Annotated in this window: 103 protein-coding genes, 1 pseudogene and 1 riboswitch (1 of these 105 running past the window's edge); of the genes and pseudogenes, 62 read left to right on the top strand and 42 right to left on the bottom strand. The window is 50.6% G+C overall.

The window, feature by feature from the left end; translation table 11 throughout:
* On the top strand, nt 1-1,480 hold the 3' portion of the coding sequence (locus tag QMG16_RS00515; protein WP_281791727.1) for an ArnT family glycosyltransferase. 371 nt of this gene lie to the left of the window's left edge; 1,480 of the gene's 1,851 nt are visible here — the last part of the coding sequence; its start codon lies beyond the left edge, outside the window; it ends in the stop codon at nt 1,478-1,480.
* Between the two features lie 293 nt (nt 1,481-1,773).
* On the top strand, nt 1,774-2,283 hold the full coding sequence (yjgA, locus tag QMG16_RS00510) for a ribosome biogenesis factor YjgA (protein ID WP_281791726.1): 510 nt from the start codon (nt 1,774-1,776) through the stop codon (nt 2,281-2,283).
* A gap of 57 nt (nt 2,284-2,340) precedes the next feature.
* Here yjgA and QMG16_RS00505 read toward each other — a convergent pair whose 3' ends face one another.
* The 5 genes from QMG16_RS00505 to QMG16_RS00485 form a co-directional block, all read right to left on the bottom strand.
* Complete coding sequence (locus QMG16_RS00505) at nt 2,341-2,682, bottom strand: STAS domain-containing protein (RefSeq protein ID WP_281791725.1); 342 nt, start codon at nt 2,680-2,682, stop codon at nt 2,341-2,343.
* A gap of 36 nt (nt 2,683-2,718) precedes the next feature.
* Entirely contained in the window at nt 2,719-3,327 is a 609-nt protein-coding gene (locus QMG16_RS00500) for an MlaC/ttg2D family ABC transporter substrate-binding protein (RefSeq protein ID WP_281791724.1), read from the bottom strand.
* 88 nt (nt 3,328-3,415) lie between these two features.
* A complete protein-coding gene (mlaD, locus tag QMG16_RS00495) occupies nt 3,416-3,856 on the bottom strand; it encodes an outer membrane lipid asymmetry maintenance protein MlaD (RefSeq protein WP_281791723.1) in 441 nt (146 codons plus the stop codon).
* A gap of 82 nt (nt 3,857-3,938) precedes the next feature.
* Nucleotides 3,939-4,715, bottom strand: coding sequence for an MlaE family lipid ABC transporter permease subunit (locus QMG16_RS00490; protein WP_281791722.1), 777 nt, complete (start codon nt 4,713-4,715; stop codon nt 3,939-3,941).
* Complete coding sequence (locus QMG16_RS00485) at nt 4,712-5,497, bottom strand: ABC transporter ATP-binding protein (RefSeq protein ID WP_281791721.1); 786 nt, start codon at nt 5,495-5,497, stop codon at nt 4,712-4,714. Before QMG16_RS00485 ends, QMG16_RS00490 begins: the two co-directional genes overlap by 4 nt.
* 324 nt (nt 5,498-5,821) lie before the next feature.
* Here QMG16_RS00485 and QMG16_RS00480 point away from each other — a divergent pair, with 324 nt between their 5' ends.
* The 3 genes from QMG16_RS00480 to tmk all read left to right on the top strand — a co-directional run bounded on the left by QMG16_RS00480 (nt 5,822) and on the right by tmk (nt 8,247).
* The gene (locus QMG16_RS00480) at nt 5,822-6,829 is read left to right on the top strand and encodes an FAD-dependent thymidylate synthase (protein WP_281791720.1); all 1,008 of its coding nucleotides are present in this window, start codon (nt 5,822-5,824) and stop codon (nt 6,827-6,829) included.
* A gap of 114 nt (nt 6,830-6,943) precedes the next feature.
* The gene (locus QMG16_RS00475) at nt 6,944-7,531 is read left to right on the top strand and encodes a dUTP diphosphatase (protein ID WP_281791719.1); all 588 of its coding nucleotides are present in this window, start codon (nt 6,944-6,946) and stop codon (nt 7,529-7,531) included.
* A gap of 62 nt (nt 7,532-7,593) precedes the next feature.
* Complete coding sequence (tmk, locus tag QMG16_RS00470; protein ID WP_281791718.1) at nt 7,594-8,247, top strand: dTMP kinase; 654 nt, start codon at nt 7,594-7,596, stop codon at nt 8,245-8,247.
* A gap of 55 nt (nt 8,248-8,302) precedes the next feature.
* Here tmk and QMG16_RS00465 read toward each other — a convergent pair whose 3' ends face one another.
* Nucleotides 8,303-9,496, bottom strand: coding sequence for an HD domain-containing protein (locus tag QMG16_RS00465; protein WP_281791717.1), 1,194 nt, complete (start codon nt 9,494-9,496; stop codon nt 8,303-8,305).
* A 325-nt stretch (nt 9,497-9,821) separates the two neighbouring features.
* Here QMG16_RS00465 and QMG16_RS00460 point away from each other — a divergent pair, with 325 nt between their 5' ends.
* From QMG16_RS00460 to QMG16_RS00420, 9 genes are all read left to right on the top strand, one after another.
* Complete coding sequence (locus tag QMG16_RS00460) at nt 9,822-10,166, top strand: hypothetical protein (RefSeq protein WP_281791716.1); 345 nt, start codon at nt 9,822-9,824, stop codon at nt 10,164-10,166.
* Nucleotides 10,167-10,207: 41 nt separating this feature from the next.
* Nucleotides 10,208-10,726 carry a hypothetical protein gene (locus QMG16_RS00455; RefSeq protein ID WP_281791715.1) on the top strand — a complete coding sequence of 173 codons (519 nt, stop codon included), beginning with the start codon at nt 10,208-10,210 and terminating at the stop codon, nt 10,724-10,726.
* A gap of 489 nt (nt 10,727-11,215) precedes the next feature.
* The gene (gene iorA, locus QMG16_RS00450; protein WP_281791714.1) at nt 11,216-13,063 is read left to right on the top strand and encodes an indolepyruvate ferredoxin oxidoreductase subunit alpha; all 1,848 of its coding nucleotides are present in this window, start codon (nt 11,216-11,218) and stop codon (nt 13,061-13,063) included.
* A 72-nt stretch (nt 13,064-13,135) separates the two neighbouring features.
* Entirely contained in the window at nt 13,136-13,675 is a 540-nt protein-coding gene (locus QMG16_RS00445; RefSeq protein WP_281791713.1) for a 2-oxoacid:acceptor oxidoreductase family protein, read from the top strand.
* Nucleotides 13,676-13,717: 42 nt separating this feature from the next.
* A complete protein-coding gene (locus QMG16_RS00440) occupies nt 13,718-14,632 on the top strand; it encodes a branched-chain amino acid ABC transporter permease (RefSeq protein WP_281791712.1) in 915 nt (304 codons plus the stop codon).
* A gap of 73 nt (nt 14,633-14,705) precedes the next feature.
* Nucleotides 14,706-16,568, top strand: coding sequence for a branched-chain amino acid ABC transporter ATP-binding protein/permease (locus tag QMG16_RS00435; protein ID WP_281791711.1), 1,863 nt, complete (start codon nt 14,706-14,708; stop codon nt 16,566-16,568).
* Between the two features lie 78 nt (nt 16,569-16,646).
* Nucleotides 16,647-17,372 carry an ABC transporter ATP-binding protein gene (locus QMG16_RS00430; protein ID WP_281791710.1) on the top strand — a complete coding sequence of 242 codons (726 nt, stop codon included), beginning with the start codon at nt 16,647-16,649 and terminating at the stop codon, nt 17,370-17,372.
* Between the two features lie 6 nt (nt 17,373-17,378).
* Nucleotides 17,379-18,701 carry a phenylacetate--CoA ligase family protein gene (locus QMG16_RS00425; protein WP_281791709.1) on the top strand — a complete coding sequence of 441 codons (1,323 nt, stop codon included), beginning with the start codon at nt 17,379-17,381 and terminating at the stop codon, nt 18,699-18,701.
* Nucleotides 18,702-19,104: 403 nt separating this feature from the next.
* Nucleotides 19,105-20,100: a beta-ketoacyl-ACP synthase III gene (locus tag QMG16_RS00420; RefSeq protein WP_281791708.1), complete on the top strand. Its 996-nt coding sequence runs from the start codon at nt 19,105-19,107 to the stop codon at nt 20,098-20,100.
* A 145-nt stretch (nt 20,101-20,245) separates the two neighbouring features.
* Here QMG16_RS00420 and QMG16_RS00415 read toward each other — a convergent pair whose 3' ends face one another.
* A complete protein-coding gene (locus tag QMG16_RS00415; RefSeq protein ID WP_281791707.1) occupies nt 20,246-21,121 on the bottom strand; it encodes a glycosyltransferase family protein in 876 nt (291 codons plus the stop codon).
* 513 nt (nt 21,122-21,634) lie between these two features.
* On the opposite strand from QMG16_RS00415, the gene QMG16_RS00410 reads away from it, so the two are divergent.
* Together QMG16_RS00410 and QMG16_RS00405 are read left to right on the top strand one after the other, a co-directional pair.
* Nucleotides 21,635-21,823, top strand: coding sequence for a hypothetical protein (locus QMG16_RS00410; RefSeq protein WP_281791706.1), 189 nt, complete (start codon nt 21,635-21,637; stop codon nt 21,821-21,823).
* Nucleotides 21,824-22,038: 215 nt separating this feature from the next.
* Entirely contained in the window at nt 22,039-22,395 is a 357-nt protein-coding gene (locus QMG16_RS00405) for a hypothetical protein (RefSeq protein ID WP_281791705.1), read from the top strand.
* Between the two features lie 198 nt (nt 22,396-22,593).
* Here the strand turns inward: QMG16_RS00405 and QMG16_RS00400 are convergent, their stop codons facing one another.
* Nucleotides 22,594-23,115, bottom strand: a complete 522-nt coding sequence (locus QMG16_RS00400) for a hypothetical protein (RefSeq protein ID WP_281791704.1) — start codon at nt 23,113-23,115, stop codon at nt 22,594-22,596.
* A gap of 229 nt (nt 23,116-23,344) precedes the next feature.
* Between QMG16_RS00400 and QMG16_RS00395 the strand changes: the two genes are divergently transcribed.
* Nucleotides 23,345-23,536 carry a hypothetical protein gene (locus QMG16_RS00395; protein ID WP_281791703.1) on the top strand — a complete coding sequence of 64 codons (192 nt, stop codon included), beginning with the start codon at nt 23,345-23,347 and terminating at the stop codon, nt 23,534-23,536.
* An 85-nt stretch (nt 23,537-23,621) separates the two neighbouring features.
* Here the strand turns inward: QMG16_RS00395 and QMG16_RS00390 are convergent, their stop codons facing one another.
* The 3 genes from QMG16_RS00390 to QMG16_RS00380 all read right to left on the bottom strand — a co-directional run bounded on the left by QMG16_RS00390 (nt 23,622) and on the right by QMG16_RS00380 (nt 27,020).
* Nucleotides 23,622-24,587, bottom strand: coding sequence for a 2-dehydropantoate 2-reductase (locus QMG16_RS00390; RefSeq protein WP_281791702.1), 966 nt, complete (start codon nt 24,585-24,587; stop codon nt 23,622-23,624).
* A gap of 160 nt (nt 24,588-24,747) precedes the next feature.
* On the bottom strand, nt 24,748-26,361 hold the full coding sequence (locus QMG16_RS00385) for an ArnT family glycosyltransferase (RefSeq protein ID WP_281791701.1): 1,614 nt from the start codon (nt 26,359-26,361) through the stop codon (nt 24,748-24,750).
* Nucleotides 26,358-27,020 carry a phosphatase PAP2 family protein gene (locus QMG16_RS00380; RefSeq protein ID WP_281791700.1) on the bottom strand — a complete coding sequence of 221 codons (663 nt, stop codon included), beginning with the start codon at nt 27,018-27,020 and terminating at the stop codon, nt 26,358-26,360. The genes QMG16_RS00385 and QMG16_RS00380 overlap by 4 nt, the downstream gene beginning before the upstream one ends.
* A 180-nt stretch (nt 27,021-27,200) precedes the next feature.
* Between QMG16_RS00380 and QMG16_RS00375 the strand changes: the two genes are divergently transcribed.
* A complete protein-coding gene (locus tag QMG16_RS00375) occupies nt 27,201-28,868 on the top strand; it encodes an ArnT family glycosyltransferase (RefSeq protein ID WP_281791699.1) in 1,668 nt (555 codons plus the stop codon).
* 6 nt (nt 28,869-28,874) lie between these two features.
* On the opposite strand, the gene QMG16_RS00370 is transcribed toward QMG16_RS00375, so the two are convergent.
* Entirely contained in the window at nt 28,875-29,600 is a 726-nt protein-coding gene (locus tag QMG16_RS00370; RefSeq protein ID WP_281791698.1) for a glycosyltransferase family 2 protein, read from the bottom strand.
* A gap of 683 nt (nt 29,601-30,283) precedes the next feature.
* Here QMG16_RS00370 and QMG16_RS00365 point away from each other — a divergent pair.
* The 9 genes from QMG16_RS00365 to QMG16_RS00325 all read left to right on the top strand — a co-directional run bounded on the left by QMG16_RS00365 (nt 30,284) and on the right by QMG16_RS00325 (nt 40,978).
* Nucleotides 30,284-31,582 (top strand): phenylacetate--CoA ligase, encoded by a 1,299-nt coding sequence (locus QMG16_RS00365; protein WP_281791697.1) that lies wholly within the window; start codon nt 30,284-30,286, stop codon nt 31,580-31,582.
* Nucleotides 31,583-31,800: 218 nt separating this feature from the next.
* A complete protein-coding gene (locus QMG16_RS00360; RefSeq protein WP_373878697.1) occupies nt 31,801-32,952 on the top strand; it encodes an ABC transporter substrate-binding protein in 1,152 nt (383 codons plus the stop codon).
* On the top strand, nt 32,931-33,992 hold the full coding sequence (gene waaF / locus QMG16_RS00355; RefSeq protein WP_281791694.1) for a lipopolysaccharide heptosyltransferase II: 1,062 nt from the start codon (nt 32,931-32,933) through the stop codon (nt 33,990-33,992). Before QMG16_RS00360 ends, waaF begins: the two co-directional genes overlap by 22 nt.
* Nucleotides 33,993-34,070: 78 nt before the next feature.
* The gene (gene msbA, locus QMG16_RS00350) at nt 34,071-35,846 is read left to right on the top strand and encodes a lipid A export permease/ATP-binding protein MsbA (RefSeq protein WP_281791693.1); all 1,776 of its coding nucleotides are present in this window, start codon (nt 34,071-34,073) and stop codon (nt 35,844-35,846) included.
* A 110-nt stretch (nt 35,847-35,956) separates the two neighbouring features.
* Complete coding sequence (locus QMG16_RS00345; protein ID WP_281791692.1) at nt 35,957-36,862, top strand: lysophospholipid acyltransferase family protein; 906 nt, start codon at nt 35,957-35,959, stop codon at nt 36,860-36,862.
* A gap of 267 nt (nt 36,863-37,129) precedes the next feature.
* Nucleotides 37,130-38,206 carry a lipopolysaccharide heptosyltransferase I gene (waaC, locus tag QMG16_RS00340; RefSeq protein ID WP_281791691.1) on the top strand — a complete coding sequence of 359 codons (1,077 nt, stop codon included), beginning with the start codon at nt 37,130-37,132 and terminating at the stop codon, nt 38,204-38,206.
* A 50-nt stretch (nt 38,207-38,256) separates the two neighbouring features.
* The gene (locus QMG16_RS00335) at nt 38,257-39,453 is read left to right on the top strand and encodes an O-antigen ligase family protein (RefSeq protein ID WP_281791690.1); all 1,197 of its coding nucleotides are present in this window, start codon (nt 38,257-38,259) and stop codon (nt 39,451-39,453) included.
* Complete coding sequence (locus tag QMG16_RS00330; RefSeq protein ID WP_281791689.1) at nt 39,432-40,181, top strand: glycosyltransferase family 2 protein; 750 nt, start codon at nt 39,432-39,434, stop codon at nt 40,179-40,181. Before QMG16_RS00335 ends, QMG16_RS00330 begins: the two co-directional genes overlap by 22 nt.
* Nucleotides 40,178-40,978, top strand: a complete 801-nt coding sequence (locus QMG16_RS00325) for a glycosyltransferase family 2 protein (RefSeq protein WP_281791688.1) — start codon at nt 40,178-40,180, stop codon at nt 40,976-40,978. Before QMG16_RS00330 ends, QMG16_RS00325 begins: the two co-directional genes overlap by 4 nt.
* Nucleotides 40,979-41,017: 39 nt before the next feature.
* Here the strand turns inward: QMG16_RS00325 and QMG16_RS00320 are convergent, their stop codons facing one another.
* The 3 genes from QMG16_RS00320 to QMG16_RS00310 are packed head-to-tail and all read right to left on the bottom strand — an operon-like array spanning nt 41,018 to nt 44,544.
* Nucleotides 41,018-42,427, bottom strand: coding sequence for a sugar transferase (locus QMG16_RS00320; protein ID WP_281791687.1), 1,410 nt, complete (start codon nt 42,425-42,427; stop codon nt 41,018-41,020).
* Between the two features lie 25 nt (nt 42,428-42,452).
* Nucleotides 42,453-43,601: a glycosyltransferase gene (locus QMG16_RS00315; RefSeq protein WP_281791686.1), complete on the bottom strand. Its 1,149-nt coding sequence runs from the start codon at nt 43,599-43,601 to the stop codon at nt 42,453-42,455.
* Nucleotides 43,602-43,626: 25 nt separating this feature from the next.
* The gene (locus QMG16_RS00310; protein WP_281791685.1) at nt 43,627-44,544 is read right to left on the bottom strand and encodes a glycosyltransferase family 2 protein; all 918 of its coding nucleotides are present in this window, start codon (nt 44,542-44,544) and stop codon (nt 43,627-43,629) included.
* A 316-nt stretch (nt 44,545-44,860) separates the two neighbouring features.
* On the opposite strand from QMG16_RS00310, the gene QMG16_RS00305 reads away from it, so the two are divergent.
* Nucleotides 44,861-47,011, top strand: a complete 2,151-nt coding sequence (locus QMG16_RS00305) for a glycosyltransferase (protein WP_281791684.1) — start codon at nt 44,861-44,863, stop codon at nt 47,009-47,011.
* Nucleotides 47,012-47,097: 86 nt separating this feature from the next.
* Here QMG16_RS00305 and QMG16_RS00300 read toward each other — a convergent pair whose 3' ends face one another.
* From QMG16_RS00300 to QMG16_RS00290, 3 genes are all read right to left on the bottom strand, one after another.
* Complete coding sequence (locus QMG16_RS00300) at nt 47,098-47,889, bottom strand: ABC transporter ATP-binding protein (RefSeq protein WP_281791683.1); 792 nt, start codon at nt 47,887-47,889, stop codon at nt 47,098-47,100.
* Nucleotides 47,867-48,706, bottom strand: a complete 840-nt coding sequence (locus tag QMG16_RS00295; RefSeq protein WP_281791682.1) for an ABC transporter permease — start codon at nt 48,704-48,706, stop codon at nt 47,867-47,869. Before QMG16_RS00295 ends, QMG16_RS00300 begins: the two co-directional genes overlap by 23 nt.
* A 690-nt stretch (nt 48,707-49,396) precedes the next feature.
* Entirely contained in the window at nt 49,397-51,349 is a 1,953-nt protein-coding gene (locus QMG16_RS00290) for an acetoacetate--CoA ligase (RefSeq protein WP_281797015.1), read from the bottom strand.
* Between the two features lie 499 nt (nt 51,350-51,848).
* On the opposite strand from QMG16_RS00290, the gene panC reads away from it, so the two are divergent.
* From panC to mltA, 6 genes are all read left to right on the top strand, one after another.
* On the top strand, nt 51,849-52,700 hold the full coding sequence (panC, locus tag QMG16_RS00285; RefSeq protein WP_281791681.1) for a pantoate--beta-alanine ligase: 852 nt from the start codon (nt 51,849-51,851) through the stop codon (nt 52,698-52,700).
* Between the two features lie 43 nt (nt 52,701-52,743).
* On the top strand, nt 52,744-53,136 hold the full coding sequence (panD, locus tag QMG16_RS00280) for an aspartate 1-decarboxylase (protein WP_373878696.1): 393 nt from the start codon (nt 52,744-52,746) through the stop codon (nt 53,134-53,136).
* Entirely contained in the window at nt 53,121-53,831 is a 711-nt protein-coding gene (locus QMG16_RS00275; protein ID WP_281791679.1) for a DUF502 domain-containing protein, read from the top strand. The genes panD and QMG16_RS00275 overlap by 16 nt, the downstream gene beginning before the upstream one ends.
* Nucleotides 53,832-54,283: 452 nt before the next feature.
* Entirely contained in the window at nt 54,284-55,453 is a 1,170-nt protein-coding gene (metK, locus tag QMG16_RS00270; RefSeq protein ID WP_281791678.1) for a methionine adenosyltransferase, read from the top strand.
* A gap of 138 nt (nt 55,454-55,591) precedes the next feature.
* Nucleotides 55,592-56,848, top strand: coding sequence for an adenosylhomocysteinase (ahcY, locus tag QMG16_RS00265; protein WP_281791676.1), 1,257 nt, complete (start codon nt 55,592-55,594; stop codon nt 56,846-56,848).
* A 242-nt stretch (nt 56,849-57,090) separates the two neighbouring features.
* Entirely contained in the window at nt 57,091-58,284 is a 1,194-nt protein-coding gene (gene mltA, locus QMG16_RS00260; protein WP_281791675.1) for a murein transglycosylase A, read from the top strand.
* Between the two features lie 15 nt (nt 58,285-58,299).
* Here mltA and QMG16_RS00255 read toward each other — a convergent pair whose 3' ends face one another.
* Nucleotides 58,300-58,617, bottom strand: a complete 318-nt coding sequence (locus QMG16_RS00255) for a hypothetical protein (RefSeq protein WP_281791674.1) — start codon at nt 58,615-58,617, stop codon at nt 58,300-58,302.
* 471 nt (nt 58,618-59,088) lie between these two features.
* Here QMG16_RS00255 and QMG16_RS00250 point away from each other — a divergent pair, with 471 nt between their 5' ends.
* The 3 genes from QMG16_RS00250 to QMG16_RS00240 all read left to right on the top strand — a co-directional run bounded on the left by QMG16_RS00250 (nt 59,089) and on the right by QMG16_RS00240 (nt 64,311).
* Nucleotides 59,089-60,528: a DEAD/DEAH box helicase gene (locus tag QMG16_RS00250; RefSeq protein WP_281791673.1), complete on the top strand. Its 1,440-nt coding sequence runs from the start codon at nt 59,089-59,091 to the stop codon at nt 60,526-60,528.
* Between the two features lie 140 nt (nt 60,529-60,668).
* Nucleotides 60,669-61,430, top strand: a complete 762-nt coding sequence (locus tag QMG16_RS00245; RefSeq protein ID WP_281791672.1) for a hypothetical protein — start codon at nt 60,669-60,671, stop codon at nt 61,428-61,430.
* Between the two features lie 136 nt (nt 61,431-61,566).
* Complete coding sequence (locus QMG16_RS00240) at nt 61,567-64,311, top strand: M16 family metallopeptidase (RefSeq protein ID WP_281791671.1); 2,745 nt, start codon at nt 61,567-61,569, stop codon at nt 64,309-64,311.
* A gap of 272 nt (nt 64,312-64,583) precedes the next feature.
* Here the strand turns inward: QMG16_RS00240 and QMG16_RS00235 are convergent, their stop codons facing one another.
* Together QMG16_RS00235 and QMG16_RS00230 are read right to left on the bottom strand one after the other, a co-directional pair.
* The gene (locus tag QMG16_RS00235) at nt 64,584-65,570 is read right to left on the bottom strand and encodes a radical SAM protein (protein WP_281791670.1); all 987 of its coding nucleotides are present in this window, start codon (nt 65,568-65,570) and stop codon (nt 64,584-64,586) included.
* An 11-nt stretch (nt 65,571-65,581) separates the two neighbouring features.
* A complete protein-coding gene (locus QMG16_RS00230) occupies nt 65,582-66,025 on the bottom strand; it encodes a MerR family transcriptional regulator (RefSeq protein ID WP_281791669.1) in 444 nt (147 codons plus the stop codon).
* A 524-nt stretch (nt 66,026-66,549) separates the two neighbouring features.
* On the opposite strand from QMG16_RS00230, the gene ilvD reads away from it, so the two are divergent.
* The 4 genes from ilvD to QMG16_RS00210 all read left to right on the top strand — a co-directional run bounded on the left by ilvD (nt 66,550) and on the right by QMG16_RS00210 (nt 70,858).
* Nucleotides 66,550-68,220, top strand: coding sequence for a dihydroxy-acid dehydratase (gene ilvD / locus QMG16_RS00225; RefSeq protein ID WP_281791668.1), 1,671 nt, complete (start codon nt 66,550-66,552; stop codon nt 68,218-68,220).
* A gap of 415 nt (nt 68,221-68,635) precedes the next feature.
* Entirely contained in the window at nt 68,636-69,511 is an 876-nt protein-coding gene (locus QMG16_RS00220; RefSeq protein ID WP_281791667.1) for a class I SAM-dependent methyltransferase, read from the top strand.
* A gap of 62 nt (nt 69,512-69,573) precedes the next feature.
* On the top strand, nt 69,574-70,227 hold the full coding sequence (locus QMG16_RS00215) for an endonuclease III domain-containing protein (protein ID WP_281791666.1): 654 nt from the start codon (nt 69,574-69,576) through the stop codon (nt 70,225-70,227).
* Between the two features lie 157 nt (nt 70,228-70,384).
* Nucleotides 70,385-70,858 (top strand): universal stress protein, encoded by a 474-nt coding sequence (locus QMG16_RS00210; protein WP_281791665.1) that lies wholly within the window; start codon nt 70,385-70,387, stop codon nt 70,856-70,858.
* Nucleotides 70,859-71,763: 905 nt separating this feature from the next.
* On the opposite strand, the gene QMG16_RS00205 is transcribed toward QMG16_RS00210, so the two are convergent.
* The 6 genes from QMG16_RS00205 to trxB form a co-directional block, all read right to left on the bottom strand.
* Nucleotides 71,764-72,252, bottom strand: coding sequence for a Ros/MucR family transcriptional regulator (locus QMG16_RS00205; RefSeq protein ID WP_281791664.1), 489 nt, complete (start codon nt 72,250-72,252; stop codon nt 71,764-71,766).
* A gap of 318 nt (nt 72,253-72,570) precedes the next feature.
* The gene (locus tag QMG16_RS00200; protein WP_281791663.1) at nt 72,571-72,939 is read right to left on the bottom strand and encodes a DsrE family protein; all 369 of its coding nucleotides are present in this window, start codon (nt 72,937-72,939) and stop codon (nt 72,571-72,573) included.
* 20 nt (nt 72,940-72,959) lie between these two features.
* Nucleotides 72,960-73,298, bottom strand: coding sequence for a ferredoxin-thioredoxin reductase catalytic domain-containing protein (locus QMG16_RS00195; protein ID WP_373878695.1), 339 nt, complete (start codon nt 73,296-73,298; stop codon nt 72,960-72,962).
* The gene (locus QMG16_RS00190) at nt 73,298-73,552 is read right to left on the bottom strand and encodes a glutaredoxin family protein (protein ID WP_281791661.1); all 255 of its coding nucleotides are present in this window, start codon (nt 73,550-73,552) and stop codon (nt 73,298-73,300) included. The genes QMG16_RS00195 and QMG16_RS00190 overlap by 1 nt, the downstream gene beginning before the upstream one ends.
* 169 nt (nt 73,553-73,721) lie before the next feature.
* Nucleotides 73,722-74,531 carry a TIGR02757 family protein gene (locus QMG16_RS00185; protein WP_281791660.1) on the bottom strand — a complete coding sequence of 270 codons (810 nt, stop codon included), beginning with the start codon at nt 74,529-74,531 and terminating at the stop codon, nt 73,722-73,724.
* A 101-nt stretch (nt 74,532-74,632) separates the two neighbouring features.
* Nucleotides 74,633-75,610, bottom strand: a complete 978-nt coding sequence (trxB, locus tag QMG16_RS00180; RefSeq protein WP_281791659.1) for a thioredoxin-disulfide reductase — start codon at nt 75,608-75,610, stop codon at nt 74,633-74,635.
* 311 nt (nt 75,611-75,921) lie between these two features.
* Here trxB and QMG16_RS00175 point away from each other — a divergent pair, with 311 nt between their 5' ends.
* Nucleotides 75,922-77,250, top strand: coding sequence for a multiheme c-type cytochrome (locus QMG16_RS00175; RefSeq protein ID WP_281791658.1), 1,329 nt, complete (start codon nt 75,922-75,924; stop codon nt 77,248-77,250).
* Nucleotide 77,251: 1 nt separating this feature from the next.
* Nucleotides 77,252-78,427 carry a tetraacyldisaccharide 4'-kinase gene (gene lpxK / locus QMG16_RS00170; protein ID WP_281791657.1) on the top strand — a complete coding sequence of 392 codons (1,176 nt, stop codon included), beginning with the start codon at nt 77,252-77,254 and terminating at the stop codon, nt 78,425-78,427.
* Nucleotides 78,428-78,559: 132 nt separating this feature from the next.
* On the opposite strand, the gene QMG16_RS00165 is transcribed toward lpxK, so the two are convergent.
* The gene (locus QMG16_RS00165; RefSeq protein ID WP_281791656.1) at nt 78,560-78,973 is read right to left on the bottom strand and encodes a rhodanese-related (seleno)protein; all 414 of its coding nucleotides are present in this window, start codon (nt 78,971-78,973) and stop codon (nt 78,560-78,562) included.
* A 195-nt stretch (nt 78,974-79,168) separates the two neighbouring features.
* On the opposite strand from QMG16_RS00165, the gene rtcA reads away from it, so the two are divergent.
* Together rtcA and QMG16_RS00155 are read left to right on the top strand one after the other, a co-directional pair.
* Nucleotides 79,169-80,224, top strand: a complete 1,056-nt coding sequence (gene rtcA, locus QMG16_RS00160) for an RNA 3'-terminal phosphate cyclase (RefSeq protein ID WP_309298870.1) — start codon at nt 79,169-79,171, stop codon at nt 80,222-80,224.
* Nucleotides 80,221-81,198, top strand: coding sequence for a ribonuclease FAU-1 family protein (locus QMG16_RS00155; protein WP_281791654.1), 978 nt, complete (start codon nt 80,221-80,223; stop codon nt 81,196-81,198). The genes rtcA and QMG16_RS00155 overlap by 4 nt, the downstream gene beginning before the upstream one ends.
* Nucleotides 81,199-81,256: 58 nt before the next feature.
* Here QMG16_RS00155 and QMG16_RS00150 read toward each other — a convergent pair whose 3' ends face one another.
* Nucleotides 81,257-82,816 (bottom strand): lytic transglycosylase domain-containing protein, encoded by a 1,560-nt coding sequence (locus tag QMG16_RS00150; RefSeq protein ID WP_281797012.1) that lies wholly within the window; start codon nt 82,814-82,816, stop codon nt 81,257-81,259.
* A gap of 963 nt (nt 82,817-83,779) precedes the next feature.
* On the opposite strand from QMG16_RS00150, the gene QMG16_RS00145 reads away from it, so the two are divergent.
* Nucleotides 83,780-83,935 carry a hypothetical protein gene (locus QMG16_RS00145; protein ID WP_281791653.1) on the top strand — a complete coding sequence of 52 codons (156 nt, stop codon included), beginning with the start codon at nt 83,780-83,782 and terminating at the stop codon, nt 83,933-83,935.
* A gap of 217 nt (nt 83,936-84,152) precedes the next feature.
* On the opposite strand, the gene QMG16_RS00140 is transcribed toward QMG16_RS00145, so the two are convergent.
* On the bottom strand, nt 84,153-84,947 hold the full coding sequence (locus QMG16_RS00140; RefSeq protein ID WP_281791652.1) for a DUF169 domain-containing protein: 795 nt from the start codon (nt 84,945-84,947) through the stop codon (nt 84,153-84,155).
* Between the two features lie 579 nt (nt 84,948-85,526).
* On the opposite strand from QMG16_RS00140, the gene QMG16_RS00135 reads away from it, so the two are divergent.
* The 3 genes from QMG16_RS00135 to QMG16_RS00125 all read left to right on the top strand — a co-directional run bounded on the left by QMG16_RS00135 (nt 85,527) and on the right by QMG16_RS00125 (nt 87,694).
* Complete coding sequence (locus QMG16_RS00135; protein ID WP_281791651.1) at nt 85,527-85,832, top strand: hypothetical protein; 306 nt, start codon at nt 85,527-85,529, stop codon at nt 85,830-85,832.
* 132 nt (nt 85,833-85,964) lie between these two features.
* Nucleotides 85,965-87,083 (top strand): sulfite exporter TauE/SafE family protein, encoded by a 1,119-nt coding sequence (locus tag QMG16_RS00130; RefSeq protein ID WP_373878694.1) that lies wholly within the window; start codon nt 85,965-85,967, stop codon nt 87,081-87,083.
* 62 nt (nt 87,084-87,145) lie between these two features.
* Nucleotides 87,146-87,694, top strand: a complete 549-nt coding sequence (locus QMG16_RS00125; RefSeq protein WP_281791648.1) for a hypothetical protein — start codon at nt 87,146-87,148, stop codon at nt 87,692-87,694.
* A gap of 146 nt (nt 87,695-87,840) precedes the next feature.
* Here the strand turns inward: QMG16_RS00125 and tnpA are convergent, their stop codons facing one another.
* The 3 genes from tnpA to QMG16_RS19450 all read right to left on the bottom strand — a co-directional run bounded on the left by tnpA (nt 87,841) and on the right by QMG16_RS19450 (nt 89,338).
* Nucleotides 87,841-88,272, bottom strand: coding sequence for an IS200/IS605 family transposase (gene tnpA, locus QMG16_RS00120; protein WP_281791647.1), 432 nt, complete (start codon nt 88,270-88,272; stop codon nt 87,841-87,843).
* A 215-nt stretch (nt 88,273-88,487) separates the two neighbouring features.
* Nucleotides 88,488-89,078: a CBS domain-containing protein gene (locus QMG16_RS00115; RefSeq protein WP_281791646.1), complete on the bottom strand. Its 591-nt coding sequence runs from the start codon at nt 89,076-89,078 to the stop codon at nt 88,488-88,490.
* A 62-nt stretch (nt 89,079-89,140) separates the two neighbouring features.
* Nucleotides 89,141-89,338 carry a hypothetical protein gene (locus QMG16_RS19450; protein WP_373878643.1) on the bottom strand — a complete coding sequence of 66 codons (198 nt, stop codon included), beginning with the start codon at nt 89,336-89,338 and terminating at the stop codon, nt 89,141-89,143.
* Nucleotides 89,339-90,089: 751 nt separating this feature from the next.
* On the opposite strand from QMG16_RS19450, the gene QMG16_RS00110 reads away from it, so the two are divergent.
* From QMG16_RS00110 to cydB, 9 genes are all read left to right on the top strand, one after another.
* Nucleotides 90,090-91,391, top strand: coding sequence for a DUF401 family protein (locus QMG16_RS00110; RefSeq protein ID WP_281791645.1), 1,302 nt, complete (start codon nt 90,090-90,092; stop codon nt 91,389-91,391).
* A gap of 116 nt (nt 91,392-91,507) precedes the next feature.
* Nucleotides 91,508-92,323, top strand: a complete 816-nt coding sequence (locus QMG16_RS00105) for a DUF2760 domain-containing protein (RefSeq protein ID WP_281791644.1) — start codon at nt 91,508-91,510, stop codon at nt 92,321-92,323.
* 38 nt (nt 92,324-92,361) lie between these two features.
* Nucleotides 92,362-94,188 (top strand): Hsp70 family protein, encoded by a 1,827-nt coding sequence (locus QMG16_RS00100; protein ID WP_281791643.1) that lies wholly within the window; start codon nt 92,362-92,364, stop codon nt 94,186-94,188.
* A gap of 35 nt (nt 94,189-94,223) precedes the next feature.
* Complete coding sequence (locus QMG16_RS00095) at nt 94,224-97,148, top strand: Hsp70 family protein (protein ID WP_281791642.1); 2,925 nt, start codon at nt 94,224-94,226, stop codon at nt 97,146-97,148.
* A gap of 55 nt (nt 97,149-97,203) precedes the next feature.
* Complete coding sequence (locus tag QMG16_RS00090) at nt 97,204-98,568, top strand: sigma-54 interaction domain-containing protein (RefSeq protein ID WP_281791641.1); 1,365 nt, start codon at nt 97,204-97,206, stop codon at nt 98,566-98,568.
* Nucleotides 98,569-98,859: 291 nt separating this feature from the next.
* Nucleotides 98,860-99,096, top strand: a complete 237-nt coding sequence (locus QMG16_RS00085) for a hypothetical protein (RefSeq protein WP_281791640.1) — start codon at nt 98,860-98,862, stop codon at nt 99,094-99,096.
* Between the two features lie 61 nt (nt 99,097-99,157).
* Nucleotides 99,158-99,595, top strand: coding sequence for a flavodoxin domain-containing protein (locus QMG16_RS00080; RefSeq protein ID WP_281791639.1), 438 nt, complete (start codon nt 99,158-99,160; stop codon nt 99,593-99,595).
* 136 nt (nt 99,596-99,731) lie between these two features.
* Nucleotides 99,732-101,048 (top strand): cytochrome ubiquinol oxidase subunit I, encoded by a 1,317-nt coding sequence (locus QMG16_RS00075; RefSeq protein ID WP_281791638.1) that lies wholly within the window; start codon nt 99,732-99,734, stop codon nt 101,046-101,048.
* Between the two features lie 18 nt (nt 101,049-101,066).
* The gene (gene cydB, locus QMG16_RS00070; RefSeq protein ID WP_281791637.1) at nt 101,067-102,107 is read left to right on the top strand and encodes a cytochrome d ubiquinol oxidase subunit II; all 1,041 of its coding nucleotides are present in this window, start codon (nt 101,067-101,069) and stop codon (nt 102,105-102,107) included.
* A gap of 159 nt (nt 102,108-102,266) precedes the next feature.
* On the opposite strand, the gene QMG16_RS00065 is transcribed toward cydB, so the two are convergent.
* Nucleotides 102,267-104,252, bottom strand: coding sequence for a potassium transporter Kup (locus tag QMG16_RS00065; RefSeq protein ID WP_281791636.1), 1,986 nt, complete (start codon nt 104,250-104,252; stop codon nt 102,267-102,269).
* A 66-nt stretch (nt 104,253-104,318) separates the two neighbouring features.
* Nucleotides 104,319-104,455, bottom strand: a riboswitch (cyclic di-AMP (ydaO/yuaA leader).
* Between the two features lie 621 nt (nt 104,456-105,076).
* Here QMG16_RS00065 and QMG16_RS00060 point away from each other — a divergent pair.
* The 4 genes from QMG16_RS00060 (at nt 105,077) to QMG16_RS00045 (ending at nt 108,456) form a co-directional block, all read left to right on the top strand.
* Nucleotides 105,077-105,922: a phosphate ABC transporter substrate-binding protein gene (locus QMG16_RS00060; protein WP_281791635.1), complete on the top strand. Its 846-nt coding sequence runs from the start codon at nt 105,077-105,079 to the stop codon at nt 105,920-105,922.
* Between the two features lie 80 nt (nt 105,923-106,002).
* Complete coding sequence (locus QMG16_RS00055; protein WP_281791634.1) at nt 106,003-106,830, top strand: PstC family ABC transporter permease; 828 nt, start codon at nt 106,003-106,005, stop codon at nt 106,828-106,830.
* A complete protein-coding gene (locus tag QMG16_RS00050) occupies nt 106,823-107,701 on the top strand; it encodes a PstA family ABC transporter permease (RefSeq protein ID WP_281791633.1) in 879 nt (292 codons plus the stop codon). The genes QMG16_RS00055 and QMG16_RS00050 overlap by 8 nt, the downstream gene beginning before the upstream one ends.
* Nucleotides 107,686-108,456: a phosphate ABC transporter ATP-binding protein gene (locus tag QMG16_RS00045; protein WP_281791632.1), complete on the top strand. Its 771-nt coding sequence runs from the start codon at nt 107,686-107,688 to the stop codon at nt 108,454-108,456. Before QMG16_RS00050 ends, QMG16_RS00045 begins: the two co-directional genes overlap by 16 nt.
* Before the next feature lie 384 nt (nt 108,457-108,840).
* Here the strand turns inward: QMG16_RS00045 and QMG16_RS00040 are convergent, their stop codons facing one another.
* From QMG16_RS00040 to QMG16_RS00005, 8 genes and pseudogenes are all read right to left on the bottom strand, one after another.
* Entirely contained in the window at nt 108,841-109,890 is a 1,050-nt protein-coding gene (locus QMG16_RS00040) for a glycoside hydrolase family 25 domain-containing protein (RefSeq protein WP_281791631.1), read from the bottom strand.
* Between the two features lie 410 nt (nt 109,891-110,300).
* Complete coding sequence (locus tag QMG16_RS00035) at nt 110,301-111,023, bottom strand: hypothetical protein (RefSeq protein WP_281791630.1); 723 nt, start codon at nt 111,021-111,023, stop codon at nt 110,301-110,303.
* Nucleotides 111,024-111,205: 182 nt separating this feature from the next.
* Nucleotides 111,206-111,871 carry a DNA-primase RepB domain-containing protein gene (locus QMG16_RS00030; RefSeq protein WP_373878693.1) on the bottom strand — a complete coding sequence of 222 codons (666 nt, stop codon included), beginning with the start codon at nt 111,869-111,871 and terminating at the stop codon, nt 111,206-111,208.
* A 167-nt stretch (nt 111,872-112,038) separates the two neighbouring features.
* Nucleotides 112,039-112,464 carry a hypothetical protein gene (locus QMG16_RS00025; RefSeq protein WP_281791629.1) on the bottom strand — a complete coding sequence of 142 codons (426 nt, stop codon included), beginning with the start codon at nt 112,462-112,464 and terminating at the stop codon, nt 112,039-112,041.
* Nucleotides 112,434-112,757 carry a hypothetical protein gene (locus QMG16_RS00020; protein ID WP_281791628.1) on the bottom strand — a complete coding sequence of 108 codons (324 nt, stop codon included), beginning with the start codon at nt 112,755-112,757 and terminating at the stop codon, nt 112,434-112,436. The genes QMG16_RS00025 and QMG16_RS00020 overlap by 31 nt, the downstream gene beginning before the upstream one ends.
* Nucleotides 112,758-114,059, bottom strand: coding sequence for a DDE-type integrase/transposase/recombinase (locus QMG16_RS00015; protein ID WP_281791627.1), 1,302 nt, complete (start codon nt 114,057-114,059; stop codon nt 112,758-112,760).
* 112 nt (nt 114,060-114,171) lie between these two features.
* Entirely contained in the window at nt 114,172-114,615 is a 444-nt protein-coding gene (locus QMG16_RS00010) for a hypothetical protein (protein WP_281791626.1), read from the bottom strand.
* A gap of 170 nt (nt 114,616-114,785) precedes the next feature.
* A pseudogene (locus tag QMG16_RS00005) lies at nt 114,786-115,343 on the bottom strand (hypothetical protein); the annotation flags it as partial.

Raw genomic sequence — 115,343 nt, 5'->3', positions numbered from 1 at the left:
TTTGAGTGCCCTCATCTACGCCACGAGTCTGGGGCCTTATATTTTTGGGCGCATGGTGATGCCTGATCCCATCCTGATTTTCTGGATCGCGCTGGCTATCCTGAGTTACAGCAAAAGCTACATGCAGCCGGAAAACAAGGGACAAGGTCCATGGTTCTGGATACTGTACGCCGCCTTCGGGTTCGCTCTTCTTACAAAAGGAATTCTGGGCTTTGGACTCGCCGCGGCGATCATAGGGTTGCACATCATTCTGACCGGTCGCCTGAGAGACTTTTTTTCCCGGCGACTTTTGGGAGGAACCGCCGTGGCGGCAGTCATCGCCCTTCCCTGGCACATGGCGGTAGCACGGGCCAATCCCGATTTTCTGGGATATTATGTCATACGAGAACATTTGCTCCGCTTCACCGGGCATCGCTATCCATCGGATGAGTTTCTTCCCCTCTCCCTTTTCTTGTTTTTGACGCTTGTTTGGACTTTTCCCTGGACCGGCATGGTTCCTCAGGCATTGGTACGAGGAATCAAAAGACTGAAGGCGTCCGGCTTGCGCAATAGCGAAGATCTTCTTCCGCTCCTTTGGCTGACGGTTATCATCGGACTTTTTGCAGCCTCCCATTCCAGGTTGGAATATTACGCCCTGCCCTCTATTCCGGGATTTGCGCTGCTCATTGGAAAACTTTGGGATGAAGCCCTGGAAACCGGCAATAAGTCGTTCCTAAAGATTACTGCCGATGGCTCAAGACCTACGGCCGGAGGCGAGGAAGAAATTCCGGCGGGGCAGGAATCGCCTTCCCGGCGAGGCATTGTTATGGCCCTTGCCGTCATGACAGCTCTCATGGGCACAGCGGCGGCGGCGGCTTTGGTGATGCTGGGTCCCGCCAAGGATATGATCTCCCAGGTCATTGTGGATGCGTGGCCTACGGGCGGATGGACGGGAAGTCCGGAACAGATGGCGACGCTGGAAAGGATTCGCATTCCAACGATGGCATCCTTTGCAGGCGCAGCCGTTTTTAGCGCCGGCGCCCTTCTCGCTGCTCGAAAGGCACAATTCAAAGCGGCCTGTGGCCTTTTGGCCGTCATGATGGCGCCCTTTTTCATGCTGGTCCATTGGGGATTCCAGGTGGTGGAACCCTTTGAGTCCACCCGGCCCGTGGCCGAAATAGTCCTGCAGCACGCAGGACCTTCGGATCTCATCGTCTACCCCGAGCCCCATGAATACATGTGGGTGGGAGGCATCACCTTTTACACCGGGCGTCCCATCTATATTTTGAAAGATCCCCAGTTCGACGGGCTGGCCTCCCGCCGCCGCGAACCACCCGAACGGTTTCTGACCGAAAACGAACTCTTCAGACTCTGGAACTCCGACAAGCGCGTGATCGTCGTCGCCAACGCAGGAGGAAATCTCGGCAAAGAACTCTTGAATGGAAACCATGCAAGGCTATTGGGTCAAACGAGCGATCGAGCGATACTGAGCAACCGATGATGCATCCTCGAATAGAAGGCTCGCCCTCTTGCGCACTCATGATCGTCAGATTGAAACTTTGATGGCAGAATAGAACTGGAGCTGGTCTTTTTTTGCCCTCTATTTGAACTTCAGAGGCTGTCTGAAAATTCCTCTGCTTGGGAACCGAACCTGCTTCGATTCCCCCTTTGAGGGGGGCCAAGGGGGGTGTTTTTCTGTTTCGCGAAATCTTGCCCCCCTACCCCCCTCAAAGGGGGAATTTTCAGACATCCTCTCAGCTATCTCGTGGAGCATACACTTTGGACAGGAACCCAATGGAAGAAGAAAAGAAAAGCAAGTCACAGCTCAAAAGAGAGATGCTGGCATTACAAAAGCTCGGCGAGGAATTGGTCCGATTGAGTGAAGATCAGATCAGCAAACTCGATATCCCGTCTGCACTCATGGATGCATTACTCTTTGCCAAGACCATCAAGAAACATGAAGCGTGGCGCAGGCAAATGCAATATATCGGGACGCTCATGCGGGAGATTGATCCGGAACCTATCCATCGGGCCATTGAAAACGCTCTTCACGGACATAAGGCGGACATGCGGATCTTCAAACAGGCCGAGGAATGGAGAGACAAACTCCTGGCAGGAAACGACGCACTGTTGGAAGAGCTTTTCACGCGATTCCCCCATGTCGACTTCCAGCGAATGCGCCAACTCGTGCTCAACGCAAGAAAAGAGAAGGACGGCAATAAGCCGCCCAAGTCCTCGCGGGCTCTTTTCCGGTACCTCAGGGAACTCTTGAATTCAGAGGAATTTTATACTGCGAACGGTTAAGATCCTGACTCCCGCAGGATCATCAATAAGTCAGGATCTCATCCGTTTGGAGTATAATCAGTGAGCCAGACTCTTCAGGGCATCATCTTCCGTGAAATGAATATCGAAAAGCTCGTTGAGTCTGGCGAGCTTGAGAGTGTTCATCACTTTTTCCTGAACTCCCACGAGTATGAAACGGGCTCTTTCTTTCGTGCTCCATTGCATCCCTTCCACCAGGGTGGCTATCCCGGAAGAGTCCATATACGGCACACCACTCAGATCCACGATGACCCCTTTGGGGGACTTCTTGAAAGCATTCTGCAATGCCGTTCGCACATCAGGCGAGACAGACATATCGATCTCGCCTTCGACGCGGATGCACTGCAATCCGCCCAGATTTTTACTACTGATATTCAACACGGTTCCATGCTCCTTTAACTCACCCCCCTCGACTGCTCAGCCCTCTTCGATCTTTGTGAGCTTTTCATTGATCTTGCTCATCAATCCCTTGAACCCCTCCTTGCGCATCAATTCCCGGAACTGGGAACGGTAATTGGTAACCAGAGAGACTCCCTCGATGTTCACATCATAGACCATCCATTGACCGTTGACATTGTACAGAGAATAATCCAAAGGGATAGACTGCCCCTTGGAAAGGATAGTGGTGCTCACGAGATAGTAGCGTGAACCCTTTGGCTTTTCCTCATTGTAGCTCACTTTTTCGTCGGAATATTTTTCGACTTTTGAAATATACGAATTTTCGAGAAGATGAGAAAAGGCCTCTTGAAATTCCTTTTGCTCTGCAGGTGATAACTGCGGCCAATACTCGCTCATACTGCGCTTGGCCATCTCTCCGAAATCAAACCGTTCCTCCACTGCCTGGAATATCTTATCACGACGCTGCTGCTTCATCTGCGGAGCATTCAGCCGGGAATCCTGAAGGATACCGAGCACCTTGTCTATCGACTGCTTCAGTTGATCTACGGCTTCACCGGCCTCGGCGAAAGAAACAGAACCCAAAAACATAGTGAAACCCAGCAAAAAAAATATAAATTTTCTTAGCATAACCTTTCCCCTGCGAACCCTTTCAAATTTGATGTTCGCGATTTCATTGTTGCATCATTTGACATGCCATACCCGAAATTCCATTATATCACTTGCTTTCGAAGATATACTTGCTGATCAACTCTTCCAGACTGATGGCTGACTCCGTCTCCACCAGAACCCCTCCCGGTTCCAGCATTTCACTCGAACCGCCCGGGCTCAGCTTGATGAACATGTCTCCGATGATTCCCTTGGTGCGCACAGAAGCGATGGTATCATCACTGAGCTTGATATCTTTACGGATTCCCATTGTCACTTTAGCCATATATGAATCGAGAGAAATGTCCAGAACCTTCCCCACTTCAACGCCGGCAATTTCAACGGTGGAACCTTTCTTTAGCCCGGTAATGGAATTGAACTCGGCCGAAACGCGGTAATAAGGATTCCCGAACAAATCCACCTCTCCGAGACTCACGGAGAGATAGGCAATACACGCCACCCCCAGCAAGACAAAGATCCCGACGATAATTTCTGTTGACGTTTTATACATTACCTTTCTCCCTGATCCTATTTTTTCTCATGCCTGTCTCTTCCTCATCCCGAACTTCTCTCCAAAAGGCCATGGAGATTTTTCAAAGCAGAAAGGAAGTGAGAATATAGTCCAATATGAGGATTGCAACGGATGTGACTACGACGGCATTGGTCGTGGCCGAAGCAACTCCTTCCGTCGTGGCTTCGGCCGTATACCCTATGAAGGAACATACCCACGATATGACCAGCCCGAATGCGATGGACTTATAAAACCCGCCGGTAATGTCGGCAAGGTCCACGGCCTTGATCATCTCGCCAAAATACGATCCAGAATTGACACCCAGCAGATGCACTCCCACGAGGTATCCCCCGCCTATACCAATAACATCGAAAAAAGCTGTGAGAAGAGGCAGGGAAATCAAACCGGCGAAGAGCTTGGGAGAGACAACGAACTTGAGGGGATTGACCGCCATCATCTCCAGAGCGTTGATCTGCTCGGTGATTTTCATGATGCCGATCTCGGCGGTCATGGACGAACCCGCTCTTCCCGCAACCATGAGGGCAGTCAATACGGGACCAAGTTCGCGGATGATGGAGAGGGCAACAGCGGAACCGAGCAACCCTTCGGAACCGAACTTTCTGAGAGTGTAGTATCCCTGAAGGCCCAGAACCATGCCCGCGAACGCTCCTGTGATGAGAATGATCACCGAAGACCTGGCTCCGATGAAGAGGATCTGTTCAGTGATCCTCCTGATTTTGAAGGGACGCACAAATCCATATAAAAGGCATTCCAGGAGAAAGAGAACGCTCCGGCCCGCCAAGCGAACCGTATCCATCGTCCAACGACCTGCCACAGCAGGAATTTCTAATGCATTCATGAGATCAATATATCTTCGAAATAGTCCTTGTCTGTACGGTTGAAGGGAATCGGCCCTTCCGGTTCCCCACGAATGAACTGCAAAACCCTCGGATCATCACTGGCCTGTATTTCCTCTGGACTTCCTTCAACGATCTTCTTCCCATAAAAGAGAATAATAATATGATCTGCGATTTGAAAAGAAGAGGCGATATCGTGGGAAACTACGACGGAAGTCACGCCCTGGGCCTTGTTGAAGTCGACGATCAGCTTGTTGATGACACCCGCGGAAATGGGATCCAGCCCCGACGTGGGTTCATCGTAGAACACCACCCGCGGATCCATGATGAGGGCCCGCGCCAGCCCGATCCGCTTGGCCATTCCTCCGGAAAGCTGAGACGGCATCAATTCTTCCATGCCTCGCAATCCCACCAGTTCGAGCTTCATCTTGACCATGGTGCGAATCACGGAATCGGCCAAACGGGTGTGTTCTCTCAAAGGAAAGGCCACATTCTCAAAAACATTGAGGGAATTGAAAAGAGCGGCCCCCTGAAAGAGCATCCCCATCTTTTTCCTGATCTGGTACAGTTCTTTCCTGGATGCACCCGTCAGTTCCCTCTCTCCGAAAAAGATCCTTCCGGAATCCGGTCTTTCCAAACCCACCACCTGCTTGAGCAACGTGGATTTGCCCGATCCACTGCCGCCCAGTATGACAGTGATCCTGCCTTCCAAAAAGCGGCAAGAAATATGGTCTGAAGCATGGAGGTTCTTATACGTCTTAACGAGATTTTCTACTCTAATCATGATGAATTTTTACAACCTTCAACAAAAAAGAAAGGATCTTTCTCGCTCAGCGCTTATCCGAAAAATCTCTCATTCCGGCCCTCTTCCCAAAGGGCGAGAGATGTTTTCGCACAGGCTCTTATGGACAGAAAAGATCCCATCATACTCTTACACATTAATCGACAAAGTATACAGCAATTCGGCATCGATAAAAAGCGAGAAACCTTTCCGACTTCAAAATGTATAGCATGGTTCACGAAGAGGAACGACGACGATCGTTCTTTCATTTTTTACCCAAATCTTGTATCGTTCCGGCTCAATCTTTCAATGGAGGAGACCCCCACCATGGCCATAGAATTTGTAAAAACCCGTGTTTTCCCGCAAGGCATGGCTCCGGCCGACGAACGGCAAGCATTGGAACTCATTGAAATCTGTGGTCGAACGGCTTACAAATCGGAAGATAAGATCACTGAAGACTCGGCCCGATCTTTCGTCCTGATGTTGAAAAAGCATGGCCATCTCTCTGTCCTGGAACACAGCAACGCTGTTTTGGGAATAGAGGAAAATGTTTGCAGGAGCCCGGCTTCATCGATTCCCCCCATTGAAACGTTCAGGCGATCCCTTGTGGACCGTCTGGAAGTACGGAACGGCTACCACCGGTTTGCCTCCATCCCCTCTTCCACCGGCTTTGCCATGGGGGGCAACTATCGAAGCTGGATCGATACAGTGGGATACCTCCGGGATAGAGAACCCCGCTATGCGTGTTTTTTTCAAAAGCACTTGAATCGCTTTTATCCCAATCTTTTCGAAGCTCCGGAAACATCCTTCGAGGGTCCGGAATACCGTGTTTCCCTTCTTCGGGAAGAGGAACAGATGGGGATCCTCAAACAGGATCCCGATTCGGACCTCCCCGTCTTTGTATTCAAATTCATCTGCGACCGGGGAATCACTCATGAGGTGGTGAGGCACCGCGTCTTGTCCTTTACCCAGGAAAGCACGCGCTACGTCAACTATGGAAACAAGGGAATGACCGTCATTCTTCCAGAAGAACTGGAGCCTTTTTTTGATGCCCAAAAGGGTTCCTTCACGGCACGCAATCCCCTTGTGCAGATGTGGATCCAGCGGGCGGAAACCATCTTCAAGTGGTATCAGGAAGACCTCAAGCGCGGACTCAAACCGCAGACCGCAAGGGACATTCTTCCGAACCTTCTCAAGAGCGAGATTATGGTCAGCGGCAGATGGAGCGGATGGAAACATTTCATTGCCTTGAGAGATTCGAAACAGGCTCATCCCAGAATTCGGTTCATTGCACAGGAAGTCAGAAAATATTTTGAATCCATTGATTTGTTTTAAAAACCTTCCGGAAACCACCCTCATCCTTCAGGAAAGAAGATTGGAACGGTTTTGGTCCGCATACCCAGGAAATACAGATTTCCACAGGCAAGATGAAAGGTTTAAGGACTCGGAATGCAAGAGATCTTCGATCTTCAATGGCAGCTCGGTGTGCATATTTTGAAAAACATCGGGTTGGATTACGAAAACACCATCAGAGACGCCGAAAAGAAACCCGTCTGGATTGAAAATTACAGAAAAGCGCTCTCTGCGGAACTTGCAGAACTCATCAGGGAGGTCCAGGAATTCGGCATAGGATCCTCAAACGGCAAGATCGAAGTGGTCGATATGCTCCACTTTCTCGTGAGTCTCTCTCATATCGTCCAGGTGGAACCTTCCGAGGTTTCTCTTACCGGCCATGACCTGGACGAATCCGCTTTTCCGTCCTGCGCCATTCAAACTTTTCTGGCTCTGGACGATCTTCAGAACAGCCTGAAATGGAAGTGGTGGGCAAAAGGCGGCGGATTCAAGCCCGAAAAAGCGAGGAAGGCCGTCCTGGATCTCTGGAAATGTTTCGGAGATTTTTGCGCCCTTTTTCATATGGACTTGGAGACGGTCAAAAAGATCTATCTTGAAAAAAACAGAATCAATTTCCAGAGGCAGGAACAAGACTACAACGAAGACACCAAAACGGAAGCGGACAATCGGTCCATTCACGCATGAATTTTCAAAGCCGTTTCGAGATGCATTGCTGGCGGCTCCGTCTCGAAGGAATAGAATCTCAAATGAAAACAAAATCTTGTCCTCCTGCTCAATTTATCAGTTTTGAAGGTGTCGACGGGTGTGGAAAAAGCACTCTCATGGACAAGCTCAGCCAATGGCTTGAAGGCGTAGGAATCCCGCACATTCGAACGCGGGAACCGGGGGGTACCCCTTTAGGCGAAAAGATAAGGGACCTGCTCCTGGATCCGGCTCATGCCGAGATGAATGAAGAGACGGAGGTCCTCCTTTACACCGCCAGCCGGGCCCAGCTGGCCGCTCAGATCATTTCGCCGGCGCTGAAAGAGGGGAAATGGGTTCTTTCCGACCGCTACATCGACGCCACCCTCGCCTACCAGGGATACGGAAGAGGTATGGACTTGCAAGCCCTCCGCCGGATACAGGACTGGGCCACCAAAGGCCTCTGGCCGCATCGAACGGTTTTGCTGGATTGCAGTATACAAGTGGCCTTTCAGAGGATGCAGGGACGGGAAGGAGAACCGGACCGCATGGAACAGGAGAAGGAATCCTTCCATCAAAAGGTCAGGGAAGGTTACCTGGAGCTGGCCAAAGGCGAACCACAACGCTTCATCGTGCTCAATGCCGCAAACCCGTTGGATCAAGTCCTGGAAGAATTTCGAAAAAAATTCTGGGAACCCCTCTCCCGAAAAATGCAATAGTAGCGGCTATACGCCTCCATGAATGTACGATGCCGGAAAGTGCCGAACAAGGCACTCAATTGAAGTCATCAAAAATCTGCCCGAAGTTGATCCCCCCGATTACGGCCCCCTTATAGATTTCATACATATATCTTTTACCTTCGACCAACGGCTGGGATTTTATGCCATGATTGATGGAGAGCGCCGCTTCGATAAAAGCAGCCAGTTTGTCGCACCCCTTGATGATGACACCATCCACCGGGGAGAATCGATCCTCATTGTACTTTGAAGCCAGCTCCTCGCTGGTCAATCCCTTGCAAATGATCCCCTTTTCTATGATTTTGTTTTGAAACTCTTCTTCCAAAAAATACTTGATGTCATGACATATGGAAGACGGGAGCAGGGGGAGAATGCGTTCTTCCAGATGGAGCCGTTCGTAGGTTTTTATGATTTCGTCGAGACCTTCCACAGAACTCTTCACGGGAGAGACGATGTCGCGAGTCAACACTTCCGGCAGATCGTGCAGGAGTCCCACGAAGTAGTTGTTGTAGATCCTCTTGTCGCAAGCGTCGACCTCCACGGAACAGAAGTAAGACATCATGGCCACGATGAGCATATGCCCGAGGACGGATGTCTTGGGGACTCGCGGCGATTGAGCCCACCGTTGCTGGAACCGCAACTGTCCACACAGGTCGATGAATCCAAAGGATTTTTTGCGCAAAGAAATTTTCTGCACACCGATCAAATCGTAATGGTCTTCAATCTGATTTTCTATTTCTTCCTTCGTTCGATCGATTCCGTAGACAAAGGGGGCGGTATTGTAAATGATCTGAAACTCCCAATTGGTCGCAAGATAGTGAGCGGCTCGCAGCAGTCTTTTTTCCAGCCTCGAATAGTTTTGGTCAAACAGGTAGCTTTCGAACTTCCGGCTGAAATCTCCCTTGACGGACAGAACATCATCCTGCAATTTTTTGAGTACCAGCTCGTTCAGTTCGTTTCCCTTCTCGCTCATCAGTTTATGGAAAACAGGAGGCTTGATATCCGTTAAAATGACCCGCTGCAGAAATTCAAAAATCCCTCCCTCGATGAGCTTCCTCCAGTCCACCACCGTCTTCCGCTCATCTTCTTCCATCTTTCCAATCACATAGGCGATGATCATTTTGTGAGCCTGCTTGTCCAGTTCCGTGAATTCAACCGGCCTTACATGATCGTTCCATCTTTGAATGCTCGCTGCTTCAAAAAACCTGTCCAGCAAACCTTTCCTGATCATTGTACACCCCCATGAGAATCAAGCTTTAGATGTACAGAACATCGGGCATATTTTCAGCATGAAAATTCTTGTTACTCGCCTCATTACCGAGAATATTCGAATGCCTTCCGTCAATACTTGAAAGACTAACCGATCGCGGTTAAAGTAATAAAGTTTTCCATTGCCGGATATGCCCGCAACTCTCCGATTTTGTAAGAATGCACGTCTCACTCCGAGTGTATGTCTCTTTCTCTTTTCCTTGTCGCCATTTTCATTCCGAAGTATATGGGCAAAATGCGGTATTGATCCAACATCCAAGAATTTTTGGCATTCGAAAGGAAATACCATGGAATTGATAGAATCCACATCCTTTTTGGAAGAATCTAAAGACGACATGTTTTATGTAGGGTTCATGAAAACGGGAGAAATATGGTTCCCGTTATGTTTTGTGAGCAATCCGCAACAAAACGAAAAATTCGATACCCTTTTCGTCTCCCGTACTTATCCGCTCATGGCCGAGACAGTGGAAGATTATGCTAAAAAAGTACCTCAGATGGAAAAAACTTTTGTGCAGTATTTAATGACGGAAGAGATCCGGAACCTGCTGGATCGTTACGGACTGAGAAACATCATGATCCTCGAACCCGAAAGCGACTCCGACGGTTGCGGTTGTGGTTGTGGTTGCAAGTAGTTACGTTCAGTCTTAGCTTTCCGTAACAAAGGAGGACAACCATGGCACGCATCATATATTGTCACCCGAGTCAGACCAAATACGAATATCACGTCTTCACCGACCTGGATTTTTGGGATGCGCGGTGCCTGGTGAATGATCTCGCCGTGGTGAAGCGCAACTTCGGAAACCAGCCCGATGGAGACGAGTTCCCCACGCAGGTGGTGGGTAACGGTCTCAGTCGCCGCACCATCCACGAAATTGAAAAAAGAATCAAGAAAGCCATTATTTCTCCTCCACGCCACGTCATCGTTCGATCCATGGTCATGGACAGGTTTTATGAATTTGACCCGCTCGAATACTATCCCAGACATTGGTCCAAAGACCAAATGATCCGGTTTACCCATTTGCGCCTCCCGAACCACCAGAGCACTTTGAATAACATGTACCAGCAGGTACGGCTATCCTGGGTCAATGAAAAGATACACGTGGAGAGAATTCAAAGAGAAAGAAAATACAATCCCATCATTCGGTCACAAAGAGAAGCACAGAAACTTTTTCGTGTACCGAGCTGCTTTTAGAAAGTTGACGGATCCTGATATTTCGCCATTCGCCAAAGAGACCCGAAGGGCACAGGGAAGAATTTGGAATTTTTCTAGAATTTCTCTTCGATCCCTGTGCCTCCAGGGTTCCACGGACTCCACATTTACGCGCGATGCAAGCCGGCACGAACCAGGCAAAGAGCCCATCCCCTGAATTCATCCCTTTCCTCCTTGACCCAGCCCGAGAGCTTTGTTAGAAAATCAGCCCATCCGGCGCAACGGCTTAGAGCCTATCTGGAAACTTATCCCTGGCGCTGCCCCCCCTTAGTCCCCCCTCGAGGGGGGACTAAGGGGGGGCAATGACACTGCGAGTTTTTGGATAGGCTCCTTAGAGTCCACAAGAAACAGAATGCGTGTGGAACCCTGCGAGGGGTCCACATATCCAGCCGGGAAAGATGTCGTGCATTACTATCCAAAAACTTCCAATGATTCTGAACAGAGACGATCCATCTGGGTGAGGAGAATAAGTTGACAGCACGAAAGATCCTTCTTGGAAACGAGGCAATTGCAGTGGGTCTTGCGGAATCTGCCTGCACGATGGCAACATCCTATCCGGGCACACCCGCTTCGGAAGTTCTGAGCACCCTGGTTCAGCTGAAAAAAGCAGAAAATTTGCAGCTTCACCTGGAATGGTCCATCAACGAAAAAGTGGCTTTCGAAGTGGCATTGGCCAATAGTTTTGCGGGGCGGCGTTCGGTGGCCATCATGAAACAGGTGGGGCTCAACGTGGCTGCGGACCCTCTCATGAGCGCGGCTTACACGGGAGTCAAAGGCGGCTTCGTGCTCGTAGTGGCCGACGACCCGGGTCCCCACAGTTCCCAGACCGAGCAGGACAGCCGATTCCTGGCCATGATGGCCAAAGTTCCCGTGTTGGATCCCTCCTCGCCCGCGGAAGCCCGGGACATGTTGCCACAGGCGTTTTCCCTGTCGGAGCAATATGAAATTCCTGTGATGTTCCGGCCCACCACCCGAGTGTGCCACGCACGGCAGGACATGGAGTTGCGTCCCTTCCCCACGGGAGACCCCCCCCCCCAGTTCGAGAAGAATCCCACTCGATGGGCGGCCACTCCAAAATTCCGGCTCATTTTGCACGGGCAGTTGAATGAAAAACTGTCCAACATCTCCAGGGAACCTTCCCTGGCTCCAAAGTTTCTCAACGAAATCGCGCTTGCTACCGCTGAGAAGCCCCGCATCTGCATTGTGGCTTCAGGAGTGGTCCTCGCACATGCAAAAGAAATCATGATGGATCTTGGACTTTGGACCAAAATCCCCATCTACCAGGTTCCCATGCCCTACCCCCTCCCGCGGTCATTCAGGGATGAAATCCTTTCACAGTATGACAGAATCCTGGTCCTGGAAGAGACAGACCCCGTGATCGAACTACAGCTCCAAAACCGGGAAAAAGTCTTCGGTCGCATCACGGGCACCGTTCCTTCCGCCGGTGAACTGCTCCCGGAAGCGGTGGAAGAGATCGTGCGCACCTTTGCTCATTTGCCTCCGGCTCCCCGCATCGAACCCCCAAATTTTCCCGGAAGACGCCCCACACTTTGTGCCGGATGTCCTCACCGGGCCACTTTTTTTGCCATCAAAAAGGCATTTCCCAAAGGAATTTACCCTGGAGACATCGGGTGCTACACCTTGGGAGTAAACCTGGGAGCGGTGGACACGGTACTCTGCATGGGAGCATCCATAAGCCAGGCTGCAGGTTTTTATCATGCATACCGGACTCTTCCACCTGAAGGAGCCCCCGCCGTTTGCGCCACCATAGGAGATTCCACCTTTTTTCATGCGGGTATTCCCGCCCTCATCAATGCGGTAGTGCAGGGGGCCCGGTTCACTCTGGTCATTCTGGACAACAGCACGACAGCCATGACGGGACATCAGCCCACTCCGGCGTCGGGACATACCCTCGATGGAACCCCGGTGCCCCAGCTTTCCATTCCTGAAATCGTGAAGGCATGCGGCGTGCGTTTTGTGGAGGTGGAAGACCCGTACCGACTGGATGCACTCATCGATTTGCTGAAAAAGGCAGGGGGGTACACACGGTCAGAAAAGGGAGGAGTCGCCGTTGTGGTAGCTAAGCATCCCTGTCTCATGGACCGTGCGCAGAGCGCAAGTCGGATCCGCCGGGAAGTCACCGTCAATGAGAAATGCAAGGGGTGCGGCCTCTGCATCAAACAGTTCGAATGTCCTGCTCTGGTATCTCAGGGAGAAAAGGAACCTATCCGCATTGACAGTTCCCTTTGTTCAGGATGTGGAGTTTGTGTGCACGTCTGTCCACACGGGGCTCTGACCGTGGTCCCAAAGAACGAGTGAAAAAAGCGCGATACCAAACCAGAAATCAGCAGCGAAAACTGCAGTGGAAATTCAGGCAGTGAGGGGCAATCCATGAACGAGGTAAAAATGCAGCAAATCATCGTAAGCGGTGTCGGAGGTCAGGGCGTCCTTTTTATCACCAAACTCCTTGCAGAGACCGCTCTGCAACTGGGTTATTCCGTACTCATTTCAGAAACCCATGGGATGGCTCAGCGAGGAGGAAACGTCATCAGCCATCTCAAGATTTCAGGCCAGGCCTCCGGAAAAGGAATCACCAGCCCGTTGATCCGGCCCGGAAAAGCGGACATTCTCCTGGCGCTGCACCCAGACGCGGTGCGAGCTCACAGTTTCTACCTCAAGCGTTACGGCACGACCATTTCCAATGTGCCTCAGCCGGAAGAAAAACACTCGTTGAACGCCTCCCGGATCGCCGAAGATCTTGGCTCCCCTATTTCGGCAAATCTGGTGCTCCTCGGCTTCGCCGTGGGGACGGGCACTCTCTTCTGTCAGCCGGAACAGATTGAAAAGACGCTCCAAAAATTGGGTGGTAAACGGCTTGAACAGTCCCTCAAGGCATTCCAGGCCGGAGCGAGGGAAGCTCAAAAGATCTGAATCCACCACAAGCACAGCGTTCCCATGAAAGAAACTTCTTTCATGGGTTTATATCTTTGGGAGCATTCATTCTTCATGTTCTGGTACCTGGTTCCGCAATTCTTCGTTTCGGGCGTCACCACGGGAAGCATTTACGCTTTGATCGCCCTCGGATACTGCCTGATTCAGAATGCGACGGGGCTGGTGAACTTCGCGCAGGGGGATTTCGTCATGCTCGGAGCCATGATGATGGTTTCCCTCTATCATGTGGCACACCTGCCCATGCCTCTGGCTTTTCTTATTTCCGTCGCTGCGGTGGGTGTAATCGGCGTTGCACTGGAACAGGGTCCCATCCGTCATTCCAGGAATCGCGATATCCTGACTCTCGTCATGATCACGGTGGGCGCATCCATTTCCTTTCGGGGAGCCGGTATGATGATCTGGGGAAAAAACGCTCACATTTTTCCCTCACTGGGGGGAGAAAACCCGATTCTTTTCATGAACGCGGCCATCATGCCCCAGACTCTGTGGATTCTTGGAATTTCCCTCGTCGTGCTGAGCCTCCTGTATCTTTTTTTTCATCGCACTCTTCTGGGAAAAGCCGTGCGGGCCGCAGCCGACAACCCCTATGGAGCGCTGCTCCTCGGGATTTCCGTGCGCAGACTGGTTGCTTTCGCATTCGCCCTGGCCGGTTCATTGGGGGCTCTGGCGGGGATTCTGGTCACCCCTATCACCAGCATGAGCTACGATGCCGGTCTGATGCTCGGACTTAAGGGTTTTGCGGCAGCCATTCTCGGAGGATATGGAAGCACCGTCGGCGCTGTCGTGGGGGGGCTTTTGCTGGGCATTCTGGAGTCCTTCGGAGCGGGCCTCATTTCCTCAGCCTACAAGGATGCCATCGCTTTCCTCATCCTTCTGGCGATTCTCTTTGTGAAACCGGCCGGGCTTTTTGGAAGTGCCCGAGTGAAGAGGCTTTGATCCTATGGAGGAGAACAAAAAGGCCGACAAACTTTTCGATAAATTCATGACGCAGTTGTTTGGAAAATAGGGAATGAGCCGTTTGATCTTTATTCCCAAAGACTGGCGGGCACTCCTGCTCATGGCCCTTTCCTTCGGAGCACTCCCCTTCGGGCTCAGCAACGATTATTTTCTGCTCGTCCTGAATGTCATGGCTCTCAACGCCCTGGTGGTCCTCGGCCTCAATCTCCTCATCGGCTCCACTGGACAGGTTTCCCTGGGGCATGCCGCTTTCTACGGCCTGGGAGCCTATCTTTCGGCCATTGCAAGCACAACCTGGCAATGGCCGATGGTGGCGTCTCTCGCCTTTTGCATTCTTTTCGTGGGTCTCACCAGCCTTCTCGTGGCGCTGCCCACGCTCAGGCTGGAGGGACATTATCTGGTCATGGCCACCCTGGGGTTCAACATCATCGTCACCATCCTGTGTAACCAGATGGAACCTTTGACGGGAGGACCTTCGGGATTTCCAGGCATTCCCAAGCTCCATCTGGGATCATTCGTTTTGAGTACAGACCGGCAGTTCTATTTTTTCATCTGGGGAATTCTGATTGCGGCGCTGGCCCTCACGCTCAATCTCAACGACTCACGCATCGGACGCGCACTCAAGGCCATTCATGAAAAGGACCTCACCGCTCAAGCTCTCGGTATTCCGACCTTCAGATACAAGGTGGTCACCTTTGTGCTGAGCGCCGTTTATGCGGGATTTGCAGGCTTCTGTTACGCTCATTACGTCACTTTCATCAGTCCCAAGACCTTCGATATCTTTTATTCCGTCCAACTGGTGACCATGGTTGTAGTGGGCGGCATGGGAAGCCTCTGGGGCGGGCTGGCCGGCGCCGCACTCCTCACTTTTCTGCCGGAACTTCTCCGTCATTTTGAAGACTTCTATATCCTCGCCTATGGCTTGATTCTTATGGGAGTACTGGTCTTCTGTCCCCAAGGCCTCTTGCCCCTTCTCATCAGTTTCGGACGGAGGAAAAAACGGGAGGCATCAATTGACAATACATCCAAAGGGGAAAAGAACAAAAGAGAAGTGTTCCCGGAAGTCCTCTCCGACATAGAATCGGTGGGCAATCCATCAATATCGCTGCAGGAGACAAACTCTACCCTTTCAAATTCACCTGGAAGGCCGCCCGTTCTAAACCTTCGGGACATTTCACTGGGATTTGGAGGATTGCAGGCGCTCCAGTCTGTAGGCATGGAGGTGGACCGTGGAGAAATCGTTGCACTGATCGGCCCCAATGGAGCCGGGAAGACGACCCTCCTCAATGTTATTTCCGGCCTTCTCAAGCCCCAGGAAGGAGAGATCCTCCTGGAAGAGAAAAGCATCCTGGGGCTGGCCCCCTTTCAAATCGCAGCCCGTGGGGTTGGACGCACCTTTCAGGCGGTGCAGGTCTATCATCAATTCAGCGTACTGGAAAATATGCTCGTAGGATATCACGTACAAGGAGCTTCCGGCTTCTTTTCCACCTATTTGCACACTGCCGGGGAGAGGCGTGAGGAAAGTCGCCTGCGCGAGAACGCTCTGAGCCTGCTCGATGATTTTCGAATGGCTGATAAGGCCGATTGGCCGGTACAGCAACTGAGCCTTCTGGAACAAAAGCTGCTCGAAATGGCCCGTGCCCTTGCCCTTCAGCCTCGCATCCTTCTCATGGATGAACCGGTCGGTGGCCTGAATCCCAGGGAAAGCGAATTGCTAGTGCGATACATCACCCTTCTGCGAAAGCAGGGAATGGGGATCATCCTGGTGGAACACGACATGAACGTGGTGATGCGGATTGCCGATCGGGTGGTGGTTCTGCAGCACGGATGCCGTATTGCCACGGGAACTCCCAGGGAAGTACAGCAGAACCCGCAGGTGATCGCCGCTTATCTGGGCGTGAAGAAAAACGATTGATAATTGCACTCCCACATGATGATCAAAAGTTTTCATTTTATTCGTGTGGGGAGCATAAGCGGAGGGGTGAGAAATAGGGTGTTACAAGTAAAGGGGCTATCGACACGGCACGGTTCCTTACAGGTTTTGCGCCGGGTTACATTTCACGTGGCCAGGGGAGAAATCGTATCGCTCATCGGCGCCAATGGGGCGGGCAAGAGCACATTGCTGCGCACCATCAGCGGAGTCCACAAACCTTCTGAAGGTGAAATCCTTTTCATGGACACTCCCATCCAGCAGATGGCGCCGGAGCGCATCGTCCGCCTCGGCCTTGTGCACGTTCCTGAAGCACGGCAACTCTTCCCGAATCTTACCGTATTGGAAAATCTCGAACTCGGCGGATATCTCTACGGTCGAAAACACGTGGAATCGGCCCTCAGTGATATGTTCGAAATGTTTCCCATTCTCTCCAACCGTCAACGGCAAAAAGCGGGAACATTGAGCGGAGGCGAACAGCAGATGCTCTCCATCGCGCGGGCCTTGATGGCCAAACCCAGACTTCTGGTCCTGGACGAACCATCCATGGGACTGGCCCCGCTCATCGTCGAAGAAATCTACAGAACCGTCCAAACCCTTCAACAACAGGGAACAACAATCCTTCTGGTGGAACAGAATGCCATGGGAGCCCTCGCCATTGCGGAACGCGCTTACGTGCTGGAGACAGGACGCATCGTTCTTTCGGGTAAAGCCGCAGAACTGATGGAACACGATGACGTTCAGCGGGCATATCTCGGCAAAGACTACCAACACAAATGGGAAAAATAGGGGATAATGATGGTCCGGAATACCCTCCATTCTTTATCGCGGGACGCCATTCGCCATCTGCAGATGGAAAGGCTGCAAATGACCCTCAACCGGGCATACTTCAATGTGGATTTCTACCGGCAGCGCATGGATTCACTGGGCCTTCTTCCCGAAGATGTGGCTACCTTCAAAGACTTGCAACAATTTCCCTTCACCACGCGTCATGATCTGACGGAGCATTACCCCTACGGTCTTTTCGCAGAACCCATGAGGAGCATTGTCCGGCTGAAGATCACCACGCCGCCCCTGCGTGATGAAGGAAAACCCATCATAATCGGCTTCACCCGACACGATGTCGCCATGTGGCAGTCGCTCATGGTGCGCGTCTATGAACAGCTGGGAATCACGGACCGGGACATCCTGCAGGTGGCCTACAATTTCAGCCTCTTTCCGGGGGCCTTTACCTTCAATCACGCTGCAGAAGCTTTGGGAGCCACACTGGCGCCTTCCGCGACCATATCCGCCACCCTGCAATTGCAAATCATGCAGGACTTCCATTCAACCGTGCTCGCCACAACGGCGGCCTTTGCGCTCCACATTGTGGAGACCATGGAGCGGCAGGGAAAGGATGCCTCGGACCTGCATCTGCGCCTCGTCCTTCTCGGTCCGGAACCCCTCTCGGAGATCACCCGAAAACGTCTCGAATCGGTTTTGAAGGTTCCTGTGTACGGTCTTTACGGAGTGACGGAAATGGTGGAGCCGGGTGTGGCGGGGGAATGTGAGGCCAAGGAAGGATTACACTTGGCAGAAGATCAGTTCTTTGCGGAAGTCATTCATCCGGTCACAGAAGAACGGGTCGCACCGGGCCAGGAAGGGGAGCTCGTTCTCACGACACTCACCGCCGAAGCGTACCCCCTCATCCGGTACCGGACGGGCGACATCACGGTTCTGCGCGAAACCCCATGTTCCTGTGGACGCACCTGGACGCGTATCACCCCTATCCTGCGCAGAACGGACAATCGCATTTCCATTCGGGGCATCACTTTCTATCCCGATGATGTGGAAAAAATCCTGCGCAACGCCGACCCCAATTTGGAGGATTACCGCCTGGTCATTCACACCTGTTACGGCATCGGTCAGCAAATGGATATTCTTGTGGTGCGGCCTGTAGATCAGGATTTGACGGGAAGCAGCCGATCGCAGTACCTCGAACTCCTGAGAAGTCATATCCGCCGGGTTCTCGGCCTCGGAGCTCGAATTCAACTGGTCGAACCGGAACGCCTTCCCAAGGAAGGGCTTTACCACAAGACCGTTTTTCGGAGTGCTACCCCCTTTTGCTCTCTGGATTGACCCTTGGAAAGCCGCCATCACACTCATTCCTCCTCCCAGAGGATGGAACGCCTGGAGAAAATATTTTCAACAAAACACTTTCAGGCTCTTGACATACGAGCTGAAATTCGCGAAACATCCGAGCCGTCCGTAAAATACGGCAGGGCATCATTCCAATCCTGCAAGGAAGCTTCAAAAAGAATATGGTTCTTTCTGTGGGATAAGCAGGGCCTTTTTCCGGCTCACCGCAATGCCGGCGGGCTCCCTTCGGCTCCTCCCGGTGGGCAAGGCTTCGCTTTTGCCTGCTCTAAAGTGGAAGCCTTGTTTTCATACTGACATTTGCCAAGAACCTGGAAATTCGAGGATACAGGAGAATCACTCGGTCCCTGCATCCTTTCCCACAATTTAAACTGAGGAGAAATAAATGGTCAGAAGTGTGATTGCGGGCACGGGAAGTTACGTACCCCCCAAAGTGGTGACAAACCATGATCTTTCGAAGCTGATGGACACGAGCGACGAATGGATCAGGACGCGGAGCGGCATTGAAGAGCGGCATTTCGCCGAAGATGGCGTCAGTTGCTCCGATCTGGCATTGGAAGCTTCCAAAAATGCTCTGGCCGACGCTGGGATGTCCCCTTCGGAAATTGATTTTATCCTGTTTGCCACACTCTCTCCCGATCAGAACTTTCCAGGCGGAGGCTGTTACCTCCAGGCCAAGCTGGGCATCGGCCCCATCGGCGCCATGGACATCAGAAATCAATGCGCGGGTTTCCTCTACGCTCTGGCCACTGCCGATGCCTTCATTCGATCTGGAATCTACCGGAAGATCCTTGTCGTTGGGGCCGAAGTGCACTCCAGCATTCTCGATTTCACGGATCGAGGGCGAAACATGGCGGTCCTTTTCGGGGATGGAGCCGCGGCGGCAGTCGTCACCGCATCTGAAGACTCCAACCGCGGCATTCTCTACTCGGAACTCCACGCAGACGGAAACTACGCTTCATGCCTACAAATGAAAGTGTGGGATATTTCGCGAAAGCCGTATCTTTCGCCGGAAACCCTTACCAGCGCCGAGATTTGGCCCGAAATGGACGGGAAAACGGTTTTCAAGCATGCTGTGGTGCAGCTGACCGAGATCGCAGAGAACAGCATCAAGCGCAGTGGCGTGAAACGCGAGGATATCAAGTATGTTATTCCTCACCAGGCCAATCAGCGCATCAACATGATGGTGGCGGAACGGCTGGGATTTCCCCAGGAAAAATTTTTGAGCAACATTCAGAAATACGGGAACACCAGCGCGGCGTCCATTCCTCTCCTCCTGGACCAAACCCACCGTTCAGGGAAGCTGGAACGGGGGGATCTCCTGTTACTCATGGGTTTCGGCTCGGGGTTTACCTGGGCTTCGATACTCCTGCGCTGGTAGCCGCCTTCCGGCGGCAAGCCCCTTGTCGCCATCGACCCAATCAGCAAAGCGGACCGCAGAGCAGCGAAGGTCAGCCTGCCATCCCTGCGGTCCCAGTGCCGTTCACCTTGAACATGCCGAGCGATCATACTCATCAACTCTCGTTTCACCTGTTGGAAACCGGGATGTAGTGTTTTTTACTGAAATCCATTTTGAGGGTCTTTTCAAGCATCATTAAGAAACGGTGCCTTTTTTCTCTCCAAGTCAACTTGTAATTGGGATTGGTTTTGAAAATCTCTCTTTTCGCATGCTTCGGTAGGAAATGATTCATTACCGATGGATGGCTTCCTTCAAACAGAGAAAGCGACCGAGGATCCACTTCTCCGTAGTCTATGTCCCTGTGGGCATTCCCCCAATATTTCTGGACCTGTTTGCTGCGGGCATTCATCTGTTCCTGGGTTCGGACCCACCCATAGTGGTAAATCTTTGCACCACTGTGTACGGCTCTTGGATACCCTCTTAATGTATTCCTTTTCCCCAGTACGCACCAAAACAGGGAATCAGGACATATGGTGCGGATATCTCCTCGAATGATACGAGCTTCCCGCCGATACCATCTTGGAGAAACGGCAATGGTGTGATGATTTCCATAAAAATGAAAATAGTCAAATGATATGGCTTCAATATGTTTATTGTCGTTTGAACGCTTCATTGTATGGACAATTTTGTCCAAATCATTTTCATGTACTACTTCATCACCTTCCAGGTAAAACAGCCAATCTCCTGTACAGCTGTATTGGGCTATCATCTTTTGCTGTGCATAAGTATATCCTTTAATATTTAATTTATCATTCCATACACTTTCTATTATTCTTATCTTAGATGAATTTATTCCCTTAATTCTATCAATGGTATTATCTGAACTGGAACCAACATTCACAATAAATTCATCACATATATCCAGAATGGATTTTATGGATTCAACAAAAGGATAACCTAGAATGACACCATTTCTAATAAAAGTAAATCCACTGATTTTCATAATAAAATATTCTCCGAAGATATCGAAATTTTCATACAGCCCCTTTCTCTATTAACCCCACGACCGGGACGGTTACAACGAAAAATGAAAGAAGGCAAAGACAACAGGGAAAACGGGAAACGCTCTTGAAAAGCGATGTTATCATGAGCTATGAGCTATGAACCATGAGCCTTTTTTTCATATAAATTCTCATTCCGAGGGCGGCACCCTCGAACGATGAAAAAAGTTCCCGGAGGTCTATTTTCTATGTAAGATCTTGTTTTTTTAATGACAAAAAACCACTTGGAATTTCCTGGAAAATTGCACTAAAATTTCTAAACCAGTGTGTGAACAGTCATAATGAACAGAACGTTTTCAGCCCGGTGGACTGCGGCGGATTCTGTGAAAGACCAGCCAGATCGGATTATGAGGCCGATCTTTTCATTCGGGGTGTGCATTATGAAAGTATTGTTAACTCGTATGCTGTTTTATGGATTACTCATATGCTTTTCATTGTGTATGGAGGGTTGTTATGTGCCGCATCAAAGGCCTCCCGGAACACCAGACCCCGGTGTCCTGGATAGAGAAGCAAATCAGGATGCCAAAGTATATATAGGAAAACCCGATTCTTATGGTCAGGATGAAACGGAACGTTACACCAACAGGAATGGAGGCATTCTGGATAACAAATTCTTGGGGGTCAAAGGAATCTGGAAATTTTGATTTCGTTCGACAATAGATATTCAGAAAAATACTGTACGGCCACTTCGAAGCATAGGGGGCGCTAATAAAGGAAAAGTTTATGAACCGCGTGAAATGGATTGTACTCATGATTTTTTTATTTTTTATCCTCAGCATAAACGGATGCGGCGGTGGGGGAGCGAAAAATGTCAATGAAGTGAGGTCTACGACCTTGGGGCAGGAACTGTTGGATCTGGATGCGGCCTACAACAAAGGTGTTATTTCTGAAAAAGAATACAAGGATTCGAAGAAAAGGATCATGGAGAGATATAAATAAGGAAAGATATATAAATATGAATCCATATTTTGAAAAAATTTTCAGGATAATCCTCTTCTGTATCCTCACGCAGGTTTTTGGGACTGGAAGTCCGATGCATGCTGCCGCTCAGTCGGTATCTGTTTCTTCGGCTCCCCTCCAGGGGCCTGCTTTACAAATTGAAGAATCTACCTACGCCTTCGGAAAAGTCACCGGCAAAAGCGAAATCGAACATGCCTTTCTAATGAGAAATATTGGGACTGAAGACCTGGAGATCATAAAGGTCACTGTCGGCTGAGGCTGCGACGTCCGGTTCGACCGGATCATCCCTCCTGGCGGCGAGGGACAGATAACTCTCATCATCGATCTAAAAAGTTGCAAAGGAAGCACCAGGAAATCAGCCATCGTGTCCACAAACGATCCCATGAATTCATCTTTTTGGCTGAATCTGGCATGGCAGCCTTGAAAACGAAAAAGGCGGGAAAAGAGCTTTTTCTCAGGGAAGGAAAAATTCCACGTCTTTCAGACCGCAATGGTTTGCATACTCGATGATCTTTTTCGAATATCTTCCTACCTGGATGAGAATATCCACTTTGCGGCGGTACTCCGTTTGGGAGAGAATTCCAGATAGGTAGAGAATGCGAGGAAACAGAAGCGCGTTGATATACGGGATGGAATTGTCCCTGCAGTAGGCGGCGGCTCTACCGTCATCCATAATGATAAAATTTCCTATTCCTTGCAGATATTGACCAATTGTATCGCGCTCGCCATTGCCCAGGTGAGGCAGAGGCGGAAATCCGTCAGGCATGAATTTTATCCCTTCTGCTGATCCTTCCCACCGAGTCACCCGGTTACAGCATCTTTTGAATACCTCGGTACCGAGGTAGCCTTCGCGGGTAAGTTCTGTAAAGACCGATGGCGTCATTCTGAGATCATACACATGGATCAGTGTAGAGAAAGCGTCTGCCTTGTAGAGCAGAATAGCTGAGGAGGCATCGATCAGGATTGTCTTCATCATATGCATTCCATCACGTCTCAGTGGATTTCATTAGAAAAAGTCCTCTCTTGATTTCCACTAACCTTACATTTTAATTCACAACGGATATTCTCGGCTCACATCTTCTTGATTTTTATTCTTTTTCTTCTTAATTTAGTCTTACATATTTCATTGATTGCCTTCGACGGAATGGTTTGCGAAGGCAGGGCCATGGTTCTTGCATCTTCAACCTTTTACCAAGGGGGATATCATGACATTCGATGAAGTCAAATCGGCTGTAATGAATTTGAGTTTAGAAGACCAAAAGCGTTTCATCATGGAGGTCATTCCTTCCATCTGGCCCAAAGCTTGTGCAGACGATTCCTGTGTGGCAAAAGTTCGAGGATTAGTCGATGAAACCGTGGTAAAACGCTACAGAGAAGAACATATGGGCAATATTTAAATCTAGACCTCTTTGCATCGAAAAGTATTCGTCAGAGGGATGTCGGAGGTCCAAACGCCCGCATCCCTCTTATAAGAGAACAACATCAGAAGGTACGCCGGTTCTTTTGATCTACCATTTTCAAAAGGGCGTAAAGGCTCTCAAGATGAGGAACAGCAACTTGGGACCGCTCTGCAGCACGCACGGCATTTCCCAGAATGGCTTCCACCTCCATGGGACGCCCGGCTTCAAAATCCAGCAGCATGCTCGTTTTATAAGGTTTCATGACCAAAGTTCCATCGATATTTGTTTGGACGATATCGTGTGGAAGTTCATGTCCTACTGCTTTAGCCACCAGGCAGATTTCCTCCATGACCTTTCTCAATAAGCGGGAAGATTCCTTCCCATTCAACATGGTCTGAGTGTCCACGCCACCTCCCAGAACCGAAACGGGATTAAAAGAAGCGTTCCAGACCAGTTTCTTCCACCTCGCAGTAACCACATCTGGAGTCACGTCACAGGGTATCCCCGCCTTTTCGAAGAGTTTTGAAAGATTTTCCGCTTTTTCCGAAACACCTGAAGGATAACATCCAAGGGTGAGGCGACCATAATCCTGATGACGAATATGCCCCGGACCTACACGGCTCACGGCAATAAAGGCCAGTCCGCTTATGACTTCATTATTCGGAAAGGCTGAGGCCACCGGTTCTTCGATCTCAATTCCGTTTTGAATGAGCAGGATGGCGGTCTGCTCGCCGATGGCGGCTTTGATGAGCTTGGGTACATCGGCTTCGGGAACAACCTTGGTTGCCACCAAGATGTAATCCGGGACATCACCGTAGGCATCCACGCTGCGAACGACCTTTTCGGGGATGAAGTGAAAATCTCCACGCACACTTTCAACGTATATCCCATGGTTTTTCACCTTTTCGTAATCCGAGCGGCATACGGCGGAGACATGAGCACCCCCTTGCGCCAGCTTGCCGCCATAATAAGAGCCGATGGCACCGGTCCCGACGATCAGGACTTTCGGTTGGAAGGAGGAGATATTATTTGTCGTGTTGGGTATCATGAGGAATATCCTTTCTCTGATTCAAATCCCATTTCTCTGGCTTCATCATGTCCGAGGGGGCATCCAGATGGAATGGTGCGCTCATTGAGCCGAAACACCAGCCGACAACAAGGTAACTATTAGTTTTCAGAACAGCAAATATTCATTTCCCAGCTTGCACCTACGGCTGCGGGCATGGAAAAACAAGTGCCCATTTTTTATCGATCTCCTTTACGGCAAACCTTGCCCCGGAAGGCCTAGATTCCTTCCCCGTATCCCCTGCTTCAGAGGATGCCGACAGGGTACCGGTCGGTGTCTTATTTTCAAGCTTCACGTCCTGCATGAATTCGGGAGGGAAAATCTCCTGAATACGTCCCAATTGATCTCTGGCCATGAGGAGCATTGCTAGCATCCCTTTAGAACAGTCGGCCTGAATCCGGGCAGGCAGCTGGGAAACATGAATGATGGAGGGAGATTCCGGCTCCACATCTTCATGCACAACCCGTGTGAACTGGTCCTTCAAATAAAACTGGAGCCCATACATGGGCTTATCGTCCACAAAATAGAGGTGTGCGCCATGAACCTCCCTGCGAGCTTCCTGGACTGCCCGGGCAAGCTGTCCCATATTTCGAGGGGAGGCTCTGTAGGCCATAACGCCTTTGCCGACCACCACGAGCGCCACCGCCAGAAGAGCCAGATGGTTTATCGTAGCAAGGGAAACCTTCCCTCTTGTCATCAGCCAATGAACTCCTTTGCCCAATGCAACGGCAAGCGGGACGAACAAGGGCAGCACATACAGAGGAAGCCGTGAGCGACTCAGGGAAAAGATGAGGAGGGGGAGAAAAAAACTCAGCAAAAGAAAAAGCCACTCAGGATTCTGCTTCCAATAGCCCACGTCTGTCCAACACCCCTTGGGCCAGGGAATGGCCTTGAGCCTCCAGACAATGAGTCCGATCCACGGCAATCCCCCGAAAATCAACACCGGGCCATAGATAGTAAAAGGCTTATACCATTCGGAGTTCCTGTGAAACTCATTTGAGGCGATCCGCGCTACAACTTCATCCCTAGTCCAATACTGCAATAATCCCTCATGGGTCATGATTTCAAATAAATACCAGCCCAATCCCACCAGGACGAAAAGCAGGATTCCGGCAGCAGGGAAAAGGGAGGGAAAGTCCTCTCGCGTCTTCTTCCTCAGGAGCCAGTAAATGGGTAAAATGCTCAAAAGAGGCATCAGACCGGGGGGACCTTTCGTTAAAAAGGCCCCTCCCAGGCAAAGCCACATGAGATGGAACGCCCAACTGCCGTCCCGTCTTATTCCTATCCAAAAACAGAGGAGTGCGAGGGACTCCCACAAGGTGAGAAGCGTATCCGCATTAACGGAATTGGCGGCACCCAGAGGAAAGGGGGACGTAGCATACACGAGAGCGGCGTAAGGGGCGACGTCTTTTCCCCAGAGGCATCCGGCCAAACCATAGACGCAGAAAACGGTGAGGCAGAAGGCAAGTATCTGGAACGCCCTTGCCCCCCAGGTATTTTGTCCCAAAAGCATCATGCCTCCGGCGATTCCCCAGTATGTCAGCGGAGGTTTGGTCCAGTGGGGTTGGAATTCCAGTGAGGGCTCAAGAAAATTGCCCGTTACAAGCATTTCCCGCGCACATTCTGCGTATCGCCCTTCCGTGCTTTCAAAAAGCCCGCGTGTTCCTTGAAACACCGTAACGGCAACGATCGCAAGAAGAACTACTTTCCACAACGACAAGTTTTGAAGCGACCCGCCAAGCGGGAATCTTTTCATGCCGTATTCTCCATTTTCCCTATTCGTTCGGATAGGAGCGGTATTCCTTTTTCGTCAAAATAGTTCCTGAGATACAGGGTTGTGAGAATTGCCAGATAGGCTCCAAACACCACATCACTGACAAAATGTGAGCAGAGGACCAGCCTGCTCAAAATGACGGAAATCGCTACGATTATGTAGATATTTCTGTATGTTGGATATAAAAAATACAATGCCAAGGTTAAGGCTGTGATTGTATTTGCATGACCGGATGGAAATGAATTGAAAGCATATTTGGCTTTGAAAAAAGTAAAGTCATACAAACCCTTATCAAAAAACATGTTGGGTCGATAGCGCCCAAAAACCAATTTGATTAAATCGGCAAGCAGTCCGGAAACGGCAATGGACAAAAAGACAAATAAAGCCTGATTGGAATAGATCTTGTTATTTATCACATACCTATAAAACAGGAATGCACAGAAGGAAATAACCAGATACCAGGTAGAAACGCCAAACTTCGTAATAAAATCAAAAAGTCCAAACACATTATAGTTAGAGGATTTAAAATAAATCGCTACAGGCTTATCTATGAAATAATATGAAAAAACACAGAACAAAATGACCAAACCTAGTGAAAACAAAATATTTTTTGAATACTTATGATCTTTAAAGAGATCCATGAGATACTGTATCAACCCCTTTCATGAGAAAATAAAAATCGTTGCCCTTCGCATTGCCGTCAAACCCTCTTGCCATTTGGAGCTGTCTTTCATATTCTCCCTGGCTGCGATTGCACAGTAAAATTCTTGCGGGCATTCGCCACGAAAAAATGGAATCCAGAGTCTTTCGGGAGGAGAAGAGTGCAAATTCATTTTGATGGAGTAAGGGCTTATGCATTGCTCATTTTATTGTGCACCGCCCTTTACATTCCCGGCTTGACGACCCTTCCTCCTATAGATCGCGATGAAGCCCGGTTTGTCCAAGCTACGCGGCAAATGATCGCAAGCGGAGACTATGTCCGCATCCGCTTTCAAGAAGAGCCGCGCAACAAGAAGCCCATCGGTATCTACTGGTTTCAGGCGGCGATGGTGAAAGCGCTTGGTGCTTCAGCGAGCGGGCACATCTGGCCGTATCGTATCCCGTCCTTTATAGGGGCGACATTGGCAGTTTTACTCACTTTTGCCTTCGGAAAGAGACTCATCGGTTCCCGTGAAGCTTTTCTGGGTGCAGCTCTGTTGTCGGCTTCCCTTCTCCTCATCTTTGAAGCACATCAGGCCACCACCGATGCGGCTTTGCTCGCTGCCGTCGTTGCCTCCCAAGGTGCTTTGTCGTCGCTTTACCTGCAAAATCCAAAAAGTAAGCACGGGCTGGGCCTTGCCGCTACCTTCTGGGTCGCCCAGGGTATCGGCATCCTGATCAAGGGCCCCATCGTTCCCTTGATCGCTACCCTGACCATCCTCACTCTCGTTCTGATAGACCGAAAAGCGGCATGGCTCAAAGAACTTCGCCCGCTGCCCGGGATTTTACTGGTGGCATTTATGGTCCTCCCCTGGGGCATCGCCATTACAAAGGCCACGGGAGGCACTTTCTTCACCGATGCCATCCAGAACGACTTACTGCCAAAATTGGTTTCCGGCCAAGAATCTCACGGCTTCAAACCCGGTTATTACCTTTTGCTCCTGCCCGTGACTTTCTGGCCGGCTTCCATGTGCATCGGTTTGACCCTGAGGGATGCATGGGAAAGGCGGACCTGTGCTCCGGAACGGTTCTGCATCGCCTGGATCCTCCCGGCCTGGATCCTTTTCGAGCTGGTGCCCACCAAACTCCCGCATTACATCATGCCCACCTACCCCGCCCTGGCGTTATTGACGGCACGAACCGTTTATGCCATTCAGAAAGAAAATTTCCAGTGGCCTCGATTCTGGCCGCGATGGGGCGCCGCTGCAGTGGGTTCTCTCGCAGGAATTGTCGCATTGGCGGGAATCCCCTCCCTCCCCTGGTTCCTGGACGGCAGGTTCGATCCGCTGGCCCTCTGGCCCATGGCCGCAGCCACCCTCACGATCGGAAGCACGGTGTGGTACATTCGACGCCTTAAGCTGAGCAACGCCCTGGCATCCGCAATCGTGGGAGCGGTTCTCATCTTTGCTCCCACTTTTCAGATGATTCTCCCCGGAGTCAACTCTTTCTGGCTGAGCCGAAGCGTCGCTCAGACGATTTCAGAGCACACCGCAAGCCCGGGCGGGTTGAAGCGAACCATCGTCGCCGCAGGCTATCATGAACCCAGCCTGGTTTTTTTGATGGGGACGGAAACGGGTTTGATTTCACCGGAAAAGGCAGCTGAAACCCTTCACCTGCAGCCGGGCGCCATAGCCATCGTATCCAACAAAGAGGAACAGGCATTCCTCCAAAAAGCTCAGGAACTGGGGCTCTCTTTGCATTTGATTCGAACGCTGAAGGGATTTCATTATTCAAAGGGACGTATGATCACCTTAAAGATTTACGACATCCAGCCAGAACCCGTTTCCTGATCCCTTTCAATCGGTTTCACTGCGGTAGGCGACCTCGTAACTGAAAGCCCTCTTGCGCAGCCATAAGACTCCGAAAGTGTCCGCCAGCCCCACCCAAAGGCGATTGCGCAGACCATACTTGCTCTGCCCGTGCAGCCGGGGCCTGTGGTTGACGGGGGCCTCGGCCAGGCGTCCACCCTGCATTGCCACAAGCGTTGGAAGGAAACGGTGCATTCCGGCAAATCTTGGAAGATACTCCACACAATCCCGCTGGAAGGCTCGCGTGGAACACCCCACATCTCTTACGGTCTTGCCGGTCATCAGGTTTCTGAATCCATTGGCTATCCTGGATGACAGCCTTCGCATGAGGGTATCCTGCCTTTTCGCACGATATCCGTTGGCCATATCGGTTTCCCCCGAAGCGACCATTTGGATGAGTATGGGAAGATCGGCGGGATCGTTTTGACCATCTCCGTCAATGGTCGCAAAGATTTCCCCGCGAGCCTCACGGAATCCGGCCCATAACGCCGCGGATTGCCCCGCATTTCTTTGGAAGGATAGATAGCGGTGGCGAGAATCGTTTCGGCAAATTTCCTGCAAAATGGAAAGACTGGCATCTGTAGAGCCATCGTCAACCCAAAGGCATTCCCATGTCCATGGAGTCCGCATGAAGACCGACGTCAACTCTTTGGCCAACGCATCGATATTTTCTGCTTCATTCCGAATGGGGATAATAACTGAAACTTCTATCATAGTGTACATATCAAACAGGCCAGATTTTATTCATTGTTTTAGTTTTGCAGGTTGGATTGAGCACGTTTTTTGCCAAGAAAGCCAACAAAAACTCCTTTTGGATTTCGCTACCCTCAACTCAACCTGCTTTTTGGGCCACCTTATCCAATGGATGTCTATCGAGAAACAAAAGCCATAGCATTCTGCAAAGACTCTGATTCATAATCTTTCGTAAGACCATTTGTCAAAATGAATCTCGAGAAGACGACGATTCTCGTTTTTGATGGCTCTCTCAGGGTATTGTCACTTCCGACACCCCCTCAATTCCATTTTTTTCGCCATTCGATAGACCCTGCCATTTCACCAGGTTTTATTTTGCAGTTTTTGTCAAAATTTGTGTTCTTTTGTGATATGGAGAGGTGGAACATGGCGAAGGCACTTCTCACACATGTGCCATATTGAAATTTCTTCTCAGAATAGTGGCATTTTTCAAGCTCAAGCCGAACAGCGTTCACCACAAAGGCACAGTGTGCGCAGAGAACGATTCCGGGGTTGTGTTCTCAAGAGAGGCTTCGATACAAAAACGTTTCGTTCCTGCCTCCAAGACCTGTTTCTTTGTGCCTTTTGCGCCTCTGCGGTGAACTACTACCAAGCTGAAAGTCATCCGAAGTGCCATGAGTTGTTAGAGACAAGGAGATTTGTTAATGAGTATTTCTTTCATGCCGGCTCGTACCTCCGGAGAGGATTTGGAAGCCCTTCAGCTTCAAGGATTGAAATGGACTGTCGCTCACGCATACAATAACTCGCCCTTCTACCGCAAAAGACTGGACGAAGTAGGCGTTTCGCCTGACCAAATACGCACATTGGATGATCTGCGCCGCCTCCCTTTCGTGACCGCCCATGACCTGCAATCGGACTACCCCTTTCCTCTGAAATCCGTTCCCTTCGAAAAAATTGTCCGTATTCATGCATCTTCAGGAACCACAGGAAAGCGCAAAGTTCTCTGTTACACTCAAAAGGATATCGACGACTGGGCCACAATGTTTGCGCGATGCTACGAAATGGCGCAGATCTCTCAGACGGACAGGGTGCAAATCGCAGTGGGCTATGGACTCTGGACCGCAGGCGTGGGCTTTCAGTTGGGCTGCGAGCGATTCGGCGCCCTGGCAGTGCCAGTTGGACCCGCCAACACGGAAATTCACTGCCAGCTTCTGGAAGACATGCAGAGCAATGTCTTTTGTGCCACCGCATCCATGGCGCTGCTCATCGCGGAAGAAATCGAACGGCGGGGGCTCAAAGACCGTATTGCACTCAAGAAGTTCATTTTCGGGGCTGAACGTCACAGCAGGAAAATGCGCCAGCGAATCCAGGAAATCACAGGTGCCGAGCATTTGTTCGACATCACCGGGTTGACGGAACTCTATGGGCCGGGAATGGGGCTCGAGTGTATCGCGCACGAAGGAGTTCATTACTGGGCGGATTATTATATCCTGGAAATTCTCGACCCTGAAACCCTTGAACCGGTTCGACCGGGAGAAATCGGAGAAATGGTGGTAACGAGCTTGCGCAAGGAAGCCGCGCCCCTCATTCGGTACCGCACACGCGACCTCACACGACTCATCCCGGAACCCTGTTCGTGCGGCAATCCCCTGCCCCGCCACGATCATCTCATGGGCAGATCGGATGACATGTTCATTTTCCGCGCTGTGAACATCTATCCCGGTCAGATCGACCATGTGCTCTCACAGATTCCAGGCCTGGGGAGCGAATATCAGGTTCATCTCAACCGGCGGGAAGACGGCCGGGATGTGATGCTTCTCAAGGTGGAACGATTGTACGATGATTCTCCCGATGTCGACAAACAGCTTGCGGATGCCATCATCTCGGAAATTCGCGAACAGATCCTGGTGCGTACCCGGGTGGAAGTGCTGGACTACGGGACACTGCCCCGCACGGAACGCAAAAGCAAACGCGTTTTCGATCATCGCTCCATGGAGAGTTGATGCATCGTGGCAGAAGTTTTCGCCCGGTAATGGGGTGAAAACTCGCGTCAGGCAAGTATGAGAAGGGATCTCGGAACAGAGGGGGAACCTCGAACACCGGGCAGAAAAGGACACGAAAAGCCGGGTGCCTGAAGAGGTTCGAAGCTTAAACTTTGGGGGAAACGAGGAGAAAATTCATGAAGAACAGGCTTTTTGCCCGTGCCCGGTGCGGCGGTCTCATGGGGTTGGTGATGATCTTTTCCTGGTGTCTGGCCGGTTCATCGTCGGCACAGGAACCCATCAAGATCGGCGCTTTTTTTGCTTTATCCGGTCCCGCTGCCACCATCGGGACTCCGACCAAACTCGTAGCACAAATGGTTGTGGACAAAATCAACAAGGGAGGCGGAATCAACAAGCGCCCTCTGGAACTGGTGGTTGGCGACACGGAAAGTGATCCGACAAAGGCCCTCATGGAGGCCAAGCGTCTGGTTGAAAAAGAAAAGGTCGTTGCTCTCATCGGCCCGACCCGAACTGATGAAGGCATGGCAGTCAAATCCTATATTGAAGATACAGCTCATATCCCCATCATCATGACCATTGGAGGAGATCCCGTCATTGCGGGCGGCAAGTTCGGCCCCTTCCGCTGGACCTTCAAGACCCCACAGCGCACCACGGTCGCCGTCAAGAAAGTTTACGACTACCTCCAGTCTCGGAAATTGACTAAGATTGCACTCCTGACGGCTACGGACGGCTTCGGAAAGGATGGTTTGAATGTTTTGAAGCAGCTGGCGCCGGAATACGGGCTGGAAATCGTGGCTGAAGAAGCCTTTGCCGTAGCGGATACGGACATGACCCCGCAACTTGTCAAAATCAGAGCCAGCGGAGCACAAGGTCTCGTCTGCTGGACCATAGGGCCTGCAGGCGCCCGGGTTGCCAAGAATGTCAAGCAGCTTGCCCTCACTATACCGCTCCTGCAATGTCACGGACAGCCGGATCCCAAATACATAGAACTGGCCGGCGATGCGTCCGAAGGCAGTATCATGCCTTCCACCAAGCTGATGGTCGTGGATCAACTCCCCGACACCGATCCTCAGAAAGCTGTTATCGAAGAATTCATCAGCCTTTACAAGGATACCTATCACTACGATCAGCAGTACCCCATCAATACTCATTCGGGATATGCGTGGGATGCCATCTACCTTCTTGCGAACGCCATGCGCCAGGTGGGAACCGATCCGGAAGCACTCCGGACCGCCATCGAGCAGACTCGTGGATACATCGGCATCAGTGGTATTTATAACTTGACTCCGGAAGACCATAACGGTCTTGGAACGGACTCTATGGTCATCGTCAAGGTTGAAAAGGGCAAATGGGTTCTGGTTCAGCCCTAGACAGGCAACGTATTCGCAAAATTTTGATTCGGTCCACCAATTGGATCGGGGATGCCGTCATGACGACTCCTGCCATGGGAGCCGTCCGGGCGGCTTTTCCCCGATCTGAACTGGTTGTTTTAGCCAACCCCATCGTTTCCGAACTTTTTTCCCCTCATCCCTATTGCGACCGGGTGGTGATCTACGACAAAAAGGGAATCCACCACGGAGCGAAGGGTTTCCTGCAACTTGCCTCGGAACTTAGAAGAGAACATTTCGATCTGGCAATTCTCTTCCAAAATGCCATTGAAGCGGCAATCCTCGCCTTTCTCTCCGGCATACCCCAACGCGCTGGATACCGAACGGACGGGCGTGGTTTTCTACTCACTCACGGCATTCCCGTGAGGCAAACCGGGTGCGCCCGGCACCATACGGCCTATTATGTCTGGATGCTGAACCGGCTGGGCATTTCGGGAGGAGATGGAAAGCTCAAATTGATTTCATCAGAAGGGGAAAAACGGTGGGCACGCGAAAAGCTGGGCGATGGACGATGGATCGCCATCAACCCCGGCGCAGCCTATGGTTCCGCCAAGAGATGGATTCCGGAACGGTTTGCTGCAGTGGGGGACATTGTGGCAAAGGAATTCAATGCGCGCATACTGCTCACAGGGGGACCCGCGGAAAGAGAACTCGGGCAAGACATCGAATCGGCCATGCATACACAGCCCCTCAACCTCATCGGAAAGACCTCGGTGCGTGAGATGATGGCGCTCCTCTCCCGGTGTGCACTCATGGTAACGAACGATTCCGGCCCCATGCACGTGGCCGCAGCGTTTTCCGTACCCATTGTAGCCCTCTTCGGACCGACCGATTCCACAACCACCTCCCCCTTTTCCGTCAATTCCCGCGTGGTTCGAAAGCCCGTGGAATGCGCTCCCTGCTTGAAAAGAGAGTGCCCGACGGATCACCGATGCATGGACTCCATAGAGGTGGGGGACGTGCTGGAGGCGGTTCGAAGCTTGCTGCATACCTCCAAATCTGAAAATGGAACAATATCTTGACATTTATGCAGCACACGGTAAAAACCACTTCGAGCCGATGGATTCGTTATCCGCACATGAAAAGAGCAGTGAGGACTCATGAAAATTTACAAACGCATGTTTCAGTATGTCAAGCCGCACTGGCGCAGACTGTCAATTGCCATGATCTGCATGACGGGAACCGCTGCATCCACAGCCGCTTCCGCCTACCTGATCAAGCCGGTGCTCGACGATATTTTCATGAACAAACGGATGGACATGCTGAAGATCCTCTCTCTTGTCGTATTGCTGATGTTCATCCTCAAGGGGGTTTGCGCGTGGGGCAACTCCTATCTCATGAACCATGTGGGCCAACGCATCATTGCGCGCCTGCGCCAGCAGCTTTACGACCACATCCAGTCACTCTCCCTTTCCTTTTTCGATAAAACTCCCACGGGAGTCCTCATGTCACGCATCACCAATGACGTGACGCAGATTCAGGGAGCCGTATCCGATGCCATTACAGGATTGCTCAAAGATTCCTTCAGCATCGTGGGACTCCTCGCCGTCGTCTTTTACCGGGACTGGAAACTGGCCTCCATGGCCGTCCTTATTTTGCCTCTCGCTTTTTACCCTATTGTGAAATTTGGGAAAATGCTGCGGCGCATCAGCACCAAGAGCCAACAATCCATTGGAGACCTCTCCGTCATTCTTCATGAAACGTTCAGCGGTGCTCGGATCGTGAAGGCCTTCGGCATGGAAGAGTATGAGAAGGCGCGTTTTGCCGGAGAGAACCTAAAATTCATGGATTATACGATGAAGTCTGTCGCCGTAAGGGCACTCTCTTCCCCCGTCATGGAATTCCTGGGGGGACTTGGCATCGTCTTCATCATCTGGTACGGCGGATACAATGTCATCATGGGTGTATCGACGCCGGGCAATTTTTTTTCGTTCATGGCCGCACTTCTCATGCTCTATGAACCCGTAAAACGTTTGAGCAACACGAACAACACGCTGCAGCAGGGAGTGGCTGCGGGATACCGCGTTTTCGATATCCTGGACACGCAGCCCGATATCCAGGACAAGCCGGGGGCGGTTGTCCTGCCTCCCATCAAACGGGGAATCGCATTGAAAGGGGTTCATTTTCGATACGGGGATGAACCCGTTCTGACGGATATCAACCTAGAGGTGCCGGCGGGAAAGATCGTAGCCCTTGTAGGAGTGAGCGGTTCCGGGAAGACCACTCTGGTCAATCTCATTCCCCGCTTCTACGAGGTTACCCGGGGGGCTGTGCTCATCGATGGGATCGACATTCGGGATGTGACGATCGCATCCTTGAGGTCACAGATCGGTATCGTGACCCAGCAGTCGATTCTCTTCAACGACACGGTACGCAACAACATCGCCTATGGGAGCATCGAGAAGAGCGAAACAGAAATCATGGCGGCGGCCAGGGCTGCCAATGCTTACGATTTCATCATGAAGATGCCCAAGGGATTCGATACCCTCATTGGAGAACAGGGAATGTTGCTCTCGGGGGGGGAACGGCAAAGGATCTGCATCGCGCGGGCGCTGCTCAAGAATGCCCCCATACTCATCCTGGACGAGGCTACCTCGTCGTTGGACAGTGAGTCGGAACTGGAAGTGCAAAAGGCCTTGGAAAACCTCATGGAAGGACGGACAACGCTGGTCATTGCCCACCGCCTCTCCACCATCAAGAATGCGGACCTTATCGTAGCTCTTGCAAACGGGCGCATTCTCGAAAAAGGCCGCCATGAGGACCTGCTGAGGGAAAATGGTGAATACCGCAGGCTTTATGAGCTTCAGTTTTCGCAGATGGAGTCTCCCGCCGCTTTGGTTTCTCCGCCTGGAGTGGCGGCAGGGCACGGGAGGTGAGGTTGCGGCGCTATGTCACACGTTCTTCCGGCATCGGACCTCTCAAAAATCAATGAAAAATCATCCTCGTCAAACGGCGAAAAGCTATGGGATGAACGACAGGATAGAGAGTGAAAGAAAAAGTCGTTTTCTTAGAGCATTTCATTGGATTGCTCCTGGACAAAATGGCGAAGATGCCCCGCGAGACCAATCGCAGGATAGCCTCTATGCTTGGCTGGATCTGGTACCGGATCGACAAGCGCCATCGTAAGATCGCCCTGGAGAATCTAAACCTGGCATTCGGCAATGAACTGGATGCATCTCAGCGGCAGAAGATCTGCCGCAATGTATTTGACCATCTGGCCCGCGTTATATTGGAATTGCCTTATGTTCGAAAGCTGAACCACGAAAACCTGGATAGATTCGCCACATTCAGAGGCGCGGAAAACCTGTATGCCGCTTTGCAGAAGGGCAAAGGTCTTCTTGTCATAACTTCTCATTTCGGCAACTGGGAAATGATGTCCCTGGCGTTTTCCCTGCGCTACCTGCCCTTCAATATCATTGTGCGCCCCTTGGACAATCCGTTCATGAACAGATTGATCGACCGGATGCGCTGCCGAACGGGCAACCGCACCATCCACAAAAGGGGGTCCATCCGGCAGGTACTCCAACTGCTTCGACAGGGTGAAATCGTGGCTCTGCTGGGAGACCAGAATACAGACTGGTATGACGGCGTCTTCGTACCTTTTTTCAACCAATCGGCATGCACCAATAAGGCCATGGCCGTATTGGCTCTGAGGACCGGGATACCCGTCATTCCCGTCTACAATGTTCGCCGGCCGGACGGACGTTATGAGATGATCATCGAACCGGAGGTTCCCCTTTTGAGAACGGGAGACACCACCATCGACATCGAAGAAAACACGGCGAAATTCAACCAGGTCATTGAACGTTACGTGAGGCGGAACCCCGAACAGTGGTTCTGGATTCACAGAAGGTGGAAAACCCGTCCCTATCAGCCCTGGCCAAAACAATGACCCACTGGGCCGGGCCGGTTTCGACATTGGAGCCCTGGATCACCTCTGAAAATTTTGAAACAAAAAAAGATTTGGAACAACCCAAGAGGTTGGTCTCCAGGGACCAGATCTTTTTCTCCCCCGAGCGAGGAACTTAACTTGATTCCCGACAAGCCTTTCTGCATGGCTCCTCCTTCTTCCCCCAACCACCGGCATATGCAAAACACCATGCGGCCGTTTCGGAGGGATATGCACACATCTTCCCCAAGTTCTCCGTTCCCATTGGGGATGCCGCAGCAGAGATCCTCGGATTGGGCGGGTGAAACCCGCTCTCTCCATCTGGATGTGTCCCCTGCAAAAATCCTTATCGTCAAACCCAGTGCCTTGGGAGATATCGTGCACAGCCTTCCCTTCTTGAACGCCGTCAGGGAAAGGTTTCCAAAAGCCGAGATTCACTGGGTGGTCGCTCGAGGGCTCCATGGCATACTCGAAGATCATCCCATGATCCACCGTCTCTGGATCATCGACAAGGATCAGTGGAAGAGGCTCTCCCGGATTGGAGAAACTTTCAGCCAGTTGAGACACCTCTTCTCGGCCATCAGACGAGAGCGGTTTGACATGGTGGTCGATTTGCAAGGTCTTTTCAGGAGCGGAATCATTTCCTATGCCACAGGGGCAAAACGGCGCATCGGATTCAAAGAGGCAAGAGAAGGCAGTCCTCTTTTTTACACACATCGCATATGCGGAGGGCGTGACATCCACGCTGTCGAAAGGTACATGAAAATCGCTGCATTTCTGGGCTGCAACACTGCCCGACTGCGATTTCCGCTTCCTCCCTTCCCCACCCGTATCCCTTTGATGGATTCTCTTCCCGAGGATTATATCGTTCTGGCCCCATCGGCGGGTACCCGGGTCAAGAGATGGCCTCCGGAGCGATTTGGGGAGCTTGCAGCGCGCCTTCCCTTCACCTCGGTCATCGTCGCAGGAAAAGCCGATGTCCCCCTGGCTGAACGGGTACTTGCCGCATCTGCGGGCAAAGCGATATCTCTTGCGGGGAAAACATCCATGAAAGAGCTCCTTGCCGTCATCCAAAAAGCCAAATTCGTTGTTTCCAACGATACGGGCCCCATGCACATTGCAGCCGCCCTCGAGGTTCCCGTGTTCGCCATCTTTGGCCCTACCAACCCCCTCAGAACGGGACCCTATGGAGCGATTCACACCATTATCAGGGAAGACCTTTCCTGCTCTCCCTGCTACAGGAGGAAAGAATGTGCAGACGTCCAATGCATGAAAAATCTCACCTTAGAAAGGGTTCTTGGGATCATTGACGAGAGAAGCAACTCAAAAGACTTTTTTCGACAATAGCGCAAGAGCCCTCATTCAACAGAATCTTCTTTGTGTCCGGATCGAAAAACATGCGTTTATCGAACAACCTGGCTAACGCCAACCGGTACCTTTTGATCGTCCTGGGTTTTGCAATGGCTGTTTCCGTTTCCATCGGAACCATCGTGGCGGTAGTCATTGCGATCTTATGGATTTGTAGTGGAAACTTCGCCGCACGTATTGAAGAGATTAAAAATAATAAAGTTGCGTTGGCATTTCTCGCCTTCTACCTGTTACATATCGTGGGGCTCGCATGGACAGAGGATTTGAAATGGGGGCTCCATATGGCGGGCAAAGAATGGAAGATCCTGATGCTTCCAGTGTTAATGACGGCAATGAAAAAGGAAGATTCCAAATACTATCTCACTGCATTCATTGCAGCGATGACTTTCGCTCATGTAGTTTCTTATCTTAATATACTGGGAATCACAAAATTTACCGTCATGGGACATGTCTTTTACAATGTTTTGCTGGCTGTTTGTATTTATTTCATTCTAGACAAATTAGTATTTTACAAGCTATCAAAATCACTATTAATTATATATTCAATTTTATTTATAAGTATGAGCATAAATATGTTTATCACTATTGGAAGAACAGGACAAATAATTTATTTCGTATCATTAATTATTATATTATTCCAATTTTTTGAATCTAAGATAGCTAGATCGGTTAGCTTATCTATCCTGCTTATTCCCATTCTTTTTTTTACAATTTATTATACAAGCAATGTTTTTAAAAATAGAATCGATGCTGTTGTAGATGAAGTAACAACTTTCAAAATGAACAGACCTTCAAAATATGTAAATGACAGAATCACCTTCTATATTAATACACTGAATATCATAAAAAACAATCTCTTACTTGGAGTCGGAACGGGAGATTTTTCAAAAGAATACAACAAGGTTAATCAACTTCAAACTCCGGATGTTGTAACGACAGTCAATCCTCACAACAATTATTTGCTGGTGATGGCTCAATTCGGCATATTGGGGTTACTGATATTTCTCTCCATTTTCTACTTTCAAATAAGGTGCGCGTTTGCTACGTCGGACCTTTCAAGACACAATAAATTGGCATTGCCTATCATTTTTATGACAGCCATGTTCACGGATTCCTATCTGTTAGGACATTTTACTTCCCTCAGCTTTGTCTATTTCAGCGCTTTTCTTTACAAGGATTGTAATACATTCCAAGAGAACAGAAGATGGCACATCGAATCAGTGTAACCATCCTGACCAGGAACAACCAGGACCGTATCGAACGCTGCTTGAGCTCTCTCAAGGGATTTGACGAAATCATCCTTTTGGACAACGGTTCAACGGACAAAACCCTGGAGAGAGCGAGTGCGTTTCCCAATGTAAGAATCTTTGAATCTGAATTTCTGGGGTTCGGGCCGCTCAAAAATTTAGCGGCACATCATGCAACCCATGACTGGATTCTCAACATCGACAGCGATGAAATGCTCACTTCGGAGGCTTTTCAGGAAATCCGGCAATTGGTTCTCCACGACAATCACATTTATTCCCTGCCCCGGGAAAACCACTACGCGGGGAAGGTCATCAAGTGTTGCGGCTGGCATCCGGACAGGGTATTGCGGCTCTATAACAGAAGGCACACCGCATTCAATGACAAATTGGTTCACGAGAGCCTCATTGTCGGAAAATCATCGCGCATAGTGGATTTGCATCAGCCCATCAAGCACTTTTCGTTTGAAAACGCTTCAGACCTTCTCGATAAGATGCAAAACTACGCAAGGCTCTTTGCCCTTGAAAACAGGGGCAAGAAAAAAAGTTCACCATCGAAGGCCATTTCACATGCGGTCATGAGTTTTCTCAAGAATTTTTTTTGGCAGAGGGGATTCCTCTACGGCTACAGGGGATTGCTCATTTCGGTATCCAATGCAAACGGTGTGTTCTATAAATACATGATGCTTTACGAAGAAAACAGAAAGTGAAAGTATCTCTTATCATCACAACATACAATTGGGTCGAGGCTCTGAGGTTGTCCATTTTGAGCGCTTTCCGCCAGACAGAACACCCTTGGGAAATCATCATTGCGGATGACGGATCGGGGGCTGAAACAAGCGAAGCGGTCCGGGACCTGGCCGGTAGAGCTCCCATGCCACTCTTGCACGTCTGGCAGTCAGACCGCGGTTTTCGTGCCGCAAAGATTCGAAACAAGGCCATTAGTGAAGCTAAAGGGGAATATGTCATTCTCATCGATGGGGACATGATCCTTCATGAAGATTTTGTCAAAGACCACATGATCATGGCAAAGCCCGGCCACTTTTCTCAAGGGTCGCGAGTGCTCCTGACACGCGAGAAGACTGCTGAAGTATTGCGGACGGAGCAATTCGATTTTTCTCCATTTGAACCGGGGCTCTTGAACAGAAAAAACGCATTGCGATCCCAGCTTTTCAGCAAATGGTTTTCAAGGGACAAAAGAGAGTTACGGGGAATCCGAACCTGCAATTTTTCCTTTTGGAGGTCGGATGCCCTGGCCGTCAATGGATTCAATGAAGATTTTGAAGGTTGGGGCAGAGAAGACAGTGAATTTGCGGCAAGGCTTCTGAACTACGGCATCCGGAAGCAAAACATTCGCTTTTCCGCTCTTGCATACCATCTTTTTCATGCCCATCGGTCCTTATCCGCACTGTCTGCAAATCAGCGCATCCTCGACGAAACGGTCAGGAAAAAGATCTCCCGGTGCACCAATGGAATGGATAAATATCTGTTCAAAGGTAAATCATGAGACCGAGGGATTGAAATGTATCCGCTGTGGTGAGGCTGGTCAATAGGCCCCCCTCCCGCTTATCATGGTTCTCAAAGTCTTGAAAATGATCTTCAGATCCAGCCAGAAAGAACTGTTGAGCACATACCACCTGTCCAACTGCACCCGTTCACTATAGTCTGCCGTCTCACTGCGCTTCCCCACCTGCCAAGGTCCCGTCATGCCTGGTTTTGTAGAACAGTACAAGCCGGCATTTTCTTTGTAGTAATTGTCCAGTTCCTCGTAGACAATGGGCCGTGCACCGACCACGCTCATTTCCCCTTTCAGAACGTTAATGAACTGAGGCAGTTCATCGAGGCTCGTGCTGCGCAGGAATCTTCCCACCCGTGTGATGCGCGGATCGTTCTTGAGTTTAAAGGTTCGCTCCCATTCAGCTCGGGCGTCTGGATCGTTGCGCAAAATTTCGGTCAGTTTTCGATCCGCATGGATATGCATGGTTCGGAATTTCAAGCACTTAAACACCTTTCCCGTGGAAGTGATCCTTGGATGACCATAGAAGACGGGGCCTCCGTCTTCCAACTTAACGACCAAGGCGATGAGCAAACCGATGGGAAGCGTCAGAAGAAGGGCGGCAAGAGAAAACACGATATCGAAAGAACGCTTCCAGGTATTGTAAGGATTGAAATTGAGAAGCAGCAGGTCTCCCAACGACTGAAGCTGCGCATTGAAAAGACTGAACAGATAAAGATCGGGCACCAGATACACTTCCGCCCCCAGAGTCCGGCAATGGGTGAGAATGGAAAAAATCTTCTCTTCGGCACGCATAGGAAGCGCTATATAGACATAATCAATGAGGTTTTTCCGAAGATAGTCAGGCAGTTCATGGATTTTACCCAATATGGTCCTGCCTTGCAGGGACGGATCGGTGTTCTCTTTGCGATCATCGAAAAAACCGGCAATACGGATGCCCGCCCACGGCGTATTCTCGATGTGCTCTGCCACCCTCATCCCCAGTTCACCTGCACCGATGATGACGGCATTTCTTGCATCTCCCCCCATGCTGCGAAGCACCCGAAGCAGCATCCTCACAAGCATATGCAAACAGAATATGATTACGGGGGTAAGAACAAACCAGTGCAATATGACAAATCGCGAAAAATAATAGGACACCTTCAGAACGAACGAGAAGAAAAGCAAGAGGCCCACGACGGTCCCCCAGGCCTTGAAGATAAGAATGAATTCATTTTGCAGGCCATGCCCACGCCAGGATCGGTACAACTGAAACGAAGGGAAGATGAACAGACTCATGATGCAGGACACCACAGAAAGATAGGTATAGCAATCTTCCCATGCCAATCCATAACATTTCATGAGCAGCCAAAGAAAGGAAACCACAGCGACACAGTCCAATGCATGCAGGACCCTGACCAGATAGGTGCTTTTCTCTCTAAGGTTTATTACCAGGGACATACCGTTGACCTTTGAAATTCTTGCGTTATCGAATCAAATTTGTAGCAGACAAAATATTCTCGTAGATCGTTTCCGTTGCCGCAACCATCCGTTCAACCGTGAATCCGCGTTCCACCGTGGAACGCCCCTTTTCGCCCACGGCCTGTAGGAAATCCGGATCGCGGGAATATGCATTGAGGCGGACCGGCAATTCCATCAAATGGGCTGGATCGATCAAAAAGCCATTGCACCCATCCTCTACAAGTTCAGGAATCCCGCCGACCCGAGTCGCAAGAACCGGTTTTGAAAAGGCCATGGCTTCCAGGAGGACATAAGGAAAGTCTTCAAACCGCGACGGAAGCAGCACAAGATCGCTCCTCTGGTACCAGGCATAAAGATTTGGCTGGAAGCCCAGAAATTGGAAATGCCTCTCTAAACCGAGCTCATAAATTCTGGAGTGAACCTTATCACGCAGAGGCCCTTCTCCAGCAAGCAATATGAGAATTCCCGGAAGCAGCTTTGTCTGACTGCGATCCAGGGCATCCAGCAACTGGAGGTGGCCCTTGGCTTCGAGAAAGGAAGCCGGATAGAGCACCGTAAAGGAATCCGGTCTCCGGTTTTTTTGATGATTTGACGCCGAAAAGCCTCGCTTCCACACATCGATTTGAGCAAGATCAATCCCGTTATGGACCAGGTGAATATGATCAGGCCTGGCCAGGCGGTGCTTCCTGGCCACTTCACACGAACTTTCAGATACCCCGATGATATGATTCGATGCACCGGCAAGGCTCTTTTCTATCATCAAATAGAGCAGCCCGCTGCCGCCTCCAAATTTATGAAATGATCCGCCATGAGGGGTATAGACCGAACCTTTCACACCGTGCATCCGCGCGGCAAAGCGCCCCAGTGCGCCCGCTTTGGCCCCGTGTGCGTGAACCAGGTCCGGACGGATCCTGCGAAAAACGTGTTTGAGCCGCAAAAGGCCATTGAAATCTCCTATGCCTTGAAAACCACGATTCATGGGCACTTCCACCCGCTCGATTCCCACTCGATCCAGCACGGGCAGGAGGGATTCAAAAACGGCATCCGCTCTCTGGGAAGAGTAGATGAAAGTGATGGCATACCTCTCTTTGTTAAGTCCCAGAAGCAAATCGATCACATGCTTGCGTGCCCCACCCGAGGTACCTTCGAGCATGACGATCAGCCTGCACCGACCTTTTTCAGTCGACCCGTTTGACAAGTTTTCTTATCCTCAAAAGACCGGAAATCCACCCGGACAGTGGAAAGACGGAACGAGACTTCAGCGTCAATTGGAATGCCTGGAGAAACTTTCCCACAAGGCGCCATCCATAGCAAAGGTATTCGAACGGTTGAGGCGAGTGGTTTTTCCTGAAAATATAAAATGAATGGATGATGTAGTTTTCAAAGAGATCTCTTAAAGCCGGGCGGGAAACCGGACTGACATGGTGCACAAGCCTTGCGTCCGCCAGTTGCACCAGCCCACCGTATTTACTCACCCGGAAGGAAAAATCATGATCTTCCATGAAGGCATAGCCGGTAAGGACCTCATCAAAGGCCAACCCGTATTGAGTAAACACTTCCCTTCTATAACACATATTGCATCCGGACAAGACAGCCACCGTTTCATCCCGCCGGGGAGAATAAATATGCCCCCCATCACCGGAGGGAAGGATTTTTCCACTTCGATTATCCGTAATCATAAAGAGGTTTCGAACCATGCGGTCAAAAATGCCTCTCGGTTTTTCATTTGCCGCATTGCCACAGACTCCAAGAATCCGCCCTTCCGTATCCGCTTCGAACTTCCTTGCGACATTCCTCAAATAACCGGGTTCGATTTCAACATCATCGTCCAGGAAGCATACGACATCGGGTTCGGACCGAAGCCGGCGTATGCCTGTATTCCTCTGCAAAGTAAGTCCTCTGGGCGACGAGATATACTCTATGGAAGGGCCGTGCGGCATATCGAATCCCTTCACAAGCCTTCGTGTAGCATCGCTTTCACTTGCATCCACTATCACCAATTCACAAAGGGGATAGTCTTGTATGGCAAGTGAAACGAGGCATTGATTCAGATCTGCCGGACGGTCCTTGGTGCAAATGACAACAGCGATTTTCAAAGGGATATGCAACTCTTTTTTATATTATAGCTAACAATTTGATATTCTAAAATAAAAAGCCTTGAGCAAATGGACAAGGCATAGAATTTTTTGGTTGTTCACATCGTTTAAAAAATCTATGATAGTAAAATTTATTATATTTATGAGAATGGTCAAGTTTTTTCTGTATGAAACACGCAAGGCAACAAGGTGGTCGGAATGTATCAAAACTCTTTGAAAATTCTGTATGCGAAGATAAAGATTCTAAACTTTTTTGAGCACAGCAGTGGTTCACAGCGAACTGCGTACCAAAATGACTCAAGGAAATGCTGATTATATGAAAGATAAAGCTCCTTTGGCGGTGACACCCCTTTCCCCAAAACCCAAAGAACCTTCCTGGAAACTCAATCTGGACCACATCCTGTATCTGATGCGTTGGCAGCTCAAGGAAAAGCTCTCCCCTGAAGCCAAAGCCAAGATAAATAGATTTTTGGATCTTTTCTATCGGGCCATCCCTCAACAGCTCCCACTCATCAACCAACCGGCGCAACCCTGGCCGCACAACGATGGAGCTCCTCTCGTTTCAGTAGTGATTCCCTGCTTCAATTATGGACGTTTTCTTGGGGATGCTCTGGAGAGCGTCGCCCGCCAAACACTGCAAGACCTTGAGGTTATCGTTGTAAATGATGGGTCCACAGACCCTTATACTTGTAATCTTCTTGAAAATCTGCAGCAACCGAAAGTTCAAGTCATCCATCAGGCAAATACGGGACCGGAGGGAGCAAGGAATAAAGGGATATCGAAGGCCAGGGGCAAATATATCTGCTGCCTGGATGCAGATGATATTCTGGAGCCCACTTATCTTGAAAAGTGTGTTTCCATGCTTGAGAGTAATCCCGGGATTGGATTTGCCTACTCCTGGCTTCATCTCTTTGGCGATGAGCAGGGAACGTGGGAGACTCAAGATTTCGATATTGACAAAATCCTGCAATACAATCACGTTCTGGCCAGTGCAGTCTTCAAGAAAGAAGACTGGCTGGATGTTGGAGGCTATCGCCCTGAAATGCGGGGAGGCTATGAAGACTGGGAATTCTGGATTCGTCTGGGGGCAAAAGGACTCAGAGGTAAAACGATTCCGGAACTTTTGTTCGGGCATCGACGACATGGAAAAACCTTAACGCACAAAGCTGACGCTATCGCAGAAGAACTGCGGGAACGCATCAAGAAATTAAATCCAAATATTTTTATACAGCACAGACTGCGTCATAAAATCCGTAGAGCTTACCATGACATTCAGCCGGATCGACCCTTCATCAATTTGAACCACCCAAACCAGTACTTACCTGCCGCCAAGGAAAAGGGGTTGCTGGTGCTTGTTCCCTGGCTAGAATTGGGTGGAGCCGATATGGTTCTGAGACAAATCCTCCAGACTTTGGCCAATCGGTGGAACATCCATGTCATGACGACGGTACGCAGCAAGAACCCGCTGGAGGCACAGATCAAATCAGTTACCCCCTGTATCTACCATCTCCCCAATTTCCTGGATGAACGCAATTGGAAACCCTTTGTTTTCAATTTTCTCAAAACACGCTCCATACACGCATTGCTCCTGGATGGCAGCGAAATTGGCTATAAATATCTTCCAGAGATCAAGAAAAACCGTCCTGCTCTCCCCATTGTCAATATTCTTCATAATGACAGCCAATTGGGGCACTTCAGAAACGCTATAGCTTATGAGCCGTATATTGACCGTTTTGTCGGAGTGAATCAGCACATCAAAGAGAGTCTTCTGAAAAATTCGATTCGGGAGGAGAAGATCCAGGTCATTTTCAACGGAGTGGACACAGAGGGACTCTACAACCCGGAAAGGTTTGACCGCAATGAATCAAGACATCGATGGGGCATTTCCCGGGAGGCGTTCTTAGTGCTCTTTGTGGGACGGTTGAGCGAAGAGAAGCGGCCGCATATCTTTGTCAAGATTGCTGAAAACCTCCTCTCAGAAAATGCGGTCCAGTTCATGATGGTCGGAGATGGAATACTTCGCAAGCAAACAGAGGCGTTGCTTCAAGGATCGCCCATTTCTTCCCGGCTTACATGGCTCCCTTTTGTCTCTCCCGAAGAGATGGGTTCCATTTATGCAGCTGCAGATGTCCTGGTCCTCGTTTCCGTCGTCGAAGGACTTCCAATGGTCATGCTTGAAGCCCTCTCCATGAAAATCCCTGTGTTTGCCACCAAGGCTGGAGAAATCGAGCGGGTGATCCAACCGGGGATCAACGGCTATTTGGCGCCGGTAAATCGACCAATGGAACTGCTACCGGCCCTGAGGCAACTCATCAGAGAGAGGGGAAACCGCTTTGAGGAACTGCGCACAAACGCTCGGCGCTCTGTTGTTGAAGGAGGGTATTCCCTCGAACGCGTAAGCAAGCAGTACGAAGCGCTTTTTGAAAATCTGGCTTCATTTAAACAACTGACGATTGAACGACACTGAAAATACGTTGGAAAAGGCTGTCCTGGTGGAGGGTATTTCAACTGTCAATAAACACAGCCTCTCTATAACTGAACAGTACATCCATCTCATGAATTTTGTTGATAAGACGCCACGATTTCTTCCGGTAGACCCAGAGCACGTACTCGACCACCTTCCAGCCATGCAACACGGTTACACATGCTGCGCGCAACTTCCATACTGTGGGTCACCAGAAGTATCGTCGCCTTATTATTTCGAAATTCATTGATCCTCTCACGGCACTTTCGCTGAAAATGTTCGTCGCCTACGGACAATACCTCATCAATGATCAAGATATCAGGTTGAGTGGTTGTAGCTACGGCAAAACCGAGCCGCGCCACCATCCCAGTGGAATAAGTACGAAGGGGGGCATCAATAAAATCAGATATTTCCGCAAAATCCACAATCTCGTCGAGGCGTTCGGCCGTTTGAGCGCGGGAATAGCCCAGCAATGACGCATTGAGAAACACGTTTTCCCGCCCTGTGAGTTCAAAATGAAATCCGGCTCCAAGTTCCAGCAACGGCGCAACCCGACCGCGCAGTTGAAGGCGTCCGGACGTAGGACGAAGAACTCTCGATATCACTTTGAGAAGAGTGCTCTTGCCCGCACCATTACGGCCAATCAAGCCGAACAGTTCCCCCCTCTCGATATCTAAACTTACATCATCTAGAGCCAAAAACTCATCATGAATCAAACGCCGTTGTAGAATCCTTTTAATGGTATATTCTTTCACACTTTTTATGGTCTCTCGTGGCAAACGATACCGAACAGAAACATTTTCAAGCCTTATAACAGGTTCATTGATACTTCCTGGAAAAGCTTTTTGGGATCTATCATCAGATTCTGTAAGCGAAATCATCAGCTTTCCTCGCGAAACTCCACCAACCGAACAGCAATGCTCCCAAAGAGATCAACATGGCGAAAAGCAATGAATGAAAATCCGGAAGGCATCCATAATAAATCGGAGATCTAAAAACCTCCAAAAGGTAGTAAATCGGATTCATTTTAAACACCCAAACATATCCTTCCGGTATGATTTGGATAGGATAAATAACAGGGCTAAGATACATCAAGGCAAGCAGAACGACCTGATATATTTCAAGGATATCAACAAAATAGACTGCCAACATTGAAAGAAAAAGGCCGACTCCCAGTGTAAACATAGCCAAAAGGAGGATGGAAACGGGCAAGAAAAAGAGTGCAGGTCTTAGGGGGGCACCGGTTACCAGCATGATCAACAGAAGCGGCACCAATGCCAGAAAAATATTGACTAAGCCTGTCCCAAGAGCTGTGACGCCGAAAATGGCGCGTGGCATATATATGCGAGTCAACAGGTTCCCCCCCCAGACCAGCTCGTTCATAGCCAGAGTGGTTGTCTGGGAAAAGAAGTTCCAAAAAATGAACCCCGTAAGTACATACACCGGGTAGTAATCCAGGGTGAAGCGAAAGAGCTTTGAAAAAACCAGGGTCATGATCACCATCATGAACAGTGGATTGAGCATCGTCCAGGCAACCCCCAATACAGAACGTTTATAACGGATTTTTATATTGCGGGCCACAAATTGTGCCAGAAGTTCACGGTACCGGAAAAGCTCCAGAAACTCTTCCAACATGGGGATCTGCCGCTTAGCCGAGTCGTAATAATAGGGTTCGTTTTTCCTGGATATAACCTTCATTTCCCGCTTTCCATACATGCCACAACAACAAGAGAAGACAAGAAACAGCCGCCTGGCGATTCTTTGTATGATTCTATGTTATCTCCTGAAACCGACCATCTTCCCGTATCCCATTAAGCATAATCCATAATAAAATCATATTATTGAAAGAAGAAATCCATTGAATGCTATTCTTAAATTCCTGATCAGTCAAACCCAAAGTCAAAATTCCCACTATAAGTTCCGGTAAACCTTTAAAGAAGTTAAACGCACCGGATTTTTTCGACATCCTCCGCGCTTCCCTGTTAGCAAGTGTTTTCAGCAAACTGGAACGAAATAATAAGCGAGGTGAGCAAGAAATGTGGTCTCAGTCCGTCGAAATGAAAATCTGTTCAGAAATACCAGCATCATGATTTGTACCGGCGGACGCTCCCCTCCCTGGAAAACCGGCAGTTCATTTCATAAAGAGAGGGGCTTTCGCCCCTCACCTTTAGCTTCAACCCTCTACTTTTAAACCGGTCTTCCACTCCAATAAAAACTTTAGCCCGAATTCCATTCGGGTTCATTTCACCTGAAAGCGGTATTTAAATTCATAACCTCAAAACGGCCCCCCAAACTCACCTCCTCCCGACAGCCTTCAACACATGTCGGCTAAGCTGATCCTCAGAGTTGAACGGGGAAGATCTGTTCAAGGCAAGCTTTCAGCATCTCTTAAGATTTCAGCGCTTCAAGGTCTTTATAGTAGTCGAGGGCTTCAGGATTTGCAAGGGCGTCCTTGTTCTTGACCTCCTGATTGTGGATGACCTTGCGCACGGCAAGCTCCACCTTCTTGCCGCTGATGGTATAAGGGATATCGGGTACTGCGATGATCTTTCCTGGAACATGGCGGGGAGTCGTGTTTTCACGAATCATGGTCTTGATCCGCTTCTGCAGCTCTTCGGTCAGTTCAAAACCTTCACGCAGTTTCAGGAACAGGATCACCCGCACATCGTTATCCCACTCCTGACCGATCACCAGGCTGTCCAGGACTTCAGGAATGTTTTCCACCTGGCGATAGATCTCGGCGGTTCCTATGCGTACGCCTCCGGGATTGAGAGTGGCATCGGATCTTCCGTATATGATGACGCCCTCGTTTTCGGTGATTTCGATGTAATCGCCGTGACTCCAGATTCCCGGGTAGAGTTCAAAGTAAGCGTTCCGATACTTCTTGCCATCGGGATCGTTCCAGAAGCTGATGGGCATGGAGGGAGCCGCGGCGGTACAGACCAATTCACCTTTTTCTCCCATAACCGGCTTGCCTTCGTCGTTAAAGGCCTGCACCTTCATCCCCAGTCCCCGGCACTGAAGTTCGCCCGCATAAACGGGGCCTATGGGATTTCCCAGAGCGAAACAGGAAATGATATCCGTGCCGCCGGAAATGGAAGAGAGGCAAAGATCTTCTTTGATATCCCGGTAAACGAATTCAAAACTCTCGATGGAAAGGGGCGAACCGGTGGAGAGAATCGCTTTGAGAGGCGTCAGGTCGAAGGATTCTTTGGGTTTCACATGAGCTTTTTCAACGGCCGCCAGGTACTTGGCGCTGGTCCCGAAAATACTGATCCTTTCCTCCTCGGCCATCTTCCACATAGCGTCGGGCCGTGGATAAAAGGGAGAACCGTCGTAAAGCAGCACATGCGCCCCCAACGCCAGAGAACTGACCAGCCAGTTCCACATCATCCATCCGCAGGTCGTAAAGTAGAAGATAGTGTCTTCACGCTTGAGGTCGGTGTGAAGCTTGAGTTCCTTGATGTGCTGGATCAGTGTGCCACCCGCCCCGTGAACGATGCACTTGGGAACACCGGTGGTTCCCGAGGAATACATGATATAGACGGGATGATCGGCGGGCAGTTGTTCGAATTCTATTTCCAGACCCTTTTCTTTGGCCAGAAAGTCTTCAAAAAGGATTCCGTTGGGGACACGCGTCGGGTCGGGATGAGGATCCGTGTTGGGAACTACGACAACCTTTTCGATGCTCGGGATTTGCTGCACCACTTCGGCAATACGTTCCAGGGAATCTATTTTTTTTCCGCTATAACTGTATCCATTGGGAGTGAAGAGAACACGCGGCTGGATCTGGCCGAAACGGTCCAAGACCCCCTTGATTCCAAAATCGGGGGAGCATGACGACCAGATGGCTCCCACGCTGGTGGTGGCAAGCATGGCAACGACGGTCTCGATCATATTCGGCATGAAACCAGCCACTCGATCTCCAACCTGCAATCCCATGTCCCGAAACGCCCTGGCAAGGCGGGCCACCCGATCATAGAGTTCCGCATAGGTGATGCGCACCGTCGGAGTGCCTTCGGTCCTGAAGCTCAGGGCGACATGATCGTCACGGTAACGCAGCAGATTTTCTGCAAAGTTCAACTTTGCCCCCACGAACCAGCGGGCTCCGGGCAGCTTCGTAGCATCGTCCACCACTTGAGTGTAAGGCACGCTGTGAATGATCTGTCCATAGTCCCACACGGCACCCCAGAAATCAGGGATGTCAGAGATCGACCACTGATACAGGTCGCTGTAAGTGCGAAAACTCTTTCCGTAGCGATCATTGACGTACTGCATGAACTGATACATGTTTGTCTCTTGGATACGTCTTTCGGAAGGCTGCCATAGGAGTTTGCTCATCATTTGTCCCTTTCTGTCGGTTTGTAAGTTCTGGTGAACCCGAGACCCCTTTCAACATTCAAAGAACTCACAGATGGATGTTCTTGAACCCATGCGTGAAGATTTATCAAACTTTGTATACTATCAGTTAACCCTTTATCAAGATAAAGATGCGATGGGAGGCGAATTCATCGAATGAGGGGGAGGGTCTTCTTCCGGTTCCCGTCATCCTCGCCGGGCAAAAAGTTCTTTTCAAAGCCTGGTTCAAATCTTCCCAATCCGATATAATTCTTGACAAAAAGCAGGCTCCTTGGTACTGAACAGCCGGTCTGCGGGATTTCATTTCGCTTGGATCCAATTCAACAGGAACCGAGACGAAATCACCGGGAAAGATGAAAGGCTATTGTGAAAATGGAACACGCGCCGGTACGATGAGCCTTCCGGACCCCCAAGTCCCGAAGGCTTTTGTTGTTTGTGTGCATGCAAGTTCCTGTTTTCGACTCAACAAAAAGGAGAATTCATGCGCATCATCGAAAGTGTTTCCGAGATGCAGCAGCAAGCCGACATGTGGCGCGGCGAGGGAAAAAGAATCGCTCTGGTGCCCACCATGGGCTATCTACATGCGGGACATCTGACTCTGATGCAGAAAGCCCGGACTCATGCAGATATTGTGGTAATGAGTGTATTCGTCAACCCGACGCAGTTCGGCCCAGGTGAAGATTTTGAAAGATATCCCAGGGACTTTGAGAATGACATTCGTCTGGCGACGGAGGTGGGAGTGGATGCCGCTTTTTCACCTGAAGCCGCTGAAATGTACCCTGAGGGATATCAGACCTATGTGGATGTCACGCGAGTGACGCTTCCGCTCTGCGGCAAAAGCCGGCCAGGGCATTTTCGTGGAGTGACCACGGTGGTCAACAAACTTTTCAATATCGTGAAACCCCATGTGGCCATGTTTGGTGAAAAGGACTTCCAACAACTGGTGACCATCCGTAGAATGGTCAAAGACCTCAATATGGATGTTGAGGTGCTTGGCCATCCCATTGTCAGAGAATCGGATGGGCTGGCTCTGAGCAGCCGGAACGTCTATTTGACCTCTGAGCAGAGACAAGAAGCATTACGCCTGAGTCAATCCCTCAGGGAAGCTCAAACACTGATTCAAAGTGGAGAACGGCGCAGTGATATCATCCTGAAGCGCGTCAGAGAAATCCTGAAAGCCGGCAAAGACATGCGAATCGATTATGCGGAACTCCGTCATCCCGAGACCCTCGAAGAGGTCTCCAGAATCGATGGCCCCACACTGCTTGCTCTTGCAGTTTTTTTGGGTACAACTCGCCTTATCGATAACTGCGTGTTAAATATTCCCCAATGAACCGTGGCTCTCAAGCTGAATAACAAAACTCCAGGAGGAAATGATGCAACGTTTGATGCTCAAGTCCAAAATCCATCGTGCGACAGTGACTGACGCCGACCTCAACTACGAAGGAAGCCTTACCATTGACGAAGAATTGATGAAGGCTGCCGATATTCTGACTTATGAACAGATCAAAGTCTTCAATATCAATAATGGCGCGCGGTTTGATACCTACGCCATTCCAGGTCCGGCGGGAAAAGGCGATTTTTGTCTCAACGGAGCTGCAGCCCGAATGGGTGCAAAAGGTGATCTTATCATCATTGTCACCTACGGCCATTATGAAGAAAATGAAATAGCAAACCACGAGCCCAAAGTCGTTTTTTTGGGCAAGGACAACAAGCCATATAAACCCAATACGAAGATACAGGCACAGCTTTGTTGCTCAAGAAAATAAAAGATAAGATTCGGAACTATTTCATTGCCGGTCTGCTGACGGTGGTTCCCCTTTCCATCACCGTTTATGTGGTGATGCTTTTGCTTACCCATGCGGACCGGGTTTTCAACTTGATTCCCACGCGTTACAATCCCAAGAACTACATTCCTTTTCCCCTTCCGGGGCTTGGAATTGTCCTTGTTTTACTGTTGATCTTTTTTACCGGCCTTTTGGTGAAGAACTATCTCGGGGGACGCATCGTCGAGTTCGGAGAGCGAATTGTTTACCAGATTCCTTTGGTGCGCCCTCTCTATTCGGCAGTCAAGCAACTCCTGGTTGCCATTTTTTCCGAGTCCTACAAAGGCTTCAAAAAAGTCGTGCTCATAGAATATCCCCGGCGAGGCATCTATGCCTTGGGGTTCGTCACGGGTGTCGCCTCGGGAGAGGTCCAGGACCTCACCAAGGAGCGGGTCATCAATGTCTTCTTACCCACAACGCCCAACCCCACTTCAGGGTTCTATCTTCTCATTCCTGAAAAAGATGTCGTCCCTCTGAAAATGACTGTTGAAGACGCCTTCAAACTGATCATTTCGGGGGGGCTGGTCACGCCGGAATACGGGTGTGAAAGGTTCGCTTCGAAAAAGCACACCATTCCCGTTCCCGGCGCGAAGGAAGAAGAGGAATCTTCAGTCTGCGGTTCGGATATTGCCCCATAGAGCCGAATGGTCTGACCTTTGCGTCCGCCGATGGGGATGGGCTTGCAGAAAGTACATTTGCAGGGCGTGAAGAGGTTCATTTTGATTTTTTAAGGTGGACCGGCTTCACTCCACATCGAAAATGATTTTCTTGGTGCTTTCACTTCGTTCGAGCCTGAAACAGCAGCCGTCAGAAAGTGCGGTTATCGGCTGAAACGAGGAGTTTGCCCTTTTTCTCATTTGCGACGAAGCATTGAAAGATTCGGTGTGCTGATGCACCATTTCTCAGGCGCACTGGATCCACAAGCTTCATTGTTGATTCTAATGCGACATTGTCACATGAACCACAGAGACACAGAGGGCACAGAGAAAGACTTTCAAATGAAATCTCTGTGTTCTCCGTGTCTCAGTGGTTTAGATGAAATCTGACAATGTCGAGCCAATTGGCCGACTTGAAGAGGAGAAGTTCAATCATGTCCATGAGCCATTTTTTGTTTACTTCAGAGTCCGTAACAGAAGGGCACCCCGATAAGGTCGCCGACCAGATCTCGGACTCCATTCTGGATGCCATCATCCATCAAGACAAGACAGCACGGGTAGCCTGTGAAACGCTTGTGACCACGGGGCTGGCCTTCGTTGCAGGAGAAATCACCACATCTTCCTGGGTGGACATTCCGGAAATCGTCCGCCAGACCATTAAGGAAATTGGATACAACGATTCTGAAATGGGCTTCGACTGGGCAACCTGTTCGGTGTTGACCAGCATCGACAAACAATCTCCCGACATTGCCATCGGTGTCAATCCCGGGGAAGGAATGTTCGAAGAACAGGGAGCCGGCGATCAGGGTTTGATGTTCGGTTATGCGTGCAACGAAACCCCCGTTCTCATGCCAATGCCCATCTATTACGCTCACCGCATCACACGCAAGCTTGCAGAAGTTCGCAAGCACGGGGTTCTCGAGTTTCTGCGCCCCGATGGAAAAAGCCAGGTAACGATAGAGTATCACAACCATCAACCCAAGCGCGTCGACACCGTTGTCGTTGCCGCACAGCACACCCCTAATGTCTCCTACAAGAATATCCGGGAAGGCATCATCGAAGAGGTCATCAAAAAAGTGATTCCGGCGGAATTCATTGATGAAAAAACCAAGTTTTACATCAATTCCACCGGCCGTTTCGTCATTGGCGGCCCCATGGGAGACTGCGGATTGACGGGCAGGAAAATTATTGCCGATACCTATGGCGGACAGGGAAGCCACGGCGGTGGATGTTTCTCGGGCAAAGACCCTTCCAAGGTGGATCGTACGGCATCCTATATGGCCCGTTACGTGGCCAAGAACATTGTTGCCGCCGGCCTCGCAGACAGGGTCGAAGTGCAGGTAGCCTACAGCATCGGTGTGGCAGAGCCCGTTTCTCTCATGATCGATACATTTGGAACAGGTAAAATCGCTCCCGACCGCATTGCGGAAATCGTCAGAGAACTCTTCAGCTTCAAACCTTCCAACATGATCAGCCATTTGAGATTGCTTCGCCCGATTTATAAAAAGACCTCATGCTATGGGCATTTTGGAAGGAACGATCCCGATTTTTCCTGGGAAAAGACCGACATGGTGGAAGTACTTCGCGAGAAAGCCGGACTGTAGGGTTTCGAGGGCCGACGAAGTCCGGCGGGACCCGGAAAGGCCACAACAGAGCATGAAAATGTAGGCCGGGATTCTTTCCCGGCATAAGAGCGTCGGGCGAAAAAAAACCGATCTGCCATTTCATATTGAGGAGATTTCATGGAATTTGACATCAAAGATCAGGGGCTGGCTGAAAAAGGAAAGCTCCGTATCGAGTGGGCGGCACAATCCATGCCGGTGCTGCGTTCCATTCAAGAACGGTTCCGGAAGGAAAAGCCCCTGGACGGCCTTCGCATCGCGGCATGCCTTCACGTGACCACGGAAACAGCATTTCTAGCGCAAACCCTCAGGGACGGTGGAGCCAATGTTCGCCTTTGCGCGTCCAATCCCTTGAGCACACAGGACGACGTGGCGGCATCTTTGTCCCTGCATGACGGAATTCCCACCTTCGCCATCAAAGGGGAGGATAAAGAGACCTATTACCGCCACATTCATGCGGCTCTGGCCCATAAACCCCAGATCACCATGGACGATGGCGCGGACCTCGTAGGTACCCTCCACTCGGACCGCCGAGAACTGCTCCCCGAAATCCTCGGGGGCACTGAAGAGACGACGACCGGAGTCATTCGGTTGCGCAGCATGGCTGAAAAGGGTATTCTACAGTACCCCATCATCGCCGTCAATGATGCCGACACGAAGCATCTCTTTGACAATCGGTACGGCACCGGCCAGAGCACGATCGACGGAATCATTCGAGCAACCAACCGTTTGCTGGCCGGCTCTTATTTCGTAGTGAGCGGCTACGGTTGGTGCGGCCGGGGTGTGGCCATGCGTGCTTCCGGTATGGGCGCAAAGGTAATCATCACGGAAGTGGACCCCCTCAGGGCACTGGAAGCCGTTATGGATGGCTATCAGGTGCTCCCTATGGCGGATGCAGCCAAATTGGGGGATTTTTTCTGCACTTTGACCGGCGACATGCATGTCCTCAGAAAAGAGCATTTTGAAGTCATGAAGAATGGAGCTATTGTCTCCAATTCAGGACATTTCAATGTAGAGATAGATCTGGATGCCCTGGAAGGAATGGCTGTCGCTCGGCGCGAAATCAGGGATTTTGTCGAAGAATTCACCCTCAAAGATGGCCGACACATCTACGTGCTCGGTGAAGGCAGATTGATCAATTTGGCTGCCGCTGAAGGACATCCCTCCAGTGTTATGGATATGAGCTTTGCCAATCAAGCGCTCTGTGTCGAGTACATGTTCAGAAATTATAAGGCGTTCGACAAGACGGTTTACAGAGTACCCATAGAAATTGATAAAGAAATCGCTAGATTGAAACTTGCCAGCATGCAAGTTCAGATCGATACCCTCACCCCTGAACAACAGAAATACCTTCATTCATGGGAAATGGGAACGTAATGGCTCATGGTTCATAGCTGATGGCTCACAAATAAAAGAGGGAAATGGATGGAACGGTGGTTTTACGGTCCATCAAAAGAAGGATTCAGCGAGCGTATCATTTCCTGGCGGAGTCACGCTCGCAATGGTTGATAATCCCACTTTTGCAAGAACGGCGTTCTCGACGCCATTGTCTTTAGTTACGGCGAGAACGCCGCTTTTACATGATGATCGAAAATTTTAATTTTATCCTTGCAGAGTATATGAAAAGAAGCATCCTATGGGGGCTTTTTCTGATCCTTCTCCTGAGCTGCTCTCAGCAGATTTCTGAAAAACCAGTGAAGTCCCCTGGTTTTGAGCCGGTCCCCATCACGGAAATCCCGAATTTTGCGGATGACCTGGATTCCGAGTCGCTTCGGACAGCCATAAGGAGAAGTCTCTCTTTTTATAGCCGTATTCCGGGAACGAAAACCTTTGTGCTGGGAGAGATGTCTGTTACCGCAGAGGAGCTCAAAGCCGTCTTGCTTGAGTTCTTGCAGCTCATGGATTCAGGAAAACTGAATTCTGCTTCCATTGCAGAAATCTTTGATATCTACCGAAGTTGCAGTTCGGAATCGAGCGGGGAGTCCCTCGTTACCGGATATTACGAACCCGTTCTCGATGCCAGGATTGAACCGGACAACGTTTTTCGATATCCCATTTATGGTATCCCCCCCGACCTGATAACGATTGATCTCGCATCTTTCAATGCGGAAAAATTTTCCGGGCAGCGGCTGGTAGGTCGAATGGAGGGAAATCGCATTGTTCCATACTATACTCGAATGGAAATCGATGGAAAAAAGAAACTGGAACCTTATGGCTGCCAGCTGGCCTGGCTCAGCAATGCCATAGATGTTTTTTTCCTGCAGATACAGGGATCCGGCATGCTTCGGTTGCCGGGCGAGCAGTTTCGCCGCGTGGGATACGCCGGTGCCAACGGGCGGCCTTACAAGAGCATCGGCAAATATCTTATTGAAAAAGGCGCGATGAGTGCTGAAGAATTAACGCTTCAATCTCTCAGAGATTATTTGCAGGCTCACCCTGACGAGCAGGATGAAATTCTCTGGCAAAATGAAAGTTATGTGTTTTTTCGGTGGGTTGAAGATGGGCCATTGGGAAGCATCAATGTGCCGTTGACAGCCGGGCGGTCCATCGCGACCGACCCCCAGTTTCATCCGGGAGGGGCTTTGGCCTTTCTTGAGACGAAGAAGCCCCGTCTGAATACCGATGGTCAAGTTCTGGGGTGGGAACCATTGCAACGATGGGTCCTGAACCAGGATGCGGGAGGGGCCATCAAAGGACCCGGAAGGGCTGATTTATTCTGTGGCAGCGGAGAAACTGCCGAATGGACGGCCGGCCGCCTCAAACATCCAGGCAGACTCTATTTCTTGCTGCCCAAAGGGAAAAGAGTAGATTAGGCATCGACAAGAGATCTATTTTTGGATTTTGTAAGATCGATCCGCCAAAGATTGAAACAGTATCCGCATCTCATCGAAACAGCGGCAAAGAGCGATTGCGGCCTTTTTCACTTCATCCTTTCTATTTTCATCGGTTGCACAAAGAAGAGTCAGGAGGACTCGCTGTGCGCTTCGAAAATGATCGGTGGTGAGTTCCGCCCGAAAGACGAGTTGTTGTAAAATCCTGTCGGGATCGGCATCTTGAATAATCTTTTGAAGCTCCTTTTGTTTTTGCTCGTATTCGAGCGCCAATTGTCCTAAAATTTGAAGATGATCGTGAGAAGAATCTTCCATGGGGGCTCCTTTTTCGTCTGTAGCTGGTTGTTTTCGAATGCAGCCCATGCTGTGCACCGCAAAATCAATTCGCGACAATATTAGATTCAAAACCACGTGTCAATTTGTAAGCTCTACATGTTTGCGAATGGAAAGAGGATTTGTTTCCCTGGGATTTTCCAAAGCCCGCAGGTTGGCAAAATAAATATTTTATACTATTATACTATAGTTTGTATTTCTTTTTTTCCGCCCCCCGGGCGCCCATTAAAGAACTGGCGATTTTAATCCGATAGAAAGGGAAGCGGTTTTCTGCATGTGCATTCCAAAATAGATGATGTGTAAATGCATACGCGGAAGAGCACATCCTACAATGGAATTCCTTCCCGGGACGGCTAGACCGTAGGGGGAAAAGTAGGGAACAAATGTTTCATAGGCATGCTTTATTGTGCCGATCAATTATATCGGGATTTCAGTTGTGAAAGGTATTCTATAATGTTTGTAAAAATGCTGAATATATTGATCGCGGAATGTATCAAAATTCCTGCTGAAGGGTTGAATCCTCAACTAGAACGTAAAATACATGAACGATTGGTTTTCACGAACCCGGATTATGAGCTTCGACACAACCGGGGCGAATGGATAGGAAGTATTCCGCCGCAAATCAGCTGCTTACGCCAGAAAGGACGCAGCTATATCCTTCCCAGGGGCTTTTTGGATCAGCTGCTGGAACTGTGCAAAAAATTTCAACAGCCCTATCGGCTGGTGGATCGCAGGCGTTATTTCGATCCTCTTCCTTTTGAATTCCACGGCGAGCTCAAAAGCTACCAGCAGGATGCTGCGGAAGCGGTTCTGGAACGCGATTTTGCCACACTGGCAGGTGGACACAAAAGTGGCAAGACGGTTATCGCGCTCTATACCATTGCTCAGCGGCGGCAACCTGCCCTTATCCTCATCCCCAAGCTCGAATTGCTGGAGGGTTGGCTTGCAAAGATTGAAAACTTCCTGCAAATCCCCAGTTCAGAAGTAGGGATCTTTTCTACAGGTGAACACCGGGTGGGCAAAAGGATCACCATCGCGCACACCGGTGAAGTGATGCGTCACTGGAAAAAAATAGCGGATCAAGTGGGATATCTCATAGTGGACGAATGCCAGCGGTGTCCACCCAAGGTCATTACACATCTTATTCCCAATTTCGACACCCGGTACATGCTCGGACTTTCCAGCACGGTACAGCGCAACAAAGACCGCCTTTCCAGGATCATTTACTTTTATATCGGGGATGTGGTTTATGCTATCAATGAAAAGGATGCTCGCGAAGGGCGAGGGATCATTCATGCCCATATCGTCGCACGCCCGACAGAATTTGAATACCCATATCGGTCCAGAGCCGATTATGTTCCAATGTTGCATACCATGATGCAGGACAAGGATCGAATCCGCATCATCGCAGACGACATAGAGACAGAGCTCAAGAAAGCGACTCGTGCGCTTCTAGTGCTTTCGGCAGGGGAAGAATATGACCGGATATTGCGACAGGAACTGAGTCAGCGAGATATCCCGATTCATGTCTATGAACAGAAAAGTGATGCTCTGCGGGAAGAAGCCGATGGAAACTCCAATAACGGCTCCAAGCATTGTGAAATATCACTTCCATCCGGACCTTCGGCCGTTTTCGTGACCCCTCAGGTGTTGGCAGAATGTTCGGCGCAGTTGCATTCCAACGTTCTTTTCTTGACCGTCCCCATTTATTTTCGCAAAGCTCTGGCAAACGCCATTCGCGATCTTCATTCCAATGGCAACGGTGAAGGGGGAAAGCTCAAGATTTACGATTATGTGGATCAGAGGATCGGTCTGCTGGAAAATTACTTCCGAATGCGGAGCTACAATTATGGAGTGCATCCCGAAGTGCTTCTCAATCCCAACCTCAACTGATTCGTTCCGGCATTGCGGGGTACTTCCAGCCCGCAATGCCGGAACGGAACATCCTCCAGCCTTCGGCCCTCCATTAACCGGATCTTCTGTTCGTTTGCGGTTCACTCACCTCACACTTTGATGTGAACATAAAAAATTGGATGAAACAAACTCATCTAGCACTGGCGCCGTTTCTTCGTTTTTGCCCTTCGGTGATGACCATTGGAATTCGTGCCTCTTTTGAAGATTATTCGGCTGAAGAAAAAAAACTTTTAAGGTGTGCTCACAGGATTTTCTTCCCCACGCCCCGTTTTGCAGGCCTTTTTGAGGCTGTGGGCACACCTACTTTTCCTCATGCTTCCACCTACCTTTACCAACGTTCCAATCTCCATCAAATGCTTCTGTTTCAATACCTCAAATGGCCTCATCCGCGTACCCGTATCTATTTCGGATGGAAACAGAAGCAGTCGATTCCCAGGGACTTTCGATTTCCTTTTCTGGCCATCGGTCCCCGCGCATCGCCCCTTGCTCCTCGCATCATTCGCAACATGAAGGATTTGGAACAACATGCGTTCGATCACAATCCCCTGATCATTCAGGAGGCTATAGACTGGATTGAACGTATTCGATTCATTTGTGTTCATTATGAATGCGTGGGAGCACTCCGCCAAACAGCAACGGCGGAAGATCCTACTCTGGAACCCATACCCCTGGAGCACAAAAGTTTAAGCGAAATCCTTCAGGCCACGCGCCGTCTCCTGCGCATGGCGCAACTCGACGACATTTCAGTTGTATGGGCTTATGGCAATGGCCAATGGCAGCTCATTCAACTGGAACGTCCTCCTGCCCGTTGGAAGAGTCTCGAGGGAACTCAGCACCGCCATCACCTTATCTGCCACTTGATCCAGACCGGCTTCTTGTAAAGAAACTCAAAATCTTTATATTGTTTTCCAAGACGCTTTCCCTTTGGAATCCGAGATTCATACCGTGAAGCGCTTGCAAAAGAGCATGCACTCGTGTTTTGATTCGGTCGGTGAAATTTAAAAAAAGGATGAAGAAATGACGATAAGACATCTGCCTGGAGTGTTCTTTCTATTGTTCTTGCTTGCCTCAGGAAAACCCGGCTACCCTTCGAATACGCCGAAACAAGTCCCTCAACTTCCTGCTTCTCTCCAAGCCTCCGTACAAAGGACGATCGCATCCAGGCCGGGGGATCTTTTTCTGGTCCTGAAAAACGGCCTTACTGTTTTGATCAGGCAGCAAGAAAATGTGAACGTGGTCTCCAGTCGTGTCGTTGTGCGTACCGGATCGATCTATGAAGGTGACTATCTCTCGACGGGCATTTCCCATTACCTGGAGCATGTGGTCTCCGGCGGTTCTACCAAGTCGTTTACTGAAGCTGAGGCTAAAGAAAGGCTTGAGAAAATGGGAGGATCGACCAATGCCGCTACTTCCTACGAACGAACCATCTATTATATCGATACGTCAGCAGGGCATTGGAAGGATGCTCTGGATCTTCTGCTCTCTTACGTGAGTGAGTCTGTTCTCGATCCTCAGCAGGTGGAACGGGAAAAGGCCGTCATTCAACAGGAAATCAAGATGGGGGAAAACGATCCCGACAGAGAATTGTGGAAAACCTTCATCCAGACGGCCTATCAGGTGCATCCCGTCAGAAATCCGGTGATAGGATACGAAGAGCTTTTTGTTCAGTTGGACCGCGATGCGCTTCTAAGATATTATTCCGAACGTTATCGGCCGGATAATATGGTTGTTGTCGTAGCGGGCAACGTGGTTCCAAACGACGTTGCCGCGTTCGTTGCAGAAAAAACCAAGAATTTCCAGCGAAAGAGCAGCCCGCCGGTGGTACTGCCCCAGGAACCTCTTCAGGTCGGTCCACGATGGGAAGAGAAAACACTGCCTATCGCACGGCTCACTCAGGCCATAGTGGGCTTTCCGTCCGTAAAAATCGATGACGAGGATCTTTACGCGTTGGATGTCCTTGCCCTCCTTTTGGGAGATGGGCGCACGAGCCGTCTCTACTCCCGTCTAAAGGACAAGGAAAACCGGGTTCTCAGTGTGGGAACCAGCAATTGGACTCCTGATTTCGTTCAGGGACAATTCTTTATCTCTCTGACTCTGGCTCCACAATATTGGCCCGGAGTTCTGAAGAGTGTGGAAGAGGAAATCGACCGTTTCAAAAAAGAAACGGTAACGGATGAAGAACTGGCAAAAGCCAAAAAGAGCGTCATCGCGCAGCACGTCTTCGAAAAGGAAACCGTTTCCGCCCTTGCCTCTTCGTTGGGTTCCTCCTATTTATACACTGCCGATCCCTATTTCGATGATGCCTATGTGGAACGAATCCGCCAGGTAACACCGCAACAAATCCAGGATGTCGCTCAACGGTACCTCTCCATGGAGCGTCGCACGGTGGCCGTCATACAGCCGGAAACAACCAGGGAAACACTTGCTGCTTCAGAGGTAAAGCCCGAAGAATCCTCCTCGCTGAAGGCATCAGCGGTACAGACGCATCAAATGCAGAATGGACTCAAGGTGCTTCTGAAACAGGATTCCACCTTGCCCCTGGTCACAATCCACCTCTACGGCAAGGGAGGACTCCTGCTGGAAAACCTCAACGACCAGGGTATTTCCTCCTTTACGGCTTCCCTTTTGACTGCCGGAACATCCAGAAGGACCAAACAGCAAATCGATCAGGCGATAGAAGAGGTTGGAGGAAGTCTCGAAAGCAGGTCGGATAACAACACTTACCATGTATCGATCAAGGTTTTGAAAGATGACCTGGACCTGGCGCTCGATATCCTTTCCGATATTGTACAAAATGCTCAGTTTCCTGCGGAGGAGATAGAGAAAAAACGGCAGGAAACCCTTCTGGCGATACAAAGGCAGGACGAAAATTGGCAATTTGAGGTGCTCCAGCTCTTCAAAAAGAATTACTTTCAGCACAGTGCTTATCGAAACGACCGGCTGGGGACTGCAGAATCCGTCCAGTCCTTCACGAGAGAGCAGATTCAGACCTTTTATCACCGCATGGTAAACCCGCATCAGTCGGTGCTCGCAGTGTACGGCGACACGGATACGTCCAAACTGCTTCCAAAAATTCAGAAGCTTTTCGGCTCCTGGACGGATCGTCCATTATCGCTCGCGCCGGCACCGCAAGAAACGCACCCGCTCAAGTCTGACCGGGTCATCGAGAAGAAAAGCGAAAAGAGCGCAGCCGCTCTTTTCATCGGCACCAACGGACTCGACATCGACAGTTCACGCAAACCCGTTCTGGATGTTCTGGATGCCATTCTCTCGGGCCAGGGGTACCCCGGTGGACGTCTCTTTGATGCTTTGCGCGGAGGCAAGGAAGATCTGGTGTATGTGGTGGGGGCTTTTCCCTTCTATGGGATACGGGCTGGTTTTTTCGGCATCTTGACGCAAACGACCTTGAAAAACCTCGACAAGGTGCAGGAAATCATATTGGCGAATCTCAAGCGCTTGAGGGAGGAACCCGTGTCGCCCCAAGAACTTGAAAATGTCAAGGAGATGCTGATCACTCTGCACCACATGGAATTGGAAAGCCTGGATGCACAGTCCCAAAGTGCGGTGATCAACGAAGTCCTCGGCCTGGGATGGGATTATGACAAAAAGTATCCGGACCTGATTCGATCGGTCAGCATCAAAGACATTCAGGAGCTGGCCGGGGATCTGTTCTCCTATACACTGATCGCGCGCACTTTGCCCGAAAACCCGGTGGAAATCCTGCCCCCGCCGCCCCCAAAGAGCGACGTGCAAACTCCTTGAGATTTTTCCCCCGAGTTGCTTTAGATAAAATCCAGATTTCCGGCGAGCCGTTGAAAAAGTGCCCTCCATTGCCCCCGCCTTCGCGGGGGCAACAGAAAAGTTTTTAAGAACACGAGTCCTTACCTTGCGGGAAAGGATGAACGGATTTCACAAAATGCCTGGAAACTTTGCCCGGATATTTGAATCGATGCTACTGTGCCTTCGCGGGAATGATGGAAAAATTCACTGGAGGCTTTTCACCAACTTTTCGAACAGGAGAAGGGCTCAGAAAATCATCCGGACATGATCTTTTCGCAGGGACTTTTCGCTGAAAGGCAATCCCTTTCCCTTGCTCTGGAGCAAAAATACTCCAGGTCGTTGAAAAGATAGCGGAGCAATCGATTTTCTTTTTGCAGGGTCTGGATGGTCGCATGCAGGCCTTCGGCGGGGACACCCAGGGACGCGGCCATCTCTGCAAGCGTGCAGGGACGCCTCTCCACCAGTTCCAAAACACGCGATTCAAGATCCGCACTTTGACTCTCTGGAGCAGATCCCTGAAACCGGCCGATGATTTGGCTCCGATCGGCAGGGAAAAAAGAAAGCGCTTTCTCCATTTCCGCGCCTGTAAGCCCTCGAACGTCGGCATAAGCTGGAGGGCGGACTACAGTGTTGAGTTCGATGCGGTCCGGATGGAGTCGATCGATCACCCTGCGTATTGCCGTCAGCTCGCCGGAATGGTCATTGATTCCTGAAACGAGCATCACTTCCAGGTGTAGTTGCCCCCGGTATTCGTGGCCAAAGGCTTCCAACCCCTCCAAAAGAATGGAAAGGTCCAGATGGGGGTGCGGACGGTTGATCCTTTGAAAAATTTCCGGAGTCACTGCATCTAAGGATGGAACGACCCGGTCGGCAGCCGACAGATCCTGCCGCACCCGGGCATCCCAAAGGAGGGAGCCGTTCGTGAGAACAACCACGGGAAGGTCGGGAAAACGCCTTTTAATGCTTGCAATCAGGCATCCCAGAGGTTCATACAGCGTCGGTTCACCGGCACTCGAAAAGGTAAGTACATCCGCGCCATGAGGATGGGAGCCGAAGTAATCCTCCAGATCGTGCATGACCTGATCGGGCTCTACAAAGGTCTGCCGCCTGACCGTGAGGTGCGTGGTACGCCCAGATTCACAGTACAGGCAATCGTAGGTACAGGTTTTTGCCGGAATGACATCGATCCCGAGGGATCGCCCCAGACGCCGGGACGGAACGGGACCAAACACGGTTTTCATACATTCTTGCCTTATAGGTTCTTGCTGGACGCCTTGTCGTCGAAGCATCTTCCCATCATGACATGGTTCATTTTCTTGAGATATACTTCGCATTCAGAACAGTTCCGGCCGCTTTCCTTGCAAATGCGGGGAACAAGGTCCCAGCAGGGAACGGGGAAATTGAGTATTGCCGGGCATTGTTTGCGGATTTCTTCACCGCATCCCCGGATGTTCCAGCAGGGCGCAATGGTCAAAAGCTTTTTGATTCCCGCAATATTGAGACCATCGTCAGTGAGAAGCTTGCGCAGACATTTGAGCCACTGAAGATCGTTGTTGGAATAGAACCGCTTCCCCCCCCTCCTGGCGGGCCTGATCAACCCCTCTTTTTCGTAAATCCTGAGGGTCCTCGGATGAATGTTAAGCAATTCTGCCACAATGCCAATGGGATAGAGAGCCTTCTGATGCTGTACTTCCATAAAAAAATCCTCCAGTAACATATAATTACAAAGTCATATAAAATCGCTTCGATTATAAAATCTGCAATAAGGAGTGTCAATTTTTTTTACGAAAAAGACTTAGGTCAAATATTTCCTTTTCCCCTTGCTAATGCTATTGAGGATACAGTAACTTTTGGTTCGCTTTTCAGACGGGTGCCAAGCCTTAAGATTTTGAAGATGCATTTAATGAGCCATAGGGCGTAGTGTGCAAAGATTTCAGCTGAATTTGTACAGAGGCGGTAGAGGGGAACCGGTAATTCAGCCGTCTTCTGAAGGTTTTTGGAGGAAAAAATCCGAAGGGCATGTCCGAAAAACGGCTTCTAAAAAACATTTTCAAAATGACGTGTGTTCCTGGCGCTCCGCAGAGCTTGAAGTCATGTCTGCAGGAGAATGGCAGAAAAACTTCAATTTTCATTCGTCGGACACTTCGGTTATAAGAAGACACAGACCGACCCCGAGTCTTCAGCTTCAAAAATTCCATTTTCCGAGAGGAGAAAAACGAAATGCGCAGTGATGCAATGAAAAAAGGGGTGGAAAAGGCGCCACACCGCTCACTTTTCAAAGCCATGGGATACACCCAGACAGAACTGGACCGTCCGCTCATAGGAATCGCCAACTCTGCCAATGAAATCATTCCAGGACACATTCATCTGAATAAAATTGCCGAAGCCGTTAAGGCGGGCGTTCGACTTGCGGGAGGAACCCCCATTGAATTCACTACCATCGGGGTGTGCGACGGCATCGCCATGAACCACCCCGGCATGCGCTATTCCCTCGCCAGCCGGGAACTCATCGCCGACTCGGTTGAAATCATGGCAATGGCCCACCCCTTCGACGGCCTTGTGCTCATTCCCAATTGTGACAAAATCATTCCCGGGATGCTCATGGCCGCCATGCGCCTGAACATTCCCACCATTCTGGTGAGTGGAGGCCCTATGCAAGCGGGACGAAAGGGGCACACACAGATAGATCTCATTTCCGTTTTTGAAGGAGTGGGATCTTTCAAGGCAGGACAAATGAGCGCAGAGGAACTCTCTGAGCTGGAGGATTGCGCGTGTCCGGGCTGCGGCTCCTGCGCAGGCATGTTTACAGCCAATTCCATGAACTGCCTCTCGGAGGCCCTGGGAATCGCTCTGCCCGGAAACGGGACCATTCCCGCCGTCACTGCGGCCAGAATCCGCCTGGCTAAAGCGGCAGGAATGAAGGTCATGGATCTTGTCGCCGGCAACATTCGCCCCAGAGATATTGCAAACCGTGAAGCATTTGAAAACGCCATGACAGTGGATATGGCTCTGGGGTGTTCCACCAACACCGTTTTACATGTTCCCGCCATCGCCCATGAAGCAAAAATAGACCTGGATCTTGATCTCTTCAACAGCGTCAGTGCCCGCACCCCCCATCTTTGCAGTCTGCGGCCCGGAGGTCCTCACTTCCTCGAAGATTTGAATGCAGCAGGCGGCGTTCAAGCGGTCATGAAAGAGCTTTCCTCTCGCAATCTCATTCATCTGAATGGCATGACGGTGAGCGGAAAAACGGTGGGTGAAAATATTCAAAACGCCTGTATCTTGGATCAGAACATCATCCGCCCCATTGAGCGCGCTTATCACGATCAAGGGGGAATCGCCGTGTTGTATGGAAATCTGGCTCCCGAAGGAGCTGTAGTGAAACAATCGGCCGTCGCCCCGGAAATGTTACAACGAACGGGCAAAGCTCGCGTCTATGAGAGCGAATCCTCCGCGGCCTCGGCTATTCTGGATGGTCAGATTCACCCCGGGGATGTGGTCGTGATCCGCTATGAAGGCCCCAAGGGCGGTCCCGGAATGCAGGAAATGCTCACACCGACGGCAGCTATCATGGGACTCGGGCTGGGCAAGGACGTTGCTCTCATAACCGATGGACGGTTCAGCGGTGGCACCCAGGGTGCCGCCATCGGCCATATATCTCCCGAAGCGGCTGTAGGCGGCCCCATCGCATTGGTGGAAGAAGGGGACCAAATCCTCATCGACATTCCGAACAAAAAGATTGAATTGCTCGTGGATGAGACTACGCTTCTCAGGCGCCGACAAAACTGGCATCCGCCCGAACCCCGCATCACAGAGGGATATCTCGCTCGTTACGCTCAAATGGTGACTTCAGGGGCTAGAGGCGCCGTCCTTGAAATCAAAGGCCGCTGATTTGGGATAATCCCTCGGAACATGCAGCCTTGAGTTGAAACAACCTTTCAACTCCCATGACCAGAACGGTCACAACGAAAAATGAAAAAAGGCAACAGGGAAAGCGCGAAATGCTCTTGAAAAGCAATGTCATCATGAGCCATGGGCCTTTTTTCATATAAGGTTCCCAGGCAGATGAATAGAACTCTGTGATCACGTGCCCGCAGGCCTTGTTTTCAATGGTTTTTCCTGCGACGCATACAGAAAAAAGTCATGAACCCATGGGGAGAAACAGGGGCTTTAACACCCCCTTCTCCCTCTTTGGATACTTCCTGACTTATCGCATCATACGCTCAGAGGTCTCCATACAAATTGAACCCCTGTGCCATACGATGGGGCTCAGTAGGAAAATGGATCCGAAGGGGATATTATTTCAGTGGGTTACGTATTTCGCTCTGAAGATACAAAACGCTACGATGACTGGTTTCAATCGGAACCGGGCCGAACTGCATGGAAGATTGAAACGGAACTCTTCAGTGGATTGTGGGCACCCGTTTCTCGTCAGAATGTTTTAGAAGTGGGGTGCGGTACCGGACATTTCCTCGAATGGATTTGTCAACAAGGCCATCAGGCAACCGGCCTGGAGCCTTCTCCTTCCATGCGGGAGCTCGCTCGAAGCCGCCTGCCAGGCTGTGTGACGGTAGATCATGGGCATGCGGAATATCTTCCTTATGAAGACAACTCCTTTGATACAGTTGCATTGATCAATACTCTGGAATTCGTAGATGATCCCACAGAAGCTCTCCAGGAAGCCGTTCGCGTGGCCCGCCGGCATGTCCTTGTGGGTGTCTTGAACAGATATTCTCTGGCCTTTATGCAGCATTGTTTGAGCCGCTTATGGAGACCTTCATTTTACGATCATGCCCATTATTTCAGTGTTTTCGAGCTGGAATTTCTGATCCAAAAGATCCTTTCAGGAAAGGTTCCAGTTATATGGAAAACCTGTTTCACCTTTCCACTGGGTGCTCTCAAGTATCTTCATCATCTGGAAAGATCCCGTTTTTTCACTTGCCACCCCTTTGGGTACTTCATCGCCATGCGCATTGATCTCCACTATCCGCTGCAAACCATCCAAACACCTCTCTTCTGCGACCTGTCGCCTCGAGTAGGACATGTCCCTTTTTATGGCTCCTGCTGGCTTTCTTCACGTGGCGAAAGATCGTATGTTTTGAATGCTGCATTCAAGGAAAGATTTGCTGGCAACAGGGATGGCAACCTACAAGGAAAGGTTTCTTTTGAGGGTCATTCTTGAAAACCCCTGTAGGGAAAAAAATAGAGAGAATGCGATATTCAAACAGCGTGAACCGGAATGCAATGACATCACGTCGAGAATTGATTCAAAGAGTGTTCGACCGCCTCTTTGAAGCTTTTGGTCCACAAGAATGGTGGCCGGCCAAAACCCCCACAGAAGTGATTATCGGAGCAATATTGACGCAAAATACGGCATGGAAGAATGTAAAACAATCCATTGCATGTCTGCGCCGGAACAACCTCTTGGACTTTGAAGCACTCCACCGCCTTTCGGAATCCGAGCTGGCCCTTTTGATCCGATCTTCAGGGTACTACAATCAGAAGGCTCGCAAACTGAAAGCCTTCTGCGAACATCTTCAAACCCGTTGGCAGGGAGATCTTTCGCTTTTTCTCTCTCAAGAAACGGGCCCCCTTCGCAAGGAACTCCTGCAGATTTACGGAATCGGCCCCGAAACGGCTGACAGCATTCTTCTCTACGCTGCTTTTCAACCCTCTTTCGTTGTGGACACCTACACCTGCCGTATTTTTCATCGGCATGGATGGGTTGCAGAAGACATTGGTTATGATGAATTGAGAGACTATTTCATGGATTGCCTGGAACCGGATGTGGAATATTTTCAAGAATATCATGCGTTGCTGGTTCGAGCTGGACATCTTTACTGCCGGCGCAAGCCATTTTGTGATTTCTGCCCCTTAAATGGATGGACAGAAGGATAGATAGCCGACACGATCTGTGGTAATAAACAGCTGTTAGATTCGCATACCCGGTAGATGATAACAGACCATACCATTGGGAGGCCGAGAGCGCCGCTCCGGCCCGACAGGACGGGTCACAAGCCCGACCGGCATTCTCAGATACAAGAGAGGAAAAACGATGATTTCGGTTCAAAAAATTCTCGTGCTCGTAGATTTTTCGAAGGATTCAGAAAAGGCGGTACACTACGGTCTTGGAATCGGGCGCAGCCAAAACGCAAGGGTTTACTTTCTGCACATGGTGAACCAGCGTATCATCGATGCGGTGCAGCAACTCAGCGGCAAAGGATATAAAGGCGATTTCCTGAAGGCGCTCAAAAAACTGATGCTGGATCGAGAAAATGATCTGAAGGAGTTTGTTCCCGAAGAGCTGCGTGAAGGGATGGACGTCGAATTCCTCATCCGCAAGGGGGAACCCGCCGAAGAAGTGATCAATGTCGCTAAGGAACTCTCCATAGATATGATTGTGGTGGGAAGCCAGGGGAATACTGCCCTTGCCGATGCTTCCATCGGCGGTGTAGCTCAAAGCGTAGTGAACAGTGCACCGTGTCCTGTCCTGGTTGTGCGCGCCGTAGAACACGACTTCATCAGCTAGGAACCTTTTGCCGATCTTTCATGAGGAGGATCTTCATGCATGGATGGACTCGGAGAAAGGCGGGAGTCGACATGCAATGCGACAACGCGAAAATCAAATGACATTCCCGGAAAAGATGAGAACGGTCGGGGTGAGATACAAGCGATTGTTTCAGTGTTTGGATCAGGATATTCATGTTCCATCCATCTTGAAAATCGAGGAATCTGCACGCTACAGGATTCCCATGTCCAATGAATATTGGCAGAAAACCGTAAACACCCTGAGGCACGAAGTATCGAAATTAGATCAAAAAAAAGTCATGGTCCATATCGATCAGATCATCCGGGGCATTCAATGGTTGGACCCCATCATGACCAGATACTGTGAACAGACATGCCCGTCATGCAAAGATCCCTGCTGTACCGGATACGAGGTCTTTTTCAACCAAACAGACCTGCTTTACCTGACGGCTGGACATACATACCAAAATACCGCCCGGACAAACACGAACTTCAAAGTCGGAAACCTGCCGTTATTTGGGCGAGAAAGGATGTCGACTCCCCCGTCTTCATCGCCCATATGTATGCGTCTGGTTTATTTGCGACGCCCAGATGGAACTCCTCCAATCGGAACCAAACGTTATTTATAGGCAATTCATCAAAACCATGCAAGACATAAGGATGCATCGCCTTGCACTGGAATCCCTTTATGAACTCTGCCCTGCAAGGAATTAGAAAGAGAGATTCTTTTCGTTCCGCTCCCCTTTAAAAAGCCCTTCTCATGGATTTTCATATAAATTATCATTCCGATGGCGGCACCCTGCACGATGAAAACAAGCCTCTCGGAGATCTATTTTCTATGTAAAGAGTATCCCATCAACAGCTACAAAATAGGTAATTTTGCTCAATCCATGCACTTCAAAGCCATCAGGATGCATTGGATTCGAAGGCCATTTTTTTCTCCTTTCGGTCGGCAAGATATTGTTTGAGTTTCTGGGGCAAACCACGCTTTTTCGCCAAACGACTGCGCATTCTGGTCAAGACCCTGGCAGCCAGGGGTTGCTTCAAAGGAAATCCCCATTTCTTCTTGTATTCCCGGGGAGTGAGATGGTGGGTCTGCAAATGGTTTGCGGTCAATTGTCTGAATTCAGCCCCACATTCCAGACAAATCACTTTGTCCTCCTGGATCGAAGAACGGGGATCGAGACTTATCGCCTTAGCGGGTTCCATAGAAACCGCACTCGGTTTCATTCCTTCCATCGGAAGAGATTTGCCTTCCATTTCGGCATGCTGCATCTTGTGCAATACATTATAAAATCTAATCAAGGCAGATTCGACTTCTTCCTCTGTCATCTTATTCAGGGATACCTGACTCTGCACAATGTCTGCTGCGAGTTCAAAGAGTTTTTTGTCCATAGGATTCCCTCCTTTCTAGAAAGGCTTTCCATATACACATATCGCTTCATTGAAATGAATAGAAAGATAAAGAACGTGGGTTCTCTGTAAATATAAGAGGGATATGAATTTAAGCAATAGTTCAAATATCACATGGATAAATAAGAAAACATTTCCGAAGAAGGACGAAATAAGATTCATCAGAGGAAAATCATCAGTGTGACCGCTATCATTAATCACATCTTTCAAGGCAGTCACACTGATGATCTATTTGGAAAGAAACGATCAAAATTCGCATCGCAGGCCAGGATTAAAAAGGCCTGTTACTACCCCAAATACTCAGAAAGTGAAAACCTTATACTCAGGGTCCACCATCATTTTAACCAGATCCGCTCCGGAGGATATCTTCGCCCCTTCAATCAGATCGTCCGGAGAGATAAGACGCTTGTCGGCACACGCTTTACAAACATGAATGGGACTTTTATGAACAATCAAATCGTCCAGAAGATCTTTGAGATGTTCTCCCGTTGAAGATCGAATCCCTTCGGCCATACCGATCTGAGCCCAGTGAATCGCGTCATCGATCAAAAATACTTCAACGTGGTTTCCGGTTTGTGCTGCGATGGATGCGAACTGCATGGCCCGTGTGGCTCCACCAGACTTCTCAAAACCCTTCGAAAGAATAAACAGTAGTTTTTGCTTTTCCATAGCCGTCCTTTACAGTTTTATTAGAGTTTGCCCAAAGTTTTTTCCACCGGCCGGCGCTCAGGCACATAAACGCACGCTACTTTTTCTTCGTTCCATTCTTTGGATACATAAAGGTTGCAATAGCAACTCCCATACTCTTTTACATCAGGTTCCCGATAGATACAGGGGCAGGTGATATCCTTGTCCCACTCCCTGTCCCCCGATGCCAACCGACAGGGACACGCCATATACCCATAACGCTCTTTATTGATGAGCAGACCCTCAAGAAGTGCGAAGACCTTTTCCTTGTTCTTATTGAAGTAGTAGCCCTTTGGTTCCTGCACCTTTTTCAACATTTCATAGAGTTGCTCCACCGTCATCATAGATTGAGGGCCTCCTTGATTTCATCTTCCCTGAATCCGACGATGATTTTGTCTCCAATGACAAGGGTAGGAAAGGAGCAGCTCGGGTTGATCTTCTTGATCTCCTCGATGATCGCTTTACGTTCATCACCGTCCAGCTTGTCAACATCTATACATTCATAGCCGACGCCACAACTCTTCAAGAATTCCTTGGTATTTCTACAATGAATACATGTACTCAAGGCATAAAGCTTCACGTCACAACCACTCATATTCAGCCTCCCTCATCTTTTGTCTTGTCTACAGAAAACCGATTTGTGCCGAACCCACACCGCGCATGATCCAATCATAAACATCGCAATGAGAAGCGGTAAGACCATAAACTTGAAACTCGTCAATGCACCCTTACTGTTCCTGTTCATCTCGGCATTGCCTTATCATTTAATCATGCGAGCCGCTGACCGCTAGGGCAAGGCTCAAATCGTTCCGAATTCCCAGGCGAGTCAATGCAAAATCGTAGCGAACCGGATCACTCGGAAAAATAGTCTTGAATTTGTCCGTCAGTTCCAGAGCAGCCCGCATGTCCGCTTGCTTTCGAGATATGAGTCCCAGCATCCGTCCAATTCTATGCATGTGGGTATCCAATGGGACGATCAAACGTGACGGACTGACTCCTCTCCATCCGCCGGGGTCCACATCGTCACAGCGCACCATCCAGCGCAGAAAAAGATTCAGGCGCTTACAGGCACTCCCTTTACCGGGAGAGGGCAAGAACATGCTCATGTTGCAATCGGCACAGGCATTCAATTCTTTCACAAAAGCCGTGAGAGCGGGAAGAACCGTTGAGTCTGATTCCCTTAGTCCGGACAGAAAACAGGACTGAAGTGAGCCGTAGAGCTCAACAATCCCTTTTATCCCTTTTAAAAAACCGGACAATTGATCGCCTGTTGTGAAACGATGTTTGAAGTCTTTGAAAGATCTTTGAAAATTCTCCAGAGAATTTTTCTGAATGTATTGGAAAGGTGACGGTCCCATCCTGTCGAGAACCAGGGAAACACTTTTGAGTATTTGATTCACCCGCCCATAAGCAAGAGATGCAGCTACTATTCCAACGATTTCCCGGTCGGCGATGCTTTCGTAGCGATAAAGAAACTCCAGCGGATCGGGATGAATATACTCCCGTCGATTATACCGTTCATAAAGGGTCTCGAGAACTCCCCTGTCAAACTCTAAAGGCAGACAAACTTTCAACAATCACGTCCGTATCAGATATGAATCGGGTTAAACCATATTTCCGGACCTGCCCTGCTCATATTCCCAGTTTAGAAACAGGGAATACCTTCAGGAGAAGATCACTTGAACAAACCTGTCGGGGCTTCACAGACCTCCGATGAAGCTTTTTTGGATTCCACGTAGTGCGCCGCAGCAAGGGCAGCCGTGCACCCATCCGCTGCCGCGATCACAATCTGTCGGGCATATTTTTCCCTCAAGTCTCCCACAACGTAAATGCCGCGGATATTGGTTTCACATTTTTCGTCCGTAACCACATAGCCATCCCCATTCATTTTCACGCCGGCGGGTACGAGTTGGTTATTGGGGAAAAAGCCAATGAAGACAAAAACACCATCCGTAGCCAGTTCCCGCCGTTCGCCCGTCTTCGTGTCCTGAAGCTGAACCGCGCAGACCCCGTGTTCATCGGCTTTGATTTCTACTGGAATAGTATTCCAGAGAATTTCGATCTTGCACTCGGCCATGACCCGCTGTTGCAGGATCCTGCTGGCCCGCAAGGCATCGCGGCGATGAAGCACGTAGACATGTTTTGCCAGTTTGGCAAGATAAAGCGCCTCCTCCATGGCTGTATCCCCACCTCCCACTACCACCACGGTTTTTCCTCTGAAAAAGAAACCGTCGCAGGTGGCGCAGTAGGAAACCCCTTTGCCGTAGTACTCGTTTTCCCCGGGAATATTCAACTTTCGCGGGCTACCCCCGGCTGCCAGAATCACTGCATGCCCTCGCAAAGTGACGCCGTTGGCAAGCTGGACCGAATGACAATCAAGTCCGGGGTCAATGGCAACGACTTCCTGATGGAGCACCTCCAAATCATAAGCCTTTGCATGCTGCAAGAACTTGTTTGACAAATCGAAACCACTGATCTCCTCAATACCAGGATAATTCTCCACACTGTCACTGATAGCCACCTGCCCTCCAGCAAGCCCTTTCTCGATCAGGACCGTCTTCAAGGCAGCCCTCATGGCATAAAGACCAGCAGTGAGTCCTGCAGGCCCCCCTCCTACAATGATCACATCATACATCTCGTTTTCCGACACCATAGACCTCCTTTCTCAACTTGAACTCGCGATCAGATTTCGAAACCGAAACGCAACAAGGTTCCCTTTATTGGTATGTCCCTTTGAAGTTTCATTCTTTGCAATAAAAAAATCAAGCTAACATATTGGCAGACAGCTGAAACAGACACTTCTATTTTTCAATCTTCAACATACGGAATTCCGACCAAGGAAAGCAAAATACATTGACGTACTTTAGAGATCTAACGTATTTTCATCCTATCGGCACGCACCTTTCATGTCTCGATCTTCTTCGGTCGAATCCTTTTCGTCACCCCAGCAAAAGGAGGAAGAGAATGCCCCGTTTTGCATTACCTGTTTTTTTGGCCGTCGTGACGGGTATCTCAATGGTTTGCTCCACTTTCGGACAACAGACACAGATGCAGGGGCAAGCATGTGTGGATTGCCACAAGCAGGTCACCCCGAATATCGTTTCGGACTGGCAACTGAGCAAGCACAGCCAGAACGATGTAGGATGTCCTTCATGCCATGGTAATCAACACATGTCCAAAGACGATGTTGTAAAAGCTGAACTCGCCCTGCCCGACAAATGCAACGGTTGCCATGAAGCTCAGGTAGAGCAATTCAAAAGCGGAAAGCATGCTTTGGCATGGGCATCCATGAAGGCAATGCCGACGTTGCACTGGCAGCCCATGTCTCAAGTAGAAGGGTTGAAAGGCTGCGGGGCCTGCCACCGGCATGGGCTTAAGAGTGAAGCCGAAGTCAAAGACCTTCGAGACAAGAATTCCGCTTTTGGCGTTGCATCCTGCGATGTGTGCCACACCCGTCATCTTTTCTCCCTGGAAGAAGCCCGTTCCCCACAGGCTTGCCAAACCTGTCACATGGGGATAGACCACCCGCAGTGGGAAATGTATTCGTCCAGCAAACACGGTGTCCGCTATCTTCTGAGACAAAACAAGGTCCTTCCGGAAACCGTTGCGGCTCCCACCTGCCAGACCTGCCACATGCAGGAGGGAGATCATGAAGTACGCACCTCCTGGGGATTTCTCGCCCTCCGCCTCCCCCTGCCCGATGATCCCCAGTGGGAATCAGACCGTACCATTATCCTCAAGGCACTCGGAGTACTCGATCCCTCCGGTGAACCTACTGCACGCTTGGATGTTGTAAAACAGGCCGATATGGTTCGCTTCACCCAGGAAGCATGGCAGGAGGAGAGAGATAGAATGATCGGCACCTGCCGGAAATGTCACTCGGTCAATTTTGCAAAAGCTGAGCTGGAAAAAGGCGATCAGATGATTCGGAGCGCCGATGGCCTGATGGCTCAAGGAATCCAGATCGTGGCGGATCTCTACAAAGACAACATTCTAGCGAAACCGGTGAGTTACCCTTATGCCTACCCGGATCTCCTTACATTCCATGACGCCCCCACGGTCATAGAACAAAAATTGTTCAAGATGTTTCTGGAACACCGCATGAGAGCATTCCAGGGGACTTTTCATGCCAATCCGGAGTACTCTTTTTGGTATGGGTGGAGTGAGATGCAGCAAGATCTTTCGGAAATAAAAGAGATGGCGGCTCAAATGAGGCGAGAAGCGGCAAGAACGCCATCCGCTTCGACTCAGGAAAAGCCTGTTGAAAAGAAAAAGATTTCCGGGAAGAAATAGAATGTCGATTTTATCCTCTGTCACGGCGTTCGTAGCCGGGATGCGCCACAGAATGGTCTCCCGGCTTCTGCGCACCTGGTATTCACCCCACGGCTGTTCCTCAGCGTTTGATCCTTTGAGGCCTCTGCTGTCTTTAGCCGCCGCCTTCTATGCCAGAGGGCTCCAGCGTAACCAGGCATGGGCACAGGCGAGGAGTAAAAAACTTCCCCGATTCGTGATCAGCGTAGGGAATCTCGCAGTCGGCGGCACCGGCAAAACCCCGCTTACACTGTCGCTTGCTCGGAACCTCTACAGCCGCGGCTTCACAACTGCCATTCTGAGCCGTGGATACGGCAGGAAGCAAGATGACGTCGTTCGGGTTCCGACATCAGGGCAGACAGCCTCCCTAATGAAGCGATTCGGAGACGAACCCGTCCTCATGGCTCGAAAAATCAAGGCAGTCCCCGTTTGGGTGGGGCGGGAACGCACCCGCTCAGGAGAAGCGGCCATTGGCCAATCCGGAGCGATGGTCCTGCTCCTGGATGACGGTTTTCAGCACATTGAATTGAATCGCGATCTGAATCTTCTGCTCCTGGATGCTCACCATCCCTTTGGAAACGGGAGACTCATCCCCCTTGGTCCATTGCGTGAACCTCCCGAAGCCATCCACCGTGCCGACGCCATCATACTGACGAGAGCCGATGATGCCAAACGATGCGCAAAGACTCGAGAGTTTTTGCGGGAACACTATCCTGGTAAACCGATTTTTTCATGCCGTCACCAATTGATGGGATTGAAGGAGGGACTGGCAGGTCCAATACTGCCGCCGGAAGTGTTTCACAATCAGCCGGCTGTAGCTTTCGCGGGAATTGCGCGCCCCGAATTATTCTTCCGGTCTCTCGATGCATTGAGGCTGCGATTGTGCCGGTGTCTGGATTTCCCGGACCATTCTCCCTACGGTGCTCATGAAATCGAACTCATCATGACCGCCGTGCGTGAAACCCATGCACGGTTTCTGATAACCACAGAAAAGGATTTTGTGCGGCTTCCCGAGTATTTTCAGAAGATCATCCTGACAGCAGAACTGGAAGTCGACTTCGGAGCGGAAAGCGAAGCATTTTATAATTATGTGAAGCAGTGTGTCTTGCGTATCCGACCAGAAGCTTTCAAACCAAAAAACATCCCTCTCGAAGTATAGAATGACAAAAGATCGGATTCATGCTTCGAGATCTCAACATGAATGGACATCTGCAAAATATTAATAAGGTTCTGATGGAGTTGGTCTTCACCCATTCTTTCTTCATATTCGTCCCCGGTAGAACTCAAAACCTCATTTTCTGTCTATGGGAAACCGGTTGATGTACCACGCATCCCAGCCGCCTTTAAGCACAAACACTTCCTTAAATCCAATTCTTATCAGCTCACGCGCCACCCTGGCGCTCGTTGCCTCCTGCCTTCAAGTACAATACAAAACAATTTTACTATCTTTGGCATATTTATTCTGCCAGGTTTCCACATCTCCCGGATCTTCACGCACAGCCCCTTGAATTTTCCATTGGCTGGACTGCCAGTCGCCCATGGTTCGCACATCTATGACAACCACCCGAGGATTGCCGAGTTCCGACTTCAGTGTCTCCTTTGAAATTCTCGGCACATCAACCTCCGTTGCCATACCGACTACCCCAAAGAAAAAAAACAGGATCAACACCGTCAATAAACGTATTTTTAACTGATATGTAAACATGTTAGACCTCCTCATGAACAATTTTTGAATTATTTTAGAACATAACCAGGATCGGAATCGTTGTCAAAAATCGGATGCGCGCGATTTGTTGCCAAATCTCTACAGTTATCGACTACTTTTCTCGGCTTGCAATCATGCTTAAAAGTAAAGTAGCATCGTGCATCAATCAGATGAAGTGAAGACATTTACATTGAGGTGGCTGTGATACACATTGATGGATCGACGTATTCGGGAAGCGGGACCATTTTGCGATATTCTGCAGCCCTGGCAACGCTGCAGGGCCAGCCTTTGCACTTGACCCACATTCGAGCAAAAAGAGACAAACCCGGTTTGCGTCCCCAGCATTTAGAGGCCTTACGGGCGTGTTGCATGCTATCGAAAGGACACCTCGAGGGGGATGAGGTCGGTTCCCAGGAAATTTACTATTTTCCGGGGAAAGGCTTGAGGGGGGGGAGTTTCAGCTGGGATATCGGCACGGCTGGTTCAACGACGATGTTGGCTTTCACGGTATTGCCCCTTGCCCTCTTTGCCGACAAGGAATCTTCTTTTTCCATTGTAGGGGGATTATTCCAGGACTTTGCACCCAGCGCCTTTCACATGCAGGAAGTGCTCTTTCCTCTCATCAGAAGAATGGGCGCGGAACTAGATCTAAAAATTTTGCGTCCCGGCTATGTTCCCGAAGGGGGAGGACATTTGCAGCTCAAAGTGAAACCGCTCAATGGTCCTCTCGAACCCATCCGACTTCTGAAACAGGGGAAAGTGAAAGAAGTACGAGGAATTTGTCTCGCGTCCCATTTGGAAGAACAGAAAGTTGCCGAGAGGATGGCGAGACAGAGTGAGAAACTCCTCATGGAGCATGGAGTCCGGGCACGTGTCCAGGTCATCGAGGATGCTACTGCGCTTCAAAAAGGAGCTGCCCTTCTCGTAGTGGCCGAAACGGAGACAGGTTGTCTGCTGGGCGCTGATCAAGCGGGGAAGCGAGGAAGAAGGTCTGAAAATATAGCGAGGTTCGTAGTCTCTTCTCTTTTGGAAGATATTCGGACGGGAGCCACCACAGATCGTCATCTCGCAGATCAGCTCATTCTTTTTGCAGCGCTTGCTGAAGGAAGGACGGAATACCTGATCCCGATGGCGACCGATCATGTGCAATCGAACCTTTGGCTCGTACAAAAGATCCTGGGAGCCAAAACCGAGATACAAGGCAACCTGATAAGAATTGATGGAATCGGATTGAAACCGAATGAGAAATGACTCTATTGCTGGAGGTGATCGACATGCCTGCTCGCATCAAAATCAGAAGCATTTACAGCACCGCTCTTACGAAGCTTTTACTGGACGCGGGATATTATGTTGTTGAACCTTCAGCTAAAATAAGGGAACGTTTCAATCTTGAACATAACAGTGAACCGTGTGACCTTTTTATAAGAGATCGAGATGACTTGCAGGGCATAGAAATTTCCGGTCCGCCTGAAAACCTTTGCCAGTTCCTCACCTTCCTTCAGGAACAACTCCTCGATGCGGTCTTGCTGGAATCAGGTCCGGCAAGGGAAGAGGAAGGTCTCGTGAGGGCAGGCATTGAATTTCCAGGGGGGGCTAAAGCAACGCTCGACGCGATCCGGTTTTCCGTTACCCCCACCCTCTTACGACACCACCGTCTGCGCATTATAAACAGCCGGGCTCTGGAAAAAGCCGAAATCCTTCTCACCGCCCATCCCGAGAAAAAGGATTCTCTTGAAAAAAACCTTTTTCTGGAAACGATCCTCCTGCCCATCGAAAAAAGTGGCCTCGTAAAGATGGAGCACGTGCGTCCTTCTGGAAAATCCATGCGCCCCAGAGAGGGGATACTCATAAAATCCAATAGCCAGGGACTCATTTTCAAGCGATTTTTCTCCAAAGGGAGGTATGACGGACTCGACATCCCCATTCAACAAGGCGACTATGGTCTGACGGAAGTCCACGAAGGCTCATGGTATGTAAAGCATTCTTATTACACTAAAGAAGGAAAACTCATCGGGGAATACTTCAACATAAACACTCCCGTGGAACTCTACCCCTACGGAGCCCGCTACCTGGATCTCGAAGTGGACGTGATTCGCCGTGCAGGCGAAAAACCTTCGATCATCGATCGGGAAAAATTGTCTTTGCTGACCCGGCAGGGGCAGATTGGAAGCGCATTGGAAATGAAAGCAATGGAAATTGCGGAAAGCCTGGCGGCAGAAAAATAGGGGCGACCGGCCGATCTCCCCTACCCTTTTCCTTGCTTATTTGTGAAGAGCCTACATCTCAGTCAGCCCGCTTCTTTTCAGAACGCCCGGAATCGTGCTCATCGGTACAGATGATGAGCGTGTTTCCAGGGGTCAACTTCTGGGTGCGAGTCAGTTTATTTGTGGCACAGAGTGTATTGACGGACACCTGAAACCGGTTAGCCAGGGATTCGATTGTATCTCCACGGTGCACAGGATAGAAGATCACTGTTTGCGATTTTGGTTCCGGACGTGAAGAATTCTTTTGTGCTGTGGATATGGAGCGAACGCTGTTTGAATTCTGTTTCAAAGAAGCCTGGGTTACTTTCGCCACACGTGTTGCCTGTGGAAGCTGTACATAATCCTGAGCACTCTGCTTCACGGAAGCCGGATTCACTTTCACCCCTCTGGGGGGAGTATCCTTTGCCGGTCTGGCAGAAGCAATCTGGAGAGGTTTTGGATCTTTTTTCACGGATGAAGCACTGCCGACCTTTTCAGATTCCTTCGACCAGGTGTTCTTGGGACGATCGGGCTCTTCCTTCACTGTGACCTCTACAGTTTCATCGGACCTAGTTTCGTTGGACCTATCCGTCAGAACAGCGAGAACCGTATCCGACTTTCCAACGGGTACACAGAGCGAATAGCCATCGATAGGGGGGGTGGTGGCAGAACACAGCTCAGGGTTGTATTTCTTGAGAACTGACGCATCAACACCTATTTTTTCGCCAAGCCACGCAAGCTTCGTTCCTCCCGGAACAGTTACGGTCTCATGCTGCGGGTCATATGGCTTCGGTTCATATAAAAAACCATACTGGGTGGCATTTCGAATGATACGAACAGTTGCAAAAAACTTGGGAACATAATCCCTCGTTTCCGAAGGAAGATAGCCATTTTGTCTCAGCTCCCAGAACGTGCTGAGCCCACTTTGATCAAGAGCCGCCTGAACAGCGTTTTCACCGGCATTGTAGGCGGCCAGAGCCAATTCCCACGATCCGAATTGATCATAAAGAACCGACAGGTATTCAGCAGCTGCCTGAGCGGACTTGAAGGGATGTCTCCTTTCATCTACCCAGCGGTTTTGTTCCAGGCCAAAACGTTTTCCCGTTGCCGAGATGAATTGCCACATGCCTACTGCGTTTGCACTGGAACGTGCGGTCGGACAGAACCCGCTTTCCACCAAGGCTACATAAGCTAAATCTTTTGGAAGCCCCCGGTCTTCGAAAATCTCCTGAACCGGAAGAACATATACCTCAGCCCGTTTGAGAAGTGTCTGAAATGATTTTTGTTTCTTTTCGGTATAATAGATGGTCCATGAATCAATGGAGGGATGATCTGGAACGGCAAGTTCGGACTTTGGAGAGGCATTGTTTTCAAGAGGTGAGAAGGAGCCATGAAGTGCTCCTACTTTATTTTTGGGTTGTTCCGTGAGGGAAGAAGGTGGCACTTGCTGAGTGGAGGTGGTCGAACATCCAACCGCTAGCAACGTGGCCAGGCTCAAAAGCGGAAATTTGATCCAGTTTGTGGCTTTTGTAAATGAAAGATTTCTGTTTAAGTACAACTGCCAATACAACCAGTTCAAAGCGCAACGAGTCTCAACCATCACTCACATCCTCCTCCTCTAAAAGATCTTTTGTTTTTAGGCGCAAAGGCTATTTTTCATCCCTCAGTTGATTTCCAAATCGAACTTCCACCCTCGAATATTCCACTCATTATCACCATGAAAAATTAAACAAAAGCCCCCGGCAGCCCCCTAAGACCTATCCATCGTAACCAAGCAGACCTTTGCCTTTCTTCACGCCAATTCCATTCAGCCCCAATACCACGCTATAAGACATCACAAGGGCAAGACACTTGTCAGCTATCCGACACGGCCTTTAAACCATTTGCTATTTCCAACACTTATAATGCTATTTCATTAAAATCATTTTGAATAGATAAGGTAACTACGCATGCATATCATGAAACCCGAACTCATTGACGCACCAGAATAGTCAATTCCTTGGTAAAAGCAACCCAAATCCCGACATCCTAAGACCGAATCCTTTAAGAAACACAGGAAGATACTAATATTGTTATAAAATTCGAACTCCTACCTTCATGAAAATGACGATGGGACTGTTATACAATATTGTAAAAACCTGGCTGGGGGAATCAGTTTCCTCAATTGCCACCCCTATATGTCAATGCAAGTAATCATCAGCCAAAACCATGACGCCAAAGGATCCTGCCTTGACTCGTGGCAACAGAGCGGACAATCATTATCAACAGCTCTCCCTATAGAACATCGCGGCAGAAGTAATCTGTATGTCTGGCATGTTTTGAAGTCCCTCTTTGAAAGGAGATTCAGGGGGATGCGTTCTCGGTTGTACACCTCCCTGCCCCATCGGGGGAGGAATTGAATCGTTCGAGGGTGATAACTTTCGCCGCCGTATAGAGTGCCATAACAGAATAGGCTTTCATTTTAGAATTTCTTTTCACTCCACGGCAAATGGCAGAAGCAAAATCCCAGCCAAATTTTGATTAATCCACTAGAAACTTCATAGTATTTCGGGGAGATTCATCCATGCAGAACAAAGTAACCCTCGCTTTGCCAAGGCAAAAGGCAATCATGCAAGCAACACTCAAGACAACACTCATAAAAACTGTAGCCAATTTCAATGGTGCTTGCTTCAACATCCTGCAGCGGGAAAGGGCACAGACGGGATTTTGCGACACTTGATGGATCGAAAACGGGAGGAGGTCCTTAATAAAGCAATTCAATCCAGCCTCTGGATTTGGAATGGTCCAGAAAAATGATGGGAGAAACGTTGACTGATACCCTCTTACAAAAAACTTTAATCTATTCCATAGCCGTTATTGCTCCCCATAAGGTCCACGGGGAGTAATAACGGCTTGTCATTTCTTTCCCTTCAGCGGGTACACTCCAAACTCTTTATCTATTCTCCCCCCTTTTTACCCTTCTTAAAAACAATGAGAGGGCAGTTCTTGCACACATCAGCGCCGGGGAAATGATCCCCAGGTCGAGTTACAGAACTGCTTCCATATTGGGCTTTACGATCGAGCAGTCGCTGTACCGTCGGTTCGATGTGCTCGCCGGGAATGATAAAGTTGATCTCCCCTCGTTCGGTTTTTCCAGCATTGTAACTTCCACTGCACGCAGGCAGCATATTGGCGGTCTTTTCCAAATAAGAGAAGACGTTTCCGCTGCAGGCCGATGAATTCATGGTGATGTTTGTCCGCAGTGGATGAATGTCCATGGCAGCCATATAATCCACAGCCAAATGATAGGCTTGCATGTTGTCACAGTAGAAATGCACCGTATCGGGAGGAAAGTAGGAATCCCCAAGGGGAGAAACCGCCACGGCTTTGAGAGCTCCTTCCGGAAGTCGGGATTTAGTCTTCACGAAACGCTCAGCCTGTTCAATATTTTTCGTGTACTTGAGATGGCCTTTGATTTCACTTTCAGTGAGAGGTATCAGTCCAAACACGTAAGCGGCATTGGAACAGCCCAAAAGTTCCTTGGTGGCGAGGATAGTCTGGCCTTTCATGCGAGGAGCGATTTCCCACTGGCAAAAGGTCATGGGCTTCGTCGGTTCGAAGTGATCCACGTTGTTTCGAAATTCCGCCAGCTCTTCATCTTTGAAAAAAAACTTGACAGCAATAGGATAGTGCATCAGTCGCAGTTCATCCATCAAGACCTGCTGCATTTCTTTGTAGCTCAATTTGCCCATGAGATCCTCCCTGCGTTGTGTGTTGAATGGTTCCAAAAAGGTCCAGCTCACAGCGCGATCTGTGGCCTTGCTTTCCGGTTGTTCACAGCTCCTAACCATAATATAAAAATCAGCACCTTCCCCTCACTTCGTAGTTTGTTCAGCGAAGCAAAGAGACAGTTTCAAGGCAAAGGCAAATTTCATACCAAGGAGGGACTCGAGTGAAGAATGGAGTCTCATGCGGTCCCAGGCGGGCTTCAATCCTTGAAATAAGGGAAATTCTCCAGGTAAAACGCTTCTATAAAAGGAGATGCAACTCTCTTGAAAACGTGAATTCCTTTCAAATTTAACGACGGTCGGATTTGAAAACCCGACATCCAACGCATGGAAAGTAATCCCGACCTGCAGACGACATATTTTTACGGTAACAGCACCCACTACAAGCGTCTGTTTTTTCCATTCGACTATTTCCCTGATCTCAAGATATTTCCTCCAACATGCATTAAATATATTGCGGTGCAAATATTTTCTTGCCAAAAATTCAAATTATTGTAATCATAGGTAAATAATTTTCTAGTAAAAAAGACTGCAAGAATTTTGATGCATTTTTTCTCTTTGGTTTACAAGATTGATCATGCCACAACAGGTTTTCATTTCCAGAGGCGGGTTTCTTTTTTTCGTTTGCCATCTTTTCATTTAAGAAGACCTCTGCATGACACGGCAGTTGAGAAAATAAAAACAAAGCCTGCCCTGAAACATTGTCAACACATCTTCTGGAAAGCACTGCGCGAGGAGGTTCGGGTAATTGGAAAAGACCTTGGCACAGGGCTTGCTTCAAGGCTGCAAAGAATTTACCGTCATATTGATGAAGGCTATTGGAACTTCATTTATAAGCATATGAAATAGCTAACGAAAGGAGGTGCGGAGGACTTTTGTTTTTTAGTTTTTTGAGTGAATCGAGCATTATTTCAAGATCCATACTTATTGATTAAATGGAGGTGTACAGTGACGAAAAATCAAAGGATTTTCTTTTTTACTATGCTGGCAATTCTGGCCGTCGGAATGTGGTTCGAACCAGCCTGGGCGGACAAACTCAAGGATGCCATCGCCTCTGCACCCCAGGGCACAGGCAAAGGCCAAATTGACCCCAGCCAGCCCACAGGTTTCCTCGGCATTCCGGGTGGCCCTCAAGTGAACCTGATCGTGGCGTTCCTCTGGGCGGTGTGGGTCGGCTGGATTTTTTCAACAGTGGGCGCGTTCGGTGGGGTTATGGCCGGCGTGGGGCACATGACCGTCTTCGGGCTCGGCGGCTACGCCAAGACCTTCAAGGAAACCGCTCCCTCCCTGAACAAATTCATCACCGATTCGATTCGAGGCTCCAACCAATATCTGGTGGGGCTCTCCGCTCTCATCTCGTCCTTCAACTATTATAGAATGGGCCGTCTGGTCGTACCCCTGGCCATCTCTCTGGGCATCGGCTCCATCCTCGGCGCTTGGGGTTCCGTCACCCTCACCGCGGGCAAGATTTCCTTCTCCCAGTATCAAGGCTATTTCGGGCTTTTCGTTTTGGCTCTCGGCATCTACCTTTTTTATGAAACCTCCGCCGCCGGACAGGCCAGTAAGAAAAAAGCCAAGGCAGCAGCCCAGGCTTTCGAAGAAAGCGTGAAAAGGCAGAAGAGCGGCGAAAAGATCGATACGGCCGCCCTTGGCGTCAAAGTGACCAAGTTTTCCGCGGCCGAAGTCCAATTCACTTTCTACGGAGTCGAATTCAAATTCAATCCCCTGATTCCTCTTTTGGGTGGTGTAGTCATTTCGGCAGTGGCCGCGTTCCTCGGCGTGGGCGGCGGTTTTCTCCTCGTGCCTTTCCTGACCAGCGTCGCCGAACTGCCCATGTACCTGGCAGCCGGAACTTCGGCCCTGGCAGTGCTCATCAGCATGATCACAAGTATCGTTACCCTGATCACCAAGGGTGTTCAGTTCGATTGGGTTTTGATCGGCCTGGAACTGGTGGGCATCGCGGTGGGCTCCATCATCGGACCGAAGACTTCCAAGTACTTCTCTGATATATGGCTCAAGCGCCTGTTCATCGTGCTTGCGCTTTATGTCGGCGTGGATTATGTCTTGAGAGGTTTTTTCAATATCAAAATGCTCGGCTAGCAATATAACCGGCCCTACGCGCCTAAAAAAGGCTCCGGGCCAGAAAGTCCGGAGCCTTTTTTATGAACTCAATCACACCCCTTCTCTTGTTCTTCGACCCCTGGTTCATCGCCCCCTTCCGATGGCCGCCTTCCCCTGTAGCCGGTTATATTCTGGGAACCGTGATCCTTGCCCTTCAATGCGTGGTCCTCGGCGATTTCTCCGCCTTGGCCGTAACTTTCTTCAACCGTCGGCACCTGGCAAAAATCCAGGAAGAGATGAACCACCATCACAACCTGTCTGAAAAAGCCCTCAGACTTGGCGACAAAGAGAGCTACAAAGCCGTGAACCGCCAGGCGCTGGATGCCTTCGGCCATTCCTTCTCCCTCGGAGCGGCCATCTTCTGCGTCTCCATCTGGCCCATGCCCTTCGTTCTGGCCTGGATGCACCTGCGTTTCGCCGATGCGCCCCTGGAACTTTCCTTCCGTCTCCCCTTCTTGGGCAGCACCGTGCACTATTTTGCTTCTTTCCTCCTGTTGTACATCGCTGTCCGGATGCTTTATTCCATGGTCATGAATCGCTTTGAATGGTACTCCAGACTGAAGGCGAGCCTTGCAGGACAGAAAGGGTGAGCCCGGCTCCGAGGCAGGGCAGACCCTCTGCAACAGAGCCGCTATTTGATTGATTTCATGAGTCAAATACCTCCGGCAAAGCCGGAGGCTTGAAAATATGGACCGCTCAAAGCGGTTGTAAACCATTGGCCACCTAAAGGTGGCGGCTACTTGAACTTATGCAGTTGATCGAGTCTGCGATCCTCGGTTTCCTGCTTTTTGATATATTCGCGGATCATCTTCTCATCTTTACCCACCGTGGACACGAAGTATCCGCGCGCCCAGAAATTGTGGCCAGTGAAATTCTTCCTCTGACCAAGGAAGCTCCTTGCAATGTGGATGGCACTTTTGCCCTTGATGAAACCCACCACTTGGGCAACGCTGTACTTGGGTGGAATGCTGATGAGCATGTGGACATGGTCCACCAGCAGATGACCTTCCACTATCTTGCTCTCACGCTGCATCGCAAGCTCTCTGAATATCTGCCCCAAATGCTTTCGGAGCTCTTCATAGAGGGTCTTCCTTCGGTATTTGGGAATCCATACCACATGGTACTTGCAGTCCCACGCCGTGTGGCTTAGGCTTTGGTATTCGTCCATACGAAAGCTTTCCTTTCTGTAAACTTTGAGCGGTTCACAGGAGGGAAGCTTTCGTATACTCCCGGAAATGTCAAACTCTGGGAGTCGCCCGGCAGAGCCGGGGGTTTACCCAAAATTAATTATATCGGACCGTTTTGAATCGAGAAAAGAAGGGTTCTCAATGCCCAACTGAAAGAAGGACGGCGTGGTTCATGGCATTTCAAGCAGTACGCATGCTATACAATTCCTTCCCAAAAGCATTGATCTCCTGCAATCTTGAGAACTTCTTCCAGAACCCCTATGAGGTTGACCACCCCGACGATTTTTCCTTCACGGACCACCAGGGGCTGCCTGATGTTTTCCTTGAACATGAGGTAGACCGCTTTGTTGATCGTATCCTCCTCTTCCAACAAAGGGTCGATGGGGGACATGACATCCTTGACCCTCTTTTGGGTTTCCCTTTTGACCAAATCAAAAAAACTGCTGTCCAACCATTGAAAACGCTTCTGGATTTCTTCTATTTGTTTAGAGGCGTCCTCGGCTCTCAATGAGATCGTTCGGTAATGTAAATGCGACAAATTCGTCTTCCTGGCCGATTCGGGCACAAGCCCCCTGATCAGATCGAATATGGAGAATTTTCCGACGATTTTCCCCTCGGCATTTTTGACGAAGAGCGTCTTGTGATACTTGCCGGGTTCATGAGCCTGGATCCTGGCATAATTTTCCTTCAAAATTCTGAGAGCATCGCAAAGCCGGTCGTCCTCGCCAACCGTGCTGTATTCTTCGATACGGGACATAATTTTTTTTACTTTATATTCTTCTGCCATGTTTAATTCTCCTTTCTTGGATATGAAAAAAGAGGGACAGTTCATTGTAAACGCCCATGTTCTTATGGAGGAGATGGCACAACCGACAAATCGACACATTGGATCGTGCGATGGGCTCCTACGTGAAACCAGGCATCAAACTGGGACTGCATGACATGGCAGGAGGCACAGAAAAGCGGCGTCTCCGTTTTGGCCAGCAGACGGGGTGGGCCGAAACCCAAAAACAGCCCCCCAGCAGCAACCAGCATGAGTATCCCCACAAAAAACTTCCACCTTTTCTATCTTCCATGCAGTCATGTTTTGGAACCTCATCAGGATCGATGTTGCCGGACGGTGTTTTGGGGATGGCATTTATAAGTATTACTCATTAAATGAAATTTAACCCTAAGGAATTGAATACGATATGTCAATGATAAAATTAGAAAAAGAGCATAAAAACAAGGATGGAGGTTTCGTTTGAACTTTACACTGCTTTTCTCCCTCGACGGCCTCTCCAGCGGGACTTCAGGCGTTTTGCAACGTAGCCGGTCACGATCTTTGCCCAGTGAAGCATGTAAACAAGCGCAACCGCACCTACCACTTGAGCTTTACTTTAAATCTTCAAAAACCAATTGCAACAACTGAAGCTTCGCACCCCCTGAGCAGCATGAGGAAGTGTGGCAGACGGAATCTCAATGTTTTAAATAGAATGGAAAGCTTTGAGAAAAAACAGACCTTTTATTTTTGATTCGTGGCTGATAGCAGCCCATTCCAGACCGAGGCTGTTTCTCTTGAGAGGCTGTGAGATTCGCTCCTTGAATTCCTCATATGTGTCTGTTAAAGAGCAAAAGCTTGGGTTTTGGCTTCATTTGCTCTTCAAGCACTTAGGGAGTCGGCGGATTCTAATATCCCGTTATTCACCACGGCGGGCAAAGTTTTGGAATTCTTATGGGATTCTTCTGTGGTCTCTGTGTCTCCGTGGTAAATGGGGATTTCAAGAGCCACTCACTCTCTTACAGAATATGGAAGATCATGGCTCTTTTAGATACAGTTCCCGCATTCATTCGCGTTCTCATGGTTTTCATGCTCCTCCTGCTTGCCATTCGAAAGGGTTTTTCCCTTGGAAATGCGTTCTTTCTGGGGGCCGTCGCACTGGGATTGTTTTTTGGTCTTTCTCCCCTCTCACTGATCCGATCCATTTTTCTCTCCTTCAGCCATCCCAAAACGCTTTCTCTAGCTATCATCGTTTCTCTCATTCTCGTACTCAGTCACAGTATGGAACTGGCGGGACAGATGAAGAGGCTTCTCCATCGATTTCAAGGCATTATCACAAAACCCAGCATCAATCTCGTCATATTCCCGGCCCTTATCGGATTGCTCCCCATGCCCGGAGGGGCTATTTTTTCCGCCCCCATGGTGAAAACACTGGGAAAATGTTTGAACCTATCCACATCCCAGTTGAGCTACATCAATTACTGGTTCCGTCACATATGGGAATACTGGTGGCCGCTCTACCCCGGAGTCCTGCTCACCATGACCCTCGCAGATCTGGACCTCTGGACCTTCGTGCTTTTCCTCTTCCCCCTGACCCTCATCGCTTTGGCTGCGGGTTACTGGCCATTGAAGGCTCTGCGAAACGGAGGGACAGCCAAAGAATGTGCACCGCCTGTTCCCCGTCCTCCCTTGAAACCCTTTCTGAAAGAACTGCTGCCTATCCTGATCGTTATCGGTCTGGGTCTCGGTTCCGGGAATTTATTGACGCTTTTACTCACCCCCCACGCCATAGCCATCACTCAGGAGATCGGCCTGATTTTCGCCCTCCTGGTGGCCATCGCATGGGTCTGGCGTGAAAATCGCCTCTCCGCCGCGCAAAAGCGGCAGATCCTTTTACAGAAGCGGCTCATCAACATATTTTATATGGTGGGCGCCATTCTGGTTTTCAAAGGGATGCTCGAGGACAGCCACGCGGTGGAAGCCATCAGCCAGGAACTGATACGCTGGCGCATCCCCCTCATGCCCATCTGCATCATCCTTCCCTTTTTTGTGGGAAGCATTGTGGGAATCACTATCGCCTTCGTAGGGACCACCTTTCCCATCCTTGTATCTCTCATCCAATCGGCCGGAGAAGTCCATTTCATGCTTCCCTATATGATGCTCGCCCTGGTGAGCGGCTTTGTGGGGGTTCTTCTTTCGCCCCTTCATCTATGCCTTCTTCTTTCTAACGAATACTTTGGAACTCCCCTGGCACCGGTCTACCGCCATCTCTGGGGTCCCAGTTGCGTTCTCATCCTGGTCGGCTGCCTCTACTTTTTCGTGCTCCATGGTTTCCCATGATTTGAAAAATTCCCGTACAGCTTGTGTTGAACGCCCTTTTGAATTAATTTGTGCGGTATGATCTTTTTTAATTTTTCTATTCTGCGTTTTAAAGCATTGCTGATAAAGGAGAGAGCATGCGAGCGAAGAAAATCTGGACCCTGCAGTCTTTTTTGTCCTGCATTGTATGGAATGGCATTCTGGTTGGCTTCTTTTTCCTTCTATCGGAGCAAATCCTCCTGGCTTTCAAGGAGTGGCTGGACCCTCTGCTGACATCGGGAGCGGTGACCCTGCCCGAGGACGCCCGTGTCGGACTCATGAACTTGAAACAGCTCTCCGATCAGGCGCACCAGTATTTGATGCCGGTGGTATTCGGAGCCGGAGGCCTCATCACTCTCGTTCTCTGGCTCTTCATTCTGCTGGAAGGCCGAGGTCTGGTGAAACGGGTGCAAAGGGAAATGACTCCAACCATGGCGCCACCGGTCGAAAGCGCTAAGAGGGCGAAGAAGACCGAAAAAGAAGCCGAGAAAATTCCTGCTCCTGAAAAAGAAAAAGCGCCGCCATCCCCTCAACCGGCGGTTCAGATCCTCTCCATCTTGCAGAGGGAAGGACGATTCATTGACTTTCTGCAAGAAGATCTCAGCAATTATGACGACGCGCAGATTGGAGCCGCCGTTCGCAGCATCCATCAAGGTTGTAAAGACGCCCTTGCCGAACATGTCGAGATGAAGCCCGTTTACGAGGAAGCGGAAGGCGCCCAGGTGACCGTCCCCCCGGATTTCGATTCCAGAGCCATCCGCCTGACGGGCAATGTGTCGGGTAATCCCCCCTTCAAGGGAGCCCTTCGGCACCGCGGATGGCGCGTCATGCGCATCGATCTTCCTCAATCCACTGCAGAACCCCGGAAAGATTGGATACTGGCTCCCGCGGAAGTGGAAGTGGGTGAGTCGTAGAGGGCGGACGCGGAAAATCCCCAAGGAGGAGAAATATTTTGAGCAGTCCCAAGTACATCATCGGTATTGATTTAGGCACGACACACAGTGTCCTCGCATATACGGAAGCTCACATCATTGAAGACCAGGAACCGGAAATCCGCGTTTTTCAGGTCGCCCAGGTTGTGAATCCCAGTGAAATCCAGTCCCAGGCACTGCTTCCATCTTTTGTTTTTCTACCGGGACCCCATGATGTCCCTCAAGGAAGCCTGGCACTTCCCTGGGAGAACGGAATGGATGTGGCCGTTGGCGAATTCGCGCGGAAACGCGGCGCAGAAATTCCCAACCGCCTCATTTCATCGGCAAAATCCTGGCTGAGCCACAGCGGAGTGGACCGCACGGCCCCTATCCTTCCCTGGGACGCTCCTTCCGATGCCAGGCGCATGTCTCCCGTGGAAGCTTCCGCCATGTTTCTGAAGCACCTGCGGGACGCATGGAATCATGAAATGGCCACGAACGATGCCGACGCACGCTTCGAGTTGCAGGAAATCTACCTCACCGTGCCCGCTTCTTTCGATGCCGTCGCAAGAGAATTGACCGTCAAAGCCGCCCAGTCCGCGGGTCTTCAGAATGCAACCCTGCTGGAAGAACCCCAGGCGGCTTTTTACGCATGGATTGAGTTCCACAAGGACCGGTGGCGAAAGGCCGTCCATGTGGGGGAATCCATCCTGGTGTGTGATCTCGGGGGCGGGACAACAGACTTCAGCCTCATCCAGGTCACGGAAGAAGAAGGGGAGCTGGCTTTACGCCGCGTGGCCGTGGGTGATCATATCCTCCTTGGCGGCGACAACATGGACCTGACTCTCGCTTACGCCGTCCAGGCCAAACTGGCCCAAAAAGGCACCAAGCTCGATGCATGGCAGTTTCGAGGACTCGTTCACAGCTGCCGGGTGGCCAAAGAGCGCCTCCTGGCTCAACCCGACGCCCAATCCGAACCCATCGTCATCCTGGGACGGGGCAGTTCCCTTATCGGCGGAACCATCCGCACGGAACTTTCACGGGAGGAAGTGGACACAATCCTTCTCAACGGTTTTTTCCCTATCACCGGAAAAACCGATTACCCCGTGGAAAAACCCAGGGTAGGCATTCGGGAAATGGGCCTTCCCTATGAATCAGACCCAGCGGTGACGCGCCATCTGGCCCGTTTTCTCGGGCGTCAGGCTCAGGGGGGTAATGGAGAAACCGGTTCCACCGTTCCCTATCCCACTGCCGTGCTTTTCAACGGGGGGGTCATGAAATCCGAGCTGATCCGCCAGAGAATCCTTACCGTCTTGAAGAACTGGAATCCGGATCAGGAACTGAGAGAACTGGCTTCGGAAGATCTCGACCTGGCTGTGGCTCACGGTGCAACTTACTATGGGCTGGCGAGGCTCGGGCGGGGCATTCGCATCCGCGGCGGTGTCGGCCGTCCCTACTACATTGGAATCGAGAGTTCCATGCCCGCCGTGCCCGGCATTCCCACACCCATGAAAGCGCTGTGCGTGGTTCCCTTCGGCATGGAAGAAGGGACCGAAGCGGACATTCGGGAACGAGAATTCGGCCTGGTAGTGGGAGAACCCGCCGTATTTCACCTGCTCTCTTCCACGTTGCGTAAGAAGGATCAGATCGGTGAAATCGTGGAAGATTGGAGCGGTGAAATCGAAGAAGTGACCACCATGGAAACGGTGCTCCCCGCAAGCGATGCCGAAGCCGGGGGCAATATCATTCCCGTATGGCTCGAAAGCAAGGTGACGGAGGTCGGCACACTGGAGCTCTGGTGCGTGGCACGCGACGAAGAGCGGCGCTGGAAGCTGGAATTCAATCTTCGGGAACGGGAAGAAGAGTAGTTTTTGCGGCAGAGAGATCATCTGGAAAAGAGTGAATGGACAATCCGTTTGAGTTTGAGGATATTACCTATCGATATATTGTCGGCATAGACCTCGGTACGACCAATTCGGCCCTGGCCTATGTCGACCTGTCCCGGAAAGACAAACAGCCCAGAGAAATTCAATTCTTGGAATTCCCTCAGCTGACCGCCCCAGGCGAAGTAAGCCGCCGCCCGGTTTTGCCTTCTTTTCTCTACCTGCCGGGCCCTTATGAATTGCCTCCCGAGAGCACCGCTCTTCCCTGGGACTCAAAACGGAATTTCGCTGTCGGGGAGTTCGCAAGGGAACAGGGGGCCCTCGTGCCCGGTAGAATGGTTTCCTCGGCCAAATCCTGGCTCTGCCACGGCGGCGTGGACCGGACGGGAGCCATATTGCCATGGGGAGCGGGCTCCGATGTGCAGAAAGTTTCGCCTGTGGACGCCAGCGCCCGGTATCTGCAGCACATGAGGGAATCCTGGAACGAAATCATCGGACGTGGGCGTGAAGGCTTCCGGTTGGAAGAGCAGCTGGTCATTCTCACGGTTCCCGCATCCTTCGACGAAGTGGCGCGCGAACTCACGGTGACAGCGGCACGCAATGCGGGGCTTCCCAGGATCGTTCTTCTGGAAGAGCCCCTTGCGGCATTCTATGCCTGGCTCGCCCGACACGAAGACGACTGGCAGACGCAAATGCAACCGGGGCAAATGATCCTGGTCTGCGACGTGGGCGGAGGCACGACGGATTTCACCATCATTGCCATTCGCGAGGGAGAAAAGGGGCTGCGGTTCGATCGGCTCGCCGTGGGGGATCACCTGATGCTGGGCGGAGACAACATGGATCTCTCTCTTGCCAGACACCTGGAAGTGCAGCTCGTGGGCGAACCCGGAAAGCTCGACACCAAAAGGTGGCATCAGCTTTGGCACCAATGCCGGAAGGCAAAGGAGGTCCTTCTGGGTGAAGCCGAACCCACCCTCTCTTCTTCCCCTGAAAGCGCAGCAAGAGAAGCTGCACCCGACACATTCACGATCTCCCTTATGGGCACCGGAAGGAAGCTCATTGCCGATACCCTGAAAGGGACCCTCACGAAAGCCCAGGTCGAAGCACTGATTCTGGAAGGCTTCTTTCCCTTTGTCTCCCCTGACGAAGTTCCCAGGGGCGGCCGCCGGTCCGGGCTTACGGAATGGGGGCTCCCTTTCGTACAGGATGCTGCCGTCACGCGTCATCTTGCCGCCTTCTGGAAGCGTTACAGGTCCCTTCTGCAGCAGGAAACGGGGCGGGACGCTCTCTATCCCGATTTTGTACTCTTCAACGGAGGAGCTCTCACCCCGGTATCCATCCGCCGTCGCATTCTGGAGGTGGTGAAGCACTGGTTTGAAGCGGAAGCAAAAGAAGGCTGGATCCCCATCGAGCTGGAAAACACACGTCCTGAACTGGCTGTAGCCATTGGAGCGGCCTACTACGGCCTGGTACGCCAGGGAGAAGGAGTGCGCATCGGGGCGGGCAGTCCCAGATCTTACTACGTGGAGGTGAACACTGTTTCCAGGGAAGGTGAAAGCGGCGGAACGCACCCCGCTGTCTGCCTGGTTCCGCGCGGCACGGAGGAAGGTTTCGAAGCACAACTGAACCGGCCGGCATTCGAAGTGCTCGCCAATCAGCCTGTGGCTTTTCAGATCTTCAGTTCCAGCACCCGCTTGGGAGACCACCTGGGGGATGTGCTGACCCTTTCCCCGGATGAGATCACTCCACTTCCTCCCATCCGCACCGTATTGCGTTACGGAAAGAAGAGCACGGCCCAGGCGCTTCCCGTTCTGCTCGCCATTCGCCTCACGGAGGTGGGCACACTGGAACTCTGGTGTCAGTCCCAGAAGAGCCCCCATCGCTGGCAATTGCAGTTCGACGTGCGCCAGGCGGCCGAACCGGAAGCACCCCTTGCTGTATCTACAGGTGAAACCCTCGATACCGAAATCATCGAACGGGCACAGGCGGCGATCAAAGGGGTTTTTCGAAAAGGGGAAACATCCTCTGACAACTCGCCTGAAAAACTTGTCAAAAACCTGGTCACCCTGTTGGAACTGGGGAAAGAAAACTGGCCCACGCCCCTCATTCGAAAATTGGCGGACACCCTCCTCGAATGCAAAAAGGAAAATGCCCTCACTCCCCAACATGAAGCCAGGTGGTTCAATTTACTTGGATATTGTCTGCGTCCCGGCTTTGGAGATCCACTGGATGAATGGCGCATGAAAGAAATCTGGAAGATCTATCCCCAGGGGCTGCAATATGCGAGGCAGGCTCAGAACCGCACGGAATGGTGGATTTTCTGGCGGCGTGTCGCAGGAGGACTCACAGCCGGGCATCAGTGGTACATCTTTCAGCAGGTATGGCCGATTCTTCAGCCGGTGGATAAGAAAAAGAAGAAAGGCGCTAAAAGGCCTCTAAAGAGCCTGAGCCTTCAGGAAGAACTCGAAATCTGGATGGCGCTGGCCAATTTTGAACGCCTTCCGGTAAAGAATAAAATGGAACTCGGCCGCATCGCCTTGGAAAGAATCCGCAAAGGGAAATTCAAATCTCAGGAACTGTGGACCCTCGGCAGATTGGGTGCCAGGATTCCTTTTTACGGGCCTCTCGATCTGGTCGTTCCCAGTGGAGAAGCTTCTTTATGGCTGAACACCCTCCTGTCCCTGGACCTCGAGCCGACAGAAGCCTTGGCTCAGGCGTTGCTTCAACTGGGTCGTCGCACAGGAGACCGTGAAAGGGATTTGCCCCAGGAGGACCGGGACCGCCTGGCTCAATGGCTGGATCCCCTGCCTCAGAGCGAACGTTACAGGGAAGTGCTTTCCAACCCGGACATCGCTCTGATGACCGGGGAAAAAGACTGGATTTTTGGAGAAGCTCTTCCATCGGGGTTGATTCTCTCTTCGCCGGGAAGCGTCTCAACCGATTGAAATCATTCAATACGGAAACATGGCCATTGCTTTTCCGCAACCCAATGGTTCAAGCATGAAAGCCCTGACACTCGAACAATTGATGGCAGACAAGAGGAACCTCGAACACATCCTCGACAACCTCTTGGAGGGAATCATCGCCCATGACAAAGAAAGGCGGATCCTCTTTTTCAATCGGGCGGCTGAAAAAATCACCGGCTACTCCAAAGAAGAAGTCGTAGGAAGAGACTGCCATGAGGTCTTCGGCAGTCCATTCTGCGGAAACCGCTGCTCTTTTTGTTCCGGTCCACCCGATTCCTTTTCCCACGCCGGCTATACGATCAATATTCTCACAAAAAACGGGGAACCTCGATGCATTGAAATGTCGGTGTCGGGAATGCGTGATGAGTCGGGTTCTTTCGTGGGAGTCCTCGCAGCATTTCGGGACATGACTGATTTTCTCGGACTGAAGATCCGGCTCGGCGAAATCAGCCATTTCAGCGGTATCATCGGTCAGGACCATAAAATACTTTCCATCTTTGAACAGATCAGGGAACTGGCAACCAACGACTTTCCCGTACACATCTTTGGCGAAACCGGAACGGGTAAGGAACTTGTGGCCACCGCCATCCACAATGAAAGCCGCCGGGGAGGAGGCCCCTTTGTCCCCGTCAACTGCGGGGCGCTGCCCGAAGGTTTGTTGGAAAGCGAACTTTTCGGCCACGTGAAGGGGGCCTTTTCAGGAGCCATTCGGGACAAAAAAGGTCGATTCGAACTGGCCCACACGGGGACCATATTCCTGGATGAAGTGACGGAGCTTCCCAAGGCCATGCAGGTGAAACTCCTGAGGGTTCTCCAGGAAGGAACCTTCGAGCGGGTAGGTGGAGAAGAGACCATCAAAGTGGATGTGCGCATCATCAGCGCCACCAACCGGGATCTCAAATCGGAAATGGAGAAGCAGAATTTTCGTGAAGACCTTTATTACCGGCTCAATGTGGTCCCTCTTCGTCTTCCGCCTCTGAGAGAAAGAAAAAACGATATTCCTCTTCTAGCCGCACACTTCCTGCAAAAAGCCACAGAATGCGGACAGAAAGCGGCGAATCTCTCCCAGGATGCTCTTTCCCTCATGATGGACTATTCATGGCCGGGAAATATTCGTGAACTGCAGAACGCCATCCACTTCGCCCTCGTCAAATCCAGAGGAAGCGTGATCCGCCCGGAAGACCTGCCTCTCGAACTGAAGGCCCGAGAAAACTGCCCGTGCCCACCGGGACCCTCACGAAAGTTGAATAAAGAATCCGTTTCAGCCGCGCTGACTCAGAGCGGAGGCAATAAATCCAAGGCTGCAAAACTCCTTGGCGTGGGACGAGCCACCTTATACCGATTCCTGGATGATGAAAAAATGTCTCAGGATACACTTTTGTCTCATGCCGGAACTTGAGACATTCTGACCGTCGCTTCCGCTTCCCAATCTTTAAAAGACGATCTATGACACACGCTCTCATAGAACAGGGGGCACCCCCTTCTCTGCGAATGTGTCTCACATCTGTCTCAGCATCGGCTTCCGAAACATGAGAATCACAGACCTAATAAACCTATAATTTATCGATATTTCTATTCTTTCTAATATACCCCATCCCATCGAAAACCACAGTGGCATGGACCTTGCCTTTTGGATCGGAAACGGAACGCATTTGTCAGAGTCCATTTCACTTGAGGAGCATAAGACTCGATGAAGCCATGTGACGAAATGATTCAAAAAACGTTGGAGTTGGTGAAGCAGATGACGGAAATCGCTGACGAAGGCGACAGAATGCGAGAGGATACGGGCTGCGGTGTGCTTTATGGGGTCGTGCGGGATTCAGCATACAAGATCAAGAAGCTGGCTGAAACGGAATGGGAAAACCACATAAAGAGAGCTTCCGGAGAAAAAAGCAACCCTCATCCCCAATATATGTTCACGGAATAAAGTGACCCAAAAACCGGACGCTCTAATCTTTTTTTACCACTCAGGAAAAGAGGAGAATGAGATGGCAAAAGCACTGGTAGTTTACGCAACAAGGACCAATCAGACAAAGAGTATCGCGGATCTCATCGCGGAGGGAATGCGTTTATCCGGAATGGAAGTGACGGTGATCAATGTCAACGAATACGAAAAAAAGGGAATTGACCCCGCAACCTATGACGCCGTCGTTCTCGGCGCGGCGACCTATCATGGGGAGATGATCCAGTCCATGAAAACTTTCCTGTTCCTCATGGAAAAAGCGAACCTGGAGGGCAAAGTGGGAGGTTCTTTTGGTGCATACGGTTGGAGTGGAGAAGCTCCGGGCCGCATCTACGACACCATGAAAAATGTCTTCAAGATGAAGATGGCAAAGTACCCCCTTATGCTCAAGTCGGCATCCCTTGGAGGCGGGATTCAGATGGCTCAGGGATACGGCAAGGAAATCGCCGCAATGATCTTGTAGCGGTTTGCAGCTCAAAGTCAGCAAAGGACTTGGGCTATACTGCAACTTGTGAGTTTTTTCGTCTGTTGTTCTGCATCCTTTTTTTACGTATCTACGTACAAAAACATTCTTCAGAAGAAAGTAGAGGAAGGAGATTATGGACGTTCTCATGCTTTCGCGGCTTCAGTTTGCGGCTGCAACAATGTTCCATTTCCTTTTTGTCCCCCTCACTCTAGGGCTTTCCATCCTCATTGCCCTCATGGAAACCGCTTATGTCAGAACCGGCGATGAAGAGTACAAAAGAATGGCCAGGTTCTGGGGCAAGATTTTTCTCATCAATTTCGCCATCGGTGTCGTGACAGGGATCACTCTGGAATTTCAATTCGGAACCAACTGGTCCCGATATTCCACCTACGTAGGCGATATCTTTGGATCGCTCCTGGCCATAGAGGCCACTCTCGCCTTTTTCCTGGAATCCACTTTCATTGCCGTCTGGGCGTTCGGATGGAACAGGCTTTCTCCCAAGGCGCACGCTGTCTCCATCTGGCTTGTGGCCATCGCATCGAACCTCTCAGCGTGGTGGATTCTCATTGCCAACTCGTGGATGCAGCATCCCGTGGGATTCACGATTCGCAACGGCAGGGCGGAACTCACCGATTTCCTGGCAGTTATCACTCAGCCTTTTGCCATGCACACCATTGTACACACTCTGAGCGCAGCCTACATTCTTTCGGGTTTCTTTGTCATGAGCATTTGCGCTTACCATCTCTTGAAAAAGCAGCACACCACGTTTTTCGCCAAATCATTTCGAATGGGACTCGCTCTTGCCCTGATTTTTTCCATCGTTGAAGTGGTCCAGGGACACATGCACGGCGCTGAAGTGGCCAAAGTGCAACCCACCAAGCTGGCAGCCATGGAATCTCTCTGGGAAACGACTCAAAGGGCTCCGCAATATCTCTTCCTGATCCCCGACGAGAAGAATGAAAAAAATCTCGTCGAATTCGGCGGTATGCCCGGCGCCCTGAGCATGCTCGCTTACCACTCTCCCAATGCTACGGTGAAGGGACTCAAGGATTTTCCCAAAGAAGAGCGCCCCCCTGTGACCCTTTCTTTCGTATCCTTCAGAATAATGATCGCACTAGGATTTTTATTCCTGTTTCTCACTATTTATGGATGGTTCAGACGCAACAAGCTGGAAGAGAGCCCCGGTTTCCTCAAAATCATGCTTTACGCCGTACCCCTCCCCTACCTGGCCGCCGAAGCGGGATGGACCCTTGCCGAAGTGGGAAGGCAACCATGGGTGGTCTACGGGATCATGAAAACCTCCGATGCCGTTTCTCCCATTGCGACCTCACAGGTTTTCGTCTCTCTCCTGGCCTTCATAGGGGTCTATTCATTGCTGGGTGCGGTTGCCTTTTATCTCATCATCTCTCATGCGCGCAAGGGTCCTCAACCCGAAGCGGTTGCTGCATGATTCGAGGAGGGACTGAAAATGCTTGAATCCATTTGGTTCGTACTCTGGGGCGTTCTCTGGGCCATCTATTTCATGCTCGACGGCTTCGACCTCGGCATTGGGACCCTGATGCCCTTTCTGGCAAAAGACGAGACGGACAAGCGGGTCGTCTACCATGCCATGGGGCCCTACTGGAACGGAAACGAAGTATGGCTCATCACTGCAGGCGGTGTCACATTCGCAGCCTTCCCCGCCACCTACGCCGTCATGTTCAGCGGACTCTATTCAGCGCTCATGCTGATCCTCTTTGCGCTCATTCTGCGTGGCGTCGCCAACGAATTCCGGCACCAGGTGGAAAATCCCCGCTGGAAATCCATCTGGGATGCCTGCCTTTTCATCGGAAGTCTTGCACCCGCCCTTCTGCTGGGTGTGGCTTTTGCCAACATTTTCCAGGGAATCCCCATCGATGAAGCCGGCGTCTTTCAGGGAAATCTCTTTTCTCTGCTCAATCCCTACGGACTCCTGGGAGGGATCTTCTTTACGCTCCTTTTCACGGTGCATGGCGCTGTCTGGCTGGCAGTGAAAACCGAAGGGGAACTGCACGACAGGTCCGCGGCCCTGGCGGGAAAGCTTTGGATCGCTCTTGCCGTCGTGGCCGTAGCGTTCCTGGTTTGTACGTGGTTTTACACGCGGCTTTACGACAACTATCTTCAGAACCCGTTTCTCTTCATGGTTCCCATCGTCCTCATTCCCTTCATCGCCGTTGGAGCGCTGGTCATGCTTCGCATCTATATGGCCAGAGGGCATTGGTGGAAAACCTGGTTTGCTTCCTGCACCCTCATCGTGGGAGTCACTCTCTTTGGCGTGGCCGGCCTCTACCCGAATCTGCTCCCATCGAGCATCAATCCCGCCTACAGCATGACGATTTTCAATTCCGCGTCTAGCCCCCTCACCCTGAAAATCATGCTGGGCGTGGCCCTAATCTTCGTTCCGATCATCATCATCTACCAGTCATGGGTCTATCATTTCTTCAAAGACAAGGTGAAGACATCCGAATTGGCTCAAGAAGAAGGCTACTAATCCCCGTGACCGGAGGGGCAAAAGGAAACATAAAAAGGCAGGTCGGGGGTCTTCTTTTTCCCCATGTCGGGGAAGAATCCCGATCTGCCTCTTCCTATGAATTGCCATTCCAGGCAGCAGCACCCTCGAAGAAGGGAGGGGCCGCTGCCGAGTGATTTTTCAAAGTTCTATCTGCACACCTATTTCGATCACACGGTCCGATGGAATGCCAAAGTAGGCCGGTGCGGTCCAGGCATTTCTTGACATGAAGGAAAAAAGCGTCTTGCGCCATTGCATCATTTTCGAGTCCCCGGTAGTAAGCAGTGTCTCACGCCCCAGGAAATAGGTTGTAGCAGAGGGCTCAATCTGAATTCCAAAACGGGAAGCCATTTTCAATACTTCCGGAACGTCAGGCATTTCCCTGAATCCATAGAACGCAACAATCCTGTAGAACCCCTGGCCCAGATCCTCCATGTTGAGTCTTTCATCGTCCGGTAACGTTGGAAAATCTACAGAGCGGACCGAGAGCAAAATGATCTTTTCATGCAACACATGATTGTGCTTGAAGTGATGCAGGAGCGCCGAAGGGGTCCCAACCGGAGAAACCGTCATGAAAACGGCTGTCCCCTGGACCCGCTGCGGATTCTTTTGTGCAACGTCCTCTATGAAAAGGCTCAGCGGAAACCTTGTGCTCAACATCTTCCTCGCAAGCTCAGCCCGTCCATCCCGCCATGTGGTCATGGCAATCATGATGACTGCCCCGACAGCGAGTGTAAACCACCCTCCATCAGCAAGCTTCAAAAGATTTGAACCGAAATAGGCCAGATCAAAGACAATGAAGATGCCCACCAATGGAATAGCCTTCCAGAGCGACCACTGCCATCTCCGGGTAGTGACGAAAAAGTAAAGAACCGATGTGATCCCCATTGTTGCAGTAACCGCAATGCCGTATGCTCCTGCCAAACGGCTCGACTCCCGGAAGGCAAGCACAAGTCCGATGCAGGCGAGCATCAAAGCATAGTTTATGTGAGGGACATAGATCTGGCCCCGGGTTTCGGAAGAAGTATGCACGATGTGCATGCGGGGAGAAAATCCAAGCTGCACCGCTTGCTGCGTGAGGGAAAAGACTCCGGTGATCATCGCCTGCGATGCGATGACTGTCGCCATAGTGGATAATGCAACCATGGGATAGAGAAAAGATTTTGGAACTAATCCATAAAAGGGATTGAAAGCAAAATCCGGATTGTCGAGAAGAAGCGCGCCCTGCCCGAAATAATTGAGAAGAAGTGCAGGAAAAGCGATGGAAAACCATGAGAGCCGAATGGCTTTGGTCCCGAAGTGCCCAAGATCTGCATAAAGCGCTTCACCTCCTGTTATGCAAAGGACGACCGATCCAAGCACCACCATGCCATGTAACCTGTTTTCAGCAAAAAAGGATATGGCATAAAGAGGGTTTAATGCGATCAATATATGGGGATTTGACTTGATTGCAGCAATACCGAGTGCTGCAATCGCTGCAAACCAGATGAGGACGATGGGGCCGAAGACCTTCCCGATCCCAGCTGTACCATGCCGCTGCACCAGAAAGAGCAACAGAAGTACGACACAGGTAAGAGGCAATATAAAAGAAGATGCAGATTCTGTTGCAACCTTAAGGCCCTCAATGGCGGAGAGTACAGAGATGGCCGGAGTTATGATGCCATCCCCGTAGAGGAGAGCTGCACCGAATATGGCAGCGATAACCACAGCAGAATGAATGCGCGTCGGAATCGAGCTTTTGCTTACGGGAATGAGTGCAAGGAGGGCGTAGATTCCCCCCTCTCCGTTGTTGTCCGCACGCAAGATGAAAGCCACATACTTTATGCTCACCACCATGGTAAGCGACCAAAAAATAAGCGATAGTACTCCAAGAATATTCCCTGTGTTCAGGGCAATTGCATGCAATCCGTGAAAACATTCCTTGACAGCGTAAAGAGGACTCGTACCAATATCCCCATAAACCACCCCGAGGGCTCCCAGTGCCAGAGCAAGTGTCCTCGCCCGGGGCGAAACGCCGCTGTTCAAAGCTTCAATTTCGGCTGAAGGATGACTTTTAGACGATTCCAGGGAATGAAGTGGATGTAAGGAAGACGGATTTCCGCCATTAGAGGAAGAAAGTTTTTTCAACTGAAAGCCTCCGAAGCTCAATCGTTAGATTGTTAGGAGGATAGACCTCCCCGGACAACTCCGGATAGCTCTACCCTTCGACACCTGCGAGGTTAGCTGACGGGCTCGAGCCGAAGAGTTTGCTCTACTCCTTCAAAAGGAGATACGCCCCAAAAAACCGGGTCCCCCGCTCCTGTTCATGCAGGATTCGGCAATATTTAAAATATGTTATGCTAAATTTACTACACAGTCAATACCCTAACCTCGTCGAATTACGGAACATGCATGCAATGCGGATTCCAACACGAGGGCCATTTTCAGGAAATACTTCTGAATCGGAAGCTGGTAGGGGCGAACCATTCGCTACCAACCGGAAAGTTCAAGGGGAAGTGATCAAAACAGACCACTCCCCCCTTTTGCTGTCCTGCTTTTGGGGCGTATGTGCGAACAACCCCATCTCAATCGAATGAACGAAAACCATAGGGCTTCCTTTGATATGTTGACTGGTCCGCCTTATCGATTCGTCCGCCCGGTCCAGCCAGTTACTGCTTGAAGACAAAGCATGTATCGACCATAATGATGTATCGCCTTTAACGATAATTTAACAAAAATTCAATTGATATTTCCAATTTGAAAAACCTCCCGATTCTTCCTATACCCTTCTGGTATCTCAAAATCGGCATTTCAGCTCCGTATAAGAGGATCAAGTCTGCTCATGCTTCGATACCTCGGCACGAACGGACAGGAGAACAAAATATCGAGAAAGAATAGCATGTGCCTGTTTGCCAGCAACAAACTTTCAAAATGGCAATATAGTCTTTGAACTGTCTTGAGGAGGGAAAAGCATGGGAAAAAACGGAGGAGTGTCCACCCTTTTGGTTCTGGTTCTGATGGGATTGCTGTTTTTTTCAAATCCTGCCTTGTGCGGTGATCTCGACTCTTTTGCGGGACTTGAAGGGACGATCAACATCGCTGGCGGAACGGCCCACATACCGGTCATGAACGATGCAGCGAAAGCCATCATGACATACAATCCGAAAATCCGCATTACAATTGAAGGCGGAGGATCAGGCATTGGAGTTCAGAAGGTCGGCGAAGGTCTTGTCGATATAGGAAACACCGGTCGGCCGCTCTCGGAAGATGAGATCAGCAAGTACGGCCTCAAATCCTACCCGTTCGCGCTGGACGGTGTTGCCATAGTGGTCCATCCGGACAATCCCCTCACAGGGCTTTCAGCGCAGCAGGCTAAAGACGTCTTTGCAGGCACAATCGCCAATTGGAAGGATGTCGGCGGGAAAGATGCACCGATCCATCTCTTTGGCCGTGATGAGGCCAGTGGGACTCGCGAGGTATTTTGGGAAAAGCTTTTGAAGAAGGGCCCTGTGGCGACAGCGACGAATATCGTTCCATCCAACGGCGCGATGAAAGTTGCGGTATCCCAGGATAAGGATGCCATAGGCTATGTGAGCATTGGCCATGTGGATCAAAGCATTAAGGCCCTCGCTTTGGATGGTGTTGCCGCTACACAGGAAAACGCCATGAATGGGAGCTATCCGGTTGTTCGAAAGCTTTACATGAATACGAAAGGGGAACCATCCAAGCTGGTAAAAGCTTTTATTGATTACGTCATGAGCTCCGAAGGGGCTGAGATCGTAAAGAAACATGGATACATTCCGCTTCAGACGAAATGATGCCTACCGCGTATAAAGAGGAGAGGCCGGTAGCAATCGCCCGTAACCGAATTTCCGAAAAATGGGTTGAAGGGATACTCTTGATCGCCACATCGGTCTCCGCTGTAACGATCTTTTCGATCCTCTTTCTGCTTGTGTACTTTTCCTCTCCTCTTTTCACGGAGGGGAGGATTTACGAAATATTCTCGCTGCAGTGGCAGCCCTTCGGCGGAAAGTACGGCATTCTACCCATGTGTGCCGCCTCCCTCTGCCTCTCCTTGTCGGCTCTGGTTCTTGCCTTTCCCCCGGCCATTGGCGTTTGCTGCCTCATCTACGCCCTTGCACCCAGGCGCGTCGCACAATTTTTCCTTTCATTGATCCGCTTTATGACGAGTATTCCTACCGTCGTCTACGGTTTTGTATCCGTTTTTCTGCTCGTACCCAGAGTGAGGGACTGTTTTGATGGCGGATCAGGTTTTTCTCTCCTTACAGCGACCCTGACTTTGAGCCTGCTTATTCTTCCCACCATTGTCCTTGTATTCCATGCAAGGCTCGAGCAACTCGACCCGACGCTTCGCCTGACGTCGGAGGCAATGGGATTCACTGCCGTGCAGCAGGTTCGCCATGTTTTCATTCCGGCAGCAGGCGAAGGACTCGTCATTGCAGCTGTCCTGGGATTTGCAAGAGCCATTGGGGATACTCTGATCTCTCTCATGCTGGCAGGCAACGCTCCTCAGCTCCCGCATTCACTCTTTGCATCCGTCCGCACGCTCACTTCCCATATCGCCCTCGTTCTTGCGACCGACAGCCGGAGCATGGCCTACCAGTCCGTTTTTGCATCAGGCCTTATCCTCTTCCTTCTTGCCGGCGCGGTAAACCTCCTCATCAGGAAAGCCGCGAAAAAATCCGGGCGTTCCCCGCATGCCTAAAAGATCCGATTGGTTCTTCACTTGTCTTGCCTGGCTTTCAGGGACGGGAATCCTGCTGACTGTAGCGATCCTCGTCGTTTTTCTGCTGCTTCGGGGAATCGGAAGCATCAATGCCAGCCTGTTTTTCGGCGAAACACCCTGGTTTGACGCCATTACGGGGCGAAAACCGGTATTTGATGGAATCTGGCCCGCTGTTGCCGGAACCTTTTCACTGGTGGCCCTTTCATCACTTTTATCGATCCCTGTTGGAATCGCAAGCGGGGTCTATCTTTCCGGATATGCGCCGAAGCGCCTTCGAGTCTTTCTGGGTTTTGCCATAGATCTTCTCTCAGGAACTCCATCCATTGTTATGGGTCTTTTCGGGTTTACCCTCATTTTGTTTTTGAGGAAAACCATTTTTCCGGAAGCTGGAACGTGCCTTTTTCTCGCAAGCCTGTGCATTGCCCTCCTCGTCTTGCCTTACGTGATTCGAACTACGGAAACCTCATTGGATGCCGTACCGGAACACCTTCGCGTGCTCGGGCCAGCAATGGGACTTACAAAGTCGCAAAGCATTCGCCATGTATTGCTGCCTCTGGCAAGCCGGGGGATTTTGAGCGGTGTTATCCTCTCCATTGGACGGGCCTCTGAGGACACGGCGGTCATCCTTCTAACGGGCGTCGTCGCGCAAGCAGGTGTGCCTCAAAGCCTGTGGGGCAAGTTCGAGGCGCTGCCATTTCGAATCTATTACCTTGCGGCGGAACATAAGACTCCACTCGAACTGGAACAGGCATTTGGAACCGCCCTTGTTCTCCTGACCTTGACTGGAGTTTTGTTCCTCACTGCTGTGTTTGTGCAAAGAAGTGCTGAAAAGCGATGGAAGAAAAAATAGTGGAACCTGTTATCGCCATCGAACGCCTCTCCGTTCATTTTGCGGCGAAAGTCGTGCTGAAAGATGTGAGCCTTTCTGTTTTTCCCGGCGAACTTATAATCATCGTAGGACATTCCGGTTCCGGAAAATCAACCCTCCTGAGGGCCATCAACCGTCTCAACGAATGCTCCCCGGACTGCTGCACGAAGGGGACGATTCGGGTTCGTTTCGACGGAATGAGCGGGGATATTTATGCGGGCTCCATTTCACCAAATGAGCTCAGGAGGCGGGTGGGGATGGTTTTTCAAACTCCGGCGATCCTCCCCTTTTCCATTGAGAAGAACATCACTATGCCACTGAAGGTGACCCTTGGCCTAAGGGGGCAGGCTCTGTCCGAGCACACGGAATGGGCCCTTCGGGAGGCTTCCCTTTGGGATGAGGTCAAAGAGAGGCTTCGCGACGACGCTTCGACTCTCTCGGGGGGACAGCAGCAGCGTCTCTGCCTTGCGCGTACCCTGGCGCTTCAACCTCAGGCGCTCCTTTTGGACGAGCCCACTGCGTCACTGGATTTCAGAGCGGCGAACAGAATCGAGCAACTCCTCCTGCGTCTCAAGAAACACTATTGCATAGTGGCCGTCTCACACAGCCTGGGCCAGGCGAAGCGGCTCGCAGACAGGCTCTTTATTCTTCGGGAGGGGCGAATCGCCCAGGAGATGGACAGGCAAGCCTTACAAGATGAAACCATGTTCAGGCGACTCATCGAAGAGGCTTTTTAACGGCTCAGTACCGAAAACTGTAAATAAACGGCCATTTTTTTGTAGGAACGACTTCCGGCTGTGACAGGAACCGGCAACCGCACAACCTTGTCGCGGCAGAATACCGCTCCTACCAAAATACACGGGTAAATGGGTGCACAAAATCCCATTCGTCATTCCCGCCTGAAGCTTGAGGAAATGACGGGCTGGAAATTGATCGCTTATTTGCGTGGAGCTGTACTTAGAGCCTATCCAAAAACCTACCTCGGCAGCGGACCCCCCCCCTTTAATTCCCCCTCAAGGGGGGACCAAGGGGGGTGTCGCAAAGTCCACAGGTGGTTTCTGGATAGGTTCTTACTTCAAGTGATCCCGGAGCTCTACTCCGAGAAGATGAGGCCAGGTTCCCTACTGACTGGCAGCGGGGATTTCAGTAAGTCTTGAAGCAGTCAGACTGTCCTGCCAGCGATGGTAATAAACATTTAACATTTTTACAAATTCTGTAGTGGCCTTACGATTTCCTGCAATGCTGGGGTGGCTGTCACCCTCACAGGAAGGATAAGCTGCAGTATTTTTCTTGACGGTTTGCAGATACTGGCAGGCGCCTTGCCACCAGCGATGATGGTTGCCTTTGGCGGACTTGGAATCATTGTAATCGGCACTGCCGCCATTGCTGGTGAGCACATTGAAGAAATCAAAGACGGCCACATTTTTATGCCGATACTTCTTCAGCCATTCCTCTACCAGCCAGCGATTGAACGCCCGTGCATTGGCGGCCTGTGAAGGTGTAGTGGAGTCGGTTGTCAACGGCGGGGCGGTGATGACGACGAAGAGCTTGTCCTGGCGTGTAGCGAAGTATTTGAGGAGGTCTTTGTAGATGCCCTTGGCGTTTGCCACGGTCATATGGGAAGATCCACAATCCTGACCCCTCAGGGGATTTTTCCCCTTGGTAGGCGCGTCTTTGGGATTGCCTCCAAGGTTCGAGTTGGGAAAACAGGATTTGAAGAGGATGATTTTGTTCTTGCCCGGAGGAATCTTGGAAAGGCGGGAATAACTGGAATACTGGCCGGTCTCGGCATAAAGTGCGTTGAGATATTCGAGTCGATGAGGGCCCACAAACCAATTATACCAGTGGCCGATGTCGGTATGGTCACCGATACTTCCTTCCCCTACATCCTGGTCAGGCGGCCCCCAGCCATAATTGGTATCGCTGACGAAATAATTGTTGCGGCGCAGTGCCAGTCCCAACCTGCCGTTGGCATCGTCGAGCCAGTTTTGACCACAGGAATGGTGAATGAAAATAAGTTTTACCGTTTTCGCAGGCGGAGAGGGATCGTCTTTCGACAATGCTTCCTGGGTACGTCCTGAAGCTGGGGAGAGCAAAGTCAGCATGGCTGCCCCCAGAATCGCCAAAGACCACAAGAACATGTCTTTTTTTAAACATTTTTTGTGTATCATGTTAATCTCCTTCAATGAATGTATCTTCCATGTCCCGCGCCAAGCCACAGAGGATATCTGGACCCCTCGCCTGGATGGCCTGCGATAACCATCTCCATAACCATAACTTTCAAGATAAGTTCTCTGGTTGGTAAATCATCTCGGATAGAGCAACCTTTTGTTAATCTGCAGCACCAACCAGGCCGTTTGACACCAAAGCAGCAGTTCTCATTTTGAAAAGTGCCCTCCATACTCCCCTCATGAGAAATGATTCCCGTATCAGCCTTTGCTGTCTGAAGCTTCTCATTGAGTGCTTTTCGTAGGGTAGGGCGTCCAAATCGGCGAACGCCCATTGACTGGTTTTTGACCCCCGGCACTGGGAAGCAATGCTCCTACCATTCTAAAATGGCCCATGTGTGGGCATTTTGCGCCTAGCCATGCCCTGTTTGACACTGTAGCTGTGGGCCATGGGTTTCCTTGTAAGATATTGGAATATGTAGTATTTTTCCGTTATTTTCCCGGTTTTTGGCACTGGCAATGAGTTCGAGGTGAGTCCCAGCCTGCTCTGTGCTCAAGCTCTCGAGACGGTCAGGATGTGGGAGCACCTCTCGTCTCTGTTTGACCAAAGAGGTGAAGCGGCCAGTGATCTGCTGCTCTTCGGCAACGCTGATCTTGATCACCTGCTCCGCTTCGGCCCGGGTGGGAGTGCCGCACAGGGCGGGCAGGCGAAGGGCGATACGATTGGCATCCTTGATCTCTCCCGTGCCGTGAAACTTTCCCAGTCCGAAAAGCGACTCGATTGGATCGGAGGTCACTGGCAGACCGATATGATCCAGACCAAGCTTGGCAGCGATTTGGAGTTGGTTTTGCAGGTAGGCGACGAACTCACGGCGAACAGGGCTTGAGCCGATGGCCTGGATAAATGGCTCGCACTGGGCTATCGTGGAGTGACTTAGCCCTCGAGCCTTGAAAATCCTCTGGCACTCGAGCAGTGGTACGGCATCGTCTCGGAATCGCTTGATGAAAGCCCTGCATGAGGGCAGCCGGTCCAGACAAGCTCGCAGCTTTGAGAGGGTGGAGCCCTTCCGGGCACCTCCGGCAGGAGAGAGTCTGAGCAGTTGGTCTGCCCATCTGATAAGGCGGTGCACATTCATAAAGCGTGCTTTGGTCTGTACCTTCGGGGGAGCCAGGCACGCGAGCACCGTCTGCTTGAGCTTGCCCGAGACCCGGTGTTGCCTCTCAAATTGATCTGACCTTTTGGTTCTGATTATTCTGGATTGAAGGGAAAGTCGACCAGGCTATTTTGACATTCAATAGCGGGCTCAGGAATTGTTGACTACCTGTTTGACACGACCGATGGTGCGATCGAGGTAGTCTTGGATTCTTTTTCCCCCTTATGATTGCTCCAGTCGGTTCTCTCCGAGAGAATGCGCTGCCGGATCTGATCGTCCGAGAAGCCTCTTCTGGCCAGAGAGAGTGCATAAGCAAAGTCGGTTGTGGACTCATTGTCTTTTTTGAAATGGTATCGGCAGGGATCAGCCGGATGGCACACAGACCCCCTTCGGGAGGGATGGGAAAGGAGGGATGGTTTTGATTCCGGGACAAGCAGGGGGATGTCGGCCTGCGAGTCCCAGTCGATCCAGATGAGCCTTGCAAGGGGAAAGCGTCCCGTAGGGGAGCGGTGCTTTTCCTTGGTGTTGCGAAAGCCGGGACAGCGCCCCCAGCGGTTTTTGGGATGTGCTGCCGGATCGCTTCGCATTCTTTCAAGCCACATGCGTTTTTCTTCCAGGGACAATGCTCTGCTGGAGTGAACCCATACCTGGAAGTTTTCCGGTGAGGTCTCAACGATCATTCGAGCGGGTTTCCACTGTCCGGAGGGGAAGCAGTGGTGTCGCAGAAGGGTTTGTCGGTCAATGTCGTCGGCCAGGAGGTAATGGTCGATGCAGAGGGGCTTTATGAGTATGTGGCAGCCCCGGGCATTTTGGGATCTGAGGTAGGCGATCTTCTCGAGAGCCGGTTTTACGGTCCACAGTCCCTTTTGTGGATCGAGGACGCCGAGTTGCCAAAGGTTGAGGAAGTATCAGGCCATCTTTTGAAAGAGCTTTTCCATGGGAGAGGCTCCTTTGGGGGGGCAAGGCGCCCCGGGCAGACGCCTTGCCGGTTTTCACATCAAATGAGCTCGGTTGAAGCGATGCGCACGTGCTCGGCCGAAACGATCTGGTTTTTTTCATGTGCAGCAGCGATGAGGGCGCCCCGGGCGAGATGACTGGCTCGTCTGAGCAATCCCCCCGAGCCTTGCTGGATGGCGGTAACGGCCGCATCGGCAAAGATCTGCTGGGAGACTCCGCTGATTTTGAGATGGTGGTTGAGGTAGCGGTCCATGTCCTCTCGTGTGATACCCTGGAGGTGGCAGCGGGAAACGATTCTCGATGCCAGGGGGACGGAAGTCCGGTAGAGCAGGAGATCGACCAGATTGTTCTGGCCGGCCAGGATGATGGGCAGGTAAGGTTTGGAGTCGCCCTCGAACTGGGTGAGGGTATGGAGCTCGGCATAGACTTCGATCCTTAGAAGAGAGGCTTCATCGACGACGAGCACGGGTCTTTGTTTGCGGTTGCAGGCAAGCTCGAGGATTTGGCGTCTGATGAGGCGGTGATCCACAGGGGACGGTACTCGGAAGGATGGAGGCGGCTCAGAGCCCATCTCAAGGCCGTCGATTTGCCTGATCCGACATCTCCTGTAACCAGGCCGATGGCGCCAAGGCGTACGGTATATTCGAGCCGGTCCGAGACGGCGAGCACTTCGGGGGTTTGAAGGATCTGATCGATCCGGATGTCTGCGCCAAAGGGCTCATGGAGGAAACCGAAGAAAGTGAGATAGGAGGGCTTCATCTACTGGTCCTCCCGATTGGAGAAGGAAAGCCTGCCGGAAGAAATGGCCGGTTTGCCGGTGTTTTCGATCACGAGGCCGGTCGAGTGGTTGCGGCGCACCCTGCAGTTGACGTTGAGATCAAGGGGGGTGAGAAAGCCGTGGGATTGGCCCCCGAGCTGGACTTCGACCCGGGTGGGATCGTCCTCGTTGTAGAGGAGGGTGACCTGGGATCCTATGAGGGCGACAGAAGCCTCGTAGAGTCTACCGTTGAGCGATACGGTGCGATCGTTTGCCACTTTCCTTCGTGCGCGCTTCCTGAAGTAGTCCTCGAGGTATTTAGGGGCGGGGCGGATGCATTCCATGTGATCGGCAAATCGCTTCAGGGGAGGCTCTCCGGTGCCCCCGTGAGGACGCTGATGATAGACGGTCGTGACCCATTGGTCGAACTGCTCGTTGAGAGCTTCGAGGGAGTCTGCCTCAACGGATGCAAGAAACTGGGCTCTAACGGTTTGAAAGAAGCGCTCCACTTTGCCGCGTCCCTGGGGCTTGTAGGGTTTGGAGTGGACGAGGGCGATTCCAAGGGATGCCGTGATCTCGTGGAGGAGCCTGGAGCGGAAGGCGGCTCCATTGTCCACGTAGAGCTTGCGGGGAAGTCCACGCTTGAGAAGAGCGCGTCTGAGTGCGCACAGGTAGGAGTCGAGGTTCTCGTTTAAAAAGAAGGCGGCATGAGGAACGAGACGGCTCATGTCGTCAATGAACGCAAAAAGGTAGGTCTTTCGCCGCTTCTCTCCCACCATGACCAGGGGGCCATGCAGGGCGTCGCTTTGCCACAGATCGTTTGGGAGCTCGGCTTCAAATTTCCTGCGATCGACGGCAGGGGGCGGTGCCGCCTTGAGGAGCCCTTCGCGTTTGAGAAAGCGGTAGAGGGTGCTTTCGCTCAAGACCATACCGGCGGGAAGGAGCTTTCGCTTCTCGAGCTCTTTGATCAATGTGGGAAGGGAGCATTTGGGCATCCCGGCCCTCAGTCGAGCGATGAGCCCCCCGGTTTCCTCGTCAATGATCCGGCTCACCCCACGGTCGTTTCGGCTGCCGGGGTAAAGGGATTCGAGTCTGCCGCCACCCTGGCGATAGGCTTTGATCCAGCCGAGGATGGTGGATCGGGCCAGGCGGGAGCGGTTGGAGTGGGGAATCTGCCAGGACTGTTCGCATTTTTCGGTAAGGAGCCTCTCCTGCTCGCCACGATCCATCGCGTTTCGGGTGACAAAGTCGCTGATGACGCCAAAGCGGAATACGGCCACATCCTTTTGTTGCTGCTCATCCATGGAAAACCTCCTCTTTATGTGTTTTGGGTTTTCCCAGGAAATAGCGTGAAAGGGCCTCCGGAGGCAAAAGCACGCTTCGGTGGGGTGTGTCAATCGAGGCTGGGAGCCCGAATTAAATCGACCGGCTCACGGCGGGAATACCCTCCCGGCATAACTGATCGAAGGCTTCCAGAAAATTTCCCGCCCAGCCGGCACCCCATCGGGCGAGGATCTGCTTTTTTAGGCCGCTCAGCCAATGGCGCTGACGGGAAGGGGAACGGCCGGATGGCCATCGGAGGTGACTCAAACGATGGGAAAGGCTCTCACGGATGTCTGAAATGGAAGCCTGGAATCGGCTCCAGTAGCCGACCGGGCGGGCTCGGAACACCTTGCGACATTGGCTGCAGCGGTACCGGGCAAGCCGGACCGCCTGCGGGCATCCATCAAACCAGGCCTGTACGAAGCCATGGCCCCACAGGCGAGAGCCACACTCGGGGCATACCAGGTCCTTGGGCCACTCATACCGACGCCCGAGCTCAACGAGACTCTTGATTGCAACGCTTACGAACAGTATCAATGGAATGCTCTGTGTTGGGGGGGAACCCACTTTGTTCGGGGGTAAGGAGTGATTGCCGCACTCTTTTCCCCTACACCATCCACTCGATCCGCTTGCATCAAACCGTCCATATAAATTGACCAGTTCGCGCTTTCAGTCAAGACATCGTGAACGAAACCACTATCTTGGGGTCAGGACATTCTGCAAGACAACACCCACCAGGCGATGGCCGTAACAGGGCCATATTCCTCCCTGGAAAAAGAGACTTGGGGAGCAACGAGCGTTTCTCCCGCCTGGAGGTTGCAGGCCATGTCCTCAAAGGAGAACTCGTGATCCTCCGTGCTGAGCATGATGGTTGAAGCTGTACGTGATACATACTGCCAGCCCCATTGGTTGACAGTCTTTTGGTAGTCAACACCATCAAATTCCCCGTCCCCTACCAGGATGATTTGAGCCTCGGCGGGAAGGATGGAGTGAACACGATCGAGAAGTTCAAGATGGATTTCTTCAGGGAAATGCCCCTTCTTACCTTCTCTGACGATCCACGCCAGGGGAAACAGTCTCTTTTTGTAGACAATGCCAATGACCAGGGCTGTGCATCCCATGCCGACAGCACTCCCGTCGATGGCCAGAACGAGAGGCATGCTCGCCAAAGCTGCAACCAGGATCTGAGCAAAGGGCATGAAGTAGATTTCCTGGCTGATGCGCTCATTGCCTATCCAGCGGGAAAACCGTTTGCGGAAATAGGG

Source organism: Desulforhabdus amnigena (genome assembly GCF_027925305.1).
Taxonomy (GTDB): Bacteria; Desulfobacterota; Syntrophobacteria; order Syntrophobacterales; family Syntrophobacteraceae; genus Desulforhabdus; species Desulforhabdus amnigena.
Note: the sequence above shows the minus strand (reverse complement) of the source record. Positions and strands in the feature narration are given on the sequence as shown.

Coding starts and splice junctions, on each gene's coding strand:
- QMG16_RS00155 (WP_281791654.1), top strand. CDS start 80,221: ATGACTCTATTGCTGGAGGTGATCGACATGCCTGCTCGCATCAAAATC.
- QMG16_RS00015 (WP_281791627.1), bottom strand. CDS start 114,059: ATGGATGAGCAGCAACAAAAGGATGTGGCCGTATTCCGCTTTGGCGTC.
- QMG16_RS00150 (WP_281797012.1), bottom strand. CDS start 82,816: ATGGTTGAGACTCGTTGCGCTTTGAACTGGTTGTATTGGCAGTTGTAC.
- QMG16_RS00500 (WP_281791724.1), bottom strand. CDS start 3,327: ATGCTAAGAAAATTTATATTTTTTTTGCTGGGTTTCACTATGTTTTTG.
- QMG16_RS00390 (WP_281791702.1), bottom strand. CDS start 24,587: ATGATACCCAACACGACAAATAATATCTCCTCCTTCCAACCGAAAGTC.
- QMG16_RS00415 (WP_281791707.1), bottom strand. CDS start 21,121: ATGAAAATCAGTGGATTTACTTTTATTAGAAATGGTGTCATTCTAGGT.
- QMG16_RS00320 (WP_281791687.1), bottom strand. CDS start 42,427: ATGTCCCTGGTAATAAACCTTAGAGAGAAAAGCACCTATCTGGTCAGG.
- QMG16_RS00445 (WP_281791713.1), top strand. CDS start 13,136: ATGAACGAGGTAAAAATGCAGCAAATCATCGTAAGCGGTGTCGGAGGT.
- QMG16_RS00315 (WP_281791686.1), bottom strand. CDS start 43,601: ATGCTCGAAGGTACCTCGGGTGGGGCACGCAAGCATGTGATCGATTTG.
- QMG16_RS00125 (WP_281791648.1), top strand. CDS start 87,146: ATGAACTCAATCACACCCCTTCTCTTGTTCTTCGACCCCTGGTTCATC.
- QMG16_RS00095 (WP_281791642.1), top strand. CDS start 94,224: ATGGACAATCCGTTTGAGTTTGAGGATATTACCTATCGATATATTGTC.
- panC (WP_281791681.1), top strand. CDS start 51,849: ATGCGCATCATCGAAAGTGTTTCCGAGATGCAGCAGCAAGCCGACATG.
- QMG16_RS00420 (WP_281791708.1), top strand. CDS start 19,105: ATGGTCAGAAGTGTGATTGCGGGCACGGGAAGTTACGTACCCCCCAAA.
- QMG16_RS00290 (WP_281797015.1), bottom strand. CDS start 51,349: ATGAGCAAACTCCTATGGCAGCCTTCCGAAAGACGTATCCAAGAGACA.
- trxB (WP_281791659.1), bottom strand. CDS start 75,610: ATGGTGTCGGAAAACGAGATGTATGATGTGATCATTGTAGGAGGGGGG.
- ahcY (WP_281791676.1), top strand. CDS start 55,592: ATGGAATTTGACATCAAAGATCAGGGGCTGGCTGAAAAAGGAAAGCTC.
- QMG16_RS00215 (WP_281791666.1), top strand. CDS start 69,574: ATGACATCACGTCGAGAATTGATTCAAAGAGTGTTCGACCGCCTCTTT.
- QMG16_RS00050 (WP_281791633.1), top strand. CDS start 106,823: ATGCCTAAAAGATCCGATTGGTTCTTCACTTGTCTTGCCTGGCTTTCA.
- cydB (WP_281791637.1), top strand. CDS start 101,067: ATGCTTGAATCCATTTGGTTCGTACTCTGGGGCGTTCTCTGGGCCATC.
- QMG16_RS00130 (WP_373878694.1), top strand. CDS start 85,965: ATGCTGGCAATTCTGGCCGTCGGAATGTGGTTCGAACCAGCCTGGGCG.
- QMG16_RS00440 (WP_281791712.1), top strand. CDS start 13,718: ATGGGTTTATATCTTTGGGAGCATTCATTCTTCATGTTCTGGTACCTG.
- QMG16_RS00115 (WP_281791646.1), bottom strand. CDS start 89,078: ATGGCAGAAGAATATAAAGTAAAAAAAATTATGTCCCGTATCGAAGAA.
- QMG16_RS00380 (WP_281791700.1), bottom strand. CDS start 27,020: ATGGATCTCTTTAAAGATCATAAGTATTCAAAAAATATTTTGTTTTCA.
- QMG16_RS00080 (WP_281791639.1), top strand. CDS start 99,158: ATGGCAAAAGCACTGGTAGTTTACGCAACAAGGACCAATCAGACAAAG.
- QMG16_RS00370 (WP_281791698.1), bottom strand. CDS start 29,600: ATGATAGAAGTTTCAGTTATTATCCCCATTCGGAATGAAGCAGAAAAT.
- QMG16_RS00490 (WP_281791722.1), bottom strand. CDS start 4,715: ATGAATGCATTAGAAATTCCTGCTGTGGCAGGTCGTTGGACGATGGAT.
- tnpA (WP_281791647.1), bottom strand. CDS start 88,272: ATGGACGAATACCAAAGCCTAAGCCACACGGCGTGGGACTGCAAGTAC.
- QMG16_RS00395 (WP_281791703.1), top strand. CDS start 23,345: ATGACATTCGATGAAGTCAAATCGGCTGTAATGAATTTGAGTTTAGAA.
- QMG16_RS00090 (WP_281791641.1), top strand. CDS start 97,204: ATGAAAGCCCTGACACTCGAACAATTGATGGCAGACAAGAGGAACCTC.
- QMG16_RS00425 (WP_281791709.1), top strand. CDS start 17,379: ATGATGGTCCGGAATACCCTCCATTCTTTATCGCGGGACGCCATTCGC.
- QMG16_RS00235 (WP_281791670.1), bottom strand. CDS start 65,570: ATGAAAACCGTGTTTGGTCCCGTTCCGTCCCGGCGTCTGGGGCGATCC.
- QMG16_RS00300 (WP_281791683.1), bottom strand. CDS start 47,889: ATGATTTCGCTTACAGAATCTGATGATAGATCCCAAAAAGCTTTTCCA.
- waaF (WP_281791694.1), top strand. CDS start 32,931: ATGGGTTCTGGTTCAGCCCTAGACAGGCAACGTATTCGCAAAATTTTG.
- QMG16_RS00245 (WP_281791672.1), top strand. CDS start 60,669: ATGAAACAAACTCATCTAGCACTGGCGCCGTTTCTTCGTTTTTGCCCT.
- QMG16_RS00085 (WP_281791640.1), top strand. CDS start 98,860: ATGAAGCCATGTGACGAAATGATTCAAAAAACGTTGGAGTTGGTGAAG.
- lpxK (WP_281791657.1), top strand. CDS start 77,252: ATGTCGATTTTATCCTCTGTCACGGCGTTCGTAGCCGGGATGCGCCAC.
- QMG16_RS00480 (WP_281791720.1), top strand. CDS start 5,822: ATGGCCATAGAATTTGTAAAAACCCGTGTTTTCCCGCAAGGCATGGCT.
- QMG16_RS00365 (WP_281791697.1), top strand. CDS start 30,284: ATGAGTATTTCTTTCATGCCGGCTCGTACCTCCGGAGAGGATTTGGAA.
- QMG16_RS00020 (WP_281791628.1), bottom strand. CDS start 112,757: ATGAAGCCCTCCTATCTCACTTTCTTCGGTTTCCTCCATGAGCCCTTT.
- QMG16_RS00255 (WP_281791674.1), bottom strand. CDS start 58,617: ATGGAAGATTCTTCTCACGATCATCTTCAAATTTTAGGACAATTGGCG.
- QMG16_RS00460 (WP_281791716.1), top strand. CDS start 9,822: ATGGAATTGATAGAATCCACATCCTTTTTGGAAGAATCTAAAGACGAC.
- QMG16_RS00360 (WP_373878697.1), top strand. CDS start 31,801: ATGGGGTTGGTGATGATCTTTTCCTGGTGTCTGGCCGGTTCATCGTCG.
- QMG16_RS00405 (WP_281791705.1), top strand. CDS start 22,039: ATGCGGCCTACAACAAAGGTGTTATTTCTGAAAAAGAATACAAGGATT.
- QMG16_RS00135 (WP_281791651.1), top strand. CDS start 85,527: ATGCATTTTTTCTCTTTGGTTTACAAGATTGATCATGCCACAACAGGT.
- QMG16_RS00240 (WP_281791671.1), top strand. CDS start 61,567: ATGACGATAAGACATCTGCCTGGAGTGTTCTTTCTATTGTTCTTGCTT.
- QMG16_RS00435 (WP_281791711.1), top strand. CDS start 14,706: ATGAGCCGTTTGATCTTTATTCCCAAAGACTGGCGGGCACTCCTGCTC.
- tmk (WP_281791718.1), top strand. CDS start 7,594: ATGAAAACAAAATCTTGTCCTCCTGCTCAATTTATCAGTTTTGAAGGT.
- QMG16_RS00175 (WP_281791658.1), top strand. CDS start 75,922: ATGCCCCGTTTTGCATTACCTGTTTTTTTGGCCGTCGTGACGGGTATC.
- yjgA (WP_281791726.1), top strand. CDS start 1,774: ATGGAAGAAGAAAAGAAAAGCAAGTCACAGCTCAAAAGAGAGATGCTG.
- QMG16_RS00485 (WP_281791721.1), bottom strand. CDS start 5,497: ATGATTAGAGTAGAAAATCTCGTTAAGACGTATAAGAACCTCCATGCT.
- QMG16_RS00305 (WP_281791684.1), top strand. CDS start 44,861: ATGAAAGATAAAGCTCCTTTGGCGGTGACACCCCTTTCCCCAAAACCC.
- QMG16_RS00205 (WP_281791664.1), bottom strand. CDS start 72,252: ATGGACAAAAAACTCTTTGAACTCGCAGCAGACATTGTGCAGAGTCAG.
- QMG16_RS00105 (WP_281791644.1), top strand. CDS start 91,508: ATGCGAGCGAAGAAAATCTGGACCCTGCAGTCTTTTTTGTCCTGCATT.
- QMG16_RS00060 (WP_281791635.1), top strand. CDS start 105,077: ATGGGAAAAAACGGAGGAGTGTCCACCCTTTTGGTTCTGGTTCTGATG.
- QMG16_RS00465 (WP_281791717.1), bottom strand. CDS start 9,496: ATGATCAGGAAAGGTTTGCTGGACAGGTTTTTTGAAGCAGCGAGCATT.
- ilvD (WP_281791668.1), top strand. CDS start 66,550: ATGCGCAGTGATGCAATGAAAAAAGGGGTGGAAAAGGCGCCACACCGC.
- QMG16_RS00230 (WP_281791669.1), bottom strand. CDS start 66,025: ATGGAAGTACAGCATCAGAAGGCTCTCTATCCCATTGGCATTGTGGCA.
- panD (WP_373878696.1), top strand. CDS start 52,744: ATGCAACGTTTGATGCTCAAGTCCAAAATCCATCGTGCGACAGTGACT.
- QMG16_RS00210 (WP_281791665.1), top strand. CDS start 70,385: ATGATTTCGGTTCAAAAAATTCTCGTGCTCGTAGATTTTTCGAAGGAT.
- QMG16_RS00475 (WP_281791719.1), top strand. CDS start 6,944: ATGCAAGAGATCTTCGATCTTCAATGGCAGCTCGGTGTGCATATTTTG.
- QMG16_RS00145 (WP_281791653.1), top strand. CDS start 83,780: ATGCAGAACAAAGTAACCCTCGCTTTGCCAAGGCAAAAGGCAATCATG.
- QMG16_RS00335 (WP_281791690.1), top strand. CDS start 38,257: ATGCGTTTATCGAACAACCTGGCTAACGCCAACCGGTACCTTTTGATC.
- QMG16_RS00385 (WP_281791701.1), bottom strand. CDS start 26,361: ATGAAAAGATTCCCGCTTGGCGGGTCGCTTCAAAACTTGTCGTTGTGG.
- QMG16_RS00040 (WP_281791631.1), bottom strand. CDS start 109,890: ATGATACACAAAAAATGTTTAAAAAAAGACATGTTCTTGTGGTCTTTG.
- QMG16_RS00400 (WP_281791704.1), bottom strand. CDS start 23,115: ATGATGAAGACAATCCTGATCGATGCCTCCTCAGCTATTCTGCTCTAC.
- QMG16_RS00195 (WP_373878695.1), bottom strand. CDS start 73,298: ATGACGGTGGAGCAACTCTATGAAATGTTGAAAAAGGTGCAGGAACCA.
- mltA (WP_281791675.1), top strand. CDS start 57,091: ATGAAAAGAAGCATCCTATGGGGGCTTTTTCTGATCCTTCTCCTGAGC.
- metK (WP_281791678.1), top strand. CDS start 54,284: ATGTCCATGAGCCATTTTTTGTTTACTTCAGAGTCCGTAACAGAAGGG.
- QMG16_RS00045 (WP_281791632.1), top strand. CDS start 107,686: ATGGAAGAAAAAATAGTGGAACCTGTTATCGCCATCGAACGCCTCTCC.
- QMG16_RS00035 (WP_281791630.1), bottom strand. CDS start 111,023: ATGAATGTGCACCGCCTTATCAGATGGGCAGACCAACTGCTCAGACTC.
- QMG16_RS00455 (WP_281791715.1), top strand. CDS start 10,208: ATGGCACGCATCATATATTGTCACCCGAGTCAGACCAAATACGAATAT.
- QMG16_RS00075 (WP_281791638.1), top strand. CDS start 99,732: ATGGACGTTCTCATGCTTTCGCGGCTTCAGTTTGCGGCTGCAACAATG.
- QMG16_RS00250 (WP_281791673.1), top strand. CDS start 59,089: ATGTTTGTAAAAATGCTGAATATATTGATCGCGGAATGTATCAAAATT.
- QMG16_RS00190 (WP_281791661.1), bottom strand. CDS start 73,552: ATGAGTGGTTGTGACGTGAAGCTTTATGCCTTGAGTACATGTATTCAT.
- QMG16_RS00110 (WP_281791645.1), top strand. CDS start 90,090: ATGGCTCTTTTAGATACAGTTCCCGCATTCATTCGCGTTCTCATGGTT.
- msbA (WP_281791693.1), top strand. CDS start 34,071: ATGAAAATTTACAAACGCATGTTTCAGTATGTCAAGCCGCACTGGCGC.
- QMG16_RS00295 (WP_281791682.1), bottom strand. CDS start 48,706: ATGAAGGTTATATCCAGGAAAAACGAACCCTATTATTACGACTCGGCT.
- QMG16_RS00330 (WP_281791689.1), top strand. CDS start 39,432: ATGGCACATCGAATCAGTGTAACCATCCTGACCAGGAACAACCAGGAC.
- QMG16_RS00200 (WP_281791663.1), bottom strand. CDS start 72,939: ATGGAAAAGCAAAAACTACTGTTTATTCTTTCGAAGGGTTTTGAGAAG.
- waaC (WP_281791691.1), top strand. CDS start 37,130: ATGCCGCAGCAGAGATCCTCGGATTGGGCGGGTGAAACCCGCTCTCTC.
- QMG16_RS00140 (WP_281791652.1), bottom strand. CDS start 84,947: ATGGGCAAATTGAGCTACAAAGAAATGCAGCAGGTCTTGATGGATGAA.
- mlaD (WP_281791723.1), bottom strand. CDS start 3,856: ATGTATAAAACGTCAACAGAAATTATCGTCGGGATCTTTGTCTTGCTG.